The organism is Methanobacterium aggregans (genome assembly GCF_017874455.1).
Lineage (GTDB): Archaea > Methanobacteriota > Methanobacteria > Methanobacteriales > Methanobacteriaceae > Methanobacterium_C > Methanobacterium_C aggregans.
The window spans coordinates 115,344-219,515 of record NZ_JAGGLN010000005.1; the positions used below are offsets into that span (position 1 = coordinate 115,344).

98 protein-coding genes (1 of these 98 cut by a window edge) are annotated in these 104,172 nt (G+C 37.4%); 26 read left to right on the top strand and 72 right to left on the bottom strand.

Features of this window, described 5'->3' with window-relative positions:
* The 24 genes from spt4 to J2756_RS09035 form a co-directional block, all read right to left on the bottom strand.
* Positions 1-114, bottom strand: partial view of a transcription elongation factor subunit Spt4 gene (spt4, locus tag J2756_RS08920; protein ID WP_209584808.1) — the 5' portion only. Its footprint begins 69 nt before the window's first position; only the first 114 of its 183 coding nucleotides appear in the window; its start codon is at positions 112-114; its stop codon lies beyond the left edge, outside the window.
* Entirely contained in the window at positions 115-690 is a 576-nt protein-coding gene (locus J2756_RS08925; RefSeq protein WP_209585009.1) for a DNA-directed RNA polymerase, read from the bottom strand.
* Positions 691-890: 200 nt separating this feature from the next.
* Entirely contained in the window at positions 891-1,409 is a 519-nt protein-coding gene (locus J2756_RS08930; RefSeq protein WP_209584810.1) for an inorganic diphosphatase, read from the bottom strand.
* 110 nt (positions 1,410-1,519) lie between these two features.
* Positions 1,520-1,894 carry a type II toxin-antitoxin system VapC family toxin gene (locus tag J2756_RS08935; RefSeq protein WP_209584812.1) on the bottom strand — a complete coding sequence of 125 codons (375 nt, stop codon included), beginning with the start codon at positions 1,892-1,894 and terminating at the stop codon, positions 1,520-1,522.
* Between the two features lie 30 nt (positions 1,895-1,924).
* On the bottom strand, positions 1,925-3,151 hold the full coding sequence (locus tag J2756_RS08940; protein WP_209584814.1) for a translation initiation factor IF-2 subunit gamma: 1,227 nt from the start codon (positions 3,149-3,151) through the stop codon (positions 1,925-1,927).
* A 21-nt stretch (positions 3,152-3,172) separates the two neighbouring features.
* The gene (locus J2756_RS08945) at positions 3,173-3,562 is read right to left on the bottom strand and encodes a 30S ribosomal protein S6e (protein WP_209584816.1); all 390 of its coding nucleotides are present in this window, start codon (positions 3,560-3,562) and stop codon (positions 3,173-3,175) included.
* Positions 3,563-3,867: 305 nt separating this feature from the next.
* Entirely contained in the window at positions 3,868-5,655 is a 1,788-nt protein-coding gene (gene infB, locus J2756_RS08950) for a translation initiation factor IF-2 (RefSeq protein WP_209584819.1), read from the bottom strand.
* 181 nt (positions 5,656-5,836) lie between these two features.
* Positions 5,837-6,295 (bottom strand): nucleoside-diphosphate kinase, encoded by a 459-nt coding sequence (gene ndk / locus J2756_RS08955; RefSeq protein WP_209584821.1) that lies wholly within the window; start codon positions 6,293-6,295, stop codon positions 5,837-5,839.
* Positions 6,292-6,453, bottom strand: a complete 162-nt coding sequence (locus tag J2756_RS08960) for a 50S ribosomal protein L24e (RefSeq protein ID WP_071907256.1) — start codon at positions 6,451-6,453, stop codon at positions 6,292-6,294. Before J2756_RS08960 ends, ndk begins: the two co-directional genes overlap by 4 nt.
* A gap of 17 nt (positions 6,454-6,470) precedes the next feature.
* Positions 6,471-6,677 (bottom strand): 30S ribosomal protein S28e, encoded by a 207-nt coding sequence (locus tag J2756_RS08965; protein WP_071907255.1) that lies wholly within the window; start codon positions 6,675-6,677, stop codon positions 6,471-6,473.
* 82 nt (positions 6,678-6,759) lie between these two features.
* Positions 6,760-7,131, bottom strand: a complete 372-nt coding sequence (rpl7ae, locus tag J2756_RS08970; protein WP_071907254.1) for a 50S ribosomal protein L7Ae — start codon at positions 7,129-7,131, stop codon at positions 6,760-6,762.
* A gap of 685 nt (positions 7,132-7,816) precedes the next feature.
* Complete coding sequence (locus J2756_RS08975) at positions 7,817-8,416, bottom strand: TMEM175 family protein (protein WP_209584823.1); 600 nt, start codon at positions 8,414-8,416, stop codon at positions 7,817-7,819.
* A 379-nt stretch (positions 8,417-8,795) separates the two neighbouring features.
* Positions 8,796-8,999 carry a histone HmtB gene (gene hmtB, locus J2756_RS08980; protein ID WP_071907253.1) on the bottom strand — a complete coding sequence of 68 codons (204 nt, stop codon included), beginning with the start codon at positions 8,997-8,999 and terminating at the stop codon, positions 8,796-8,798.
* Positions 9,000-9,236: 237 nt separating this feature from the next.
* Positions 9,237-10,433: a threonine synthase gene (thrC, locus tag J2756_RS08985; protein ID WP_209584825.1), complete on the bottom strand. Its 1,197-nt coding sequence runs from the start codon at positions 10,431-10,433 to the stop codon at positions 9,237-9,239.
* Positions 10,434-10,850: 417 nt separating this feature from the next.
* The gene (locus J2756_RS08990) at positions 10,851-11,486 is read right to left on the bottom strand and encodes a stage II sporulation protein M (protein ID WP_209584827.1); all 636 of its coding nucleotides are present in this window, start codon (positions 11,484-11,486) and stop codon (positions 10,851-10,853) included.
* Positions 11,487-11,545: 59 nt separating this feature from the next.
* Positions 11,546-12,643, bottom strand: coding sequence for a tryptophan--tRNA ligase (locus J2756_RS08995; RefSeq protein ID WP_209584828.1), 1,098 nt, complete (start codon positions 12,641-12,643; stop codon positions 11,546-11,548).
* A gap of 206 nt (positions 12,644-12,849) precedes the next feature.
* Entirely contained in the window at positions 12,850-13,353 is a 504-nt protein-coding gene (gene endA / locus J2756_RS09000; protein WP_209584830.1) for a tRNA-intron lyase, read from the bottom strand.
* Between the two features lie 154 nt (positions 13,354-13,507).
* Complete coding sequence (gene hxlB / locus J2756_RS09005; RefSeq protein ID WP_209584831.1) at positions 13,508-14,092, bottom strand: 6-phospho-3-hexuloisomerase; 585 nt, start codon at positions 14,090-14,092, stop codon at positions 13,508-13,510.
* A 107-nt stretch (positions 14,093-14,199) separates the two neighbouring features.
* Positions 14,200-14,871, bottom strand: a complete 672-nt coding sequence (gene npdG / locus J2756_RS09010) for an NADPH-dependent F420 reductase (RefSeq protein WP_209584833.1) — start codon at positions 14,869-14,871, stop codon at positions 14,200-14,202.
* A 210-nt stretch (positions 14,872-15,081) separates the two neighbouring features.
* Positions 15,082-15,852: a sugar phosphate isomerase/epimerase family protein gene (locus J2756_RS09015; RefSeq protein WP_209584835.1), complete on the bottom strand. Its 771-nt coding sequence runs from the start codon at positions 15,850-15,852 to the stop codon at positions 15,082-15,084.
* 50 nt (positions 15,853-15,902) lie between these two features.
* On the bottom strand, positions 15,903-17,741 hold the full coding sequence (locus J2756_RS09020) for a PINc/VapC family ATPase (protein WP_209584837.1): 1,839 nt from the start codon (positions 17,739-17,741) through the stop codon (positions 15,903-15,905).
* Positions 17,742-18,167: a phosphoribosyl-AMP cyclohydrolase gene (gene hisI, locus J2756_RS09025; protein WP_245316011.1), complete on the bottom strand. Its 426-nt coding sequence runs from the start codon at positions 18,165-18,167 to the stop codon at positions 17,742-17,744.
* 115 nt (positions 18,168-18,282) lie between these two features.
* Positions 18,283-19,563: a histidine--tRNA ligase gene (gene hisS / locus J2756_RS09030; RefSeq protein ID WP_209584841.1), complete on the bottom strand. Its 1,281-nt coding sequence runs from the start codon at positions 19,561-19,563 to the stop codon at positions 18,283-18,285.
* 347 nt (positions 19,564-19,910) lie between these two features.
* Positions 19,911-20,573, bottom strand: a complete 663-nt coding sequence (locus J2756_RS09035; protein WP_209584843.1) for an RNA ligase partner protein — start codon at positions 20,571-20,573, stop codon at positions 19,911-19,913.
* A gap of 224 nt (positions 20,574-20,797) precedes the next feature.
* On the opposite strand from J2756_RS09035, the gene J2756_RS09040 reads away from it, so the two are divergent.
* Together J2756_RS09040 and J2756_RS09045 are read left to right on the top strand one after the other, a co-directional pair.
* Positions 20,798-21,658: a shikimate dehydrogenase gene (locus J2756_RS09040; RefSeq protein WP_209584845.1), complete on the top strand. Its 861-nt coding sequence runs from the start codon at positions 20,798-20,800 to the stop codon at positions 21,656-21,658.
* 139 nt (positions 21,659-21,797) lie between these two features.
* The gene (locus J2756_RS09045) at positions 21,798-22,673 is read left to right on the top strand and encodes a TatD family hydrolase (RefSeq protein ID WP_209584853.1); all 876 of its coding nucleotides are present in this window, start codon (positions 21,798-21,800) and stop codon (positions 22,671-22,673) included.
* A gap of 213 nt (positions 22,674-22,886) precedes the next feature.
* Here J2756_RS09045 and J2756_RS09050 read toward each other — a convergent pair whose 3' ends face one another.
* The 4 genes from J2756_RS09050 to J2756_RS09065 all read right to left on the bottom strand — a co-directional run bounded on the left by J2756_RS09050 (position 22,887) and on the right by J2756_RS09065 (position 26,922).
* Positions 22,887-23,465 carry a TIGR00267 family protein gene (locus tag J2756_RS09050; protein WP_209584856.1) on the bottom strand — a complete coding sequence of 193 codons (579 nt, stop codon included), beginning with the start codon at positions 23,463-23,465 and terminating at the stop codon, positions 22,887-22,889.
* A gap of 221 nt (positions 23,466-23,686) precedes the next feature.
* Positions 23,687-24,895: a hydroxymethylglutaryl-CoA reductase (NADPH) gene (gene hmgA, locus J2756_RS09055; RefSeq protein WP_209584857.1), complete on the bottom strand. Its 1,209-nt coding sequence runs from the start codon at positions 24,893-24,895 to the stop codon at positions 23,687-23,689.
* 274 nt (positions 24,896-25,169) lie between these two features.
* Positions 25,170-26,030 (bottom strand): succinate--CoA ligase subunit alpha, encoded by an 861-nt coding sequence (sucD, locus tag J2756_RS09060; protein ID WP_209584858.1) that lies wholly within the window; start codon positions 26,028-26,030, stop codon positions 25,170-25,172.
* Positions 26,031-26,196: 166 nt separating this feature from the next.
* Entirely contained in the window at positions 26,197-26,922 is a 726-nt protein-coding gene (locus J2756_RS09065; protein ID WP_209584860.1) for a hypothetical protein, read from the bottom strand.
* Positions 26,923-27,439: 517 nt separating this feature from the next.
* On the opposite strand from J2756_RS09065, the gene aroD reads away from it, so the two are divergent.
* The 3 genes from aroD (at position 27,440) to J2756_RS09080 (ending at position 29,214) form a co-directional block, all read left to right on the top strand.
* A complete protein-coding gene (aroD, locus tag J2756_RS09070; protein WP_245316012.1) occupies positions 27,440-28,111 on the top strand; it encodes a type I 3-dehydroquinate dehydratase in 672 nt (223 codons plus the stop codon).
* Positions 28,112-28,115: 4 nt separating this feature from the next.
* Positions 28,116-28,754, top strand: a complete 639-nt coding sequence (locus tag J2756_RS09075; RefSeq protein ID WP_245316013.1) for a S24/S26 family peptidase — start codon at positions 28,116-28,118, stop codon at positions 28,752-28,754.
* A 259-nt stretch (positions 28,755-29,013) separates the two neighbouring features.
* On the top strand, positions 29,014-29,214 hold the full coding sequence (locus tag J2756_RS09080) for a YwbE family protein (RefSeq protein WP_209584862.1): 201 nt from the start codon (positions 29,014-29,016) through the stop codon (positions 29,212-29,214).
* Positions 29,215-29,476: 262 nt separating this feature from the next.
* Here J2756_RS09080 and J2756_RS09085 read toward each other — a convergent pair whose 3' ends face one another.
* The 3 genes from J2756_RS09085 to J2756_RS09095 form a co-directional block, all read right to left on the bottom strand.
* A complete protein-coding gene (locus tag J2756_RS09085) occupies positions 29,477-30,439 on the bottom strand; it encodes a zinc metalloprotease HtpX (protein WP_209584864.1) in 963 nt (320 codons plus the stop codon).
* 399 nt (positions 30,440-30,838) lie between these two features.
* Positions 30,839-31,462 (bottom strand): DedA family protein, encoded by a 624-nt coding sequence (locus J2756_RS09090; RefSeq protein ID WP_209584866.1) that lies wholly within the window; start codon positions 31,460-31,462, stop codon positions 30,839-30,841.
* Between the two features lie 197 nt (positions 31,463-31,659).
* The gene (locus J2756_RS09095; RefSeq protein ID WP_209584868.1) at positions 31,660-32,589 is read right to left on the bottom strand and encodes a hypothetical protein; all 930 of its coding nucleotides are present in this window, start codon (positions 32,587-32,589) and stop codon (positions 31,660-31,662) included.
* Between the two features lie 260 nt (positions 32,590-32,849).
* Here J2756_RS09095 and J2756_RS09100 point away from each other — a divergent pair, with 260 nt between their 5' ends.
* Complete coding sequence (locus J2756_RS09100) at positions 32,850-33,227, top strand: PRC-barrel domain-containing protein (protein ID WP_209584871.1); 378 nt, start codon at positions 32,850-32,852, stop codon at positions 33,225-33,227.
* 64 nt (positions 33,228-33,291) lie between these two features.
* The gene (locus J2756_RS09105) at positions 33,292-34,041 is read left to right on the top strand and encodes an ATPase (protein ID WP_209584873.1); all 750 of its coding nucleotides are present in this window, start codon (positions 33,292-33,294) and stop codon (positions 34,039-34,041) included.
* A gap of 265 nt (positions 34,042-34,306) precedes the next feature.
* Here J2756_RS09105 and J2756_RS09110 read toward each other — a convergent pair whose 3' ends face one another.
* From J2756_RS09110 to rnz, 10 genes are all read right to left on the bottom strand, one after another.
* Positions 34,307-35,839: a replication factor C large subunit gene (locus tag J2756_RS09110; protein WP_209584875.1), complete on the bottom strand. Its 1,533-nt coding sequence runs from the start codon at positions 35,837-35,839 to the stop codon at positions 34,307-34,309.
* A gap of 13 nt (positions 35,840-35,852) precedes the next feature.
* Positions 35,853-36,806, bottom strand: a complete 954-nt coding sequence (locus J2756_RS09115) for a replication factor C small subunit (RefSeq protein WP_209584877.1) — start codon at positions 36,804-36,806, stop codon at positions 35,853-35,855.
* Between the two features lie 263 nt (positions 36,807-37,069).
* Positions 37,070-38,362 (bottom strand): roadblock/LC7 domain-containing protein, encoded by a 1,293-nt coding sequence (locus J2756_RS09120; protein WP_209584879.1) that lies wholly within the window; start codon positions 38,360-38,362, stop codon positions 37,070-37,072.
* A 385-nt stretch (positions 38,363-38,747) separates the two neighbouring features.
* A complete protein-coding gene (locus tag J2756_RS09125; protein WP_209584881.1) occupies positions 38,748-40,193 on the bottom strand; it encodes a Ni/Fe hydrogenase subunit alpha in 1,446 nt (481 codons plus the stop codon).
* Between the two features lie 22 nt (positions 40,194-40,215).
* Positions 40,216-41,127: an NADH-quinone oxidoreductase subunit B family protein gene (locus J2756_RS09130; RefSeq protein WP_209584883.1), complete on the bottom strand. Its 912-nt coding sequence runs from the start codon at positions 41,125-41,127 to the stop codon at positions 40,216-40,218.
* Positions 41,127-41,687, bottom strand: coding sequence for a hydrocarbon binding protein (contains V4R domain) (locus tag J2756_RS09135; protein WP_209584885.1), 561 nt, complete (start codon positions 41,685-41,687; stop codon positions 41,127-41,129). Before J2756_RS09135 ends, J2756_RS09130 begins: the two co-directional genes overlap by 1 nt.
* A gap of 10 nt (positions 41,688-41,697) precedes the next feature.
* Positions 41,698-41,946, bottom strand: a complete 249-nt coding sequence (locus J2756_RS09140) for a 4Fe-4S dicluster domain-containing protein (protein ID WP_209584887.1) — start codon at positions 41,944-41,946, stop codon at positions 41,698-41,700.
* A 505-nt stretch (positions 41,947-42,451) separates the two neighbouring features.
* Entirely contained in the window at positions 42,452-42,919 is a 468-nt protein-coding gene (locus J2756_RS09145; protein ID WP_245316014.1) for a class E sortase, read from the bottom strand.
* Between the two features lie 130 nt (positions 42,920-43,049).
* Positions 43,050-43,787, bottom strand: a complete 738-nt coding sequence (locus J2756_RS09150) for a mechanosensitive ion channel family protein (RefSeq protein ID WP_209584891.1) — start codon at positions 43,785-43,787, stop codon at positions 43,050-43,052.
* Positions 43,774-44,685 (bottom strand): ribonuclease Z, encoded by a 912-nt coding sequence (gene rnz, locus J2756_RS09155; protein ID WP_209584893.1) that lies wholly within the window; start codon positions 44,683-44,685, stop codon positions 43,774-43,776. Before rnz ends, J2756_RS09150 begins: the two co-directional genes overlap by 14 nt.
* Positions 44,686-45,006: 321 nt before the next feature.
* Between rnz and nadC the strand changes: the two genes are divergently transcribed.
* Together nadC and J2756_RS09165 are read left to right on the top strand one after the other, a co-directional pair.
* Positions 45,007-45,837, top strand: a complete 831-nt coding sequence (gene nadC / locus J2756_RS09160) for a carboxylating nicotinate-nucleotide diphosphorylase (RefSeq protein ID WP_209584895.1) — start codon at positions 45,007-45,009, stop codon at positions 45,835-45,837.
* Between the two features lie 312 nt (positions 45,838-46,149).
* Entirely contained in the window at positions 46,150-46,656 is a 507-nt protein-coding gene (locus J2756_RS09165; RefSeq protein WP_394357548.1) for a hypothetical protein, read from the top strand.
* Between the two features lie 411 nt (positions 46,657-47,067).
* On the opposite strand, the gene J2756_RS09170 is transcribed toward J2756_RS09165, so the two are convergent.
* The 3 genes from J2756_RS09170 to J2756_RS09180 all read right to left on the bottom strand — a co-directional run bounded on the left by J2756_RS09170 (position 47,068) and on the right by J2756_RS09180 (position 49,072).
* The gene (locus J2756_RS09170; RefSeq protein WP_342593130.1) at positions 47,068-47,622 is read right to left on the bottom strand and encodes a ZPR1 zinc finger domain-containing protein; all 555 of its coding nucleotides are present in this window, start codon (positions 47,620-47,622) and stop codon (positions 47,068-47,070) included.
* An 89-nt stretch (positions 47,623-47,711) separates the two neighbouring features.
* The gene (locus tag J2756_RS09175) at positions 47,712-48,683 is read right to left on the bottom strand and encodes a 3H domain-containing protein (protein WP_209584901.1); all 972 of its coding nucleotides are present in this window, start codon (positions 48,681-48,683) and stop codon (positions 47,712-47,714) included.
* A gap of 41 nt (positions 48,684-48,724) precedes the next feature.
* The gene (locus J2756_RS09180) at positions 48,725-49,072 is read right to left on the bottom strand and encodes a roadblock/LC7 domain-containing protein (protein WP_209585016.1); all 348 of its coding nucleotides are present in this window, start codon (positions 49,070-49,072) and stop codon (positions 48,725-48,727) included.
* A 142-nt stretch (positions 49,073-49,214) separates the two neighbouring features.
* Here J2756_RS09180 and J2756_RS09185 point away from each other — a divergent pair, with 142 nt between their 5' ends.
* The 6 genes from J2756_RS09185 (at position 49,215) to J2756_RS09210 (ending at position 54,904) form a co-directional block, all read left to right on the top strand.
* Positions 49,215-50,282 carry a DUF1611 domain-containing protein gene (locus J2756_RS09185; protein ID WP_209584903.1) on the top strand — a complete coding sequence of 356 codons (1,068 nt, stop codon included), beginning with the start codon at positions 49,215-49,217 and terminating at the stop codon, positions 50,280-50,282.
* Positions 50,279-50,629, top strand: coding sequence for a cell division protein SepF (locus J2756_RS09190; RefSeq protein ID WP_209584904.1), 351 nt, complete (start codon positions 50,279-50,281; stop codon positions 50,627-50,629). Before J2756_RS09185 ends, J2756_RS09190 begins: the two co-directional genes overlap by 4 nt.
* Positions 50,630-50,945: 316 nt before the next feature.
* The gene (locus J2756_RS09195) at positions 50,946-52,079 is read left to right on the top strand and encodes a DUF2226 domain-containing protein (protein ID WP_209584906.1); all 1,134 of its coding nucleotides are present in this window, start codon (positions 50,946-50,948) and stop codon (positions 52,077-52,079) included.
* 10 nt (positions 52,080-52,089) lie between these two features.
* The gene (gene minD, locus J2756_RS09200) at positions 52,090-52,869 is read left to right on the top strand and encodes a cell division ATPase MinD (RefSeq protein WP_209584908.1); all 780 of its coding nucleotides are present in this window, start codon (positions 52,090-52,092) and stop codon (positions 52,867-52,869) included.
* Positions 52,870-52,948: 79 nt separating this feature from the next.
* A complete protein-coding gene (gene minD / locus J2756_RS09205; RefSeq protein ID WP_209584910.1) occupies positions 52,949-53,728 on the top strand; it encodes a cell division ATPase MinD in 780 nt (259 codons plus the stop codon).
* A 324-nt stretch (positions 53,729-54,052) separates the two neighbouring features.
* Positions 54,053-54,904 (top strand): carbohydrate kinase family protein, encoded by an 852-nt coding sequence (locus J2756_RS09210; RefSeq protein ID WP_245316015.1) that lies wholly within the window; start codon positions 54,053-54,055, stop codon positions 54,902-54,904.
* Positions 54,905-54,933: 29 nt separating this feature from the next.
* On the opposite strand, the gene J2756_RS09215 is transcribed toward J2756_RS09210, so the two are convergent.
* Positions 54,934-55,689: a TatD family hydrolase gene (locus J2756_RS09215; RefSeq protein WP_209584912.1), complete on the bottom strand. Its 756-nt coding sequence runs from the start codon at positions 55,687-55,689 to the stop codon at positions 54,934-54,936.
* A gap of 358 nt (positions 55,690-56,047) precedes the next feature.
* Between J2756_RS09215 and J2756_RS09220 the strand changes: the two genes are divergently transcribed.
* Entirely contained in the window at positions 56,048-56,884 is an 837-nt protein-coding gene (locus J2756_RS09220; RefSeq protein WP_209584913.1) for a helix-turn-helix transcriptional regulator, read from the top strand.
* Between the two features lie 135 nt (positions 56,885-57,019).
* Positions 57,020-57,172 (top strand): hypothetical protein, encoded by a 153-nt coding sequence (locus tag J2756_RS09225; RefSeq protein WP_209584914.1) that lies wholly within the window; start codon positions 57,020-57,022, stop codon positions 57,170-57,172.
* A 151-nt stretch (positions 57,173-57,323) separates the two neighbouring features.
* On the opposite strand, the gene glyS is transcribed toward J2756_RS09225, so the two are convergent.
* The 6 genes from glyS to J2756_RS09255 all read right to left on the bottom strand — a co-directional run bounded on the left by glyS (position 57,324) and on the right by J2756_RS09255 (position 64,265).
* Entirely contained in the window at positions 57,324-59,045 is a 1,722-nt protein-coding gene (gene glyS / locus J2756_RS09230) for a glycine--tRNA ligase (protein WP_209584915.1), read from the bottom strand.
* Positions 59,046-59,196: 151 nt separating this feature from the next.
* Positions 59,197-59,796: a dCTP deaminase gene (gene dcd / locus J2756_RS09235; protein WP_209584916.1), complete on the bottom strand. Its 600-nt coding sequence runs from the start codon at positions 59,794-59,796 to the stop codon at positions 59,197-59,199.
* Between the two features lies 1 nt (position 59,797).
* Positions 59,798-60,943 carry a DUF1512 domain-containing protein gene (locus tag J2756_RS09240; RefSeq protein WP_209584917.1) on the bottom strand — a complete coding sequence of 382 codons (1,146 nt, stop codon included), beginning with the start codon at positions 60,941-60,943 and terminating at the stop codon, positions 59,798-59,800.
* A gap of 148 nt (positions 60,944-61,091) precedes the next feature.
* Positions 61,092-61,793, bottom strand: a complete 702-nt coding sequence (locus J2756_RS09245) for an RNA methyltransferase (RefSeq protein ID WP_209584918.1) — start codon at positions 61,791-61,793, stop codon at positions 61,092-61,094.
* Between the two features lie 69 nt (positions 61,794-61,862).
* A complete protein-coding gene (tfrB, locus tag J2756_RS09250) occupies positions 61,863-63,383 on the bottom strand; it encodes a fumarate reductase (CoM/CoB) subunit TfrB (RefSeq protein WP_209584919.1) in 1,521 nt (506 codons plus the stop codon).
* A gap of 297 nt (positions 63,384-63,680) precedes the next feature.
* Positions 63,681-64,265, bottom strand: a complete 585-nt coding sequence (locus J2756_RS09255) for a M48 family metallopeptidase (protein ID WP_209584920.1) — start codon at positions 64,263-64,265, stop codon at positions 63,681-63,683.
* Positions 64,266-64,455: 190 nt separating this feature from the next.
* Between J2756_RS09255 and iorA the strand changes: the two genes are divergently transcribed.
* Positions 64,456-66,312 carry an indolepyruvate ferredoxin oxidoreductase subunit alpha gene (iorA, locus tag J2756_RS09260; protein WP_209584922.1) on the top strand — a complete coding sequence of 619 codons (1,857 nt, stop codon included), beginning with the start codon at positions 64,456-64,458 and terminating at the stop codon, positions 66,310-66,312.
* A gap of 193 nt (positions 66,313-66,505) precedes the next feature.
* On the top strand, positions 66,506-67,099 hold the full coding sequence (locus J2756_RS09265) for an indolepyruvate oxidoreductase subunit beta (protein WP_209584924.1): 594 nt from the start codon (positions 66,506-66,508) through the stop codon (positions 67,097-67,099).
* 87 nt (positions 67,100-67,186) lie between these two features.
* Here J2756_RS09265 and J2756_RS09270 read toward each other — a convergent pair whose 3' ends face one another.
* Both J2756_RS09270 and J2756_RS09275 read right to left on the bottom strand, forming a co-directional pair.
* On the bottom strand, positions 67,187-67,618 hold the full coding sequence (locus J2756_RS09270) for an acetolactate synthase (RefSeq protein ID WP_209584925.1): 432 nt from the start codon (positions 67,616-67,618) through the stop codon (positions 67,187-67,189).
* Between the two features lie 106 nt (positions 67,619-67,724).
* On the bottom strand, positions 67,725-69,029 hold the full coding sequence (locus J2756_RS09275; RefSeq protein ID WP_209584927.1) for a phenylacetate--CoA ligase family protein: 1,305 nt from the start codon (positions 69,027-69,029) through the stop codon (positions 67,725-67,727).
* A 1,105-nt stretch (positions 69,030-70,134) separates the two neighbouring features.
* On the opposite strand from J2756_RS09275, the gene J2756_RS09280 reads away from it, so the two are divergent.
* Positions 70,135-71,727, top strand: a complete 1,593-nt coding sequence (locus J2756_RS09280; protein ID WP_209584929.1) for a sodium:solute symporter family protein — start codon at positions 70,135-70,137, stop codon at positions 71,725-71,727.
* A gap of 411 nt (positions 71,728-72,138) precedes the next feature.
* Positions 72,139-72,984 carry an MBL fold metallo-hydrolase gene (locus J2756_RS09285; RefSeq protein ID WP_209584932.1) on the top strand — a complete coding sequence of 282 codons (846 nt, stop codon included), beginning with the start codon at positions 72,139-72,141 and terminating at the stop codon, positions 72,982-72,984.
* 50 nt (positions 72,985-73,034) lie between these two features.
* Here J2756_RS09285 and J2756_RS09290 read toward each other — a convergent pair whose 3' ends face one another.
* A complete protein-coding gene (locus J2756_RS09290; RefSeq protein WP_209584934.1) occupies positions 73,035-73,415 on the bottom strand; it encodes a hypothetical protein in 381 nt (126 codons plus the stop codon).
* Between the two features lie 298 nt (positions 73,416-73,713).
* Between J2756_RS09290 and J2756_RS09295 the strand changes: the two genes are divergently transcribed.
* Positions 73,714-74,052 (top strand): ArsR/SmtB family transcription factor, encoded by a 339-nt coding sequence (locus J2756_RS09295; protein ID WP_209584936.1) that lies wholly within the window; start codon positions 73,714-73,716, stop codon positions 74,050-74,052.
* 78 nt (positions 74,053-74,130) lie between these two features.
* A complete protein-coding gene (gene lon, locus J2756_RS09300; protein ID WP_209584938.1) occupies positions 74,131-76,509 on the top strand; it encodes an endopeptidase La in 2,379 nt (792 codons plus the stop codon).
* 252 nt (positions 76,510-76,761) lie between these two features.
* Here the strand turns inward: lon and J2756_RS09305 are convergent, their stop codons facing one another.
* The 13 genes from J2756_RS09305 to J2756_RS09365 all read right to left on the bottom strand — a co-directional run bounded on the left by J2756_RS09305 (position 76,762) and on the right by J2756_RS09365 (position 96,978).
* On the bottom strand, positions 76,762-77,106 hold the full coding sequence (locus J2756_RS09305) for a hypothetical protein (RefSeq protein WP_342593131.1): 345 nt from the start codon (positions 77,104-77,106) through the stop codon (positions 76,762-76,764).
* A 151-nt stretch (positions 77,107-77,257) separates the two neighbouring features.
* A complete protein-coding gene (locus J2756_RS09310; RefSeq protein ID WP_209584950.1) occupies positions 77,258-78,655 on the bottom strand; it encodes an undecaprenyl-phosphate glucose phosphotransferase in 1,398 nt (465 codons plus the stop codon).
* Between the two features lie 34 nt (positions 78,656-78,689).
* Entirely contained in the window at positions 78,690-79,568 is an 879-nt protein-coding gene (locus J2756_RS09315; protein WP_209584953.1) for a glycosyltransferase family 2 protein, read from the bottom strand.
* Between the two features lie 214 nt (positions 79,569-79,782).
* A complete protein-coding gene (locus J2756_RS09320) occupies positions 79,783-80,724 on the bottom strand; it encodes a glycosyltransferase family 2 protein (RefSeq protein WP_209584955.1) in 942 nt (313 codons plus the stop codon).
* A gap of 14 nt (positions 80,725-80,738) precedes the next feature.
* Positions 80,739-81,488 carry an ABC transporter ATP-binding protein gene (locus J2756_RS09325; RefSeq protein WP_209584957.1) on the bottom strand — a complete coding sequence of 250 codons (750 nt, stop codon included), beginning with the start codon at positions 81,486-81,488 and terminating at the stop codon, positions 80,739-80,741.
* Positions 81,489-81,504: 16 nt separating this feature from the next.
* On the bottom strand, positions 81,505-82,299 hold the full coding sequence (locus J2756_RS09330) for an ABC transporter permease (protein WP_245316016.1): 795 nt from the start codon (positions 82,297-82,299) through the stop codon (positions 81,505-81,507).
* Between the two features lie 56 nt (positions 82,300-82,355).
* Positions 82,356-83,684: a UDP-glucose dehydrogenase family protein gene (locus J2756_RS09335; protein WP_209584959.1), complete on the bottom strand. Its 1,329-nt coding sequence runs from the start codon at positions 83,682-83,684 to the stop codon at positions 82,356-82,358.
* A gap of 514 nt (positions 83,685-84,198) precedes the next feature.
* A complete protein-coding gene (locus tag J2756_RS09340) occupies positions 84,199-86,592 on the bottom strand; it encodes a glycosyltransferase family protein (protein WP_209584961.1) in 2,394 nt (797 codons plus the stop codon).
* 105 nt (positions 86,593-86,697) lie between these two features.
* Positions 86,698-87,684, bottom strand: a complete 987-nt coding sequence (locus J2756_RS09345) for an NAD-dependent epimerase/dehydratase family protein (RefSeq protein WP_209584963.1) — start codon at positions 87,682-87,684, stop codon at positions 86,698-86,700.
* A complete protein-coding gene (locus J2756_RS09350) occupies positions 87,677-91,396 on the bottom strand; it encodes a glycosyltransferase (protein WP_209584965.1) in 3,720 nt (1,239 codons plus the stop codon). Before J2756_RS09350 ends, J2756_RS09345 begins: the two co-directional genes overlap by 8 nt.
* Before the next feature lie 33 nt (positions 91,397-91,429).
* Positions 91,430-92,821, bottom strand: coding sequence for a hypothetical protein (locus J2756_RS09355; RefSeq protein WP_209584967.1), 1,392 nt, complete (start codon positions 92,819-92,821; stop codon positions 91,430-91,432).
* A 27-nt stretch (positions 92,822-92,848) separates the two neighbouring features.
* Complete coding sequence (locus J2756_RS09360) at positions 92,849-95,764, bottom strand: glycosyltransferase family protein (protein ID WP_209584969.1); 2,916 nt, start codon at positions 95,762-95,764, stop codon at positions 92,849-92,851.
* An 80-nt stretch (positions 95,765-95,844) separates the two neighbouring features.
* Positions 95,845-96,978 carry a glycosyltransferase family 2 protein gene (locus tag J2756_RS09365; protein WP_209584970.1) on the bottom strand — a complete coding sequence of 378 codons (1,134 nt, stop codon included), beginning with the start codon at positions 96,976-96,978 and terminating at the stop codon, positions 95,845-95,847.
* 196 nt (positions 96,979-97,174) lie between these two features.
* Between J2756_RS09365 and J2756_RS09370 the strand changes: the two genes are divergently transcribed.
* From J2756_RS09370 to J2756_RS09380, 3 genes are all read left to right on the top strand, one after another.
* Entirely contained in the window at positions 97,175-97,924 is a 750-nt protein-coding gene (locus J2756_RS09370; RefSeq protein WP_209584972.1) for a class I SAM-dependent methyltransferase, read from the top strand.
* Positions 97,925-98,034: 110 nt separating this feature from the next.
* Positions 98,035-98,967 (top strand): UDP-glucuronic acid decarboxylase family protein, encoded by a 933-nt coding sequence (locus tag J2756_RS09375; RefSeq protein ID WP_209584974.1) that lies wholly within the window; start codon positions 98,035-98,037, stop codon positions 98,965-98,967.
* A gap of 70 nt (positions 98,968-99,037) precedes the next feature.
* Positions 99,038-100,252, top strand: a complete 1,215-nt coding sequence (locus tag J2756_RS09380; RefSeq protein ID WP_209584976.1) for a glycosyltransferase — start codon at positions 99,038-99,040, stop codon at positions 100,250-100,252.
* A 25-nt stretch (positions 100,253-100,277) separates the two neighbouring features.
* Here the strand turns inward: J2756_RS09380 and rfbC are convergent, their stop codons facing one another.
* The 5 genes from rfbC to J2756_RS09405 form a co-directional block, all read right to left on the bottom strand.
* Positions 100,278-100,835 (bottom strand): dTDP-4-dehydrorhamnose 3,5-epimerase, encoded by a 558-nt coding sequence (rfbC, locus tag J2756_RS09385; protein ID WP_209584978.1) that lies wholly within the window; start codon positions 100,833-100,835, stop codon positions 100,278-100,280.
* Between the two features lie 52 nt (positions 100,836-100,887).
* The gene (gene rfbA / locus J2756_RS09390) at positions 100,888-101,763 is read right to left on the bottom strand and encodes a glucose-1-phosphate thymidylyltransferase RfbA (RefSeq protein ID WP_209584980.1); all 876 of its coding nucleotides are present in this window, start codon (positions 101,761-101,763) and stop codon (positions 100,888-100,890) included.
* 378 nt (positions 101,764-102,141) lie between these two features.
* Positions 102,142-102,978, bottom strand: a complete 837-nt coding sequence (locus tag J2756_RS09395; protein ID WP_209584982.1) for a DUF4012 domain-containing protein — start codon at positions 102,976-102,978, stop codon at positions 102,142-102,144.
* A gap of 318 nt (positions 102,979-103,296) precedes the next feature.
* On the bottom strand, positions 103,297-103,614 hold the full coding sequence (locus J2756_RS09400; protein WP_209584983.1) for a hypothetical protein: 318 nt from the start codon (positions 103,612-103,614) through the stop codon (positions 103,297-103,299).
* Between the two features lie 206 nt (positions 103,615-103,820).
* A partial coding sequence (locus J2756_RS09405) for a DUF4012 domain-containing protein (protein WP_209584985.1) occupies positions 103,821-104,172 on the bottom strand: 352 nt, incomplete at its 5' end.

Sequence of the window (104,172 nt, forward strand, 5' to 3'; positions counted from 1 at the left end):
AGGATCCACAACTATCAGGAAGCCACTCCAGTTTTTTGAAGTTGGTATGTTACAAATTGCACATCTCTCTTCATCCATGATCCTGTGGCATTTGGTGCATGCTTTTGTAACCATTTAATCCTTCTCCTTTGCCTTTTTAGTCTTTTTATTCTGCTTGTCCTTCTCTTCCTGGATCCATTCAACTCTTCCAAGGCCCGGCTGCCTCATTGTGAGACCTATCTTGGTTTCTTTAGAGGATTTTCCCTTGATGCTCAGGGCAACTATTCTTGCACGAACCTTGTTACCCTCTTCAAGGCTTTTCTTGGATTCTTTACCTATGAGGGCTCCTCTTTTTCCATCGTAGTTTATGTAATCATCTGTAACCTGCGAAACGTGTACAAGTCCGTCCATTGGTCCGATGCGTATGAATGCTCCGAACTCCATTATTTCTATGACTTCTCCTTCCACAACTTCGTGTAATTCTGGTTTGAAGGACAGTGCTGTGAATACGACATCATAGTAAGCTGCACCATCGCCCATTATAACCCTTCCGATGCCTATTTCTTCAATTTCTTTGACTGTTACCATCAATCCCAGTTTTTTGTCTATATTTCCAACGTAGCTCTCATTTAAGATTTCTACTGCCACTTCTTCCACTGGTTCTTCAAACCGGTTTGGTGGGATTCTCACAGTGTCTTCTATTTTGGATATTAAATACAATCAAATCCCCCTAATTCCTGCTTTAATTATAAGCAAACATCCACTTACTTTTTAATGATCTAATGATCATTCAGTTTAATCTGTTCATTAGATTTAACTAAGGTTATTTAAATTTTTATTTGTTCATGTTGCACCATGGATCTAAATTCATGGCCATGAACCTAATTTTCTGAAGAATTCATTCATAGAAACTACATTTCATTGTAAAGTTCTTTTGAATGTTTAATGGCTTCAAATGCTTTCTCTGCGTTGTCCCATCCAAGAACTTCAGTTGTTTTTCCCTCGAGCTTCTTGTATTCTGTGAAGAAGTGTTCTACTTCATCAAGGAAATGTTTTGGGATGTCTGTTATGTCCTTAACATCGTTGTACCTTGGATCGTTTACTGGAACACCAAGAACCTTATCGTCACTTTCTCCACCATCCATCATTCTCATGATACCTATTGGTCGGGTTTCTATAACACAACCTGGGAATGTGGCCTGATCCATCATGACAAGTATGTCCATTGGGTCTCCATCGTCCCAGAGGGTTTGGGGTATTATACCGTACTCTGCAGGGTAGTGAAATGGAGAGTAAAGAACCCTGTCAAGTGCAAATGCTTCTTTATCTTTATCATATTCATATTTGTTCCTTGATCCTTTTGGAATTTCCACAACAGCGTATAAAACGTCTGCAGATGGTCCTGTTGGTATGTCTTTCCAGAGATTCATGTGATTCCTCCAAAAAACCTTGAGATAACCTTTAAAAAAAGGTTCATCAAAAGATAATCTTTACTCAATTATAATAATTTTCTAATAATTTTTAAAAATTTAATGTTAGTTCATATATTTAAATGTCCATCAACAGCAAGATACCTTCTTTGACGAAGATAAACAACAGTTATTCCTCTTTTTTTTGCCCTGTTTCTCAATTCACGGTCATTTGTACATAAAACATCCTTAGAATTGGATTTGAACATTTTAAGGAGTGCATTATCCACGTGTTCTCCCCTTTTGAGTTCAAGTTCCACAGTTTGCACTGGCTCAGAGCTTGCTATTTTAATAGCTACTCCTGCTGCAATTTTGTCTTTGCCTTTGGATCTCTTTTTTATGACTTCAAGTTCCCTTAGAACTGGTGATGGGACAACATAACTGTGAGATGGTAGGATGCGCTCAAGTTCACCTACAATATCAACGTGAAACTGAGCGGGTATCATAAAAAATTTGCATCAAGAACTGCAAAGGGTTTATTTGATGATACCATATCCTATTAACCTCCATCTTGCACCTACACGTCGGCTGAGTGCAACTCTCTGGCCTTCCTCAGCACATACAGGTAGTTTAAGTTTAACCTCAACTTCCTTTTTCCTGGCGCTGGTAACAACTCCAATGGTGGTTGTTGTTCCTATGTTTATCATAAGTGGTTCTGATGATTTGATAGGGTCAACATCACGTTCTTCCTTGGTACCAACCACCCTCTCAAGCAGGTGGGTTTTCATTGTGAACCCATGTATTATAGGGGGTAGTGTTCCAGGTTTTCCTGCAACTGATCCTGAGAGGGAATCAGCCTTTGTAAGTGCAGGGTCAAGTTTAGTACCAACTCCAATGAGTCCTCCAGGTCCAACTTCTTCAACAGCTTCATCAGCTGCAACAAGACCTGTGATTTCAGAGAATAAGCTTATCCATTCACTTTTACCCTTCTTCTTAATCTGAATTCCGGGTTTCACCTCGATCTCATCGCCGACTTTAAGTTTTCCCTGAACAAGGGATCCACCTATTACTCCACCCTGAATATTCTGGGGTTTGCAACCGGGTTTGTTAATATCGAAGGACCGTGCAACGTACATTCTTGCAGCTTTTCTCAGTGAACGCCTTGGAGTTCTCATTTTCTCCTGGATTGTTTCAATGAGAATGTCTATGTTCGCTCCCTGCTGGGCAGATACTGGTATTATGGGTGCATCTTCTGCACATGTACCCTTGACAAACTCTTTTATTTCTTTGTAGCTTTCTATTGCCCTTTCCTTTGAAACAATGTCTATCTTGTTCTGGACGACTATAACATCTGTGACTCCTATAACATCAAGGGCCATTAAATGTTCTTTTGTTTGAGGCTGTGGGCATGGTTCATTTGCAGCTATAACAAGAACTGCACCGTCCATTATTGCCGCACCTGAAAGCATGGTTGCCATGAGTGTTTCGTGTCCAGGTGAATCAACGAAGGATACTTTCCTGAGTAGTTGTGTTTCTTTTCCACAGTTCTCACATATCTCTGCTGTTGTGTAGCACTGTGGTTCAGGACACTCCATACACCTGCGGAAGGTTATGTCAGCATAACCCAACCTTATTGAGATACCTCTCTTAGTTTCTTCACTATGGGTATCTGTCCATATGCCCGATAGGGCCTTTGTCAAGGTTGTTTTACCATGATCAACGTGCCCTACAAGCCCAATGTTTATTTCGGACTGTATTTTCACAAGTTACACCTGTAAAAAATTCTAATCCTCACTCTGTTCTTCTTTGTTTAAAAGTTCAGCTATAGTTTTGCTGCCTTTCTCTGCAATGGTCGTGTTGATCTGTACTATGTCATCGGAGACTGTGTTGCCTCTGACGGTTTTCCTTCTTCTCTGACCGTCTCTTTTTGGTTTGAAACCTATACCACCGGATAGGAGACTTTTCATTCTCCTTGGGCCGTCAACATCTTTCTTCATTGGAAATCCGTTTTTATCGCTTCCACCGGTTAATTTAAGTTTATATCCTGTTAAACCAACTAGAGAGGCATCGAATTCATCACCGATTTTTAATCCTATGAGTTTCTTTGACTCTGCAGCTTCAACTTCAACTTGATGGCTGTTTTCGCCTTCTGAAATAACTAATTTAAATGCCAATCTATCTCCTCCATCTTATTCTTGGTTTTTTATAGTCTATATTATTTATCGTTTTCCATTGTAGAAACTTCAATGATCATAATACCATGGATATCCCAATATTAAGGATTTATAATTTTAATAAGGATCTTATCCATTAAATTTTAACTATTTTTTATAATTTAATTTATTTTAATTCCTTCAATTTAAAGTCAATTAAGGTTAATCAACATTGAATCCAATGGATTAAATTCAATCTTGTTCATCTTCTAAATTTATATGAATTGATTTAATAATTTATGATATTAATATTGTAGTTATCAGGTTTAATATTCAACCCTCAAACCCCATAATGAATCATCTTTTCTTTTTATCTCAACTATTTCATTGAGTATTTGAAGTTCATCTTCTGAGAGTTTGCCCTTGAGTTCTGCTTCAAGGATCTTAAAGTGGTTTTCAGGTATGTCCACGTATAAAACGTCTCCTTCTTCAAAATCTTTTTGGAAAACAGCATCCTTTATTGCCATGGCAACCTTCTGGCCCCTTGAGGTTGAAGGTTTGTTCTCTCCCTTATCCTGCATGCTCTCAACCTTCCCAACACGTTCACCACGCTCATTTATGAGGCCATAATCCTTTTTCATGGTGCCTCCAAGAACTTCTATACCTGCAATTGCAGGTTTGCTGTGTCTGAAAACGAGTTTAGGGATTATTCTGAGTTTTGCAGGTTTTATCACTGCATCCAACCATTCTTTTCGCTTTCGTTCCTCTGCAGCATCCGTCCATTCCTTATAATCCTCAGTAAGTTGGTAAATAACATTCGCAGAGAAAAGTTTCAGCTGGGAACTTTTTATTTCTTCCACTGCAGATGGGAGTACCTTGACATTGAATGCTATGATCACACCGTAGAGTGGGTTTTCCTTCTGGACTATGGCAGTATCAAAGACATCACGCCTTGAAACATCCCCTATATCTGCAACCCTTATGGGCACATCCATAGCTTTCAGCATATTAACAAGTGCTTCAAGGGATCCAAGGGTATCTGCCTTTACAGTTACGCCCATTTCATCAGTGTCTATTTTAATACTTTCAATTTCACTTAAAATCTCTTCTTTAACCTTATCAAAATCTTTACCTGCAACACGCAGTGGAGATCCTGACATAACGTCTTCAATGTTTGGAGCCACGATCTTTATACCTGCAGCTGCAACAACTTCATCAACCTTTTTGAAACGTTTCTTAGACTCCCTCATCTCTTCAAGGGGTCTTGGTTTTAGAAGGGATCTTATTTTGGTGGTTATAATTTCTTTATCAGTTGTAAGGGCTATTGTATCAGCTTTTTTAAGAATTCCATCGTATATAACTGCATCAACAGTTACTCCAAGCCCTGTTTCCTCTTTAACTTCAAGGATGGTTCCCTTTGCAGGGGAATTTGTCTCAATTTGGAGCTGTTCCTTGAGGTACTGCTGTGCAAGCCCCATCAACATGGTTAAAAGTTCAGCTATTCCTTCACCGCTTTTTGCGCTTATTGGAATGATACTTATCTGCCTTGCAAAATTCTGAACCCTGTCGAATCGTTCAGATTCAAATCCTTCATCATGCAGTATTCCAACAAGTTCGTAGATATTGTTGTCCAGTTTTTCCTGAACACTTCTGGCCTGTTTGTTGTAGGTTTGAATGAATGAAAGACCTTCATATGTTTCCCAGCCGTAGATCTTATCGATCTTGTTTGCTGCAACTACGAAGGGAGTTTTACACATCTTGAGTATGTTCAAGGCTTCATAGGTCTGAGGTTTGAAACCCTCATTTGAATCCACGATTAGAATTGCCAGATCCGCCAGTGCACCACCCCTCTTCCTGAGGGTTGTGAAGGCTTCGTGGCCTGGAGTGTCAATGAAAAATAGTCCTGGTAGTGTCTCTCTAATGTCCAGTTTCTTCAGAAGGTCGCCGCAGATGTTGTCTATAACTTCCATTGGAATTTCAGTCGCACCTATGTGCTGTGTTATTCCTCCAGCTTCCCTCTGGGCTATGGCACTGCCCCTTATAAAATCCAGGAGTGTTGTTTTACCATGGTCAACATGGCCCAGAACAGACACTATTGGTGATCTAATCTTCAATTTTATCCTCCAGATAACAATTAAAATGTTGTAAATATATTATGCTGTAAATATGTCCTAAATTATCTATTATTCTACTCATTTAGGATAAGATTTGTTTAAACTGAATCTTCCATTCATGAAACAGATGAAAATTTGAAAAAAAGAGCTTAAAAATTAAATGCTCTTCAATCAATTCTTTTTAAGGTTCTTCGTATATCAGTTCTTCATCAGGTAGAACGTACTCGCAGATTTCAGATTCATCGAAAAATAGTGATATTTCTCTTTTTGCAGAATCTGGTGCATCTGAAGCGTGTATTATGTTTCTACCTGTATCTATGGCATAGTCGCCCCTTATTGTACCCATCTCAGCTTCCTGAGGGTTGGTGGCTCCTACCATCTTCCTGATCATGCTTATACATTCTTCGCCTTCAATGACTGTTGCAAGCACTGGGCCGGAGGTTATATAGTCAACGAGGTCTTTGAAGAATGGTTTTTCAGCGTGTTCTCCGTAGTGTGTCTCTGCAAGTTCCTTGTTTATAACCATCATCTTTGCAGCCAGTATCTTGAGTCCGCGTTTTTCAAAACGGCCTATGACTTCTCCGGCAAGTCTCCTTTTAACTGCATCAGGTTTGAGCATTACGAAGCTTCTCTGTTTCATTGTTTAACCCACTTAACCTTTCTTGGAACTCTTCCGAGTTTTATCCTGTTTTTCTCACATTTACTGCTGCAGAAGAAATAGACTGTTCCGTCCTTTTTGACGTACATTTTTCCTGTACCTTCTTCAATTTCTTCTCCGCAGAATGAACATGTTCTCATATTAAACACCTGTCTGTCTATGGGGTACGGATTTCCTTAGCTTCCCGTATTGTGTCCAGCAACATTAAAACGTCGCCTTCTTTTATTGCTCCCATGACGTTTCTGGTTAATATTCTACCTTTATCTCTTCCATCGAGTATCCTACATTTTACCTGCATGACTTCTCCAGTCATTCCAGTTCTTTTGAGAACTTCAATCACTTCAGCAGGAGTTGCTTCTCCCATTACAATCACCTTCAATTAAAATGAGAAAGGTATTTGGTTATGACTCTTTTCGAGTCCCTAAACCTTTCTTGTAAAAATAGTTCTATTTTTTGAGTTCTTCGACTTTCTCAACGATGTCTTTGATTAAGTCTTCAGCTTCGCCTGCTTCTATTATACATGCAGATGCTGTACCAACGTTGAGACCTGCTGCTTCTCCTAATTCATCCTTAGTTGGGATGTAAACGTAAGGAATCTCTTTTTCTTCAGCGAGTACAGGTAAGTGTGCTGCTATTTCTGGTGGTTCAATGTCCTCAGCTATTAGAACAAGTACTGCGTTACCCCTTTCTATGGTTTTGGTAACCTCGTTTGTTCCTTTACCTACTTTACCTGTGTCTTTTGCTATTTCTAAAGCTTCATAAGCTTTGTCAGCTATTTCTTTTGGTACGTCGAATTTAACATACATTGCTTTTGCCATTTTTTTACCTCCTTTTTCATCTGGTTTTAACCATCCATCGGCAGATCTTACTTTTAATGTTCAACATATAAAAGTTCTTCCGATCAGGCAATGACTTAAATTTAATCATTTAAATCAATTGTTGTGTTTAAATTTTTGTTTAAACAACTACCTGGAATCCTTCCTTTATTAAATCTCTTTTTAGGGAATTATCCAAGGGTTAAATCCTATTTAAAACCTATTTAAACTTAAAAATACATGATTTTAGAAGTTCAAAATTAGTTTATTAGATGTTTCACCATCATAGTATATATACTTTCTTTCATGGCTTTTGATGTCAATTAAACATCTCTTTCACATGGCTTTTATTCTTTGTGGAGTTATGATCCCTGGTACATATTGAACCTTCATTTTTTTAGATTTTAGGTTTCAGTTCTCCTCAGAAATTCTCAACAGAACTGCATCCTAGAATTTAACATCATAACATCTGAAATCTTCCAACACCTTTTGGAAATGTTTCCCATTTCTTCCAGTTAATATGAACTTTCATTCACTTGATTTTTGATTCTGTTTTCATTAACTGTTGATTATATCTAGAACATTCTGTAATCAATGTTCCTCCAGATTTCATTTAAGCTAGGATAATATGGGACATGTAACAGGCTTTAAATACAGTTTATAGGGATTTTATCAGTTATATTTACTATCAAATGACTTTTTCTACCAGAAGAATTAAATAAACTATGCTACTGCCATTGGGTATTATAAATGATAATCCAGTAGCCACTGCTGATACTGCTATGAAAAGAAGGCAAGTTCTTCTCATACTATCCAACTTTTTTTTGTTTATCTTACTACTGACAAGTCCCTTTCTGGTTGCATAATACCAGCTTAAATATAGGAAAAAGGCAATTCCTAACAGATTTAAATTGAATATTAACTGGGATACTGTGTACCCTCCATAGGTTCCAGTTAAATCTGTTGTGAAGGGGACTATGACAATGAACAAAAGCCATATTATGTTTATCCATAGAAATGCATCGTCCACATGTTTCACGTAGTGTAACTGTCTGTGGTTGACCACCCAGAACATGGCAAGAAGAATGAAGCTCAAAACAAAACTGATAAATGGGGACACTATGGTGTAAAGTGATTCCTGGATGGCTGTATTGGATATTTGTCCAGATACGTGGGGCACTCCGATACTCAAAACTAAAAGTGTCATTGCTATTGCAAAAATACCATCTGTAAGGGCTAACATACGGTTGCTGGTCATAAAATTATCAGATTCTTCAAAATTACTCATGCAATTTCCTCTTCACTATTAAATTATAATGTGTTATTTTTCAGGCTTTATATGTTTTTTGCAGGACATTGCCCAATAAATCAAGGTTACTTCAATTTTTATATAAAAATAAAAGGCTATGGAGTGAATAGCTCCTTGATTAAATCAATCTTCTATTAAAAGGGTTTTATATTTGGATTTCAGGATCTTATCTAAGAGTTAAAATTTTAAAAATGAATAGGTATCAAGATTAAAAGATTTAAATTAGTAAAATCTAAAAATAAACTCAATAACAATAAGATTGGGGTTTAAATTAGTTTTTAATATTAAAATGAGTCCAAAAATCAGAATTTGTATAAAAATTTATTGCGATAACCAAAAGAAAGAAAGTTAAAAGGACTTAGCGTCCTTTAACTGCCATTTCTATGTCAGATGCTTTTATTGTTTTCCTTCCAGCGTGTTTTGCAAGTTTAACAGCCTGTGAAGCTATTTCTTCGCCTTTTTCTTCTAATACTTTTGCTAGAGCTTCCCTAGCATCGTCGCTGACCCTTTCTGCACCTGCATTTTTTATTATTCTTCCTATTGGAGCAATTGGTAATTCCATCTTTAATCACCTCATTTTTGTATATTAGTTATATTACTCTGTTGTCTTACTGCTATATATATTTATCGTTTTATTTGGTGATTTTTTGATGATCTGTGTGCTGATGGGTCATGTCATGGTCATCCATATGATCTTGGGACAGCCCATGACAAATCATGTTGTATTGGGACACTCATAAAAAATTAGAATATAGATAAGTTTCGATTTTCCCTAAAAAAAATTGTAAGGGGAAATCCATTATTTGCCAGTAATAATGCGTGAAAGAGTGTTAATATCTGCATCAACTTCAACAGGCTTTTCACACGCATTTATAGCAGTATTTGGATCCTTTAAGAGATGTCCAGTTACAATACAAACCACTTTCTCGCCCTTATCCACTTTACCGGTTTCAACTAACTTTTTAAGCCCAGCAATGGATGCTGCGGATGCCGGTTCAACACCAATTCCTTCGGTTCTTGCAAGTAATTTCTGGGCGCTCAGTATCTCATCATCGGTCACTGTTTCTGCAAGACCGTTGGAGTCATAGATTGCACGCAGAGCTTTTGCTGCACTTACAGGTGCCCCGATCCTTATGGCAGTTGCAATGGTTTCCGGGTTTTCAACAGGTACAATATCCTTTTTACCCTTTTGAACAGCGTTGTATATTGGTGCCGCACCTTCTGCCTGAATTCCAGTCATCATTGGCAGATCTTCAATAAATCCTGCGTTGTAAAACTCGTTTACTCCCTTCCATATTGCAGATATGTTTCCTGCATTTCCCACAGGTAATATTATCCTGTCTGGGGACTGCCATCCAAGATCATCCACTATCTCAAATCCAATAGATTTCTGACCTTCAAGTCTGAAGGGGTTCACTGAATTTAGAAGGTAAAGTTGACCCTGAAGTGCCAGGGCAGTTATTGCCTCAAGTGCTTCATCAAAGTTTCCTTTAATGGAGATTACATCAGCTCCATGGAACATTGCCTGAGCAAGTTTTCCAAGGGCAACCTTTCCAGATGGTAGAAGTACCACACATCTTTTACCAGCACGTGCTGCATAGGCTGCCAGTGACGCGGAAGTGTTTCCAGTTGATGCACATCCAACTGTGTCAACACCCAGCTCAACGGCCTTGGTGATTCCAACGCTCATTCCCCTGTCTTTAAAACTTCCAGTTGGGTTTGAACCCTCAACTTTAACGTATAAATCAACTCCAAGGTCTTCTCCAAGTTTCTGGCACTTGACAAAGGGTGTTCCTCCTTCCTCAAGGCTTACTATCTTTGACTCATCTACAGGCATGAACTCCTTGTACTTCCACATGGTTGATTTTCGACAACTAAAAACATCTTTTGAAACTTCAGGGCTGCATTCCACCTCTAATATTGAACCACATTTTTTGCAAGTGTAAATTATTTCATCAAGGCCGTACTCTGCACCGCAGGATATACATCTTATCATCATCTCACCTTTTTTAATTTAATTGATTTTTTTATTTTTATTAACATAATCAACTGCTTTTTAGTCTTTTAGGTTTATTTAAAATTTCACATCTCTAATCTAACCATAAAAACATTTACAAATTTAATTTTATTTGTAAAAAGATAATTACAAACATCTATGTTTATATCCAGTCTATTTTATTCATTTTCCTGTTTATTAAATATAAATTTTCCATGGTATAAAAATTGATTCACACATAAGAATCCATTAGAAAATTAGGTTGATTAAAAATTGATTAATGGATACATTGAATTTTGATTTGAAGGTAATTCAGTTGGAGATATCCATGTAAAAAAATTAGTGAGGTGGATAGTGAAGTGGGATGGAATTAAAAATAAGAAGGGAATTGAAAGGTGGGATGGGGATAAAAATGTTTTATAAAACACTTTGAATGTAGGTTCCCCATGCGATACTTAGATTAGCTTCTATAACTGCTGCAATAATGAGTAAAACAACAGCAATTGCAAAAAGCTTAAGAGATTCCCAGATTTCATCCATATGTGTTTCAAAAACGTATTTCATCTGTGTTACGGTGGATATGTCTGATCTTATATGTAACATGTCTTTCAACACATTTACAATCCAGCTTGTAAGTCTGAACCCTGCAGCTCCTGCTATGATGATTCCAATAACTTCAAAAACTCCGTGTGGTATGGTGAATATTATGAAGTTGCCCAGGGGGTACTGGGTGGCTGCGTATCCAAGGAAAAGCCCGTTAAAGGCTAAATAAACAAAGGTACCAATTCCGAAGATGAGTCCACCGAAGTATATTACCACTGCTACATAAAGGTTGTTTGTTAATATGGAAAGGGTTGTTAATTTAAGCTGTCCTTCAGTGAACCTCTTTTTAAAGTCAGACAACACAAGACTTAAAAAACTGTCAAGTGCACCTGAAAATGCGTAACCTACAAACATGGATACTAAAAATATGGTGGTTGAAATAACCAGAAAGGTTTCATTTCTCTTGTAAAGGCCACTGAAAAAGCCGTCGTATTTATCTTTTTTGAGCATGTATCGATCCCCTAGTTAGTAACTTCAGAATTACTTCATACTTTGTTTATTCCATATTACTAATCGTCCATTAAAACTTTTTCGGCCACATCCATTGCTTTTGCCCTGCTTTTTGATACCTCTTCAAAGAGGGTTCTAATCATACCTGCAGCCTTTGCTTTACATTCACCGCACATAACCGTACCATTTTTACAGTCATGATAAATCTCTTTAAGCTCTTCATCTGATTTTACAAGGTGATAAAGTAACATTTCATAGACGGAACAATCTTCAGGAGTTCCTCCCAGCTCTTGCTGCTCCTTGAGACTTTCTCTGCCACCGGTCTTTGCAGATTTAACCTTTTTCTCAGCAACTTCTGGGCTGTCACTCAGGAATATCGCTGTTTTTGGTTTGCTGCTTGACATCTTATCCCCTGTAAGTCCTGTTATGAACCTGTGGTACGTTGAAGATGGGGCTATGAAGTTGAATTTAGATTTGAAACGTTCTGCAATGTCCCTTGTTAACCTTATATGGGGGTCCTGATCTGGACCTACAGGTACAACTGTGGGTTTTGGGCCGCCGCATTCCTCAAGTTGGGGATGAATAATATCTGCAACCTGCATGAGGGGAACATACAAATGGGAAATGTTTGTGGAACCTCCAAAACCATATATTGCTTTCATTTCGTTCAGGTTCACCCTGCGCCCCAGTAGGTATGCAAGATCTCCAACGAGCTTGTTTTCAGACTGAAGATATGTGTGAACATTTTTTTTATTAAAATCAAGGCCCAGTGCTATGTAGTTGGTTATGTACTCTGAAACAGCGAGTTTTCTTGATTCTTCAAAGTCAACTTCCCTTGCAGAGTAGGATTCCATATCTGCTATGGGTATGTAGATATCTGCACCCTTTGCCTGGTACCATACAAGCTGGTCAACTATCATCTTGTGGCCAATGTGCATTTTACCACTGGGCATCATTCCACTTACAACTGCAAAGTCTGAGCCTTCTCGCATGGCCTTTACAATTCTTCCGTAGTCCCTCTGACCAAAGATTATGCCCCTCTTCATGAGTACGTGGGGATCCTCTATGTCACCAATCATATCTGAAAATGGTTTTATTCCAAACTGTTCTATGAGTTTTTCATAGTCTACGACGGCTGAACTCCATGGATCTATCACTGAATCACCTTAAATTCATTAATATTGAATATTCATTAAAATTTTATTGATTTTTATAATTTAATATTGATTCTAACAGTTTTAATAAGTGTAATGGTTGCAACAATCCTAATTTTATCAGATACTTATATCAGATACTTAAGTAATTAATCATGAATATCTGGAAAAAATGTGCTTAAAGGATTAAAACTTAATTTTCTACGTTTTCAAGGTCTTGTCCATTCCACGTTGTAGTAGGTTATATCGTTTTCATCATCAACAACTGCAAAGAGGAGTTTTTTATTAACTCCATGGGCAACCCTTACGTAACTTGAAAGGTCGAACATGGTGATGTTACAGTTTTCAGGGGCAACCTTTACAAGGTAATTTGAATGACCTTCACCAGGTGAAGTTCCTCGTTCGTAAAGTCTGAATTCAGAGCCGTATTTAAAACCTGTTTTAACGATGTAACCCCTGTTTCGGAGATCCCTGAATACTATGTATTTAGTGAAAAGATCTTTGCTACGTATTACATGGAACATGTCCTCAATGGAAAGCTGTTTTTCACCATCTGAAACTTCCAGTTTTTCCTTCTCCATTAAGAGAAGTGCTTCAACAAGGGAAAGCTGCAGTCCCTCCTCGGTAAGATTGCCGTAATGGCTCTTATCATAGAGTTTACCTCCGTTACTACCCCTGATTATTACTAAATCCTCTGATAACTCTGCATTCATATTCAAACTCGCCCCAATAGGTTAATAAATATTATAAATATTTCTCTCTACCAATGTCTTAAATAAATGTCACTCTAAAAATCTCACTTCAATATTACCATTCCATGGATTTATAAGGCTTACATAGATTGGGTGTGGGGATGTTTTATCCCTTTCACTCTATGGTTGCATGCCTTTTCTTCAGGTCAACTTCCTTTTTACCAAGACGTGCCATAAATTCAGCTATAAGACCATCAAGGAAGAGATGGGTGCTGTCTTCAAAAAGAGTTCCCATTGGGGTCATATCATCATACTGTCCCTTTAAAACATGGGATGTGTAATGTTTCCATGGCTCTTTTGTTTTACTTTCAATGTTAACAATGACATCTGCCTTTTTTCCCAGTGTTGAAGTTGTGTTGGCAGTTATTGCAACAACTTTGGCCCCGGTTTCTGAGGCAGTTTCTGCAGCCATTGTAACAGCTTTGGTTTCCCCAGAACCAGATATTGCAATTAAACAATCTGTATCCTTTATTGCAGGGGTTGTAACGTCCCCAACAACGTGCACGTTAAATCCCAGGTGCATTAACCTCATTGCAAAGGCCATACCCATAAGTTCGGACCTTCCACTGCCCACTATAAAGATAGATTCTGCATTTAAAATGGAATTTATCATCTTATCCACTTCTTCTTCATTTATCAGGTCTATAACCTGTAAAGCATGTTTGGTTATATTTTCTGCTGTTTTTTTTATGTACTCCATATTTTTGAACCTTGTATTGATTTTTTATTAAAATTCTAAAAAAATGATTAATTATGATTTATCCCCTAAGTTTGGATGTAAATTTAATTTAAGAGTTTAATTAATTTTTAGAGTCCGGTTATCCTTATACCTGCAAGTTTTACCTTGTTTCGGATGTTCAGGTTTATGAGCATGGCTGTTATCTTCTCAACGATCCTCGCATTTTCAAGGGCACCGCAATCTATAGATTTAACCCCAGGAATCTTCTCTGCAAGTTCCATAACTGCTTTTTTAGCTTCAGGGTCATCTCCGGATATGAGGCAGTCACACTGAACATCTTCTGGAATGTTTGTGAGGCTTGCAGCACTTATATTGTTGAAGGCAGATACAACCTTCACATTCTGGTCCTTCAGGAATTCTGCGGATCTTTCAACTGCAGAACCTTCCCAAAGATCCACGTACCTGGTTGGTTTGCCACCGAGGCAGGTTTCAAGGGGAACAGTTGCATCAACAAAGATCTTACCTTCAACTTCGTCCTTGATACTTTTGAGGGTGACCATCTGTGCCTGGAGAGGAACCGTTAAAACAACGATGTCCCCTACTGCAGCAGCATCCGGGTTGGTCATTGGGGTGAGGTTATCAATCTCCTCCTTTCCAAGCATGTTTTTTATAACATCAACAGCATTTTCTGCCTTTTTAATATCACGTGATCCTATTATAACGTCTTCTCCAGACATTGCAAATCTGAGTGCTAATCCAAGTCCCTGATCTCCAGTTCCACCAATTATTGATACTTTCATGAAATATGTCTCCTTAATTTTTCTAAGTTTTTTTAAACTAAAAATTATCTTTCAAAATTATTTTTCCTGAATAAATTTATTGAATAGAACCATTGCCACTACTTTTCATGGATTTAAATTTTCATGGATTTTAATTTCAATTTTTCCATTTCTTTTGAGTATCCAATTTTTTTATTCTTTAATTTTCAATTTTTTTGAATGTTGTTAAAGTTACTTCAGGCTTTTCATCTGCAGTTTCAGGTAATCAAGACTTTCATCAACATCCTGCAGATTTCGAACTTCAACAACAAGAATATCCCTGTAATTTGATTTAACAAGATTTTTAAGGAGATTTTCAAAGTCTATACCCTTCATACCTGAACTACCAATGGCATTGTGGCTGTCAAAGGATCCATCGTTGTCGCTTAGGTGGATGTGTTTTATGAGTTTTGATTCAAGCATTTCATCTGTAGAAAAACCCATATTGTGTGCATGACCAACATCCAGAGTCATGTATGTGTTTATTTCCTCAATGATACCTTCAAGTTCCTTTATGTCCTTACCGAGAAGTCCATGGATATCCGGCATGTTTTCAACACACATCACAACCCCACAGTCTTCAGCATACTCTGCACATTCTCTAAGGGATTCCAGATTGTATCTGTAGATTTTATCTGGAAATCTATCTCCAAGAATGGGCATGGTACCTGGATGAACAACAACGAGTCCAGGTTCCAGTTTTGATGCTTTATCAATTGAATTTTTCATCTGTTGAACTGATGAATTCCGCATTGTTCTGTTGTGGGATGCAATGTTGATGTCTGAGATTGGAGCGTGCACACTCACATTTATTTTATAGGAATCAACAAGTTCACTGTTTATCTCATGGTATGGATTCTCATTTATTACCTCACAGTAATCAACACCCCTTTCCTCAAGGTGGGATAAAACCTCTTCAAAGGGTGTTGGGTAAAGTGCAAGGGTTGATACGCTGATTTTCATTTAATTTACCTTTTATTCCTTTAAATTTATATCAATTAATTATTTTAAGATCACTCGTTTCTGATCCTTGCATTTATGGATAAGTCCCGTTTTAAGGCATCTATTATTATATTTGCAAGTTCTATGTCCTTTTTTATCTTGATAGTACCTTTTTTACCCACTGTGGCTGTGAAAAGATATTCATTAGCCACCATGATGTCGAATGGGGTTCCAACAGCATTTTTTTCGAAACTGAGCACAACGTAGTTTCCTGCAAGTTCAGCGTTTATTGGGAATTTATCTCCAGTTTCCTTGGGTTGGATCTCCTTGGACTGGAGAGGTTCAACACCTATACTTATGCCGATACGTTTTTCAACTTCATCTATTGTTTTACCTTTCTTACCAATGAGTTGTGGAATGTGCCTCTCTTCTAACCAGACTGTTGCACGTTTATCAGACTTCATATCCACTTCAATGGTTGCATCAGGAATTCTGCGTTTTATTTCCTTTACTATTTCACGTTCTGCAATCTTTTGGATGGGTGTTTTCTCGAACTGGACTTCACCCACTTCCATAACGATTGTTTGTTCCCCGTATGTGTATATCTCGTGTACAGGTGTTCCTGTTTCAAAGTCCTTGATCTCTATAACTGGCCTTGCAAGATCAGCTTCGATCATTCCTGTTGGGACTTTGACAGTTAATGCAATATCGTAGATTGCTGCAACCTTTCCTTCATTTATGAATATGGTTGTATCCACTATGGAAGGTATTATTCCAAGTTCTACCCGTCCAATAACTCTCTGAATAGCATCTATAGGTCTTGTTGAGTGTACAACACCTATCATACCAACACCTGCAAGTCTCATGTCTGCAAATATTTTGAAATCCTTTGTTTTACGTAGTTCATCATATATGGTGTAATCTGGACGTACAAGGAGCAGTATATCTGCTGTTTTAGCCATATCATCTTCAAGGGGTGCGTACTGTGTTATCTCATCACTGACCTGCAGATCCCTGGGTGATTCCATGGTTTTCACAATTGCACCAATATCCTTACTGTAGAAATCTGCTGCAGCCTGTGCAAATGTACTTTTACCAGCACCAGGAGGTCCTGAAATTAGTATTCCCTTAGCACTGTTTCTCAGTCTATCTATTAATTTCTCTGGAAGTTTGTAATCATCAAGTGAAACCTTTGCAACAGGTCTTACAACAGTTATTTCAATTCCATCAGAGAATGGAGGTCTTGCAATGGAGATACGGTACTCCCTGAACTGAACAACAGTTGCACCATCCATCTCTATTTCTATGAAACTTTTAAAATCACTTTTTGTCCTTTCAATGATTTCTCTGGCCATCCTCTCAATTTCAACACGTTTAAGAGGTTTTGGACTTATTTTTACCAGTTTTATATTTCCAGGTTTTCCCTTCTTGGCCATTGGCCTGACATTTTCCTTCAGGTGTATGGACATGGTGTTTTTGTCGAAGAACTTTCCAACTTCCAGGTCTTTGTAGGCAACCATTTCCTGTTTCAGATAGATTGCATTGAGTCCCTGGGCTTCTGCAACCTCCTTCTGGACTTTATCACTGGTTATGAGTGTTGCATCATTTGCACCGGCTGTGTCCCTTATCATGGCATCTATTTCCCCACCCTTTGCAAGGGATATCTCTTCAAGGGTTGGTCTCCTCCCAACGTATTTAAGGGATAATTTGCCCTCCTTACAAAGTTTTTGAAGTTCCTTTAATTCTTCCAAACCGTTAAAACCGGTTTCCCGTCCCTTATTTGCCTGGTTTTCCAGTTCAGATACAACTGCTTCTGGAATTATCACCTCACACCCCTTGTACTCATTATCCTGAACTATTCCTGTGATCCTGCCATCCACAATCACACTCGTATCTGGAACTATCCTCATTTACTTCTCCCCATAAATTTTTTCAGGTTCAAAAATCTTTTCCTTAACTATCCGAACTTCACATTTACCTGCATCCTGTCCCACAGAGTCCCCGGAACATATCTGTCTGAAGAAACATGAAAAATAACCTTCATGACATGCTCCACCATTCTGTTTAACCTTCAAAAGCACAGCATCTTCATCACAGTCTGTTAATATTTCATGGACCTCCTGAAAATGTCCTGAACTTTCACCCTTGAACCATAGTTTGCACCGGGACGTGCTCCAGTAATGGGCTTTACCAGTTTCAATGGTTCTCTCAAGTGCCTCTTTGTTCATGTAAGCTACCATGAGAACTTCAGAAGTTTTGTAGTCCTGTGCAATTGCTATAACCAGTTTTTCACCCTTCACTTCATGCCTGAAGTTTAGTTCTAAAGGTCCTTCCATTTTTTTAACCATCCACCTTTTTTTAAACACTCTTCAAATAATTTTTTTACCAAGATTTTAAAAGATGATCCATATTTGAGCCAATTTGATCTGGATATTATCTTGGATCTTATGATTAATTCTGAAAGTAATCTGCAATGCCTGAGGCATCAACGAGTTCCTGTTCACCAGATTCCATGTTTTTAACTGTTACCTTGCCCTCTTCAAGTTCCCTTGCACCCACAAGCACCACGTACTTGATACCTGCAGTGTTTGCATGGGAAAGTACCTTCTTGAGCTTCTTACCTGCAAGGTCAACATCAGTTGAAACTCCACTTTTACGCAGTTTCTGGGCTATTTCAAAGGCTTTTAACTTCACATCTTTATTTATTGGGGTAACGAAGACATCAACATGTCCTGTGACTGGAATTTCTGCTTTCTGCTTTCTGAGGGCTTCCATAACCCTGTCGAAGCCAAATGCGAATCCAGTGGATTCAACTTCTTCACCACCAAATATCTCTATTAAATTATAGGTTCCCCCACCACTTATCTGTTTTTGTGCACCGAGTCCATGTACGTAGATCTCAAAGACAGTTCCAGAGTAGTAATCCAGTCCCCGTGCAATACCAAGATTTACGATGTAATCATGGAAATCAAAGGCTTCAAGGGCTTTAAGAAGTTCCCGAACCTCAAAGAGTGCTTCAAGAGATTTTTCGTTGTAGTTTACTATTGCTTCAACATCATCCAGGATATCTCCATCACCCTTCATTCCTATCAACTTCAGAAGGGTTTTCTTTGATCTATCATCAACTTTGAGTTCATTGAGCAGGTCCTGGAGTGCCTCAACGTCCCCCTTATCTATGAGGCCCATTATCTGGTCGTGTTCTTCTCCAAAGATTCCTGCACCATTGATTATGTTTCTGAGTATTCCAAGGTTTCCTATGTGGATTTCGTAGCCTTCAAGTCCCAGTTCCTCGAGGCAGTGGCCTGACATTGCAATGATCTCAGCCTCAGAACCTGGAACCTTCCCACCTATAAGTTCACATCCAAACTGCCAGAACTGTCTGAACCTGCCTGCCTGAGGCCTTTCGTACCTGAAACAGCTCCCGAAGTAGTACATCTTAATGGGTTTGGGGTTTTTTTGAAGCTCATTTATGTAAAGCCTCGCAACTGGGGCTGTGAGTTCAGGTCTGAGGGCCAGATCTCTTCCTCCTTTATCCTGAAAGTGGTAGATCTGTTCCTTTATTCCTTCACCTGATTTTGTTGTGAAAAGAGATAGTTCCTCAAATATTGGGGTTTTTATCTCACTGTAACCGTAAGTCTCAAATATTCTTCTTAAAGTATTTTCAACATATTTACGTTCTTCCATTTCCTTAAAAAGGAAATCACGAGTTCCTCTAGGTTTTTTTATTTCCATTTAATTCTCCTGCCTTTAAAGAATATGATTAAAATATTCAATGATTAAATTCAATGATTTTTATTGAGTTTTTATGGATTTCATCACAATTATTTTTATTCTATCATGTAAAAACTATGTTATCTATAGGATTGGTTTTTAATTTTTTCATTATTTATTTTAATTGTTAATTTGGAATTATTTTGTAATGCAGTTATTTTATGGGGTTAAATTTGATCTAAAATCAGAATCTGGTTTAAATCTCCTACAAAATCTGAACTAAATTTAATTGAACTTAAATCAAATAAAAGAATCCCTTAAATCTTCTAAAAAAAGGAATTAATAACATGAGTAGGGTATGTTAAGGTTTATTCGTAGTACTTGAGGTATTCTCTGAGCATTTTAGGGAATGATTTTGCACTCAAAAATCTCAGACCCAGTCTTTCACCCCAGACTTTGATTCCCTCATCTGCAGCAACAACTCCTGCACTAAGCTCCTTTGCAAGGAGCAAAACATCAAGATCAGGGGCGCTGTCAAGGGTACCCTTCCTTAAAGCTGCTCTGTAACGTTTTCGGAAGTCTGTAATTGATTTACCAATGACCTCAACTTCAACGTCAGTTTTTTTCTCCCCTCTGGAGAGCATAACCATGGATTCAACTGCAGCCTCCCAGACTGCACTTTCAGATATTCTCATCCCCTTGTTCATACGTTCCCTCATATCCTGAACGTACTCGTAGAATATCTCCGACGGTATCTTGGTGTCGTAGCGGTTGGGAGTTTTCTTAACGATCCAGGTTTCAGCTTTGACCATTATTTCCTCAGGACATTCATAACGGGCCATGTAATCTGAAAACTCTTTGTAGGTGATTGGCGGCATATGACAGCTTATGTTAAGTTTTATTCGGGACCTTGCAATGAGGTCCAGCAACACGTCAACTGTTTTTATGAGCTCTCCATCTCCAAAGTCTTCCCGGAGCTGGTTATCTGTAAAAGCGGTTGTATCCAGAACAAATCTTTGTTTTGCAAGCACGTTACCACCAACCTTTTTTTAGAAACTCCCTTTATGAAAATCAGGGATAATCCCAATCATTAATTGTCCCTGAGATTTTTATCATGCATCTTTACTATATACTTTAATTTCTAAAGGGATTAATATAAAACATTCCATTAAATTAATATTGATTGTTCAGTTAGTTCTTTGCTGACAATTTTTTTACAATTTTTTAGTGTTAACCTAATGTAATGGTGGTAAAAATGATAACTGGAAAAACCAATGTTTTTGGTATAATGGGTGACCCTGTTGAGCACAGCCTTTCACCTCCAATGCACAATGCAGCATTTGAAAAACTCGGAATGGACAGTGTTTATGTTCCATTTCATGTTAAAAAAGGTGAAATTGGAGCTGCACTTGAAGGTGCCCGTGCAATGGGAATAAAAGGTTTGAACATTACAATTCCACATAAAACCAGCGTAATGGAACATCTTGATGAACTGGATCATGCTGCAGAACTCATCGGTGCCGTGAACACCGTGAAGTTCCAGAACGGATCCAAGGGATACAACACAGATGGTTTAGGTGCAGTGAGGGCCATTGAAGAAGTCACAACTGTGAAAAATAAGAAAGTGGTAATTTTAGGGGCCGGAGGTGCTGCAAGGGCAGTTTCATTCCAGATACTTCTTGAAGGTGCAGGAGAAGTTGTTATTGCAAACAGAACAGTTGAAAAGGCAAAAGCCCTCAGGGACGACCTAGTATCCAATCTTGACGCAAGTGTGAAATCTTCTGATCTGGATCTGGAGGTTATAGGGGAAATCCAGGATGCTGACATCCTCATAAACACAACCCCAATAGGCATGTATCCGAACGTTGACGATGAACCCCTTGTCAATGCTGATATGATGCATGAAAACCTGGTTGTCAACGACATAGTTTACAATCCCTTTGAAACAGGCCTGCTGAAGGAAGCAAAGAAGGCAGGTGCCAGGGCGGTTCCAGGAACCAAAATGCTGATCTACCAGGGAGTTGAAGCCTTTAAGATCTGGACGGGTGTTGAAGCCCCTGTGGATGTTTTTGAAAAGGCATTGATGAAGGAGTTGAACCTTGGAGGGGAACTTTGAGGGCATTAAAACTCTTCGCATTTGTTATAGAAGTATAAAAATAAATGTTAACCATATTTATCATGAAAGCTTGCATTTTAGAGAAATTTTAAGAATTTAATGGATTAATGGGTAATGGATTTAATGGGGATGAGAAGCTATGGAACAGATTCCAGTGACAGACAACCACATACACGTGGATCCTGTAAATGGTGAAGGACCAGTTGCAGTGGCAACCAAATTTAAAAGGGCAGGCGGAAGTGTTATGATCAGTCCAAACAAGCCCACTTGGACTGTTGGGGCATCATGCAGCTTCAGGGAGGCAATGGAACTTGGAATAAAGTACGTGGATACCATAAACACTGAGACAGATGTTAAGGCATTTGCAGTTGTTGGAGCACATCCAGCTGAACTCTCAAGACGTATCAAAGAAGGTTTGGCCCTTGAAAAGGGTGAAGAACTCCTGAGAGATGCCCTTAAAACAGCTCAGAAGCTGGTTCTTGAGGGTAAGGCCGTTGGCATAGGTGAGGTTGGAAGACCCCACTACGAGGTTTCTACAGAAGAACTCCAGGTTCACAACAGACTCATCCAGTATGCAATGGAACTTGCAAAGGATGCAGAATGCCCAGTCCAGCTCCACACAGAAACTTCCGGACCCGGAGAGTTCAAAGAATTTGCCCAAATGGCAGATAAAGCAGGGCTTGAAAGATCACAGGTAATAAAACATTTCTCAGGGCCAATGGTACTTGAAGAAGAAAACCACGGACTCACACCATCCCTCATTGCAACGAGGGATGTGGTAACCGAGGGAGTTGAGAAGCTTCATTCAGGACTTCATTCAAATGGAAAACTGAACTTCATCATGGAAACAGATTACATGGATGACCTTTCAAGACCTGGAGCAGTACTCGGCCCGAAAACTGTTCCAAGGCGTACAAGAGAACTTCTTGAGAAGGGTATCATCACAGAGGACGAAGCCTACACGATACATGTTGAGAACATTGAACGGATCTATCATGTTGATCTGGGATTTTAAACCTTTAAAAACAAACTTAATTTTTAAAATATTTTTAAAACAAATCTTTTAAAATAGACTTAAGCATTTTTGAAATAGATTTAAGCATTTTAAAATAGACTTAAACAAAAATTTAAATAAAAAAAATGATGATTCAAATATTTTTTTTAAAATAAAAATAATTTAAAATAAAATATAATGTTTGGGTATTTTAAACCCAGTAAACTTATTTTTCTAGTGGCTTCCCCCAATAAGGAAACTTACAACACTTATAACTACTCCTATGGCCATTATCTCCACGCTCGTCCTGAGAAGGCTGCCTCTGGATACCTTACCCAGGTAAACTCCCAGAAGTATCAGGGCTGCAAAGCACAGAACAACAGTGGTTACTATGGCTGTCATCCTGTCTGCTATAACCAGAAATGGCAGAACCGGCACGAAGGAGCCTATGAAGCTTGAGAATCCATGGGTGAACATGCTCATGTGAACCCTTTTTTTGGCTTGATTGTGAATAACTGTATCTTCCAGCTTTCCCTCATCGAGCATCATTTTATGTTCAAGTTCCCTCATTGTACGGGTTTCTTCAGCCCGTTCCCCTATGAAAGAACCGAATGCATTGGACATTGCAAGTGCTATTCCCCCACTGAGCCCTGTAAGGCCGATAGCATAATTGGGTGTTGTTCCCCCACCTGCACTTGCAATCCCTGCAGCTGCAATTGTTATTCCCATAACCGCAAGGATTCCGTCCAGTGTTCCAAGGGCAATGTAACGGCTCATATTGAAGTATTCATGAATGAATTCGCGTATGTTCATTTTCTAGTTTATCTCCTGATAGATCTTAATTTTTGATTAAGTGAATCTTAAAAATAGAGTTATTGAATCATCTAATATTTAATTCTTTTAATTCTTCCTTTCATTTATTTAAGTTTCTATAAATATTATTTTTGTCATGATTTCATATTGATCAATAAACATGATTTTGGATAAAGCTGAACAGAAATCTAAAAAAGAGGGTTTAGAAATGATTATCCTCTTTATCCCCTTCCAAGCTCTTTATGTGCCCGTGCAAGGTGTCCGGCTGCAAGTGCGCCCATGAGTGACAGCTCACCAGCCAGCACAGCTCCTGCAAGTATCTCTGAAAACTTACCAACCTTTCCACTGCCGTAGGCATCCATTATTTCAAGGCATTCTCTTGCAGTTTCAAGCCTTGTGCCCCCGCCGATGGTTGCAACTGGAACATCTGGAAGGGTGACTGAGAAGTACAGGTCACCATCAACTGCTTCAGCTGTGGTTATTCCAAGGCTTCCCTCAACGATGTGAGCTTCGTCCTGACCTGTTGCAAGGAAAACAGCCCCGATAATGTTGGCGTACTGAGCGTTAAATCCCATGCTTCCTGCAATAGCGGAACCTATCAGGTTCTTTGCAGTGTTAACCTCAACAACTGCTTCAGGTGTTGTTTTAAGTTTCTTCTCAACGATCTCCCTTGGAATCAAAACCTCTGCAACCAGAGTCTTCCCACGCCCCTCAATGAGGTTCAGTGCAGATGGTTTCTTGTCAACACAGAAGTTACCACTTAAAGCAATGATATGTGCACCAGTTTTATGGGTTAAAAGGTTTAAAGCAGCTTCAGTTGCAATTGTAACCATGTTCATCCCCATACTGTCGCCTGTTGTGAAAACAAAGCGGGGATAAACGTACTTACCAACCACAACCACAGGGTCTATTTTAACAAGTCTGCCATGTCTTGTTGTTACCTCTGCAGCTTTTTTAAGCTCTTTGAAGTTGGATTCTATCCATTTCTTCACTTCAACGGCCTGAGCAACGGATTCAGCTTTTATAACTGGTGCCCGAGTCATTTTGTCCCCAACGATCCTTACGGTTGTTCCACCTGATGCTTTTATAACGGAACAGCCCCTGTTGATGGATGCAACCAGTGCACCTTCAGATGTGGCCAGTGGCACGTAGAACTCTCCATCTGCATGTTCACCAAGGATTTTAAGAGGTCCTGCAAGACCTAATGGTATTTGAACAGTTCCTATTGGGTTTTCAATGTTCCGTTTCATGGCCTCTCCCATATCAAGTGAGTACCTTGAAACATGCTCCAGACTGGTGTTTGAGAGTTTTTCAGCAAATTCTCTCCTTATCTCAAGGGCATCCACAACATTTTCAGTGTATCTATCAATTTCATGGAGTTTCATATTGCCATCTAACAGTTTTTGAATAATTTCCTCTTTTCCTGCCATTTTTCTCACTTAAAATCCTTTTTTCAATTGAAATATTTTTTTATTAGATCCATCCACTTGAATGGGGTTCAAATCCCAAAATATTCTCTTTAAATTGAAAACTCTTTAAATTGAAAATATAATATCTTATTTGTTTCTTTATTATAAAAAAAGTTATAAAAAATAATGATTAAATGATAAAAGAGAATTTTAAATTACTTCATTTTTTTTAAAATATCTCGTTTCAATTCTTTAAAAAGAATATTTAAGAATATTCCTTTCAATTGATATGTCCTTAAATCATATCCTTGATAATTCCTGCAATCTCAGATGGGCGTCTTGCAACACGTACGCCTGCAGATTCAAGGGCTTTTATTTTACTTGCTGCTGTACCGCTTTCACCATCAATTATGGCTCCTGCATGTCCCATTCTCTTTCCAGGAGGTGCTGTTACTCCTGCAATGTACGCAATAACAGGTTTTTTTATGTTATCAGCTATAAATGCTGCTGCTTTCTCCTCTGCAGTGCCTCCAATTTCTCCGATCATCACCATAAAATCTGTGTTATCGTCATCTTCAAACCTTTGAAGGACACTTGAGAAGTTCATTCCAACGACAGGGTCTCCTCCAATACCGAGGCATGTGCTCTGACCCATTCCAGCATTTGTTATCTGGCTTGCAACTTCATAGGTAAGGGTTCCGCTTCTTGAAACTATTCCAATGTTTCCAGGGCTGAATATGTGTGTGGGCATTATTCCAAGTTTTCCAACACCAGGACTTATTACTCCAGGGGTGTTTGGTCCAATGAGTGTGGTATCATTTTTCTCTGCGTAGGCAACTATCTCCATGGCATCGTGGACTGGGATGTGTTCGGTGATTATAACTGCCAGATCCAGTTGTGATATGGCTTCAAAGGCAGCATCCTTTGCAAAGGGTGCAGGTACAAATATTATGGAAGCGTTGATGTCAACATCATCCTTTATTTCTGCTATGGAATTGTAAATTGGCACTCCACCAATTTCCTGTCCTCCTTTACCTGGACTGGTTCCTGCAATTATGTTCGTACCGTATTCAATCATCTGTTCAGTGTGAAAGGAACCTTGCTTCCCTGTAACTCCCTGAACAGCACATTTTGTATTTTTATCAAGAATTATCATTAATTTCACACCCTACTTCATAAATTTACTGAACAACCCTTTAATATTTTGAGTTAACTGTGATTTTTAGTATCATTATTATCCAAAGTCTTTTTAAAGCTATTCTTTTAAGTTATTTATTATCTCAACAGATTCAATCATCTCAATCCTTAAATCCCCTATAAATTTATCCTAAAATCCTCATTCGAGATGAAAGTGGCACTGCCAGGTCCATAACATTCCCGTTCATGTAGGCTGAAACAGATACTATAACACTTCCAGGAATAACGTAGGAAGGTGTACCTCTCGTGACCAAGTAAACATTTTTGTTTCCAAGTGCAGCTCCAACCATGGCACCTGCAACGACTCCAACACTTTCTATATCTTCTATAGTTGCAATCACAACAGGATCATCAGTTTCATCTGAAACGTATCCCACACCAGGTATTTTACGGATACCATCCATTCCACCGCCACCAACATCTGTAACATTTTCCATGCCCCTTGCAGCATCCATTGCTGATTTTGCAACCTTTTTAACGAAGGGTTCACCCCCGTAGGTGTCGAAGGCCATAATTATTCCATCAGGATATCTGTCCTGCCGTATTTTTGCTTCAGCATAGGAAATACCTTCCCCTGCTCCTTCAGGAGTTTCTGATATTCCATCCACATCTCCCATGCTTTCTGCATTGTTCCGGAGTATGTCAACGATCCCTGCATTGACTGACTGAAGATTTGCATCCTCTACAAAGGCACTTATAACAACATCATCTCCGGTGATGTTTGTAAGAGCCGCTTTTTTTGCACCTATATCAAGGAGAGAAGGAATATCCCTTTCAAGGTTTTTTACAAGTTTTTTACTACATGAGACATCGTTCCCTGATATATCTGCACCAATTGAAGTTAACTTCAAGTTATCACCCTTGTGAATTTAAAATCATGAACAAAAATCATGTTTGAATCATGATACACCCTTTTGAATGGTACCATGTTCATATATGATGTTCAATTTTTTTCATATGATAAAATTCAATGATCTTTTGGGTCTTTGAGTCCAAAATTCATACGTCAGCCTTATATTGGGCGAACTTATTTTTATATATTTTTATAAGACACATTAATGGTACAGTTAAATTGGCCCTAAAATTAACTCAAAAAAATCTTCCCATTTTTCATTCCTATTTTTTTGAAAATAACTTATCATTAAAAACTTTCATTAAAAACCTGGAACATAGGGGGGAATATTTATGGATCAATATTCATATCAAATCATCAATATTCATATCAAATCTTTATTGAGTTATCATAAAAATATAGATAAAGAATGCTAAAATTTAAAACCTTGCTTCAATAGGTTTAGAGTTTTCAGTAAGTTTATGGATAACCATACATGATCATAAAAACTTCAATTTATCAGGATGTGCTAAGAATTGACTCAAAAACCAATGGTATGTGTCCCAATATTTCAAAAAAATGAGAAATCAATATTCAAAGCAGTAGAAAATGCTGTAAATAGTGGGGCGGACGTACTTGAGCTTAGAATTGATGCAATGGAAGATCCCTTTTCTGTGGATGTTAAAGGAATTATCAAGGATATAAAACATCCTGTGATTGCAACCAATAGGATGAAGGCTGAAGGCGGATTTTTTAAAGGAACAGAAGAAGAAAGGGTCAAAATATTAGTTGAATGTGCAAAATATGCTGAATTTGTTGATATAGAGCTTCAGACGGCTGAAGAAGACTTATCAAAAATTATAAAAGCTTCAAAATCAACAATAATTTCATATCATGATTTTAAAAGAACCCCTTCTTGCAGCGAACTTTTAAAGGTTGTAAGAAGGGAACTTGAAATTGGAGACATTGCAAAGTTTGCTGTAATGCCCACGAGTATAAACGACACTCTGATCGTACTGGAAGTTCTTTCACAGGTCAAAAATACAATAGGAATTTCCATGGGTAATATTGGAAGATACACAAGGGTTGTTGCACCTCTTTTTGGTTCACCAATCACATTTGCATCTCTTGATAAGGAATCAGCACCAGGCCAACTGGATATCAAAAACACAAAAAACATTTTGAATGAAATAGGAGACTGGCGGTGATAATTTGAAATCAAATAAATGGTTGATCATAGGATTGATAGTACTGATTGCTGCGGCTGCTTCAGCCTTTTATGTGGTAGAAAACTTACATAGTGTTGGTATAACAGTTCATACCAATGGTACAAGTGTTAATGTCAAAGCATCCTCATTTTTACCAGTTCCAAGTGCAATGATAACTGAGATGAATGAAAAAGCCCTGGTGGATATTCAGGATGAAGACAGCACAGTTTCAAGTGTCAAGGCAGATATGCAGGCAATTGCAAAGGAATACAACTACAATGCAACTGTTAAGATACAGTCTCAGTTTGGAACGGACCAACTGCCAATGCCAGCAACAGTGAATGGAACCTCAATGGTCCCAACCTTACAGGATGGACAGAGCCTGATCCTTCTAAAAACAGATGATTTCAAGGTTGGAGATATTGTGGTTGCTAAACACCCCGATTATGGCTTAATAGTGAAGAGACTGGCTGCAATCAATGGAACCATGGTTTACCTCAAAAGTGACAACACCAAAACAGAAGTTGTTGGAACTCAAACCATCTACGAGGATGGGTACTACCAAGTTGTCACCATTGAAAAAACACCTTTAAACACATGGCTTCCACGAGAAAATGTTATAGGCGTTGTGAAGGGATATTAAACCCTTTATACGCCTCTCTTTTAACACACAACCTTTTTTTAAAATACACATTATTTTTTTAAATCTGGAAAAACAACATTACAACAACTTTTTTATAAATAATTTTTATAAAATAATATAAAAGAAAGACTTAAAGTTTTTTATAAGTTTTTATAAAATTCTTCAATATTATTAATAAGTCCTAATAAAGTTTTATTTTAGAAATTATATTACTGATGAACTTTAAATAGAAATTTAAATGATAATAAATGGTGATAATATGAACGGACAAAATAGAAAGGATATAAAAGCAGGGATTGAAGTTTACATAGTGCTGAAAAAGGACCAGCGCACTGGAAAAAGAACCAAAGGGATTGTTAAGAATATATTAACCAAATCTTCATTCCACCCTCATGGAATAAAGGTAAGACTTCAAGATGGACAAGTAGGACGTGTTCAAGAAATTATAAATGATAATTAACTTGTAAATTCACTTATTCATCTGGATTAACCAGGATAAAGTTTCAATAAGATTAACAGTTTCAATTAACACTTTTAATATTTCTTAAATCCTCCATAATTTAAAAAATTTTATAGAACTAAAACACTTTAAAAACTATTTAATAGAAAATAGGTAGGTACCAAAAAAAATAATATCAGTACTAAAAAAAGTTAATAAAAGAATTTAAAGCATGAAAACCTTTAAATTCAATTATCCCTCCTAATCATGTTATTTTTTTGAGTTAACTCAATTCTGCCAGTCTTTTAACCCTTTTAACCATGTTTGGATGGGTTGAAAGGATTTCCATTAATTTGTTGGCAGTACTTATTTTTGCAGGGGTGTACCTTAACTCAGAAAGTTCTGCTTCACTTATAATGCCGTCCATGTTAATATCCAGCTGCCTGAGGTCGTTTATTTCGTTTCGTGCATCAGATACATCGTTAACAAAGAATGCCTTCACACCCTCAACTTCCTTCAACTCATCTTTGTTGAATTTAGCAGATCCATAAACGAGTTTGTAAAGGGCACTTGCAAGTTTGTGGGGTTTGCATCCCAGCTCAACACTGCCCTGGTCTGCGTAGTATTCCCTTGCACGGGAAACAAATAGGACGAGAAGCTGTCCTAACAGGTAAGCACCGAGAGCTGCAATTCCAATGATTGCACTTCCATTATCCCTATCTCCCCCTGAGAACAGGGTGCTGAAGAATATGTAGTAACAGATAAGGGGTACAACGCTTATCATGGTCATCACAATCATATCGCTGTGTTTTATGTGGGACATTTCATGTCCAAGCACAGCTTCAAGCTCATCTTCATCAAGAAGATTCATTATTCCTCTTGTTACACAGATCCTTCCATCTCTCTTGGTTCTGCCGAATGCAAATGCGTTTGGAAGGTTCATTTCAGCAATTCCAACCTTTGGCTTGGGGATGTTTGCCTTAATTGCAAGATCCTCGATCATTGCATGTAAATGGGGAGCTTCAGCCTCAGATACGTAGTGGACATGCATGGTCATCTCAACCATCTTAGGACCGAGCATGTACTGGGCGAAGACTATAATTATCGCGAATAAAGCATATATTCCAGGCCCTCCAAATCCAAAGTAATAACTTATAAGCATTACAAGAACATAAAGAAGCCCAAATAGCAGCACACTAGCTGCCCAAAGTCTTAATTTTAACTTCCAGGTACTCATACCCTTCATTTCAATCTCCTCTTTTTTAGTTTCATTGATCCAATATCTGTGGGTAAACTCTATAAATAATGTTGTGATACAAAGATCTTTTTTTGAAAACATCACTGATCTTTTGAATAGCCCATTTTTCGATGAATTTTGATGTAAATCCTTGCCTAAAGACATCACTGATGTAACCATATCCCTGTAAAAACTTCAAATAGACGTTAAAACTAAAAATATGGGCTAGAATAAGAACAATTAAATAATAAACCCAAAATCAGTTTTAATTAAATAGTTAATTAAAATAGGATTTAATTGAACATTAACTAAAATAAATAGGATTTAATTCAGTATTAACTAAAATAAATAGAATTAATTGAGTAGAATCACTTGAGTAACTAAGAGTAACATGTTAAAGTTAACATGTTAATCTATATTTGTTGTGTTTTTGTAGTGGTAAACCAGGTATCCTAAGAATGCAATTATTCCAATTGCCACGATTATGTCTAGTATGTGGAAGTAGCCCTTTATAATCTCCCATCTTGGACCTAACTGAACTCCTATATAACCCAGAACAAAACACCATGGCAGTGAACCTAAAAAGGTGTAGATCACAAACTTCTTGAGGTCCATGTGTGCAATTCCTGCAGGAAGTGATATGAACGTTCTGATAATTGGAAGCACCCTGCTTATGAGCACAGCTTCGTATCCGTAGCGTTCGAACCACTGGTCTGCAAGTTCGAGTTTGCTGTGGCTTATAAGTACATACTTACCGTATTTTTCAAGAAAAGGTCTTCCCCCTTTTAAACCTACGAAGTAGGCTATGAGGGATCCGAAGAGGTTTCCCAGAGCACCGATGAGGGTTATGCCCCAGAGTGTCATGTTGGTGTTACCCTGCCATACAACGAATCCGCTGAATGGCATGATAATTTCGCTTGGAAGGGGTATACATGCGCTTTCAAGGGTCATTCCAATGAAAACTCCCCAGTAACCAAGACTACTTATAAGAGATATTGCGAAGTTGCTTACAAATTCTACTAGTCCTACCATGCTATTATCCTGCCATATACTACTTTAAATCAAATCTTTAAATCCAATTTTAACTTAAACATCAAAAAGACTTTTTCAATGTAAATTGTTTCTTTTCCATACAATATAAAAATGTGTAATTAGTTCCTAAGCTCATTGCACCCTATATAATTTGATAATATTCAGTTTATGTTTTAACAGCTATCTTCAGGTTAACCTCACTCAAACTTAATAAATTTTTCAGGATTGAAACCCTGCTCAAGCAGGATCATCCTATCAGATTTCTGCAATGGTTTTTGGGACACAGGAGGTATGGGAGTTCCCTTTTTGGCAAGTACAGTTCCACCCTTCTTATTTGCGGCTAAAAATTTCCCAGCATTTCCATTTATAATTATAATTCCACTTTTCATATCGATCGCTGTGAAATCATCAGCATCACCGTTTATAATGATGGTTCCACCGTTCAGGAGTGCTCCAGTATTTTTTCCTGCATTTCCATTGATCCGAACTCTGCCTTTCTTCATGAGTATTCCAGTGCTCAGGTCAACGTTGCCCCTCATGAAAACCTCTGCATCCACATCAAGCCTGGCTCCAACAGTGTCCTTAACAGTCCCATCATCAATTATCAATTTTTTACCTGTTAATTGACAACCAATGAGTTTGTCCTGTCCTGAACCATTTTTAAGGATGTCAGTGATGGATATGAATTTTTTGTAACCATTTTCATCTGATTTAACTTCAACCAGGTTACCTACAGGTTCTTTAACCTTTCCTTTAACGTAAATGGATCCCCCAACCATGCTTATACCCATTCTGGTATCAACGGACCCATCAACGTACACATCACCAACAGGAATGTTTTCACCAGTTCCACCAAAGTATTTGAGGTCAGCCCCCATACTTGAACAGAGCCTGTGACCCGCATCACCTTTAATATGCACATCCCCACCATTTTTCAGGTGTTCAACCAGATCACCAAATGTTTGGTTGTTATCAGGTATTTTCCAGCTTGGATCAAGTTTTTCTCCTTTATGCTGCCAGTGAAAGTTGTACGTGAAGTCGCAGAGACAGTCAACAGGTTTCTGGAGTTCTACCTCCAGCACATCTCTATCAGATTTTTCCTTGGATTTTCCAAATAGTTTGAACATTTGAAACCACCTTTGATGTGTTTTTATATCAGATGCATATGATTAATCTTTTCATTTAAAACTCCATTTGAACGTCTTTTCATTTAAATAAAAAAATATATCTTTAAAACTTTTTGAATGTTCCAAAGCATTTTGAAGGTTAAATTAACCATTTTGTCCTATTTAACGGTTTTTAGGTTTGATTAGCAAAGTATAAATAGTATCATCCAAAATAAGAATCTTGTTAATGTTAAAAAGTATTAAAAAATAGGGGTGTTTACGTGGAACTCAAAGCAAAGAAATTTTTAGGAAAAAAAGTCCTGGACAGCGACCTTTTTGAAGTTGGAGAAGTATCTGATTTTGAGTTTGATACAGAAACATGGCTCATCAAATCTTTAATGGTATCCACAGGTGTTATGGGCATTGAAGGTTCATTCAAGGTAACCTGTGAAGAGGTTGACAAAGTGGGAGACCAGATAATGCTCAAACTCAAAAAAGAGGAAATAGATGAAAGGGCAGAAAGACCACTCCAGAAAAGCACAGAAAGCGCTAAAAAAACACTTGAAAATGTTGGTAAATCCGTTACAAAAACCGGTGGGGACATTAAAAAGACAGTTACAAGTAAATCCCTGCGTAAAAAGGAAGAAGAAGAGGATTGAGTTAAAAAACTCCACTCTTTTTAATTGAATCATCAAAGCTATTTTTTAGGGTATTCGTGGTAATATGAGCATAGAAAAGGCCGAATTTTTACATAGAATTGGCGTGGACACAAGGTTCGTCAGCATAATGGATGGGCATGTTTTCATAAACAACCTGAAGTTCTCAAGATTTTCAAGAAGAAAGGAAGAACTTTTCCTGGGAAAATTCCCAGATGAACATGTTGTAAGGTCCAAAATATTCCAGAAAATATGTACAAGGGCTTCAAGAAACCTTAAAACATCCCTAAACCCCAATGATAAAATATTTATTCTTGATAATGAAGCTGAAAATGTTGTGGAAAAAAACTGTTTTAAATATGCTCTGCTCACAGTTTTAGAGCCTTACAAAAGAAAATACGGTATTGAATTCATATTCGGCAGCTCTTTAAAAGATTCCGAGGGTTCGGGTGCAGATTCAATTGCACTGCCTGTCACCCTGGATGCAGAATCAATTAAAATAGTTGATATTATCCTTATGGGTGGTAGAATATGTTCTCCAAGCTCCAAAGGAAGCTTCCAGAACATGAAACTGATTTATCCCCTTTTAAACGTTCCAGATTCATGGATAATTTCATGGCTTGAAAAACAGGACTTAAGTTGCAGATTCCAACATGAAACAACTGAATTTAACACAATGGAACATGGAACCAAAAATGAAAACATGGCTTCAAATGATTTTTCAAAAGATTTAATAGATTTTTTAGGGGATTTCATTCCAGATGTGCGGGAGAACATCCTCAAATCTGCAGAATTCATTCAAGAAAATCATATTTAATAGTTAATCATTCATGAAGTTTTTTTCAACGTCTTTTTTAGATTCCTTTTTGGTATTTTTTCTAAAATTTTTAATAAGTTAGGTTTAATTTTTACTTTTAAGCATTGTAAAATCAATACAACACTATTTATAAGCTTAATTATCCTTAATTAATTGTTTTCATCAAATTTCTAATAAGAAGTAGAACTAAGGAATAAAAAAGGTAGAAGGAGAACTAAGGAATAAAAAAGGTGGAAATAGGGTACATTAAGAATTGGGATCAGATCTAGAAACTGAAAAGAGAGGTTTGTTTATCTTTATTTCCCTTTTTATCCCTAGTTTCATCTGATTTTTTGGATTCATCATCTTTTTTAGGTTCAACTTTCTCTCTAGAATTTTTAGATACTGAAGTGGATCTTCGAGATTTTTTGTCTGATTTTTCTTCAGTTTTTTCCTCAGAGGGTGTGGATGATTTAGTTTTCCGGGTTTTAGCTGAACTTTTAAGATTTTCAGGTTTCAAATTGAAATTAAGAGACTCATCGATCCCATTTTTGGATTCCTTCTCAGCTTCTTTCTTAGCCTTTTCACGGGCTTTTTCTATCTTTTTAACGGGTATCTTCTTTGAACGGAAGAGTTTAACCTCATCATCTGCCAGTCCGAAGTAATCTGTCATTTCATAGGCCACTTCATCGTCCTGGAACATGATCTCGAAGTAGGGGAACTGTTCACGTGCAACCTTTTTAGAGGTGTGAAGCTTCTCTCCAATCTTAACTGCAGCCCTATCCCTCAGATCCCGTTTTGCACGACTTTTTGAAAGCATACTGTAAACTGATGAATTGGTGTAACGTGCAAACTTCTTGTAGGTTTCATCCTTTGAAACTGCAACTCCCAGACTCATCAAATCATATGCATACTTCCAGTAGGAGTAAACACGGGTGTTGAAAGCCCGACCAAGATATGTATCCGCAAGTGAAACCATTTCATATGCATCAATTATTTCATAGGCCTTTTCATATTCCCGGGGAATGTTTTCAGTCACAAGCTCAAGTATGAAATTAGGTTCAGCTTCTAACTTCATAGCATCCTTTATCCTGTGAATGTTTTTACTTTTAAGTACCACACGCACAGAATCGAATATGTTTGCAACATCATCCTTCTTTGAGAGAATATCAAGGTCTTCCGAGGTGACTTCAGATTTTCCACGGGCCATAACTTCCAGGTCGTTTATTGCAGATCGAAGGTCTCCATTTGAACGTTTTGCAAGGTTTCGAAGCACATGTTCCTCAAATTTAACTCCCTCCTTAACACATATCCTCTTCAAAAGAGCAACTATTGAGTTGGTATGAACCTTACGGAGATTTATAACGTTGCATTTGGTTTTAAGACTTTTGAGCCTTTTACTGTAGGGATCGTTTGCCATCATTATGAGGGGGTGACGTCCCTCCTTGATGATTTTACTTATTGCTCTGGTACCTCCACGATCCTCTGTTCCATGGATTCCATCCACCTCATCAAGTATTATGAGTTTTAAACCCTCACCAAAAAGTGATCTTGAAACTGAAGCCTCACCAACGGTGTTAACGATTATGTCGTAGGATCTCTTGTCACTGGCGTTGAGTTCTATGTGTTCTGAAAATTCCCTTGCAGCCAGATGGGCCATTGTGGTTTTACCGGTACCTGGCGGACCCACAATTAGCAGACATTTTTGTGGATTGCCCTTCAACCACTCCTCAGCCCATTCGAGTATTTCCTTTTTAACCTTGACGTTCCCCAGAACTTCATCAAAGTTCTTTGGACTGTATTTTTCTGTCCACAACATTTTCTTCTGCCCTTTATTTTAATAAAAATTTGGTTAAGAGAGCTTCAAGCTGAATCCTTGGATTTGATCCTTCCCTTATCCTGTAATCGTACTCTCCAATACTTTCTATCAATCGTATATATTTATCTCCAGGTATCAGGTCATCCATGGCCATCCTTGAAACTTCCTGGTAGATCTGGGTTACCATATCCTCTCCACTTGTACCTTGAACAACCATAACCTCACGTAGAAGGTCCCTTGCACCCATAAAGTCACCGTCAAGGGCTTTGTTCACGATCTTTCGAACATCCTTTGGTTTGGCCTTTGATACAACTTCATGAACGCTCTCCTCAGTGAGTTCCTCATCTCTGGATGAAGATGCCTGGAGTATGTTCACAGCACGCCTCATATCTCCCTCTGAGAAGTAAACAATACTTTCAATAGCTCCGGGGCTGGTCTTCAAGTTCTCTGCTTCAGCTATTTTTTGAAGTCTTTTGATGATCTGGTTGCCCTTAACCGGTGCAAACCTGAAGATAGCACATCGGGATTGTATAGGATCTATTATCTTTGAGGAGTAATTACATGAGAGTATAAATGAAGAAGTCTTTGTGTACATCTCCATTTCCCTTCTCAGGGCATGCTGTGCATCCTTGGTCATGTTGTCAACTTCGTCCAGGAATATGATCCTGAAGGGGGCTCCAACAGCCTTGAGTCTGCAGAAGTTTTTGATGTTATTCCTCACAGTGTCTATTCCCCTGGCATCTGAAGCGTTCAGCTCAAGGAAGTTCTGCTTCCAGTACTCACCGAGCACGGCCTTTGCAAGTGCAATTGCAGTGGTTGTTTTTCCAACACCTGCAGGGCCTGTGAACATCAAGTTGGGCATACTGCCTTCATCTATGTACCTTTTAAGTCTGTGAATTATATGATCCTGACCCACAACCTCATCGAGGTTTTGTGGTCTGTACTTTTCAACCCATGGTCCATTCATTTCATCACCATTTTCTCTACATTTTATTTTTATCTACAAATGATATTTGTAAAATCTGCGTATATTATTTTGTGCAGACATTTTTTTTTAGATAATTCATTTGAATCATTTAATACAAATTTTTTTTATAAAATTTATAAAAAAGGATTTAAATGCTTTTTAAGTTTTGATTTTAATTTTATTAATTAAAAAGTGAATTTTATGGATAATATGATCTTATCCTTCTATTATCAAAGAATTAAATGGATAAGATTTATTTAACTTCATTCAAGGAGACTGCTGAGTTCAGGGTGGATATTCTCTGTTATGCCCAGCTCTTTCATTGCACCACCATAGGATGTGGTTATTACCTGAAACTCCCGTCTTACCATTCCTCTGAAGGCACCATAACCCATTACTTTACCATAATTTTCAGTTATAACTGTAATTATTCCTGTGAAATCATTTATAAATGTTTCTTGACGTTCATTTATGGGTATCTTCTCGGCATTTTCTTTGATCTTATCAAAATCAATTGTGGAATTGTTTTTAACTTCAACACCTTCAAGAAGCTTAGGATACTCTTCAACCGGAAGAAATTTCTTTGTAAGTCCCTTTGCAGGTGCCAGCCCCATGATCTTACCCGCACCTATTGCCATGGCCAGGAATATGGATCTGTATATATCCATGATGAGATCTGCCCTTTCTTGGGGATCTTCAGGTACATTCACATTATCTGGAAGTTTTGGGAATGTTATTGGAGGTTTTATAATTGGAATTGATGATTTTACCTCAACAATTTCCTCTGAATTTTCCCTGGTATCTACATCAAGATCTTGCTCTGAATCCCCACCATCTACAACTTCTTTTAAACTTTCTACAAACTCTTCAGGAACTTCAACCTTTTCTTCAAGTTTTAACAGTTCTTTTGAAGTTAAATCTTCTTTTAAATCTTCTTCTAAATCCTTTTCTAGACTTTTTCCCAGACTTAAATCTTCCATATGGATTTCTTCAGTTTTTTCAGAAACAACTGCCCCTAAAACCTCTTCTTGTTTTGAAGCTTCTGCAACTAATGTTTCAGAACCGATTTCTGGTTTAACATCAATTCCTTCCATTGCAGGGGTATCAGGTTGTGAAGTTTCAACCCTTTCTTCCATTAATTTTTCAGGGGTTTCCACAGGAATTTCAGATTCGGAGGTTTCAAAGTCCTTTAAAATTTCATTCAGGCCTTTTACAGCTCTTTTAGCAGATACCATCACCATTCCAATATTTGCAGATATCTTCATCAGAACTATTAAATTGACCTTTTCAAGGTGGAAAAAAAGGGCTTTACCATTTTTAGATTCCACAAGAACTCTTTCAATTTCCCCCTGGTCTGCAGAATTTAAAAGCCTCCTGGATGAACTTGTGATCACACTTGCCATTGAACCGAAGAGGGAAATATCAGAACTACTGAAAAGCTTATGATATAAAATCACACCGTTACTATCAATTATTAGACTGCCATCAACACCTTCCACCTTGTTCAGGTTATTAACACTTCTTTCAAGCTGATTTTGCATTTCAGGGTCTTTCATAGGATCACTTCGCAGTTAAAGAGTTAAATTATTTGTTACTAATTTTTTTGATTAATTTCTGGTTTAATGATGTGTGAACAAGATCAAAGTCTAGAAATTCTATTCTAAAACTAGATTGAACATCGGGTTTTATAATTTTTTGCAAATATCCAAGTTTTATGAAAAATCTTTAGACTCATCCTAAACTTTTTAATAGATTTAAAAAATTTTTAATAAAATTCAGATGATTATACCAATATCTTTATCATAGAACTATTACTCACAATAGAAATACTATTATTCCTCATGATTGGGGTGTAACTAAATTAAAAACAATTTTTAAAAAATAATTAAAAGAATGTAAACCCTAGAAAAATTAAAAAAATAGGGTTTAAGGTGCAAAAAATTAGATCACGTGTCTTTTAACGAGAATTCCATCGGCATCGTGTATGTCCACGAGTAGAGGTGATTCTCCATTTATCATGTGGGTTGCACAGGAGAGACATGGATCGTAAGCCCTTATTATCATTTCAAGCCTGTTTTTAAGACCTTCAGATACTTCTTCACCATGTATCAATGCTTTGGCGGTTTCTCTTACTCCTATATCCATTGAAAGGTTGTTCTGACCTGTTGCAACTATTAAATTGGCTCTCTGAATTATTCCTGCACCATCAGTTTCGTAGTCATGTATCAGGGAACCCCTTGGAGCTTCGATTATACCAACACCCCTTAGAGTTTCATTTGATTCTTTGGCCTCTGCACGTGTCATTAAACTGTCCACTCCCTGTCTGATGTCCTCTCCAACAATTGCATCATCTTCAAGTAACTCAACTGCACGTTCTGCAGAGTACATAAGTTCTATTAAACGTGCATAATGGTAGAGAAGAGGGTTCTGTGCCATTCCAAACTTGTCCTTGTACTCACCGTAGAGAGCTCCTGCCTTTTCTGTTGGTACCTCATCAACGATGTTAAGCCTTGCAAGGGGTCCAACCCTGTAACTGCCGTCTGGGAAACCAACCTGTTTGAGGAATGGGAACTTCATGTAGGACCACGGCTGAACCTTTTCTTCTATGTAATCGAGGTAATCATTGGATTCGAACTCATGAACCATACTGCCTTCCTTATCAATGACCTTCATTTGACCGTCGTAGAATCCAAGCTTACCACCAGAGGTTAATCCTCCGAAGTAGGTTTCAACAGGACCTAACGTTTCAATTGCATCAGCATACTCTTCAAACAATGGTTTTGCAACTTCAACACCAGCTTCAACCAGTCCAACGCATTCTTTTGCGTCGTTAAGTAATTTATCCCTTCCTTCAGCATCCAATCCCTTTGACTGACCTCCAGGTACAGCTGTAACTGGATGCACTGGTTTACCTCCGATGATGCTGGTTATATGCTGACCAACTGCCCTGGTCTTGATTGCCATCTTTGCAAGGTCAGGGTTGTTTTTTATAATTCCAAGAACGTTCCTTTCAGCTGGGTCTGAATCCGGACCCATTACAAGGTCTGGTGCTCCCAAAAAGTAGAAGTGAAGTGAGTGGGAGTGAACGTACTGACCCAGAAGCATTAATTCTCTCAATTTCTCTGCTGTTTCTGGTGGTTTAAGTCCGAAAACTGCATCTGTTGCTTTTGCTGATGCTATGTGATGGGCTGTCTGGCAGACACCACATATCCTTGGGGTTATACGTGGTGCTTCTTCCACTGCAGCACCTTCAAGGAACTTTTCAAATCCCCTTATCTCCATAACATGGAAGTGAGCATCTGAAACATTTCCACTGTCGTCCAGTTGAACGGTGATTTTTGCATGTCCCTCAATCCTTGTTACCGGGCTTATTTCTATCTGTTTCATCTTATATCACCTTATTAATAGTTTATTTCTTGATCAGCTGAGGGATCAATGAAACTTTCTTATTCTCCATTATGGTACTTCCAATAACGAATCCGTAGACTAAATGACCCTTATCGTAGATCTGCTTTTCCACATCTTTGTGTGGCATCTTTGAAAGGTGAGCTATCCTGTTTACAAGACAGTTGTAAACATCGTGGTTCGGCTCCCTCAGCACATCCAGGGATGGACCTCCGCATCCATGACATGGAATTCCTGCAGCAGAACACATTGCACCACATCTTCCAAGGGTTACAGATCCAAGACAGATGTATCCCTGACTCAGGAAACACTTCTCAGGATCCATGTCTCCAACAACCCTTCTTTTGAGTTTGTCAAATTCAACATGATCCATCTGCCTGTGACAGTCTGCACAAACAGATTTTTTAGGAATTTCTGGAACTTTTCCATCTATAAGAGGTATTAAAACGTCCTTTATGAGACCCTCTTTTGGAGGACATCCTGGAAGGAAATAATCTATATCTGCAAGGTCCCCTGCAGGATGCACTATTGGTAAGAGTTCAGGAACAACTTCAGATGGCTGTTCTGCAGGTTCTGTACTTTTATTATCTGAGAAACTTCTGGCTGAAAGATCCTCTGGACTGTAAAGGTCAGCCATACATGTAATTCCACCGTAACAGGCACAGGTTCCATATGCTATGAGTGTTTTTGATTTTTCACGGAGTTCCTGAAGTCTTTCCTTGTTGTCCTCATTTCTAACGGATCCAGAAACTATTGCAATATCAATATCATCTGGTATCTCCTTCACATCCATGAGTATTGGTGCGTAAACTATTTCTGCATGTTCCAGGAGGTCCAAAAGTTCTTCATGAAGATCTAAAATTGATAATTCACAGCCTGCACAGCTTGCAAGCCATTCAAGGGCGATTTTCACCATTATTTACCACCCCATTTTATTGTTAATGTTTTAAGACAGGCATTTGGTCCTACATGGTCTATATCCAGTTTTCCACGAATTCCCATAACCTCTTCAACTGCACCTACTGTGTAACCGTAGAGCAGGTAGCATAGGGGTCCTTTCTGTTGTAATCCGGTTCTTCTAAGTGTTTGCCTTACAACGCAGTCTCTGAATATTAGTTTAACAACTGTTTCATCCCCTTTTTCTATGGTGTACTCTGTCTGGTCTGCAGGTTTCCACATATCGAAGTAAAATTCTATACCTAAAATTTCGCTTAATTCCTGCATGGCCTTTTCAAGGTTGTCTGTTTTTTCAACGAGCTTGCCTGCTTCGTGTCCCATTCGTTTACCTGCCTGGTAAACAATGGCGTTTGCACCTCTACCTGAAACCTGCTCAAGTGCGCTGGACATTGAGCCCATAAACTTCATGAGAACGTGAAGAGCTTCTTCATAGTCGTTTATATCGCCACCGCATTCCGCAGGGATGAGTTCAGGTTTAAAACTTCCTAATACTTCTTTTTCTTCCCTCGTTATTTCCATGGAAATCTCCTCACACTATTTTTTTAATCACTTCATTCACGTCTCTGTCTATGTAAAGCCTTTTAGCAACATGTATGTCCTTATGTTCCATTGCTTGAGCTGGACAAATTTCATGGCAGGATAAACAGGCCATACAATCTTCTTCTTTAACGACCTTGGTTTTCCAGTCATCATCCATTTCATAGACATCGTTTGGACAATCTTCAACACAGGATGCACATCCAACACATGCTTCTTTGTCTATTTCGATTTTTACCATTTGTACTCCTCTGATTTACTTTTAAATCATAGAAATTTTTTTTTAGTTTCTTTTTTTACTTGTGGAAAGGTTTAAAAATTAACAATTCAATCCATTCCCTAGTTCAATCCTTATTTTTATAATACTTATTCACTGTTCTCTTAAATACTTATTAATATGGAAGTTTCATTGTTAATAAAAATTTTATTGTTAATAAACTCTTAATATTTCACCTTTCCAAGTTTCCAGTCATAAATTGTATAAATATGAATTTAAAGTAAGGTCACCATTATTTATATTTTGTGGACTGAAGCAGTGAAATAACTGAACCAAAATTGGTTATTTACCTTAAATAAAATATTAACAGAATTAAAACCTTAAATAAAATATTAACAGAATTAAAATTGATATTAAATGGCCATGGCAATTAAGTTCATTAAAAAAAATTCATTAAAAAAAAATTCAGATACCCCTAAAAATTGTAAAAAATGATCAATAAAAAAAATGAACACAGTCCATGGGGGGTCTAAATATCAGACGTGGACTGTAACTTGCAGTGTGTGACCCATGCTGCTTTTTTATGTCCTGGAGGATGACAGCTTACAAGTAAAAGACGCGCCTCTCCCTTTTGGGCAAATTTTATGGGATGTTCCTTGTAATCCCATCTTACATCATCTCCATTGGATGTTACAATGTAAGTGTACTTCTTCTTAGCGTAACTGTCCTTTATTATAACTTTATCTCCAACCTTGAGGGTATTTATGTAACGGAATAGGGCAGAATATGTTGTTCTGTGACTTAAAAGTCCACATTCCCCTTGCATACCTGGATCAACACTTTCAGGGTAATGGTAAGCAGTGTTGTATGCGTTTACAGTAACTGAACTTATTGTACAATCAACTCCAAGTTTTGGGATTATGAGCTCATCATTGAGAATTGATGAGGAACCAGCACTTGCAGAGGATGGATCAAGTGGATCAACTGGAGAACTCATACTTTCCTGATACTTTTTCAAATTAGTTTGGGCCTGTGCCACTTCCTGTGACTGTTCATAACTTACCCAGAGAACGCTAAAACAAATTAAAGCACAGAAAGAAATTATTAGCACGGAATATAATCTGTATTTACGCATTTTTATCAACCAACAGTTTTTTTACTTCCATTGAAATGGATGATCTGTACTCCGCCACCTTCCAGGGGTCATCGATCCAGACATTCAATGTGGCTTTTACTCCTTCTTCTGAAAGCTCTTTTATGAGTACGTTGGGGTTGGGTTCTTTTGAGACACCCTCAACCTTTGAGGAGATATCCTTGAGTGCTTTCAGTGTATCTTCAAGTTCCAACTTGTAGGGTATGGTTATGTCCAGGCCAACCCTTCTCATATCAAGTGCTGTGCGGTTTATGTAAATTCCATTTGAAAAGAGAGAGTTTGGGATGGTTATAACGTTGTTGTCTGCAGTTATAAGGGTGGTTATTCTGAAACCCATCTTCGTGACTCTTCCCTGCTTTCCTGATATCTCTATTTCATCCCCCACCTTGAAACCCTTGTCTGCAAGTATGAAAAGTCCTGCAATAAAATTTGAAAGTGTGTCCCTTGCTGCAAAACCCACAGCAATACCAACAACACCTAAACTTAAAATTATGGCCGTGATATCGATACCAATTTCATGCAGCATCATGCTGGCTGCCACAGCAATTATAGAATACTTTATTATTTCATTTAAAACCTGGATGAAGGTTAACTCCACTCCCCACTTTTTTCCAGTTCTTCGGGTAAGGTAGGTTAGTCCTTTAAAGATCAGAAATGCACTTGCAGCTGTAATCCCAATTATGAGGAGATCTATTAAGCTAATTCCTGCCATCTCTCTTCACCTCAAAACTCATGAAATCATCTGCAAGTACTGAATTTTTGAACACAGAGACAGCTTCACTTTCAAGTGTGCTTGCGTCCTTGTATCTGGTGCTTATATGAGTTAATATCAATTTCTGGACTCCGGATCTCCTGGCGATTTCTGCGGCTTCTGCAGCTGTTGAATGTCCTGTTTCATTGGCTTTCATTTCATTTTTGCTGTCAAAGGTTGATTCATGTATGAGAAGATTTGCATCCTTTGCAAATTCAACCATCTGGTCACAGGGTCTTGTGTCTCCGGAATAAACGATTTTAATCCCTTTCCTCTCTTTTCCAAGTACCTGATCTGGATTTACAGTTACATCTCCAACCTTGACTGATATTCCCCTTTGGAGTTTCCCAAAATCAGGGCCGGGTTTAACCCCACAAGCTACTGCTTTTTCCCTGAGGAATTTTGGGGCTCTTTTCTCAGTTATACAGTAAGATACATTGGGAACTGAGTGTTCAGTGTTGCAGCAAGTTACAATGTAATCTTCTTCTTCAAGAGCAACTCCATTTTTTAATTCGTGGGCATGTATTTCAAAGGATAGTGCGAAGTATCCCATGTTTTTAATATTTTCAATGAGTTTTGAAAGTCCCTCCGGTCCAAATATATGGAGAGGTTTTTTTCTACCACGAAATGCCATTGATTGAATTATTCCTGGAAGACCTAGGAAATGATCTCCGTGAAAATGTGTTAAAAATATTTTATCAACTTTCATAGGGCTTAACTTGGCCCTTGACATCTGTCTTTGAGTTCCTTCACCACAATCAAATAACATGATCTCTCCAAAGGCTTTTAAAGCTATTGCGGAGTGATTTCTGTAATTTGAGGGCATTGCAGATGATGTTCCAAGAAATATGAGTTCCATTATGTGTCACCGTGATATGGGATTGTACTTAGATTAATTTCATAAGGTTTGGATTAAGATATTTGGATCAATCTTAATTATCCGATGTGAATACAATTTTTAATTAACCATCATTTAGTTCATATTGTGATCTTAACACAAACCATAAATGGCCTTTGCTTTTATATTAACATTTATATTCTTATTTTATATAATTCTATATAGATGTTCATTAAAATTTAATTGTAAAACACAGCAGTTCAAGATCACAGGCTCCTGAATTCAGAGCCTAATTCATCCAACTGCCTGATTGAACAGGAATATTTCATTAAAAGTGAGACTATGAATCAAGATATAGCTAAAATTCTTTATGATGATGTTGGGTTTGAAGATATAACAACCAAAGCATTGATACCTCCGGGTCTCGAAATTGAAGCTGAGATAATATGCAAAGAAGACGGTGTCATTGCAGGTGTTGAACTTGCAGACACTATATTCAAGGAATTTTCAATAAAAACCTCCATTAAAAGGTACGATGGTGATCTGGTTGCTGCAGGAGATGTTGTAATGGAGCTTCAGGGTGATGCAAGATCCATTATCACAGTTGAAAGAACAGCTTTGAACCTGCTCATGAGGATGAGTGGCATAGCATCACTGACTTCGAAGATGCTTGCTGATGTTAAACAGGTTAACAAAAACATTATCCTGGCAGGAACACGTAAAACCACTCCCGGCCTTCAATTCTTTGAAAAAGATGCTGTAAGGGCTGGTGGGGGTGACACTCACAGGTACAGGCTTGACGATGCTGTTCTGATTAAAGACAACCATATTGCAGTTGTGGGTAATGTTAAAAAGGCTGTGGAAAAGGCCAAGGATTATGCAAGCTTCACCAAGAAGATAGAAATTGAAGTTGAAAACAGTCACGATGCACTGGAAGCTGCAGCTACCGGTGCAGATATTGTGATGTTGGATAATATGAGCCCTGAAGAGGTTCAAAACGTACTTGAAGACCTTGAAAATGAAGGTTTAAGGGATAAAGTTCTGATTGAAGTTTCAGGTGGGATAAATCCGGATAATATTATGGAATATGTAAAGAAGGGTGTTGATGTAATATCTACGGGTTATATAACCCACTCTGCACGGGCCTTGGACATGAGTCTTGAGGTTCTGTGATCTGCATTCAACTATATGGAACTTAGGTAGTATCTGCACAAAAGCTGAAGTTTCCCAGAAACATTCCCTTTATACTCTTTTTATATTTTTACTTTGAGCATTAATAATTTCGATGAGTTTGGATGAACTTATAGAAATTAGCATAGTCACTTTTAATTTAATACAATAAATTTATATAGGTCCCACCATAGATAAAAATAAGTGAGATAAAAATAGAAATAAATCTTATTATGGAGGGATTTAATGATTGAAGAATTTAACGAAGAAGAAAAATTTAATGAAGATATTGAAGAAGATTTAAATGAAGAAGAAGTGAAAAATTCCGGAGAATCAGAAGAATCCCAAGAATCATCTATAAAAGGAGAACCAGCTGAAGAAGAAACTTCTGAAGGAGAACCAGCTGAAGGAGATGAAGGAGAACCAGCTGAAGGGGAGGAAGAAGAAGCTTCTGAAGAAGATGAAGATTCTGAAGGCCTTCCATTTGCAAAGGCAGAAGTTGTCAGGTTGATGAAGCAGAACCTAGACAGCGATAAAATGATACGGGAACGAGTTAAAGTTGAGATGAACAGGTTCCTTGGAGATGTCCTTGAAAATGTGTGCGAACAGCTCAACGAGTACCCATACACAACCATAGAGTATGAAATGCTTAAAGAATCCATATATCCCTACAAGAACATAAAAAGGATAAACGAAGAGAAATTAAGGTTACTCAAACATATGGATGCAATAAAAGCAGATTGTGATGCTTTAAGCATGGATATTCAAAGGACACTTAAATTAAAAGATGTTGATGAAGATAAAGATGAATTTTTCCAGTAAGTCTTTAAACATGATTGCTAAATGAAAGTTCATTAAACAATCCCTTTACATATTTTTTAGATTTTGCTAACCTTTTCAATGAATTATTTTTAATTTTTTATATACTAATTTTTTCAGTACAGTTTTAACAAGTACAGTTTTAACAGATTTCTTTCAAGCTGAAATAACCTTAAAATAGAACTCACTTAAAATAAATTTAAAATTGATATCTTAAATTGATATCAATGAATCAATCGTTGGAATAAAATTTTAAGAAAAATATAAGACCCTAAAAATTTTATTAATTGTATCAGGATGACTAAGCCTTAAAAAATTTTCAACCAGAAAACAATGATTATGAAGTTAACAGAATTAAAATTATAGAATTAAAAATAATTAATAGAATTAAAATGGGTTAACTTATGCACAGGATCATTTCTCAATGGTTGCAAATCCAGTCCTAAGATTCTTTATTTCATTTTCACTTAGTTTCCTGTGCTCAGCTTCTTTATGGTCTATCATGCTGTGGCCAAATGGGTCTTCAAGGATAATTGTGGCTGATTTTTCACCAGATTTAACCTTCACAATATCTTCAAGTATCCTCAGAGCATTTTCCCTGATTGTTTCTTCTTCACTCATTTTTAATGCCCTTACAACAGCTTCTTCAAATCTGTTAAGCACTCCTTCAACATTTGAAACATAACCTTGGGATTTAGGGCCTGGCTCAACTTTAAGCCCAAGTTCTGGAATGGTCACAGTTGCAGAGGGTGATTTAACGATCCTTGCATTCATCATCTCTTTATGAACCTTTAGAGTGTATCTTACAGGTTCCTTCTGGTCCAGACAAATGGTGTCAGAGTGTTTATATCCACACTGGCTGCACTGAACTGTTGATTCCAGTATCTCTCCAAAATAGGGTATTTCTTCAGTTTTACTTGTGACTTTAAGGGTTCCTTTGGATCTACAAACTGGGCAGTCTGCCATCATATTGCTCAAATTTAATTCTCTCCTGAATAATTTACTAAAATAACTCACTAAAAGTTTAGATAAAAATAATGTTTGTTATTAGCGACTGGTTAACCTGCCTGATTTTTTTCATCTTTTTGGAAAATGAATCCAACTGCTTCCAGTTCTTTTATCATCTTTTTGAGGCTATCCTCGTTTGGTGCACAGATCTTATGGCTGTGAACATTGTCTGAAAGGTTGTAAAGACCCTCTAAATCCTTTTTTCGTTTTGGATTTTGTTTCAGGAGGGTAATGAAACGTTTAGCTTCCACGGGATCGTAAACGTTAACCTTTCGAGTTAGGGGTTCTCCAAATCCTGGTAAGAAGTAGGATACATCAACTATCCTACCGCCGTATTTTTCCAGTATAATATCAGTTTCCTCTTCAAGCTGGTCAACTGAGTGTTTAAAGAGCATGATCTTACATATCTCCCTTATCAGGGTCAGCATCCTTTTAAGTGTACTATCAATTTTTTCATTGTTTATAACAGGTATTCCATTATCAAGAGCTCTTTCAACAAGATAATCATTTATCACGCGATTTTCTTTGAAGTATTCGAGGTGTTTACCGCCACGCTTTATTTTCATGGCCCTTTTAACGAATCGTTCCTTGTGGATCTCTTCGTTAGCAGTCAACACAAAAAAATGAATGGATGCATCCTCTTTGAATTTATCAATATCAATGAGGCCTGGAACAAGGTGCACTCCCTCAATAACAATGTCATCATAATCGTCCACAGCTCTTTTGATGACCTTCTCAATTGCAGGTATAACGAATGAAGCATGTTCTTCAAAACCTGCCCCTATCAAACCATCGGTATTTCCATCGTACCTTTTCCTATCTTTTAAAGTTACATATGCATCGAAGGAGGATTTATGGAGTGCAGGCGCATATTCAGGGCCGATTACTCCCCTTACTATCTCCCTTATGAAGTCAGTTTCAATCAGATGTTTTATGCCTAACTCTTTGGCTAATTCTGATGCTATGGTTGATTTTCCAATTCCTGAAGCACTTCCTATAAGAATAACGTAAGGTTTTCTCAATTTTATCCTCCCCATTGTTAAAGATGGGAAATGTCCTCAACTTATGTTAAAAATTCAATGACACGTTCAGCACTTCTTCTCATCTCAATCCTGATGAGACCTAAATTGATATCTACGTCGGTTATCACAACTAAGATCCCTTCACCTGCGTCGATCATCAAGGTTTTACCCTTTTCACCTTCAATCATAACTTGTTGCAGAGGATCATGCTTCATTTCTTCAGCAGACCTTTCAGCTGTACCAAAAACTGCTGAAGCCATTGCTGCTACAAGTTCGGAGTCTATATCTGATGCTACTTCGCTTTCTATAATTAATCCATCTTTTCCAACGACTAAAGATCCATTTACCCCGTTTATTCGGCCTAGATCCTTAAGTATTCTCTCTATCATACTATGCCTCCACAATAGAATTTAGTATGCTACCCAAAGTATATATCTTGGTTTAACATTTATTAGATAAATAGGTAATGTTAAAATTTCACCTAATTCACCAAAATAAATAGGATATAATGTATAATAAGGAGTGATTTTTTTGTATTTTATAACTTCGGTAGAGGAACTACAGGAACTCAACCCATTCATAATAATAGGCTGTGGGGGTGGAGGAGAAAAATTTTCTAATTTTGAAGGTGTAAAAGCCGTGGGTTTTATTGATGACGACACCAGAAAACAGGGCAAAGAATTCTGCAATCTCACTGTATCAGGAAATCTCAGTGAAGTCATCCAGAAAACCGATGCTAAAAGTGTTGCAATAATGCTCCCAATTGGTGCTGAGGGAACAGCACTCAAATACGCAGTTGAAGCCATTGACAACGGTAAAAACGTTGTTGCATCCTTCAGATCACTACCGATTTCACAGAACGAGTCCCTCATAAAATTTGCAGAATCAAAGGGAGTGGCTCTCAAGGAAATAAGTCCTCGTTTGGATGTTATAAAGAAAATATTTGGTGTTGCACCTCCAAAATGTACAGAAACCCTTCCTAAAATAACCTACAAACACAAGGCACCTGTTGTTTTTGTTGGTGGAACTTCACAGGAATGTGGTAAAAGAACCACCACACGTATGCTGGGTAAAGCAGCTGAAGAAATGGGTTTGAATGCTGTGGTAATTTCAACTGATGAAATGGGTCTTGAAAAACCTGCAGATGTGAACTTCCGTGCAGGAAGCCTTTCAGTGATGGACGTTGCATCAGCTGTTATGGGAACCATAAAGTACATGGAAGAAAATAAAGATCCAGATATAATATTTGTTGAAGGTCAGTCAAGTTTAACAGAAAGGGGAAACCCTCATCCAAAGGGTCTTTCAGCTGCAATACTCTTTGGAGCAATGCCCGATGCAACAATTGTCTGTCACAGGCCAAACCATCCCTACAGGGAACCAACTGGAATAGAGTATGAAGTAAAGGCAATAGAAGCTGTTGAACCAACAAAGGTTGTTGGAATCTCATTGAACCTGAGAAACGTGGAAGAACCATGTGATCTGTCTGAATATGAGAAGGAATACGGACTGCCTGCTGTTGATATAGCCAATGGACTCAATGGCGGCGCATCAAGATTACTGAAAGTAATTATTGATCATATAGGGGAATTTAAGAAATGAAGGACATGCTGGATATTATAAAGAAAAATATTGGTTTAGAAGAAGACGAAGAAAGGGAAGAACAGGAAACCATAATAGTTCCAGAACATTCGTTCTATGAAATAATTCTTATGAAGGCCAAAAACCTTGATGAGTTTGACTTCGCCCTCAATCAGATTGTAGAAGAGAAAAATCCAATAATCATGGACATGAGTCTCCTTGAAAGGGAAAGTCTTGAAGATTTCAAAATTGCAGGGGAAAAACTAAAGGCATTTCGTATTAACACCGGTGGGGAAGCCATATTACTGAGTAAAAATGGTAATATAATAATAATCACTCCTCCTGAGATCAAATTAATAAGGAAATGATCAGGGTAGGTTAATGGTTCTAGAAAGTCTCATTAACCTAATACTGTGACTATGTTAATCACTGTAACCACAAATCAACAGAAACAAGATTAATATGTCATAGATCTTGTCACAACGGAACAGTCAATTAAAAATTTAGGAACATCAAAACCCAGAATTCCTATCAATTTTTTTGTAAATGCCATAACTTTTTATACATGTTTTATAGGATTAATTTAATAGGGTTCAAATATATGCTAAAAGATAGAAATTAAATTCAATATTTTTATAATTAACATGTTTTTAAATGGGTTACATTTATATAGAGGGATGAAAAATGGAGCTGCCAATAACTAAACCTTCCAGGGTCTCTTATGCAGATCAAATTGATTTTAACCAACTCGTTGGAGAATTATCTAAAAACAAGCACAATGGATTTATAAGGGTGACTTCCGGTTCTGAAGATGGTTACCTGCTTTTTAAGGAAGGAGAACAAATTGCAGCATCGTATGATACATATTCAAAGTTAGATGCCCTTGAAAGAATAAAAAGTGTAACTGAAAATGATAAAACCTTGGTAGAAGTTTTTGATATTAAAAGATCCCAGATAGATTTTCTTCTGGACTTGAACAAACATTATATAATCAATTTAAAATCTGAAACAGATAATCTTCTCTCTGAACTCAAAAATTCCAGGGCTTATGAAGAACCTGAAGAAGTGAAAGAGGTTCATGAAGTAGAAAGATCTGAATCAAATGAAACCAAAACAGAACCTGTTAAAATGATTGAAGAACCTGAAATTGAGGTTTCAAATAAAGTTGAATCAAATTTAAAAGAGGAATCTGTGACGAAAACAGAGTTAAATGAATTTAATGTTCCAGAGGAGGCTTCAAATCCATCAGTTGCTACTGGAGAACCAGAACCATCAAATCCCGTAAATATTTCGAAGGATGATCTGGTTGACATGAAAACAACAGAAGAGGGAATTGAGGAGTTAGAAACTGCAACTGAGATATCAAAAACTACCCCCCAAACTGAAGAAATGCCTGAACCCGAAGTTCCCCTTGACAGATCGGATCTTCTTAAGAAGTACGGTATCAGAGACGTCAATGAAGAAGACGTTGAAAATCTTTTAGATACCTATAAGGGAGGTTCTGTGGATGAGAGGGATGTTGAAAAGATAGAACTGACCCTTATGAATAAGATTAAAAAATCAGTACTGGGATTACCTAAAATAAGAGGTGCAGAGGTAATGGTGTTTTTGGACAACACCAATGGACTCTCTGGACATGTTAATGTGCTTATTGAATCAGAATCTCAGGGATTTTTCTCAAGGATACGGGGAGAATCTAAAGATGCCGATAACTTAAAAAGGCAAATAATCAATATATCCCAAATACAGATAAGAAAAAGCTTTAGAAAATACCCTGAAATTGTAGATGAATTTGATATAAATGTAGAGATGAATTAGGAGGTATCAGATGACACGAGTTATAACGGTTGCTTCTGGAAAGGGTGGTGTTGGAAAAACAACCATAACAGGTAATTTAGGGGTTGCACTGTCTACCTATGGTGAAGAAACTGTAGTTCTGGATGCGGATGTTGCAATGGCAAACCTTGAACTTATCCTTGGAATGGAGGGTAAATCTGTAACCCTGCATGATGTGCTTTCTGGAGATGCAGATATAGAAGATGCTATATATGAGGGTCCTGGAGGAGTGAAAGTTGTTCCTGCAGGAATATCCCTTGAGGGATTACGAAAAATTAAATTGGACAGGCTGGAGAATGCTCTGGAGACACTTGTGGAAAGTTCAGACATTCTACTTATAGATGCGCCTGCAGGACTTGAGAAGGATGCCCTTGCAGCCATAGCAGCTGCCCAGGAAATGATACTTGTCACAACACCAGAGGTTCCATCCATAAGTGATGCATTGAAAACTAAGATAATTGCAAACAAACTTGGCGTTGAAATTATAGGGGTTGTTATAAACAGGGAACAGCACGATAAAACATTCCTTACAATGGATGAAATTGAAACCATACTGGAAGTACCAGTAATTGCTGTAATACCCGATGATCCAGAGGTTAGTAGAGCAGCAGCATTTGGTGAACCAATTATTGTGAAAAACCCTAAATCACCTACGAGTAATGCCATCATGCAGCTGGGTGCAGATCTTATTGGCGAAGATTATCAGCCAATTGAGCCAGATAAAAAAGGTGTTATATCCAAACTTGTTGAAGGCCTTTTAGGCAGAAGATAATGTTAAGCAAGGATAGATTTGGTGGATATTCATTAACTGGAAAACTGATTTACAGTATCATTTGGAAAACTGGTAGAACATGTCAAGATTTATAGCATTTGCTTCAGGTAAGGGTGGTGTTGGAAGAACCGCCCTAACATTTAATCTGGGCGTTTCAATGTCCCTTTTTGGAGAAGAAGTGGTTATGCTTGACACGGATCTTGTAATGGCAAACATGGATGTTATAACAGGGCTCTTAAACCCTGAAGTCACATTACATGACGTTTTAATCCGTGAAAAATCCATACAGGACTGTGTTTATGAGATTAACCAGGGAGTTCGTGTAGTTCCAACAGGAATACATTTTGAAACCCTTAAACATATAAACCCTAATTATATCTCCTGGAACAAAATAATGAATGAGGTATCGGATTATGGTGACTTTTTCCTGATGGATTTGCCTGCTGGAATCAATTCAAACATTTTTGATGGTCTTCCAGAAGAAACAGAAGTTATACTGGTTACAAATTCAACAATGGCCTCTGTTGCAGATGCTCTTAAAATAAGAATTCTCTTCAACGAACTCAACATCGAGATAGTTGGATTCGTACTGAACATGTGGTACGATGACAAATTCCTTCTATCACCAACTGAGATAGAATCCATACTGGAGGTTCCAATGATTGGACTTGTACCCTACGACCGGGAAATGGAGAGGGCAATGGCAATGGGAAGGTCAATTGTGGAATTAAACCCATCATCACCAACAAGCAATGCAGTGATGCAGCTTGCAGCAGATATGCTGGGAAAACCTTACAAGCCCATAGAACCTGATAAAGATGGTATTCTAAGAAAGCTGAAGAAGTTCGTTGGAATTTGAACTTTTTACAACTACATCCCTATTTTTTTATTCCAATTTAAGGATCCATCCTTTAACAATATTCATCTTAATGTTAGTTTTAACAGATCTCAGTTTTGCACTGTTTTATTAACTAAGAAATCTAAGCCTTCTATTTTACCCAAACATAATAAACCCATTACCCTAAGATTTGCTTGTTGTTTTTTTAGATTTAACTCATTTAAAGTAGGTTTTTTTTAATTGTTTTAAGGTTTTTAAGCTTTTCAATGTTTTTTTAAAAAAAATTTTACTTTAGAAGGTTCATATAAAATATATAATGATAAAAGGAGTTGGGAGTGGAAGTTCTTGAATGATTTTAAAAGGGACGTTGCTGCACTTGGAACATGCAACATGGATTTCATAATGAAGGTTTCACGGTTCATTGGGGCTGAGGATGAAGCAGATATTCAATTACTCTTACAGTTGCCTGGAGGTTCAGCAGCCAACTTCGCACTTGGAACGTCTAGAATGGGCTTAAAAACAGGGATCATGGCCAGGGTTGGTAACGACCACTTTGGCAGTTTAATAACGGATAATTTCCAGAAAGAAGGCGTGGATATAGATAGGCTCTTATCACTGGATGAAAAGACAGGAATGGGATTTATAGCAGTTGATCCGAATGGGGAAAGATCAATCTACACATTTATGGGTGCAAATGCACAGTTCACCCTACTTCAAGATGATGTAGATTACATAAGATCCTCAAGAATCCTTCATATTACAGGAATCTACCTTGAAGTGTTAGATGAAGCATCCAAACATGCAAATACTCTTTCATTAAACCCTGGAACATTACTTTCCCACTATGGTTGGAATGCCCTGAAAAAAGTTATAAAAAAATCAGATGTACTTTTTTTAAATAAGAAAGAGGTTGAACTGTTAACTGGAATGCATGAATCTGAAGGTGCACAATTTTTAATTGATGAAGGAGTGCCCCTGGTTGTTTTAACACGTGGAAAGGATGGTGCAGTTGCTTACACAGATGAAGGTTCCATAAAAGTTTCTACCAATGAAGTTGAATCTATTGATACAACCGGGGCTGGAGATGCCTTTGCTGCAGGTTTCATCTCTTCTTTGATTAAAAAACAGGACATTGAAGAATGCCTGAAAAAGGGTAACAACGTGGCATCACAGTGTATCCAAAGACTTGGGGGTTGATTCCATTGTTCAATTCATCAAATCTTTTTTTAGATTCCATAGAACTCTGCTGCATTTGAATGGGAAACCTTTTTAATTTCTGAATCCTCAAAACCTGCAAGTTTCATTTTGTGAACAGTTTTGGGAACGGATAGAGGATCAGATGGGGATGAGCTCATGTCGCTGTCGAGTACAAACCTGTCAACTCCGTACTCCTTGAGCATGGAAACAGCTTCATCAGGAGTGACCTTCAAAGGTTGAACAGTGAGTCCAAGGTTCCAATCATGTTCCACAGCCATATCCACTATGGAATTGTCTACATGGTCCAGCTGTACAAGGGAGGGGTTTATCATCTCTTCCAGTATTGATGATGTAACCCTTGCAACTTCGTACTTGTTTTGTCGGGGTGTGTGGACAACGACCTTCATGTTCATGTTATCAGCAAGTTGTAACTGTTTTTTAAAAACTTCTTTTTCAATATTTGATGTGGTTTCAAGGCCTATCTCTCCAACTGCCACAACATTTTCTTTTTCAAGAAAATAGGGGAGTTCATTGAGTACTGTTTCCCAATCCTTTGAAATGCTTCTTGGATGTATTCCAACTGCAGCGTACAGTTTCAAACCATTTTCAGCGGCTCTTTTAGTATCATTTTTGAGTATGCGGTTTATATGGTCCAGCACAACGTCTGAAGTGCTCATTCTGAGGGGGTCATGGGCGCAGCTCACTGCTTTTTCAACGCCTGCCACTGCCATTTTTTCAAAATCTTCGTAGGGCCTTGTATCGGCATGTACATGTGCATCTATCATAAGATCACCCTTAAAAATGAAATTAGATGTTTAATTTTTGGATATACCTCTTCTGTATCTGAACCTAAGTTTGGCCTTGAATATAAATCATGGGGTTCAAACATCCAAACCTGCGGTCATCATGGATATGTGCATTGATGTTTTTAAATCAAGACATAGATTCAGTTAAAACTTGCACATGTGCATTACACAAAAGTTTTTTTATAAAGACCTCAAAATATCTATATAAAATAGATCATGTGAAGGTATTAATTTCAATGATTTAGGATGAAATTGAAAATTATGATTTTATAACAGTGATCATATTAAATAGTTTTCACAGTATTTTATGAATCAATAGAATAAAGAAGGTTTAATTATGACTTTAAACAATGTTTTGGATATTTATGATGATGTAAAAGATGATCTAAAGTTTTTATCGATGTCAGTTGTTCGTACAAAGATCATGATGTGTTTGAATGAAGGGCCTTGTAAATTAAAGGATTTAAAGGAAGAACTTGAGTTAGATTCATCTGCAATTAAACACGTTCTAAACGATCTTGAAGATCAGAACTTTGCGTTCAAAAATGGTGATGCTTATTCCCTCTCAGAAAAGGGGATCATCATATGCACCAAGCTAGCTGAACTCATAAAAACTCTTTCTGTTGTAAAAAAAAATGAGAAATTTTGGCTCAAACATGATATAACTTCTATCCCTCATGAGTTTGTATTAAGGTTGGGGGATCTTGAGAGATCATGTCTCGTGGAATCTGAACTCACAGACATACTAAAAACCTTTGAAAATTTTAAACAGTTATTACACAAATCAAAAGTAATAAAAGGAGTATCACCCATTTTCAAACCAGAATTTATAGAAGAATTTAAAACCATCATTGAAAATGATGTCTATGTGGAACTGATACTCACAAATAAAATAATGAACAAAACAATGAGAAGTATGGATCCCGGAACCCTTATAAAGCTTGGAAAACTCTTTTTGCAGAATAAGCTTAAAATATGGAAGATAAAAGAGGAAGAAGTTAATGTTGCGTTTACAGTAACTGATACAGCATTGTCTTTAGGTCTTTTTTCTACCAATGGAGAATATGATCTATCAAGGGACCTTGTAAGTGATGATCCAGAAGCTGTTAAATGGGGAAATGATCTCTTTGAGTATTACAAGGGAAAGGCCGAACTTTTCAAGATTGGATTTTAATGTAACCCCCAAATTTTTTTTGGGTTCCTGATCATTCCAATTTATGTAGCACAATGAATCACTCAAATTAAAATTAGTTGAAGTGGGTTTGGATAAAAAGTAATAATTGAATTCGTATGTTGTGGAGGTTTCAATATGGATGTGGAAGAAATGGCTAAAAAAGCAACCATGAAGGATCTTAAGGAAATTGCCAAAAAACATGACATAAAACTTGGAAGATGCCCAACAAAACTTAAAGTCGCAAAATTAATTCCAAAGGAAGAGTTAGAAGATTTAGTAAATAAATAAATTATTTTTTTTGGGCTTAAAATTTTTTAAACACCTTTTTTTAAACACCTTTTTGTACAAAATTTTTCATTTAATAATGCACTGCTAAAACTTTTTAAGAAAAAGTGATGGGTTTTAAGTCCATCAAAACTTAATTAAATGATTAAAAAGTTTAAATATCCTTAAAACTGGTTTTTCCACTTAAAAGATCGCTTAAAATGGTGTAAACATTTTTAAGGGGTACTCTAACCTGTTCAAGGCTGTCCCTATTTCTTATGGTTACCCTCTTGTCTTCAAGGGTTTCATGGTCCACTGTAACTGCAAATGGAACACCAATCTCATCTGATCTTGCATACCTCCTTCCAATGGTACCGGAAGCATCGTACTCTGATATTATGCCCTTCACACGTAGATCATCGCTAATTTTATATGCAATTTCAAGGAGTTCATCCTTGTTCACGAGGGGGAAGACACTGACACTTACAGGTGCAACATCCTCTGGAAGCTTCAGATAAGTTCTTTCTTCATCCTCTGTGAATGAGTGCAGAAGTACTGAGTAAAGTATCCTGTCTATACCGAATGATGGTTCAATAACGTGTGGAAATATCTTTTCACCCCTTATGGTTTCATCCTTCTCCTCAAAACTCACAAGATCCGCGGGTAGATCATATTCCTTACCCTCAACCTCCACCTTGAAAACTCCCTCAGCTTCAAAGGCCTCTTTGATAATGGATGCATCAGTTTCGTCCAGAACTGCCTTGATCTTGGGGGAATCGCCCTTGAAGAGTGGTCCGAACTTTTTCATATCAGGTTTTGCAACAACCTTCTTCATGGTTTTAGGTTCGTCATATTCAATAAAAACTCTCATATCCTCGTTACTGTACTTGCTGTGGGATCTAAGGTCAAAATCGGTTCTGTCAGCTATTCCTATTATTTCAACCCAGCCGAAGCGGTCTGTTTGAATCTCAACATCCCAGCAGTCAATTGCGTAGTGGGCCATCTCAGTTGGAAGGTGCTGCCTGAACCGCATAACCTCATCTGGAATTCCAAGTTCAGACAGGAACCTTTCAGCAAGACATAACTGGTAGGCATGCATCTGGCTGGACACAAGACCAGTTTCAACAGCGTCACCTGCAGTTACCTTAACAGGGTCTTCTCCTGCCATCTGATTCTCTGCGGAGTAGAGTGTGAGTTCCTGGTCTGCAACTTCACTGAATCTGGGGTGACCTTTGTTGGAGGGATCAACGAATATTTCCGCTTCTGCCTGTGTGAACTCTCTGAGCCTTATAACTCCTTGACGTGGTGATATTTCGTTCCTGTAGGCTTTACCCACCTGAACAACGCCGAAGGGTAGTTTTCCCCTGAAAAAGCGTAGAAGTCTTTTGAAGGGTATGAATATTCCCTGCGCAGTTTCAGGTCTCATGTAGCCTGTTTTTTTACCCTTAGCCCCGATAAGGGTCTGGAACATGAGGTTGTAACTCCAAACATGGCTCAGGTGGCCTCCACATTTTGGGCATGGAATTTTGTTTTCTGAGATTATTTCAGTGAGCTTCTGGTTTTCAAGGCCCTCAACATCCCTTTCTATTGCATCTTCTATGACGTGATCTGCCCGGTAAACCTCCATACAATCCTTACACTCAGTCATGGGGTCTGTGAAGTGGTCCACGTGTCCTGATGCTTTTAGTGCTTCTTCTGGCATTATGGTTGGGGATTCTATTTCATAAAATCCTTCTCTCACCACGTAGTAGCTTCTCCATTTGTTTATGATGTTGTTTTTAAGTATGGCGCCCAGTGGGCCGTAATCAAAGAAACCTGCAACTCCTGAGTATATTTCAAATGAGGACCATATAAATCCCCTTTTCTTGGCGATATTCATAACATCGTTATCAGTCATATCAAATCCTCTCAAATCTCATTTAATTATGTTTGATTTTTAAAATTTTATTTTAAATTAGAATATTTTGAAATTTAATTCATAAGAATTGTTAATTTTAATATTTTAAATAATTAAAAATTTTTTAAACTTTAAACACTGAAATAATCCTTTAAAACTTGGATCCATTTACGATCTCGTAGTCGTGTTTGATCTTACTTGTTTCTGGACGTTTTTGACCCATGTACTTGCTGTCACGGTCCGGATGTCCGTATGGTTTCTCTGAAGGTGATGTCATTGTTTCAAACACTATCTGACAAACCCTCTGACCTGTGTAAAGGGCAACTGGCATTTTGCCTATGTTGGATATTTCAAGGGTTATTCTCCCGTGAAAACCTGGATCTATGTATCCTGCTGTAACATGCATGGTTATACCCAGTCTTCCCATTGACGAACGTCCCTCAACCCTTGCAACAAGGTTATCTGGAAGTTTAACAGTTTCATAGGTTGTTGCAAGTGCAAATTCTCCAGGGTGGATTATGAAAGGCTCACCATCATCTATGTAAAATGATTCCATGTATGAATCAATGTCTGTTTTGTCCATTGGGTCTATACATGGTTTCCTTATTATTCTAAACCCTTTAAACTCATTTCCAATCCTTAAATCAACTGATGATGGTTGTATCTGCCTTTCTGGATTTTCTAAGGGTTCTATAAGTATTTTGCCTGTTTCCAGGCACTTTTTTATGTCTCTGTCACTTAAAATGGCCATTTCATGTCCTCTTTTTTATTGTTTTTTTATCTTCTTTGATGTTTATCTGTGATAGTTCTTCAACCTTAACTGGTATTCCGCAGCTGTTACCAACACCCACAACCAGCACTTTGGAACCTTCAGAAGATTGTAAAATTGCATTTTCAACCACTGAAACAGCTTTTTGGGATGATTCAAAAATTTCATTGGTCATTTGGGATATTGCCTCTTCAGGACTCATCTTAACGATAACAGCATCAACATGAAGGTCCGATTTAACAAGCTCTTCCTCGATGAGCCATTTATCAACACCAGGGCCACCGATAACAACACCTATGCCCTCTGCAACTGTCCCTGTTTTTTCTCCTTCAAGTTTGACTGCAGCATCAACCGTTATAATGCGTTTAATATTTTTTTCATTGATAATTGAGGTTACAACTTTCCCAACTTTCCCCACCCTCGCACCTGGACCTTGTGCACGTGCTATGATGAGTTCACGTCCCTTGAAGTCCTTCTCTGCAACCACCATTTCCCCTATTTCATGAATATCCTCATCTTCAACATCTTCCAGGAGTTTACCTGCAACAAGGGGTCCAATCCCATCTCCAACGGGTTTGCCCTCAGAAAATGCATGCATTCCATCGAACTGAGCTTTGACAGTTCTCATTATCATTGGAAGGCTCATCTGGAGCATCAAAAGTATCTGGATGTTTCCAGTTTTCTTTGCAAGTTCCAGGTTATGGCGGACCATTTTTGCAACTCCATTTATACCAAGGGTTGCCTTAATTGTCATTATTATGTTTGAACTCCACTCTTCATCGGCTTCCGGTGCTAGGGTACTGGACATATGTTTGAACCTGTCCTCACTGAGATCGAGTATCTTTTCGAACTTTCGAACAATTCCGTTTGGGTCAAGCTCCACAGGTGTGATAACAAAGAACTCAAGAAAATTATCCAGAGCTGCCTCTGGATCTTCTTCTGGATTTCCCTTTTCATTGCAGAGCTTGATGAGAACTTTTTTTGATTCTTCAACCATTCCCTCAACTTCCACTGTGAAGTTGGAGATCTTGGACATTGCACGCATCCTCAAAAATGAGGGCAGCATGAGTATCAGGAGGAGGAAGACTATAAATCCAATGATGTATATGGGATTGATACCGAAGAACATTCTCAGGCCACCTTAACGTGTTTAATCATTAACCTATCTTTTTTATCAGTAACTCAATCGAATATTTTTTAAAAACTATTTTGCTTAAATTAAGTTATCTTACTCCTTTTAAATTTAAGTTATCTTAATCCTTTTAAATAGATTCAGTTTATTTCTCTACCAATCTTCCATTTATTCTTCGAAGAGTACCTTTCAATGTATGTGCTTCCCTTCCAGATATAAAAGCTCTGCCAATAATTCTGCGAAACACAAGGGATGCATTTTTACATTTGTGTTCTGGATATCCCAGTTTTTTAACGATCTCATCCATGGATTGTATGAGTCCTTCCTTCTCATCTTTAGATGCTTCTTCAAGTTCTTCAACAGGGTAACTTTTCTTCTTTTTGAATATCTCGTAGAACACGATTGCAGCGGCATGGGTTATGTTCATTATTGGATAGTTCTCATGGGTTGGAATTGTAACAACAACATCGCAGAGTTCTATCTCATCATTTGAAAGCCCGTTACCTTCCCTTCCAAAGAGCAGGGCCATTTTACCAGTAACGTTGAGATTTTCTGCAAATTTGTCAGGAGTTACAGCTATCCTCTGAATGTTGTAGCTCCCCCCGGCTTCCCCAGTTGTTCCCACTGTAAAATCTATTCCCTCACTTTCAAGGAATTCTGGGAGTGAATCGTAGACCCTGGCGTTTCTCACAACTTCCCTTGCATGCATGGCCTGGTAGTAGGATTCATTTTCCAGCTGGCATGGATTTATCAGTACCAGATCTGAAAGTCCGAAGTTCTTCATGGTTCGTGCAAGAAAACCTATGTTTCCTGGAGATTCAGGCTCCACAAAAACTACGTATATCATTTTGTTTATCAGCTCTTGTTATAACTGTCTTTTTTTGTTAATGATTTATTTGTGTTAATTTTCAATTTATTATAATTTGTAAGCTCTCTCTAAAAGTTTTAACAGATTTAAAACCTCTATACTTCCAAGACCCTCTGCTTCAAGCGAATCCCGTATGTTGTACTCACAGAAGGGACATATTGTAACAACTGCATCCACATCAAGGTCTTCAACCATATGGGCCTTCTTCTTACCCAGTCCCGCTGCTATTTCAGGTTTTCCAGAGCGCACTCCACCACCTGCACCGCAGCACTGGTTTGGACTTTCCATCTCCACAAATTCAACACCTTTGATTCTACTGAGTATTGATCTGGGTTCTTCACGTATACCCTGACCCCTTGCAAGGTGGCATGGGTCATGGTAGGTAACCTTCATGTCAAGGGGTTTCATATCCTCTGTGTTGAGATTATCCACCAGAACCTCGCTTATGTCCTTAACGTTGAGATTGGCACCGTAACGGGGGTAATCATTTTTAAGGGTGGAACCACAGCCTGCACAAACAGTTATGATGGTGTCGTAATCTTTAAGAGCCTCGTAGTTTTGCTTTACAGCATCCTCTATGATATCTGTCTGCCCGGTTCTTATAAGGGGTGAACCACAGCATATCTGATTTGCTGGAACTTCTGCATCAATTCCATGCTTTTTAAGGACATTGAGAAGTGCCACTCCAATTTCAGGCAGCTTGTAATCAACCATGCACCCTGTGAAAACAGCTACTCTGGGCTTTTCAGGAGATTTATCTGCACTTTTTAATACTTTTTTAGTTGAAGCAGCTTTTATGAATCCTTCAGCAAATTTTCCCTCACCTGAGGGTTCAACTGATCTTCCAGTCCTTTTTATTGACTTCCAGATTTCCCTGTGGGCTGGAAGTGGACCTATGTCCTCATTGTAGGCTATTTCCCTTAATTTTTCAATGGCCCCTCCAAAGGTGTTTATCTCCTTTGGACAAACCTCAACGCATTTAGAACAGGAGGTGCAGCAGTAGAGACCATCCTTAATTCCTTCACCTGCACGTTCACCGCAGTCACGAGGGTCCAGGGCAAATTTTGATAGGTAACGCATGAAGTAGGGTCCTGCAAACTCTTTGGTTTCCTTAACAACTGGGCATGCTGAAATACAGGAGTAACATTCGATGCAGCTTCTGATCTTCTTCGTATCTGCATATTCACCGGGATCCATGACTGCAGGACATTCCCCAATTTCACATCCACTTTCAAGGAAGAGTCCCATCTTTGCTGTTTTCTCATCGAGAGCTGTTCTGTCAACAACAAGATCCTTCAGGACTGGAAAATCCAGGGGCTCCAGTACGTCTCCATCTTCTATTTCAGATTTACATGCAAGTGCAACTTCTCCGTTTACCTTAATTGCACATGAACCACACTGCCCTGCACGACAGGAATATCTGTAGGCAAGATCTGCATTGTGCTCATCATTTATATAATTCAGAGCATCTAAAACCTTCATTTTATCCTTTTTAGGGACATCGTAGGTTTCAAAATGTGCTTTGCTGTCTTTTTCAGGATCATATCTTAGAACTTTAATTTTTATCATTTCTATCTCCGAGTTACATTTAAAAAAGATTTATGATAAGGATTCACAAATTTTTTTTGTGCTTTTCCTTGATTATATCTATTTGCATCAATCCATAACCATTACATTCTTCAATGGATTCAGGAAAATTATCTTTCATGCTAGATTAACATGTGACAGTAAATTATTGGTGTTATATATTATATAAAATTTTTAAAAAGAACCCTTAAAACTGGGCTAAAAAAACTAATTGAAGTGACCCCTTGAAATTGATTCAGAAAAATTAAGACAGAAATTGGAAGCAAAATATTAGGGTATCTAATTTTTGGCAACGTCTATGAATCTTTCACGTATCAATATCCAGTATATGGAAAGTTCATCCTCAAACTCCCTGTAATCTCCAAATTTCTGGGATACAAGGTTCCAAAATCTTTTGTTATGCCCCATTTCAACGAGATGTGCTACTTCATGAAAAACAACGTATTCTATGAGTTCATATGGAAGGTGGATCATGTAACGGTTTATGTTAATGTTTCCTGTGGAACTGCAGCTACCCCAGCGCGATTTCATCTTCCTGAAACGTACAACCTCAAAATCAACCTTCAAGTAATTTGCAAATTCATGAACCAGATCATTGACAAGGTGTCTAAACTCTTCATCAGTTCTTTCAAGGTTTAAGCTGCGATTCCTGGCTTTCTGCCTGGAACTTTCAAGCCTGCACAAACGGTCATAGATCCATTTTTTATGCTTCTCAACAAGCCTGTCTGCTCCATCATAACCCTCTGGAACTATTACCTTCAAAAAACCTGTTTTAATTTCCAAACGTGGGTACTTAACCTTCCGTGGGATTACCTCATACTCAACATCCAGATCATTTATCCGGGTTTTTTTCATTCTCTCCATGCTTCATCCTTTATACTTCATTATTTTCTTCTTCATTATGAAATAGGGGGAGTAACTATAAAAAATTTTAATTGTAGATAGGTACAATCTAATAGAAATAGGACATTAAATACCATCTAATAAAAATATTAAACCATTCAATGATTTACATACATTTTAATAATTGTTCAATAAGTCAAAGGAGATTCTTATGAAGATAAAAGAAGTTTTAACCGGAGAAGAGAACGATAAACTGTTTCTCCTTGGAAACGATGCTGCCGTTCGAGGAGCATTAGAGGCAGGCGTTGCAGTTGCATCCACATACCCTGGAACACCTTCATCAGAGATAGGTGACGTGCTTTCCAAGATAGCAGATGAAGCAGGATTGTACTTTGAATTCTCAACCAACGAAAAAGTGGCACTTGAAGTTTCTGCAGCTGCTGCAGCTTCTGGATTAAGATCATTCACCTTCATGAAACACGTGGGGGTTAACGTTGCAGCAGATTCCCTTATGAGTGCAGTTTACACAGGTGTTAACGGGGGTATGGTGATACTATCTGCAGATGATCCTTCCATGTTCTCATCCCAGAACGAACAGGACAACAGACACTACTCACACCTTGCAAACATGCCCATGATGGAACCATCCAGTCCCCAGGAACTCAAAGACCTCATGAAAGATGCATATGAACTATCAGAGGAATTTCAAATACCTGTGCTCATGCGCACCACAACCAGAATATCCCACATGAGGGGGGTTGTGGAACTCGGACCAAAAACTGAATCACCAAAGAAGGGCTTCTTTAAACGTGACCCCCAACGTTTCGTACCAGTTCCAGTAACTGCAAGGGAGATGCATAGGGAGCTCGTTGAAAAAATGGAAAAAATAGGTGAACTTAGCAACAGATCACCATTGAACAGGATATTCGACAACAATGGGAAGATAGGTGTCGTAACAAGTGGAAGTGCCTTCAACTACGTCATGGATGTTGTAACTGAGGGAAAACTGCCAGTGAACGTTCTGAAAATAACCCTTTCTAATCCATTCCCTGAAAAACTGCTCTTAGAATTCATGGAAGGTCTTGAAAGTGTGCTGGTGGTTGAAGAGGTTGACCCCATTATGGAGAAAGAAGTACTTGCAGCAGTGGGAAAACATGGCCTGAAACTTCAGGTTCATGGGAAACTCGATGCCACACTCCCTATGATCTACGAGTACAGTCCAGATATAGTGTTTGAAGGATTGGGAAAGGTCACAGGCACTCTACTGACCAAAAAAATTGTGGAATCAAGGGATTTGCCCCTTCCAACCCGCCCACCAACACTCTGCCCTGGCTGTCCACACCGTGCTGCATACCATTCAGTCCGAAGAGCAGCTAAAAACCTTGAAATCGAAAACATCATCCACCCCAGTGATATTGGTTGCTACACACTGGGAATAGACTCCCCCTATGATGCAGCAGACTACCTCCTGTCAATGGGTTCCAGCATAGGAACAAGCTGTGGATTCTCAAAGGCAACAAGTCAGAGTATAGTGAGCTTCATAGGAGATTCAACATTTTTCCATGCAGGAATACCAGCCCTCATAAATGCAGTTCACAATAAAAACAGATTCGTACTGGTTATACTTGACAACAGAACTACAGCAATGACTGGAGGTCAGCCCAACCCTGGACTGCCTGTTGATGGAATGGGATACAAGGCACCTGAAGTTTCAATTGAGAACCTAGTCCAGGCAGCTGGTGTTAAATTTTTAGAAACAATAAACCCCCTGAACGTGAAAAAATCCCAGGAAACATTTGAAAAAGCACTGGAATACGATGGGGTGGCAGTTGTTGTATCAAGGTACCCCTGCATGCTCATCAAAGACAGGAAAAGACCTAAAAGCGATGCTGTGATTGATGTCAAGCAGGATAAATGTGACAAATGCTTAGTTTGCCTTGAAGAACTAGCATGCCCTGCAATTTACGCGAAAAAGGATGAATCTATTCACATAGACCCAATGCTCTGCAGAAAATGTAATGTATGTGTGCAGATATGTCCTGAAAGGGCCATAGGTGTTAAGAAGTAAATTTCAATGAACTGAACATTTTTTTAGGAAAACTCACTTTTGGAACACTAAAAATTTCCTTAAATTTTTCCTAAAATTTTCCCAATCAAATCAAGCTCAACAAAAATTAGCTTAAATAATAATAATCAATGAAAATTTTACAGTAATTGAACTTATACTAAATGATTTAAAGATTTAATAGAGGAGATCAAGGATGAAACCCTATAATATTTATATTTCAGGTGTAGGTGGTCAGGGAATAATTAAAACCTCCACTGTTATTGGAGAAGCAGCAATGAAAAGCAACATAAATGTTGTAATGAGCGAAATACACGGCATGGCTCAGAGGGGAGGGGTGGTGTCCACGGAACTGAAAATCGGTGATGCCTACAGCCCAATAATCAATGAGGGCACAGCAAATCTTTTACTGGCATTTGAGCCCCTTGAAGCATTAAGGGCCCTTCCAAAACTCAACAAAAAAACCATTGTAGTTGTTAACACATCCCCAATTTATCCGTCCAACCTAAGGCAGAGCCAGGTACCCTACCCCGATGTTGATGTCATCATGGACGAACTGAAATCCAAAACAGGAGAAGTATTTGCAATGGATGCTGAAACTATTGCAAAAAACGCAGGACACATACTATCCCTTAACATGGTCATGCTGGGAGGTGCAGCAGCAGTTGAAGGATTCCCATTAAATAAAGAGTTGATACTTGACTCAATGCGGTCTAACCTGCCTGAAAAGAGTATACCCATCAACATGAAAGCCTTTGAGGAAGGGTTTAGGATTTGTTCGGCTAAGTAAGATGTCCTCTTTCCATATCATGAATATGAATTTGATTGGCAGAGGATTGAATATTAAAAACAGCAAGGTACAATAAAATAAATAAAATCAGAGGCTGTAAACCTCTTCAGCTGTCAGAACATCTGCACCACCAGCTTTCAACACCTCAATTCCAGCGTCGATATCTTCAGGGTGCAGGATAACTATTGCCCTGTTTTTATTCTGCTCAACGAAGGCGTAGAGGTAGTCCAGGTTTATGCTGGACTTGTCCAGTATTCCAAGGATCTTGTTGAGGCCTCCAGGCTGGTCAGGTATTCCCACAGCTATCACTTCACCTATCTTTATAAGAAAACCCTTCTCTTCAAGGACTTCACGCGCCCTATCAGGTTCAGGTACTATCAACCTTAAAATTCCGAATTCTGATGTGTCTGCAATTGAAAGTGCCCTTAAATTGACCCCTGCTTTTTCAAGCACATCCAGTGCATTCCACATTCTACCCTTTCTGTTCTCAAGAAATATGGACAACTGTTTTAACTTCATTTTATCACCATCTAATGATTATTTACAGTTAATTTTTTTTTTGCTTAACGTAAATTAACGTGAATGCAATTTACAGTACATTTTGTTACAAAATATTGATATGCTATTAAATACCAACGTCTCGTTTATCAATAACCCTTACAGCTTTTCCCAGACTTCTGGGAAGGGTTCTAGGTTCCACAAGAGTTACATTAACCCTGAGGCCTATTTCACTGTGAACCAGTTCTTCGATCTTCTTCTTGATCCCAACGAGTTCCTTGACTTCATCTGAAAAGAGTTCTGGTGATGCTTCAACCTGTATCTCCAATTCATCCAGGTGTCCTGGACGTGTAACAATGATCTGGTAGTGGGGTTCCAGGCCATCGATCTTCAGGAGAGCCTTCTCTATCTGGGATGGGAATATTGAAACACCCCTTATCTTCATCATATCATCCGAACGCCCCGTGATCCTCTCAATCCTTACAAGGGTTCTTCCACACTCACATTTGCCCCTTTTAAGTCGTGTTATGTCCTTTGTACGGAAGCGCAGAAGTGGCATTCCCTCACGGGTTAAGGTTGTCAGTACCAGTTCCCCCTTCTCACCATCTGGCAAGTTTTCGTGGGTTTTGGGATCTATGATCTCGGGGTAGAAATGATCCTCAAATATGTGCAGACCATCCTTAACATGACACTCAAGGCCAATACCAGGACCCATTATCTCTGTAAGGCCGTAGATATTGTATGCGGGTACATGAAACTTTGATTCTAACTTTTCACGCATCTCCTGAGTCCATCCTTCAGCCCCAAATCCAACAACCTTAAGATCAAGGTCTTCCATGTCTATGTCTTCATCTGCAAATTCTTCTGCAAGGTACAACCCATAGGAAGGTGTTACTATGAGGACTGTTGTTCCGAAGTCCTGCATTATCTCCATCTGCCTCTTGGTCTGACCTGTTGATATGGGTATTACAGTTGCCCCGATCTTCTGTGCACCGTAGTGAACACCGAAACCTCCGGTGAAAAGACCGTAACCATGAGTGTTCTGGATAACATCATCCTCTGTAACCCCAACCATGGTCAAACCCCTTGCCATACATTCACTCCATATTTCAAGGTCTCCCTTTGTGTAACCTGACACTGTGGGTTTTCCTGTTGTTCCAGAGGATGTGTGGAGTTCCACTATTTCCCTGCGCGGAACTGCAAACATTCCAAAGGGATAAGCTTCCCTCAGATCTGTTTTAGTGGTGAATGGGATCTTTTCTATGTCCTTCAGGCTTTGGATGTCCTCTGGTTTAACTCCTGCATCATTGAACAGTTTTTTGTAGTAGGGCACATTTTCATAGGCCACTTTAACGATACTCTGTAATCTTTCAAGCTGTAGTTTTTCCCTGTCCTCCTGGGACATACATTCTTTTTCTTCGTTCCAGATCATTTTATCCCCTGAACATGCTTCCTGTAGTGAGAGCCATCATTAAATCCTTTAAAATCTTTTAAATATGCTCTTCACGATGTGAATTTTTTTTTATGAACTTCAATTCAATGCACTTAATAATTGAAGTTTAAAGAACTATCTTTTTTTTTAAATCTGATTTATAGGTTTTATATGTTTCTTTTATAGAAACATTTTGAATAAAAAAGGGTATGGAAATGAAGGTATATTTGCCTTGTGGTTTATGTGGGGAACATGCCCTTGAAAGAACTTGATTCACACCTAAAATAAATTTTATGAACTTATTTTGTGGGGATGTAAAAAATTTTTTTACAATTAAAAAAAATCAAGAACAACAATTAAACTGGGGAGTTTTGCAATGATCTTAACAGGATGATGGAAGAACAAGGAACTTAAATCCCCTAAAAATGATATTGAATTGTAGAGTATAAAATGAATAGAATTAAAACCCATAATTTCAGCTTAAATCCTTAATAAGTCACTTAAATCCTTAATAAGTCACTTAAATCCTTAATAAGTCATTTTAAGGGTATTTGTAAATGTTAAAGATAGGTGTTTGAGGGGGGATTGAGGTTAGGGACTACAATATTGGGAAGATTGGGGCTTTCCCGGTAATGTTAATTTGGTTATCCCCCTCACAAACGTTTCTTTTTATGATAAAGGAGATATAAAAGCGTTTACCAGAATCACACCCAAATCTATACCAACTCTTCCATAATTTCCACCTTTTTTTTTAAAATGAGCCATTTTTTATACAACTCACTTTTTCATGGTTTCATATGGGCTTCCAGTTCCTTGAAGTTCTCATTTAGGATCAACATAAAAAAAGACTGTACAAAAATTAATTAAAAGAGTTTTTATATGGAGATCAACATTAATAAGGATTAAACATTATAGATTTGTAGAATTTCAGTGAATCGATCCATCCTACAATAAAAACTTGGAAGTCTAAAAACTTGAATAAACATCTAATTTCTGCAAGTTTTTGACGTAAAATTATAATATTTAGATTATAACAGGTTATCAATTTGATCAAGTCTTTTTGATGGATTTACCTAAAAATAAAAAAAGATGATGAGGTTAAACTATGGACATATTGATATTTAGTGTTGTTGTTTTGATATACCTCCTCATGGTGGGATACGTTGGATACGTAGCCTGGAAACGAACCAACAGTTCTGAGGACTACATGGTTGCAGGTAGAGACACCCACCCCTACATCATGGCTTTAAGCTACGGTGCCACTTTCATAAGTACAGCGGCAATTGTAGGTTTTGGAGGTGTTGCAGGCCAGTTTGGAATGGGAATTCTGTGGCTTGTATTCTTGAACATTTTAGTAGGTATATTTATAGCATTCGTATTGTTTGGAAAACGTACAAGAAAGATGGGACAAAAAATGGGTGCATTGACGTTCCCAGAATTTTTAGCCCGAAGATTTGACAGTAAATTCATCCAGTACTTCAGCGGACTTATTATATTCGGTGCAATGCCACTCTATGCATCGGTAGTTCTCATAGGGGCCGCAAGGTTTATGCAGACAACCCTGTCAATGAACTTCAACATTGCACTCATTATACTGGCATCCATCATTGCAATTTACGTTATCTTAGGTGGTATAAAGGGTGTTATGTACACAGATGCTCTCCAGGGAACCATAATGTTCGTTGGAATGCTTATCTTACTGGGATTTATTTACTGGACCCTGGGAGGGGTTACAGCAGCCCACCAGGCTCTTACCAACATGGCTTATCTCATGCCCCAGGAGATGGTGGCAATGGGAGCAACAGGGTGGACTTCATCCCCAGTACTTGGAAGCGCCTGGTGGTGGACCCTTGTATCCAGTATAATACTAGGTGTGGGAATAGGTGCCCTTGCCCAACCCCAGCTTGCAGTGAGGTTCATGACAGTTAAGTCCAGTAAGGAGCTCAACAGGGCAGTGCTTATGGGGGGGCTTTTCATATTCGTTATGACATTCACAGCATATGTTGTAGGTTCACTTTCCAATGTTTACTTCTTCCAGCACCTTGGAAAGATTGCAGTTGATGTTGCAGGGGGAAACGTGGACTCCATAATACCCATATTCATAAAAATGGCAATGCCTGAATGGTTCGCATACCTGTTCATGCTCACACTCCTTGCAGCAGCCATGTCCACAATAAGTGCCCAGTTCCATGTTCAGGGAACAGCAATAGGTAGGGATGTTTACGAAACCCTGAAGGGTAACAAAGGCCAGAGATCTGTTCTCATAACCCGTATGGGAATTCTGGTTGCTGTTGTCATTGCAGTGATCGTGGCCTACCTCCTCCCAGGAAGTGTGGTTGCCCAGGGAACATCCATATTCTTTGGACTCTGTGCATCAGCTTTCCTGCCAATGTTCGTATGCGCACTCTTCTGGAAACGTGCAACCAAACCCGGAGCAATAGCAGGACTTCTAACAGGAACATTCATGAGCCTGTTCTGGCTGGTTTTCATGCACAAGAAGGAAGCTGCAGGTCTTGGAATATGTAAATGGCTCACAGGAAGCAGTGTACTTGTAACAACCATGCCATGGCCGGTTGTAGACCCCCTAGTTGTTGCCCTGCCACTGGCATTTATCGTGACAATCGCTGTGAGCTTACTGACCAAACCTCCTGAAAAAGAGGTTCTTGAAAGTTGTTTTGGGGAAACGAGTTCAAAATAGGATTTAAAATGGCTTTTATTTCCCTAAAACCTTTTCATATTTTTTTTTATATAGTCCCCTATTTTTTTTAGTTTATTTTACTGATGCTGACATTTCAGTTCAACGAAAATAATCATTTAATAGTTTTATTTTAAATTTTAAATAAAAGTAATTAAATTAGGCTATTACTAAAATCCACTTTATATTCTCTTTTAAATCCTTTTTAGGGCAGGTTATTGGGAATTAAATCCTTTTAAAATCATTTTTTTCAATATTTTATTGATATGATGTAGAAAATCATATAGAATAGTTTAAGCTGTGTGAAGTAGATAACATTGGAAATAAAGTTCTCGTTATTAAAGATAGTTATTAAAGATAATTTCTCGTTATTAAAGATATTTTATGGTTAAACCAGATTAAGGGATGTAAAATATGAAAATAGTACCATTTCCATTAAAAAAAAGTTCAAACAAAGGATGGAAGGATGTTTTCAGCAATCCAAGACCAGTTACAGTGGAAAGTTTTAAAACAGGAACTGTAACTCTGAATATGAGGGGAACACTGAATCCTAAACATCTCAATGCAGGTCATATTGAGGATGAAGACCTGGAAGTCCCGATAATGGCCCATCTTGTGCACCATGATGATTTTGGAGATTATCTCCTTGATACTGGGCTTGATGCGTCTTACTGTAACGATCCAAGGGGTAATGTTAGGGGAATTTTTTCATGGATCTTCACAGACGAGTTCCAACAGGAAAAAGATGAAAACATAGCTTATCATCTGAATAAAAGGGGAATAAAACTTGAAGGAGTATTTTTAAGCCATTTGCACTCGGACCACATGGCCGGGATAAGGGAGTTACCCCATGATATTCAGTACGTGATTGGTAAGGGTGAAAAATGCCTGGAATCCAAGCCATTTCACTACGGAGGTTACTTCAAGGGCCTTGAAGCTATCCATGAAATAGATTTTTCTACTGTAGAAACCATGCCTCCACTGGGGCCATCTGCTGATTTACTGGGCGACGGATCCCTCTGGGCCATCCACACACCTGGCCACACAAAGGGGCACATGTCATTTCTGGTTAACGGCTTAGGAGGACCTTTACTTCTAACCATTGATGCCTGCTTCATCAGGGAAAACCTGGAACGCAGTGTTGCACCCTCAAGTTACACCTGGAACGTTGAGAGGGCCCAGAAGAGTCTGGATAATATTCTGGAGTTTTTGAGGGAGTACCCTCAGGTCAGGGTTATTTGTGGGCATGAAAAACCATAAATCTATATATAAAATGAGTGTTCTATAAAAATGGCAAGTGTATGGAAATTTTATGGAGGGTAGTATCCATCATTTTCCTTTTTATACCTGAGCCATGCATACAACATATGGTCATCAATTGTGTACTTCTTATTAGAATGTGAGAGTATCCCCTTATTTTTAAGTACATTCACATATTTTGCAAGTGTCCTATTGGAAAATTCTACTTCACTCAGCAACTCACTCCAAGTTGAAGGTCCCTTTTCAATGATGGTTGTGATAATGTCCTTTTCCTTTTCTGAAAGTGTGGCCCATATGGATGTCCACATAATGGCGATCTGCTCAATTTTTTCATAGAATGTCTGAATAATCATATCTTCATCGTACTTCACACTTCCAGACATGGTATTACAGAAGCTGTTTATGTAGGCAGGATATCCTCTGTAGTTCACACAACTTTTATAGTTTACTTAATTTCACTAATGTACTTAGGTTAATCATTATTTTTGTTATACTTAATCTCACTACTATACTAAAATACACTAAAATTTTAAGTTTATTTGATTACACTTGTGTTATTGAATACACTGATTGGAACTTAACTGGATTGCATTTGTAATTTTCATTTTATTTGATATAACAACCTAATTTTGCTTTTTATTTGAATCAAAGCAACCATTCAACTCTTTTGAATCTCCTTGATCCCACAAGAGAAAAGTATATAAGCATATACTTATATACTTATGTTCCATGCTGGAGATAGATCATGGTCACGACCCTGAGGTACAGGAAGAACTGGAAGAGCTCTTCAAGGCACTTGCCAATGGTAACAGGCTCATACTGATTCGTTGGCTTGCTTCAGGTGAAATAGAAAGGATCAGTGTAACTGAGATGGCAAATATAATGGGCCTGACACAGCCTGCAGCCTCACAGCACCTTAAAGTACTCAAAACAGTTAAGATCCTCCATGCAGAAAAGGAAGGTAACTACATTTACTACACATTCAATAAACGTGCCCTGTTAAAGCACAAAAAAAATATCGATTTTTTATTCAGTTGTGCCTTAGCAAAGTGCGATCAATTCAAATAAAATTATGAACAGGGATAAACCCAAAACGGAACTTAAAAACCAGGCTAAAATGCCGCATATGTGCCCTTGGGTGATAATATGAAAGAAACGAATTTCAATGAAGAATTAGCTGTAGTGGTCATACCAGATGTTCCACTACTACCTGAAACCAATATCAACCTCAAAGTTGGTAAAGAAGCTGGAAGCGAAATCTACACCCGTGTTAAAGACGATGATTTCCACGGTATAGCTTTAGCTCTTAAACAAATGAATCCTGAAGGATTCCCTGAAGAATCTGATTTCTACAGGATAGGAACCATCATCCACATCCAAAACGTCAAGGAAATGAAGGACTTCTACCAGATCAAAGCCGAGATCAAGGAAAGGGTGGAAGTGGAAGATTTCATTGCTGACGGTGATAATTACAGGGCAAACTACAGCTTCTTGCCCGACATCATAGATCTGGAGCCTTTTGACCAGGAAGAAATGCTCATGAACATCCAGAACCTGGTAGAAGAGATAAGTGAGAACTTCAAGGGATCAGAAGCTTACCTCAAACAGGTCCATGAATTAAATGATTTAACGAAGGTCATGGCCTACGTGTTCCCATACATGAGGCTTTCAATTGCGGAAAAACAGGAATTACTTGAAATGCGCTCCCTCAGAGAGAGGAGTTTGAAGTTCCTTGAGTTACTCGTTGACCAGAAGGAATCCATCAAGTTCCACATGGAAATGGGAGCCAGACTCAACGAGGAGATGAACAAAAAACACAGGGAAACAATGCTCAAAGAGCAGCTAAAAGCCATACAAGATGAGCTGAGTGATTCTGAAGGACACTACGGCAACAAGGATTACAGAACGCTCATAGAAGAATCCCAGATGCCAGATGAGGTAAGGGAGGTTGCACTTGATGAGGTTAACAAACTCGAGAGAGGGGGTTCCAACAACTCTGAGGAAAACGTTATCAGAAACTACCTGGATCTTTTGACCAGCCTACCATGGGGACCAAGTGAAACCAGGGATATAGATATTGAAGCTGCAAGGAAGTTACTTGATGAACAGCACTACGGCCTTGACAAAGTCAAAGACCGCATAATTCAGCACCTCACAGTCATGAAATTGAAACAGAACAAACAGGGTTCAATACTCCTGCTTGTGGGTCCACCTGGAACAGGTAAAACAAGTCTTGGAAAAAGTATAGCAGAAGCCCTGGGCCGTGAATACGTCAGGATAAGCCTGGGAGGTGTCAGGGATGAATCAGAGATCAGGGGTCACAGAAGAACCTACCTTGGAGCATTACCAGGTAGGATCATCAATGGAATGAAACGTGCAGGAACCAGAAACCCTGTGTTCATCCTTGATGAGGTGGATAAACTCATGGCATCTGTAAACGGCGACCCAGAAAGTGCCCTCCTCGAGGTGCTTGACCCAGAGCAGAACGACACCTTCTCAGACCACTACCTTGACGTGCCCTACGATCTTTCAGATGTGTTCTTCATAGCCACCGCAAATTCACTCAGGGACATTTCAGGACCCCTACGTGACCGTATGGAGATCATCCAGATAGGCAGCTACACCAGTCATGAAAAGTTCAGAATAGGAAAGGACCACCTCATAGCAGATGTGCTTGAAGACAACGGCCTGGATGAAACCAAACTCCAGATCCAAGACGAAGCCCTGAAAACCCTCATAGAAAACTACACAAGAGAAGCAGGTGTCAGGGGACTTAAACGTCAGCTTGCAACAGTTGCCAGGGTTGCATCAGAAAAAATCGTCCTCGGAAAGGTTGAATTACCCTACGTGGTCAGGGAGGACATGCTCTACGACATGCTGGGCCATGAACTCATCCAGATAAACAGGGTTGGTGAAAACAACCTTCCAGGAGTTGTAACTGGACTGGCATGGACACCTGTGGGTGGGGACATACTCTTCATTGAAGGAGCTTTCATGCCAGGAACAGGTAAATTAACCCTTACAGGTCAACTTGGTGATGTTATGAAGGAATCTGCAAAGATATCCCAGAGCCTCATCCGTTCAAGAATGGCTTTCAGCCTCAAGAACATGGAGTTCGATAAGAAGGACCTGCACATACACGTTCCTTCAGGTGCAATTCCAAAGGATGGACCATCTGCAGGAGTGGGACTTCTAACCACAATAGCATCCCTTGTAACAGGTCAGGCAGTTGACTCTGAACTGGCAATGACAGGTGAAATATCCCTCAGAGGTGCAGTGCTGCCTGTTGGAGGTATCAAGGAGAAGGTTCTTGCAGCACACCGTGCAGGAATCAAAAGGGTTATACTGCCAAAGGAAAATGCAAAGGACCTTGATGATGTTCCAGATGATGTTAAAGCAGAACTGGAGTTCATAACAGTGGAAACAGTTGAGGATGTTATAAAGGAAACCATTGGTATAGAACTCCCAAAACCAGTGCTAATGGATATTAATACAGATTCACTGGCTGGTGGGGCAGGGGCTTAATCCCAGAACATAAATGAGAAATTCATTCAATTTAAACTTCCTTTTGGATTGGAAGATTTCTCAATTTTTTCTTTATTTTTAAGATTTATTTTTGAAAAATAAGATTATTTAATTCTTCAATATCTATTTAAACCTTAAAATTCTTTTATTTAACTAAAAATTTACATTTATTATTTAAAAAAAATTTTTATATTTATCAGATTTTTATATTTATCAGCATGCCTTTAAAAATAAAGTTTTTAATGGAATTAATCAACTAACCCTCTTGAAGTCAAGGATCACCCTTACCATAGCGGGTTCAGTGTCAATATCCACGGTTATTGCAGGTCCTTCGTCCATGTACATGGAAACTAAAAGAAACTCATCTGATACTTTTTCCCCATCACCTGCAGTTGTGTTTATGATGAAGAGTTCCTCTTCGCTACTTTCAAAGAAATCCACAACCTTGGATGTGTCCGGCCCAACAACCCTGAGCATGATCATGAGGTGTTCCTCTGTAGAGAAATGGAAATCCTTAACGAACTCGCGAGGAATTATTAAATCTGTTTTAATACCGTCAGTCTCTTTAATGAATGTTACAGCTTCAGATACTCCCACCAAGATAATCACCCTCTTCAGTTTTTTTTTATTCATGAAATTGAATCATTTAATAATTATTTGATTCTTTAGATTAATAAATATGAAAATTGGATGATGTCAATGCCAACCCTTTGACTCAATCATCTAAAAAAAAGGGGGTTAAACCAGATCAGTAGGCATTATCAAACCAGTTTAGAAATGTCATGAAGAATATTTTCACATCTAAGAGGAAGCTCCAGTTCTCAACGTAGTAAATATCATGTTTTATCCTTTCTGCAATGGATGTATCTCCTCTCCAACCATTAACCTGAGCCCAGCCTGTCATTCCAGGTCTTACGTAGTGTTTGATCATGTACTTGGGAATTTCATCCCTGAACTTCTCTACGAAGTACGGACGTTCTGGTCTGGGACCTATTAAACTCATATCTCCCTTTAATATGTTGAAAAATTGGGGTAGTTCATCGATGTTGGTTTTTCTGATGAAGGAACCGATCCTTGTCTTACGGGGATCTTTATCTGTGCTCCACTGATACTTTTCATCTTTTTCATCCTGAACCTTCATACTCCTGAACTTGTACATGGCAAATAACTTCTTATTATGGCCAACTCTTTCTTGTTTATAAATCACAGGTCCTGAAGAGCTTATTTTTATTAAAATAGCTGTTATGATCAGTATTGGTGATGTTACAATGATCCCTGAAATTGCAACGAAGATATCGAATATCCTCTTGACTGTCTTGTTGGAATATTTCTCAAGGGGCACGTATCTTATGTTTATAACAGGAATATCATCTATCATGTCAAAGTAAGGCTTTGCAGGGCAGTAAATGAAATAATCGGGAATTATCTCAGCTTTCACACCACACCTCTCAAGTGTGTCCACGATACTTTCTATGATCTTATGATGCCTTGCAGATAATGTTATTATAACCCTGTCAATTTCATTGTTTTTAACTATCTTTTCAACATCGTTTATATTCCCTATAACAGTTGAATCCTGAACTTTATGTCCTTTTTCAAATTTATCATCCAGAAATCCAATTATTTCATACCCTATGTATTTACTTTCCTTAATTTTAACTGCAAATTTCTCGCCAAGTTCTCCTGCCCCTACAACCAGAATATATTTGATGTTGAATCCTTTACATCGGATATACCTTAAGAAAGATCTGAGAACATATCTTTCCCCAATGCAAAATCCACAGCTTAAAATAGCGAAGATGATGAGGAGGTACCTTGAATAATTGATGATGTTAATTAGGTAAAGGGATGTAAGGATAACCAGAAATCCGAGAACATTTCCCTTGATGATCTGTAACGCTTCAGAATCAAAGTTTTTAGTTCTTTGGGGATCGTACAAACCAAATGAATAATAAAGGAAAATGTAGAGTGGTAATATAAGCAAAAGTGAGATCATGTACTGTTTGAAGGACCATATGCCATATCCAGCACCTAGAATATCTGTTTCAAAACGCAGATACCATGCTAAAATTAATGAAAACCCTATCACAGCCATATCTACAATAATTAGTATGGCGTTGAAAAATCTTTGATTTTCTCTGATCATTTAAAATCACTGTTTTTTTGAGTTTTTCAAGTAATTACTTGAAGAAATTTATGAACCTCTTCAAACAGTACATGCCCCATATTCCAAGATAAGTAATAAATGTTACTGTTTTTGGATAGTTGTTCTTATAATGTTTGTTGTAGAATAGGTGCATTGCCCTATAGAACTCATATATCATCTTTGGTTTTTCTTTTTTGTTGAGGCTCCCACCTTTGTAATGGATTATCTGAGCATCACTGTAATAGATTATCTTCCAGTTTCCTGCCCTTATACGGTAGCACCAGTCTATGTCCTCCCCGTACATGAAGAAGGTTTCATCCAGAAGACCCACATCCTCTATCGTGTTGGATCTGACCATCATGAAAGCCCCCATGATACAGTCAACCTCGTAGGTCTCATTTTCATCCAGGTAGGTGAGGTTGTAACGTCCGAAACGTTTGCTCTTTGGGAAAAGCTTTGAAAGACCTGTCATCCTGTAGAATGAGACACAGACCGTTGGAAAACTTCTCCTGCAGGCTTTGTCCAATTTTCCATCTGGAAGAAGAACCTTACAGCCCAGTGCACCTATTCTTTCATCTTTTTCCATGTATTCAATGCATCGCTCCAGGCAGTCATCCACAACCACGGTGTCGGAGTTGAGAAGTAGAACGTATTTTGAATCAGTTTCTTTCAGTGCCTGGTTATTTGCATGGGCAAAACCCCTGTTTTCCTTGCTTGAAATGAACCTGATCAATCCCTGTTCTGTTTCCTTTGAAAAGTACTCCTCTAACCTTTCAAGACTGCCGTCACCGGATGCACTGTCCACCAGAAATATCTCATAGCTGAAGGGGTGATCTCTTTTTAAAACGGATTCTATGGTTTGTTTGGTTAAATTGTAAGTTCTGTAGTTTACCACTATGATGGACAGATCCATTTTAACGCTCCTTTTGGTGGGTATGTCTTTATTGGAAAATCATTAATTAATTGATCCCTATGTTTTTTAATAAGTTTTCCCTGTTATTTTTGATAGTTCCTCTTATTTTTTTAGTTTTAATGAAGGCTTCTTTGAAGAATATTAATGGCTTTGAATATTCTAGAAATCAAAAGGATGGAAAGATTCTTCAATTTTTTTATCAAAAAAACTGCGTTCATAAAAACACGAATTTCACAGTATTTTTAATGAGAAGCCATTCAACTTTCACGTAGTTAATCAGGTTATTATTATATTTTATTTTTTCTACGTCATGACGGGAGTTAAACCCTTCCTTCAGCCCATCCAGGTAATCCCTTCCATATCCCTTCCTGAGGAAGAACAGATACTTTATGAAATATCCTAAAAGCAAGAATATGAGGTTTAAAGCTAACTGGGGCCAGGGCATGTTCTTGTAGGGAAGGTAAACGTTGTTCCTTGCAGATATTTTTACCTTGAATGCGTTGTGTTTACTCCCGCTGGTTCCACTGCCGTGATGGTAAACAACAGCTTCAGGACAGTAAATTGATTTGTAACCGTGGATACTGGCTCTGTAGCTTATATCAACATCCTCGAGGTAGGCGAAGAAGTTCTCATCGAAATATCCAATTTCCTTTAAGATACTTCTCCTGTAGAGGGCTGCCCCTGCACAGGCACTGAAAACCTCCTTTTTTTCATTGTAGTTATTAGCTGATCTTCCGTTACCCACCTTTTTTGTCCAGCCCAGAATGGTGTATGCATCACCTGCATCATCCATCAAATCCCTGTTTTCAAACTGGATCATCTTCGAGGAAACTGCGAAGATGTTTTCATCACTTTCAATGCACTTTACAAGTTTGGAGATGCAGTTTTTCTCAAGTTCAGTGTCGTTGTTTAAGAGGAACACGTAATCAGTTTTTGAAGCCTGGATTCCCTGGTTGACTGCAACTGCAAATCCCAGATTTTCCTGGTTTTTGATTAGGGTAAAATCTGGATGATGTTCTGTTATGTATTCAACACTACCATCAGAAGAACTGTTATCAACTATGATAACTTCAGCTAGTTCCTTTTCAATGGATTCTAAACATTTTTCAAGGAAGTGCCTGCCGTTGTAGTTTGGGATAATCACAGTTAATTGCATTGATTCCACCAGGTTCATGATTTATCTGAATGAACCCATTTATCGTAAAGCTCACAAACCTCATCAACAGGGCCCTTAGCCATCAACTTGCCATGTTGAAGCCATATTGCCTTGTTGCAAAAGCTTTTCACCATATCCACTGAGTGTGATACAAATAGAAGCGTTACTTCACTATCCATCAGTGATTCCATTTTTTCACGGCTTTTTTCCTGGAATTTTACATCCCCCACAGACAGAACTTCATCCAAAATTAAGATCTCCGGCTTTACACTGGTTGCTATGGAAAAACCAAGTCTTGCTCTCATACCTGAAGAATAGTTTTTCAGGGGAACATCCAGGAACTCCTCTAATTCTGAAAACTCCACGATTTCATCAAATTTACTTTCTATAAACTCTTTGCTGTAACCAAGTAACGCTCCATTGAGAAATATGTTTTCTCTGCCAGTATAATCCGGGTCAAAACCAGCACCTAACTCCAGCAAAGGGGATATACGTCCCTTCACTTCTATGCTGCCTTCTGTGGGTTTCATGACTCCTGAGATCAGTTTGAGCAGTGTACTTTTCCCTGCGCCGTTCATTCCAACCAGACCTAATCTGTCTCCCTTTTCAACTTCGAATGAAACGTCTTTAAGGGCCCAGAAAGGCTGAAACATGAGTTCCCTTTTAAGAAATTTAATAACGTACTCTTTGAGGTTGTCAACCTTTTCCTGGCTTAAATTGAATTCCATTCCAACGTTTTCAACCTTGATAATAGTTTCTCCCAAATTCCATCACCTTCAATTAAATGTAAAGTATAAATCTGTCTTGGTACTTGTAGAACAATGCAATTCCTAGCAGGAGGGCAACAACACCAGATACCATGGCGAATAATAAAGTCATTGGATCGTAAGGTGTTCCATATAAAAATACGCTTCTACAGCAGCTTATAACTGCATAAACTGGGTTGTAATACTGTATGAACCTGAAACTTTCAGGAACAATTTCTGCAGGGTAAAATATGGGCATGGCCCACATTAACATCATGAGTAAAACTCCGTAGAGATGTTCCATATCTCTGAAGAACACATTTACAGTTGCCAGAATAAGTCCCATTCCTATGGTTAAAAGTAGTAATGCTACAAATGGTAGGGCTGCAAGAAGTATGTAAATAGTGAATGGTGCATTGGTGGCTAACATTACGATAAAAAGAACCACAAGGGACAGCAGAAACGTTACGAAGTTGGATAAAATGGTGGACAGCGAGTACATATACTTTGGTACGTAAATCGTTTTAATTATAGCTGAACTACTTTTAATGGAACGCATGGCTCCGTTGGTTCCTCCTGCAAAGAACTGATACACTAAAATCCCGGTCAGGTAGTACACCGGAAAGTTAGGTATGGCACGTTTAAAAAACGTTGAAAATATTATGGTCAGCACGACCATACTCAAAAGGGGCTCTAAAAAGCTCCAGAATATTCCTAACACGGATCTTCTGTACTTAATTTTAATGTCTCTTGATACAAGTTCCCTGAGTAAGAAATTGTACTTTTTGAAGTTGGCAAAAAATCTATGGTTAAATATTTCAATGTTCATTTGATCACTGTGAAATTCTTTTTTTATATCTTGTTCCATTAAAAATAGGAAATCTACTATTTTCCATTGCCTATCTGGTGATACTCAAAGCCAATGTCTTTCATTATCTCTTTGTTGTACTGATTCCTGCCGTCGAAGATAATCTGATTTTTCATTCTTCCAGATATCTCATCAAAGTCTGGACTTCTGAATTCCTTCCATTCAGTTACAAGGAGCAGTGCATCTGCCTCGTCAACTGCTTCGTACTTGTTCTCTGAAAATTCTATGTTCTCGTTGCCTTTGAAGTAATATTCTCTGGCAGCATCCATAGCCTTTGGATCGTAGGCTTTAATTTTAGCGCCCCTTTCTGTTAATTCATTAACGATGACAAGTGATGTTGCTTCTCTCATATCATCGGTTTCTGGTTTGAATGAAAGACCCCAAAGTGCAAATATATGTCCTGAAAGATTTTCACCAAACCTTTTTATTACTTTGTTTACAAGGGAAAGTTTCTGTTTATTGTTAACGGATTCAACTTCTCTCAGTATACGCGCTTCGTAACCTGTATCTGCAGCTGTTTTAATGAGAGCCTGAACATCCTTTGGGAAACAGCTTCCACCGTAACCGCAACCAGCATATAAGAAACTGTAACCTATTCTATTGTCACTACCTATTCCGAATCTGATGTTGTTGATATCGGCACCAACCCTTTCACAGATGTTGGCTATTTCATTCATGAAGGAGATGCGTGTTGCAAGCATGGCGTTGGCAGCGTACTTGGTCATCTCAGCACTCTTGATGTCCATAGTCACGAATCTTTCATGGTTTCTGATGAATGGAGCGTAAAGTTCCTTCATGGTTTCAATCACAGTTTCATCATTGGAACCTATGACCACCCTATCAGGCCTCATGAAGTTTTCAACTGCGGCTCCTTCCTTCAAAAATTCAGGATTGGAAACCACATGAACCTTGTAGTTTACTCCCCTTTTGTTCAACTCTTCATTTATAGTAGCTTTTACTTTATCTGCTGTACCTACGGGTACTGTGGATTTGTTCACCACTATCATGTCGTGGGAAATGAGTTCTCCTATTTCCTGAGCAGCTGAAAGAACATGCTGCAAGTCTGCACTTCCATCTTCATCCATTGGAGTCCCAACAGCTATGAAACAGATATTTGAGTTGTCAAGACCGTCCTTCAGATACTTTGTGAAGTGGAGATCTCCGTTTTTATGGTTGTTCACCACTAAATACTCCAGACCTGGTTCGTATATGGGTATGATACCCCTTTTCAATTTTTCAACCTTTCCATCATCAATATCAACACAGTAAACTGTGTTTCCCATTTCTGAAAAACAGGCACCTGTGACAAGACCAACGTAACCTGTTCCTATTATTGTGAGTTTCATCTATATTTACCTTCAAATTTAATATATTATGGATTTTATCTAAATGTTCATAAAAAAGGTTTATACTACTTTTTTTACATATTCATATGTTGGACGTATTAATCTGTTGAACCGTAATCCGTTAAGGATTCTCTGTTTAAATTAGTTATAATTTTAGTAAATATAATATCTGTTCCCCCTTTTAAAGCTATTTTATTTTAAGTTTTATGAGGGGGATTGAGGTTAGGGACTACAATATTGGGAAGATTGGGCCTTTCATTGTAATTAATTTGGTTATCCTCCTCACAAACGTTTCTTTTTATGATAAAAAAGATATAAAAGCGTTTACCAGAATCCCACCCAAATCTATACCAACTCTTCTACTTATTTAATTAGCACCTGTTAGACAAGTTAATTATATAACTTATTTTAGACTTTTGTGTATATGTTTTTAAAATCTGAAAACAGAAAAACAGAAATCTATGAAAAGACCAATGTACCTGTTTCTAGTAGTTATTTTTCATGTAACCTACATTTATTCTGAATTACCATTTTTAATATTAATATATTCTTCCAGAGCTTTTTTTAAGGTTTGGGCACGGTGATTATATGTATGATCTTCTAAGATCATTTGCTGTAATTCTTTGATTTTAGTCAATCTAACTTCATCATTGCTTAAATAGTATTCAATTAAATTATGTAATTCTTTTTTTGAATGATATGATGGCAGTAATCCTCCAAATGTTTCTTGTGCTCCAATTTCGCCATTAGTTATTACTAAAGCTCCACTTGCTAATGCATCAAAAACTCTACTGTTAACAGACCCATAATTTTTGGTTGCTATGTTGGCATCATCAATAACGAGTTTTGTAGAGGCGTATAGTTCAGGTAATTGGAAGTACTCAATAAACCCTTGGTAATACTCTTGTAATTTTTCAACTTTTTCCCAGTTTTTACCATATAATCTAAAAGTGTAATCTATACTCTTAGGGTTTAACATTTTAATGACATCTCGAGGGTAATACCAGTAACTACCTGTAAAACAATAATCGGAGTAGTATTCTTCCATTGGTTGAACATTATTATTAAATCTAGAAGCATTCGTAGCAATAGGTAATAAAATTGCATCCCGGTCAGTTTTTTCTTTAATATAATTGCAGGCTATTTGGCTAGATGCAAAAATTATGTCATATTCATACAAACCAGAGTGTTCAGCCCAACGGTCAAACCAATTGCGGGGCCAAGCAATCTTTATCAAAGATAAATTAGAACAAATGATCTTCCGGGGATCATAGGCGTCTAATAAAGATATTAAAACATCCACATCATTGGGAACTTCGTACCAGTTTCCAGGTCCATTGCGTGATAAAAACATCACATCCCACTTTAAATCTTTTAATGCTTCTGAGAATTCTAAAGCGGTGAAATAATCCCCTGCAGATGCATTTTCACCGCATTCTGTCACAGCAAAGGCAACTTTAAATGGCTTTTCAGAGAAAATACATTCACTATTTAACTTATCTAAGAAAAACTTATTTGATAACCAATCAAACCATTTACTCATAAGTAATTTTTTGTTATTTTGGAATTTAATATCCCTATAATTAGATATACTAATTTTTTCGTCTGAACCATATTCATAATGAAATAAAAGTGCTTTTGGACAGTAAATATTTTTATATCCTCTTTTTAATAGTTTTAAACAGAAATCAACATCCTCATAACCATAATAATATCTTTCGTCTAATCCTCCCACTTTTAGATACAAATCCTTTTTCACAAGTAAAGTTGCAGCAGTATTTCCCGCGACACATTTTTCAGATTTAAAAGTGGAATTAAATACTTCATAACCTTTTCCTCGATTTATAGGCCTAAAAAATGTATTTAAATTTTGGAATACTATGCCAGTGTGCTGAATTTTGAATGAATTATTTTTATTGAAGATAGATTCGGAACAGTTAGGATAAACCAGTTTGGCACCTACAGTACCTACTTTATCATGATTTAGTGCGGTTTGCATCATCTGGTTGAGCCAGCCATAAGTAGGTTCAATGTCATTGTTAAGAAGCAGGATATATTCACCTTTTGCAACTTGAACGGCTTCATTATTAGCTCTAGAAAATGATTTATTTTCACTATTTTTAATAATTGTCAGTGGCAGAGAATTTTTAAGTTCTTCTAGAAAAGATAGTGATTTATCACTGGACAAATTATCCACTACAATTATTTCATAGTTAGGGTACTGGATATCCTCTTTAAAATACTTGAACAACCGTTTCAAATGATTTAATCCGTTTCTATTTAATATGATAATTGAAACCAATGGTGCATTCTCATCAAAATGGTGAAGATCAAGAAGTGAAATATTTTCCTTTAATATTTCTTCATATTTTGCATTTGCTTCACTCTCACTTATCATAATTAATGGTTCAATAGACGTGTCCATGATGTTTCTTTGTCTTCCTTCTTTTTTTCCGTATAGGCTGTAGTGTATGAGTGGGTTTAGTTTTGATTTTTTTACGTCGGAGTATTTTTCGGTGTAGTATTTGCTATTGAATTGGGGGTTGGGGTTTCGCCCTTCTTGATATCCGTGGTATATGTAGTGGAGAATGGGGTCTACTCCAGAAACTCTAATGTCTTTGTTGTTTTTTAAGTAGTAACCTATATCTATCAAATGGTTATTTTTAATGGCATTAAAACCTTTGAGGTTTATGTAAGTATTTTTTAGGCCGTTGTTTTTACGGTTAAATAGAATGTACAATTGTGGAAACTTTGAAATCAGTTTTTGGGTGAATGGCCGATTTTTATTACTTAAATACTCTAACTCATAAAAACGAGCAGTAAGATCCTCAACCTGGCCATTCAAAAATTTCAAAGCCATTTCTTCTTTTTTAATGGATTCAACCTTAGTTTTAGTATCAATCAACATTTTTTACACTTTTAACTATGATTTTAAAATTTTGGTAGGTATATAAAGAAAGGTAATTCAAAAAGGAGCATTATATCTCAAGGTTATTCTTCAAAATTTAAAAGCTTAATCTATTTTTTGTTTAAAATAATTCCCTACCTTGGGGGAGGCCATATTATTTTCTTCAACATTTAAATAAAACTTAATCCATTCGTTATTTAGAATGATTCCATCTCTTAAGCTTATTTTGGGAGACCATTCCACTTTTTTATTAATTTTTGAGATATCTAACACAATTTTGGAGACATTTTCCATTCCAAAGTCTCCTTTTTTAATTCTCAGTGTATCATCTAAAACTGATTCTATTTCATTGAGAATATGGGTTAAAGAATATCCAACTCCACTTCCGATGTTAAAGACATTGTTGTCTGCAAACTTGCTTTCTGAAACTTTTATAGTGGCATCCACTAAGTCAGAGATATAAATGTAATCTCTAACGGAACCATCGGGGGTTCCTATAATTTTGGTTTCATTACCCGTATGGTAATTGTATAAAAGTTTATTTATAACACCGACACCGCTAAATGGATTTTGGTATTGTCCATAAGGGTTAGAATATCTACATATAACATAGTTAATCCCATACTTTAAGCTATAATATCTTAAAAAATTTTCCATAGATAACTTTCCGATACCATAAGGTGAAATGGGCATTAAGGTGTGATTTTCATTAACAGGATCTTTTGTCTCACCATATATAGCACCCCCAGAGGATGCTAAAACTACTTTTTTATTTTTATATTCCTTAACAATCTCTAGAAAGTTTATGAAGTTTTCAATATTTCCTAATTCGATCAGACTATCATTTGATGAATTTCTCACGTTGGAAACAGAGGCTAAGTATATAATTATATCTGATGCATCAACTAACTCTTTCACTAATTCTGTGTTGCTTAAATCATTTATAAAACTATTAAAATGTTTATTACTAATTTTTTTAGTATTTGAATCGTAGAGATCAATACAAAAAATATCTCTTTTTTTTTCAAGGAGTTTGTAAATGATATTTGTGCCAATAAAACCATTACCTCCTATTAATAGATATTTATACATGAGAATTACACTCCACCACTAAGAATTTTTTATTTATTAATTTTTCAGACATAAACTCAACAATTTCAATAGAAAAATTTTTGTTAGTTAAAAATTTTTTTATTTTTTTATTTAATAACTCATTATTGGAAAGTTGAATGATTAGTAATTTTGCTTTTAATGTTGTAATAATTCTATTAAGTAACTCCACATTTAAATCCATATTGGTAATTATTATATCACTTTGTTCTTTTAGATTCTCAATTAAATCTTCCAAAGATTCATTTATATCCCTTGTGGAATATTGTTGGTTTACTAACTCGAAAAATGGTTCTTGAACTGATTTGTAAATACTGTTATGGTTTAGTAATAAAGTACATTTGAGAGAACGATGTGTCCAATCTGTATTTCCGATTATTCGGTATATAGCTCTCTCAGAACTGTCAGAATCACATGAACTACATATTCTACCATTTAATTCTCCATTGCAAATATTACAATTTTTTAAGGCCACATGTTCAATTTGTTTGTTTTCTTCTAATTTTAATGGATGAACAAATGTTGTATTTTCATCCAAGTAAGTGAAGATTCCTGGTCGGGTTTTTTTGCTTAAAGATACCCATTCAGAAATCTCACCTAACTCCCATCCTTGACTTTCTAAGTAATAACTGTATTCCACGTCCATATGGTCTTGAGGAAGTAGTGGGTTAAATCCTCCACAATCTTCATAGGCTCCTCGACGTAAAATATAAATTCCTCCTTGTATATGTTTAAATTTAACATTATCTTTATTTAGGATATAATCTTTATTTCTAAACTTCTTAAACCATTTTTGCCCTTTATAAGTCCTTCCATTATAAAAACTTGGCGAATGAATTAAATTACCTGCAATCCCTACATTTGGATGCTTTTTCATGTAATTTATAGCTTCACGTTCCCATCCATGTTTTATAATAAATCCTTCATTGCTGCAAATATAAATAGCAAATTCATTTTTCATTTTTTCTAAAGCAATATTAGATGCAGGGCCACATTGCAAATTGTCTTTGAGGAAGATCAAGGATATGTTGGTGTATAATCTTGAATAGTTTACAAGAAAATTTTTAAAATCTTCATCACTATTATTGTCAATTATGGTTAAATTAAATTCCAGTGTGGTATGTTTAAATATCTGATCTAATATCTCTTTCATTGTCTTTAAATCTTTGTAATGTCCCGTTTGATATGTTACCATGAATATATCAATTTTATTATTGCTCCAAATATTTACCATAGTTTCAATTGTTTCTTCTACATTAGAAATTCTTTGAACTTCTTGTTGAGCGCGTTTTAACATGACTGTTAGATCGTTTTTATCCATATCCCTAACATACACTATTTTATCAGCTAGATCTGATGGTTCGTCAGGATTAATGACAAATCCGGAATAACCATTTAAAACAAATTCTGGAATGGAAGAAACATTAGTGGTTATCACTGGAATTCCATAAGCCATGGCTTCAAAAATAACTGTGGGCATTCCATCCATGTCACCATTAGATGCTCTTCTAGAAGGCAATACAAACAAATCACCCTCTTGATAAACTTCTTTTAAAGCTATATCCCCTTTAATAGGACCTTCAAAAATTACATTTTTTAAATCTAACTCTTTGACTTTACTTTTTAAGTTTTCTTCCAGAGGACCATAACCATAAATTTTAAAGGTCATTTCTTCATTTTCCAAAATTTTAGCTGCTTCAATAAAAGTATCGATTCCTTTCTTTTCTATGAAACGAGCAACGGTTATAACATTTTTAATATCTCTTTTAACTCGAGGGGTATTAAAGTCAACTTCTTCTATTTTATACCTAGTTGCTTGGCGTAAAAACATAATTTTATGTTGAGGAACTCCCCTTTCAGAAAGATATTCAAAATGAAACTTTCCAGGTACAAAAATCCTCAAACACAAACTACTTTGGCCTATTTCACCAATCTTATTTCTTTCATCATTTAGATGATGAAATATATCTATAGCATGTGCAGAAACTGTGAACGGAATTCCTGTTGCTTCTGCTGCAGGGTAAGTTAGAAGCGTACAAGCTGGATAAACAAAATGTGTGTGCATTAAATTGATATCAAATTCATTAATTTTTTGAATCAGATCGGATGCATCTTCAATTGGAATGGCCTCAATGTTAAAATTTACTTTAGCTTCTTTATCCGGTTTAACCTTATAAAAAACTCTGACATTGTAATTATTTTCTACCAACCAGCGCAACTCATTCATTACAAAAGTCTGTGATAATGCAGGAAAATCCCACAACACATAGGCTATATTCAATTTTTCAGGGGTTTCTCTAACTTGACGCTTGATTTTTTGTACTTCATCTATGTTTTTAACAACTTCGTTTTTCGAAATTGAAACTTGTGATAAACTCTTTTTTTGTCTGCCTTCTTTTTTTCCGTATAGGCTGTAGTGTATGAGTGGGTTTAGTTTTGATTTTTTTACGTCGGAGTATTTTTCGGTGTAGTATTTGCTATTGAATTGGGGGTTGGGGTTTCGCCCTTCTTGATATCCGTGGTATATGTAGTGGAGAATGGGGTCTACTCCAGAAACTCTAATGTCTTTGTTGTTTTTTAAGTAGTAACCTATATCTATCAAATGGTTATTTTTAATGGCATTAAAACCTTTGAGGTTTATGTAAGTATTTTTTAGGCCGTTGTTTTTACGGTTAAATAGAATGTACAATTGTGGAAACTTTGAAATCAGTTTTTGGGTGAATGGCCGATTTTTATTACTTAAATACTCTAACTCATAAAAACGAGCAGTAAGATCCTCAACCTGGCCATTCAAATAATCAAAACTTTTTTCTTTTTTCTTCAGAGCCCTTATTAAAAAATCTTTTTTCTTTAATTCTTCTTCTTTTTGATGTAGTTGGTTTTGGGTTTCCCCTAAGTTAATATTAGTTTCATTTAATGTATTATTAAGTTTATTTTTAAGGCTTCTTGTTTCACTGTTGGCAATTGTAACTTTCACCATTTCTTTTTCAAGAATATGTAAAAGATTAGCACTGTTGAGAAGGTTTTTAATTGTAGTTACTAATTCGGGAGTCTTAGGGGCTAAAATTCCAAGTCCAAAGAAGGCATCAACATACTCGAAAATAAAATCCTTGTGAGACTCTCTCAAGAAATCTTCAACCGCAGTTAAAACGCCATTCTGAGGAGTATTTTCATAAATAGAATTGTATAGTCCAGCGTTCAATCCGCCCTCTTTTTTTAAATCAGTTTGTCCGGGATACATCCCTAATCTTTCATAGGGTTGTCTGTATTTTTCAGGTATATTTTTAGGGTTGTAATAAAGATCTCTTCGACCATAGGGCCATCCAACATCATGTAGAAAGATAATGGGGAATTTTTTGTCTTTGAAATTTTTTTCAATTATCTTCAGTTCGTTGTAAACTGTGTACCAGTTGTGATCACCATCTATTAAAATCACATCATAATCCTCAAGGAGTGGTAGTCTATTGAGGCTCAGTTCTTTGTAGATCTCAAACCTATCTCCATATTCAGCTTTAAATTCATTAATATCAAATTTTGGAACTGGATCTATAGCAGTCATATGTGCATCATGTTCCACACAGTAATCTAAAATATTACGGGTGTTTATACCCGTGTCTGACCCAATTTCAACGATGTAATTAGCATTAACTTTCTCTATGATCGGTTGCATTAAAATGTTCCAAAATCTGTTCATCTACAATTCTCCTAGTTCATATTAATATGATAATTATTCCACAAATTCATACTTCATATTCTCTAAAAATCTTTCTGTTCTTATTTCCAGAATAATATCTGGTTTATACCACTCAATAAGTTCCTTATTAAAAAACCAGTGATCCCAATATAACAACACTTCCTTGGAATAAATTGACAAAACATCTTTTAAAAAATCCAAGGAGGAATCTCTAAATATTAAAATTCTTAGATCTGATAAACCTTGAGGATTTTCATAATATTCAGTTTTTCTTATACCAACGGTTTTAAACTTTTTAGGAATGTTATCTCCTAAATCTGTAAGAAACTTATTTTTAAAAGTTTTTACCTTTTCATTGAGGTAAATTTCCTTTTCTTCCTCTGAATAAGACCAATTTTTAGGCCAAGTTAAATCGCCATTGTGTAAACACTCTTTAATGGATATTTGTTCATTTATGATTTTGTCAAATTTTTCTTTTTCCAAATCATCTATGTAATTTAAGTAACAATAAGCTAACTCCTTTCCACCTAAATAATTGATATGAGAATTATTATTGAAATAACAACTTTTATCTAACTTTTTTATAAAATCTGGCACTAAACTTTTTATTGAATCGCAATTACGTTTAATTAATTTAATTTCAAATGGTAAGAACTCCTTACAGACCACACTTTTATCAGGTATAATAAAAAAATGATATTTAATATTGTTTTTTTTACAGAATTCTTTTTTGCTATTTAAACTTTTTTTGAAAAGATATGGATTAAAATTGTTGTTGTAAGAGTAATCAAAGTGTTGTCTAATCTCCTGGTTGGAATCATTGACTAAAAATAAATAACCTCCTTCTCCTTTTAGTGCAATTTTTTCAATATTGCTGTAATTGGGTACTGTAGCAAGTTTATTTTTTTCATTTTCTAATTGTTTTACTTTGCTTTGTAGTAACTTATTTTGGCCCAATAATTCCATGTACATTTGAATAAATTCTTCAGAGGGGGTTTCTTTGTTTGGAATTAAATTATTTAATAAACCCCCTATTTTTTTACCTTTTTTCAAAGTGGGAATATAAAATATTTTAATTTCTTCTATTTCAACAGTTCCTTGAGCATTGGTTGGATCTAACCTGAGCTTATTGATTTTTTCTTCAGAATGTATTAAAAAATGGTAAGTCTTTTTAATGCCTGGTTTTAACGCTTGGAGAGAACGTAAAGATGGTGTGAAGGTTTCGTCTTCTTGATAAGTCCAATAAAATTCAATGATTTCACCATGTTCTACATTAATTGTGACGGAGATCTTTTGAATTAAACCCTTCGGCAAATTTTTTATTTCAAGGATAGGATCGTTACCTGTTGCATTATATTTCCAAGAACCTATTTCCTTTAAATCGTTAAGTATTCTCACATCTTTTTGTTTTACATTGATAATCATGAAAGTCCTCTTTTGATATTCCGCAGTTTAAAGTTTTAAATTTTTATTTAAAACTTCTAAAATGTATTCTACCTTTTTTTGAAATGTGTAATTATTCATTACTTTATTTTTACCTTCTTTAACCTTCTCAGATCGTTCATGCTCATTATTTAAATAATAATTTATCAACTTATTGAGTTCTTCTGGAGTTTTGTAGATTACCAATGCATCTCCAAATACCTCTTCATACCCCTCAATTTTGTCGGATATTATGAATGCTCCTGCTGCAAATCCATCAAACAATCTGTTTGAAATGAATCCTTTCTCCCTCATATCATCCCAGTGATCATTCAACAGTATCTTGCATGACGAATAGGCTTTCCTTAATTCGCTGTTTGGAATGTGTTCACCTTTGATGTATTTTTTAGGTATTAATCTCTTCCAGTTGGTTCCGTAGACTGCAAGGTCGTAATCAGTGGGCAGCAAGTCTTTGATTACTTTTCGGTAAACTTTCCGCGAGTTTCCAACGAAGAGTAAATCATGTTTGTAGTTCTCATCAGGATCTGGATAGAACAGCTCCGGATCTGTGCACTGTAGCAATGGCTCCACAGGAACCTCAACATTTTTGGCTACTTTTTGGGCCCAACTCTCTGATGCTATGAAAACATGGTCATATTGGTTGTACTCTTCAACACTAACATCATCAGGATGGGATATGTTCCACATGATGTTGAAGTGTTGTTTTTTAGGTTTGTAACGGTTTAAACCCCTTAAGACTATGATAGTATCGCAGCGAGCATCCCTGTTACCATCCCATTCTGGCAGGACTTGTAGAACAATATTACATCCTTTCCTTTCCAGTTCCTTCTTTAGACCAAGAGCCATGTGGTAATCTCCCCATTCCTGAACCTTCTCCCAGTCAGGTGCAGGTATCTTAATGGCGATCTTGGTTTCAAGGAGGTATTTCTCAAGAACATCCCTTATGGTTTGGGCCCTGTGGTCGTAGGTGTGATGTGAGAGTACGAATTCTTGTAGTTCCTTGATCTTATCATTCCTAGCATCTTCATTGGACAAGTAGTGTTCTAGAAGGTTGTTCAGTTCTTCCTTGGACCTGTAAACAGGTAAATTACCATGGAATGTCTCCTTTGCACCGAGTTCTCCGTTGGTCATTACAAGAACTCCGCTTGCAAGGGCATCGTAAACCCTGCTGTTTACTGATCCGTACTCTTTGGTCACCCTGTTGGCATCGTCAACAACGATCTTCGTGGAACTGTAGATCTCAGGCATCTTCTTATAGTTGACAAATCCCTGATGGTAACCCTTGAACTTCTCGAAGTTCTCCCAGTTTTTACCGTACAAATTGAACTTGTAGGGAAGGCTTTCAGGGTCTAACATATCAATTATTTCACGTTGATCATCCCAGTAACTGCCTGTGAAACAGTAATCACATTTCAAAGTTTCGTTTGCAGGTACGGAACTGTTGAACATATTCGGATCGGTTGCTAATGGCAGTAAAAAAACATTTTTCCCGGTTCTTTCTTGTATATAATTGCAACCAATTTCACTTGGTGCCATCACGATATCGTAGTCCACAAAGTCAGGGTTGGATATCCACCGGCTCAACCAGTTGCGAGGCCAAGCGACCTTGATCAACAAATTGTTATTTGACTGAATTTTACGGATATCATATGCATCTAAAAGGGAAATTACAACATCAACATCATCATCAACATCATACCAATCCTCAGACCCCCTCCTGGATAAGAAGCTTATTTTCCAGCCGAATTTTTTCAAACTATCTCCCAAGGATAGGGCTGTGAAGTAGTCACCTGCAGAGCTGTTCTCACCAGTTTCTGTAACTGCAAAGGCAACTTTCAGAGGGGTTTCAGAAAATAACCTGTTGCAGTTCAACTTGTCCATCAAAAGCTCCCTACGCAGCCATTTATTCCACTTTTCCATGAACAACCCTTTGTTCTTCAAACGCCTTTCTTTAACTTCTTTATTTTTACTTTTTTCTTGGGTTCCAAATTCGTAGTGGAATAAAAGCGTTTTTGGAGAGTAAATGTTTTTGTAACCTTTTTTAAGGAGCTTTAGGCAGAGGTCAACGTCTTCGTAGCCGTAGACGTACCCTTCATCCAGACCTCCAACCTCAAAGTATTTCGTTTTCTCAGTGAGTAATGCTGCTGCAGTTACTGCAGCACGTGCCTCCTCCCCATCTTCGGCTTCAAAGGTTGTTCCATTGCCCATATTGTATGGTTTGATGAAACCATCTTCCTCCCTAAAGGCTATCCCTCTGTGCTGAACTTTGAATGAACTGTTTTTATTGTGACGGGATTTGGAACAATCAGGATAGACCAGTTTTGCCCCCACAGCACCAATATCCCTGGATTTAAGTGCTGTTTGCATCATCTGGTTGAGCCAGCCATAGGTAGGTTCAACGTCGTTGTTTAAAAGGAGTAGATATTCACCTTCTGCAGTTTCTGCAGCTTTGTTGTTTGCACGTGAAAATGATTCATTTTCCCGGTTCTCAATGATCCTTAGGGGTAGATCATCTGAAAGTTCTTTTAATAACTCTATAGATTTATCAGTAGATGCATTGTCAACCATTAAAATCTCGTAGTTGGGGTACTGAACATTTTTCATGAAGTCACAGAATAACCTCTGTAAATGTTTCATACCGTTTCTGTTGATAATTATAATTGAAACTAGTGGTGCATCCTTACCAAAATCATGTAAGTCAATATTTGAAGTGTTTCTATTTATTATTGACTCGTAAAGTTCCTCTTTCTGACTTTCTGTAAGTCTTTCCCTTTCAATGAATTCCTTGATCTTGGATGCACCTACCTTAACCTTGGAACCGGTTTTACATTTCAGTGTTTTACAGTCATCTCTTAAATGATTTCTAAGTTTTCTTAGTTCATCGTAACCTTTTAATTCTTTTACTTTGGGTGGAACTTTTACCATTTCTATTCTCCAGTGAATAAACTTGAATCTTCAGACTCAAACTTTTTGAATTGAAAATAAAGTTATAATTGAATAAGGGATTAATTAAATAATTTTCGTATTGAAGACGTAATTTTACGAAGGGGTGATGTGATCTTCCAAGATGTGCTATTTTCATACTCTTCAATTTTATTCTGTAAATACTTTTTTTCTAAAATTTTTGATTCATACAGTTCATCCATCTTCCTTGAAAGATCAGTAATTTCACTTTTTAATCTTTCTTCTTCCTTTAAGGAATCTTTATTGTAATTTAAGTACGAAGAAGCAAGCCATTCACATCCTTCTAAAATGTTTGAGATATACTCAACTTTTTGGGGAGTGTATTTTATTTCTATATTCTGACAGAAACTCAAGTCCATTGGGGTTTCTTTAAGGTTAACCTCCTTTAAATCATCTTGTAAGGCATAACTTTTGGCAAACTCTGTGATATCCTCATTAAGAATTTCTTTATTTTCCTTTAATTTATTAAAAATCGTTTGCCAGTGAAAACTTTGGCCTTCGGGTCTGTTCAATTTGGATAAGTTGTAAATCCAACCAACCGTTATCTTGGATATTATTTGCTCCTTAGATCTTATGGGAAAATGGGCTATCCTCAAATTTTCATTAAAAGCAGATTTTATAACTTCATCATATCTTGAATCGAATGTTAAGTCATGGTTACCGAATGTTAATTTCACATCATACTTTTTAACAAGATCCTTTGGAATTATAACTTTGTAAAAATTTTCTAAATTATCTTTCCTTGCAGAGGTTATTCTTGCAGGTACAAAATCATCACTTCTTTTAAAATCTGGAACAAATGTTCTCCATTGCACATGATAATATGTGTTGGCTTCGATTTTTTCCAGTATGTTCCGGGGGGTTCCCTGGTCGGATGAAATAATAAATTCATCTGCATCTAAGGGGACGACAATGTCTGCATGAAATTCATCAACAGCTTTTATCAGCAGTTTACTCATTTTGGTATCTTGTTCATGTTCCCTGTCTGTATCTTCAAAAATTATTAAGGCTAAACCCTCTTCTTTAAGTTGTTTTAAGATTTTAAGGGTGTCGTCGGTACTGCCGTTATCTAATATAATCATTCCATCCATTACGTTGCTGTTGTAACGGACAAAGGACTCTATTACATCAGATTCGTTTTTCACCATGCTGATGGAGAAAATTTTTTTATCCATATTCTTTTGTAATATGGCTCATTTATTTAAAATTTTTCTTTTTCAATGCATTTTTAAGTTATATTTTAGTTTGAATGCTTTAATAAGGATAAAAAGAACTTTTACCATTTAAAATGACTTAAAAATAAGAAAGTTGGGCAAATTCATATAATCTCAATTAGAAAAATATTATCATACCTAAGCAAAATGGATATCAATGATTAAAAGAATGATTAAGGATCAAATAAGAAAAACGGGTATGGTAAGAGAGTTGGAAATAAAAAATGAGGCTTTGAAAAATCAATTAATTCTCAGTGAAAAAGAAAAGGCTGCTCTAAAACATCAATTATCCAACCTAAAAATAGAAAATAGAAGGTTATCCTCTCAAAAGTCAGAACTTGTTGGTTACAGCTTAAAAACCAATCTGCGAGGACTCAGTCCTGATGAGGGTAAACCAACTATAATGAAATATATTTTAGAGAACATAAAAAAGGATGCAAAGATTTTAGACGTGGGATTTGGTTCAGGGGTGTATGGTAAATTACTGAGGGCTTTTTATTATCAAAATATTGATGGTATTGATGTATATGATAAAAATATCCATGAAATGGGTCTGGATAAGATCTACAACAACATATTTATAGAAAACATTATGGATTTTGATTTTGAGCACTACGATCTAATAATAATGGGAGATGTACTTGAACATATTGAGTTAGAATCAGCTAAGGAATTGTTATTAAGATTCATAGATAATAATAAATGCAGTACATTAATAGTCTCAATCCCCTATGAGTATGAACAGGGTGAACTGTACGGTAACTCCCATGAAAGGCATTTACAAGACAAAGTCACAGGGAAATACATGAAAAGGCACTATCCGTACCTTAAATTAATAGATTCTTCCGTAATGGTTCATTCTGGAAGTACGGTGGCAGTGTATGTTTGGAATGATTCTGAAGATTAAATATAACAATGTGATAAACTATTTTAATGGGATTTAATCATGCTATATTAAATCATTTAAAAGCGTAGCTTATGTTACTAAAAAAATGGGAATGAAAAAGGGGCGATTTTATGGATAAAGTTCTTGTTACAGGGGCAGCTGGGTTCATTGGTAGTCATTTGTGTGAAAGATTTGATGCGGAAGGATTTGAGGTGTATGGAATGGACAACCTTATAACAGGATCCCCTGAAAATCTCAAAAATCTTAATTCTCCTTTTTTCCATTTTATAAACCACGATGTGACAGAAAATTGGGATACAGAAACAGATTTTGACTTAATACTGCATTTCGCATGTCCAGCAAGTCCAAAGGATTACCTGAAGTATCCTGTAGAAACCTTGAAGGCAAACTCTGTGGGAACCTTAAAAACCCTGGAATTAGCAGAGAAATGTGGTGCAAGGTACATCTTTGCCTCCACATCTGAAGTTTATGGAGATGCACTGGTTCACCCCCAAAGAGAAGGTTACTGGGGAAATGTTAATCCAGTTGGGCCTCGTTCAGTTTACGATGAAGCAAAAAGATTTTCTGAAGCTCTTTCAATGGCCTATTTCCGGAAGGGGTTGGATGTTAGGATATTAAGGATATTTAACACATACGGCCCGAGAATGAAAGCAAATGACGGTAGGGTAATTCCTAACTTCATTTCTCAAGCTTTAAACTCGGAATCTTTAACCATCTACGGGGATGGTCATCAAACCAGAAGCTTCTGTTACATGGATGATCTTGTAGAGGGTATCATGAGGGTATCAATAATTGAAGGTTTAAACGGGGAGGTCATTAACCTTGGAAATCCTGAGGAGTATAACATGTTACATATTGCAGAGATCATCCTTGAAAAAATAAAATCTCAATCAAAAGTGGTTTTCAAACCATTACCTGAAGATGATCCTCGCAGAAGGCGTCCTGATATCAGTAAAGCTAAAGATCTTCTAGGATGGCAGCCTGAAACTGTATTGAGCTCTGGTTTAGATGCAACTATTGATTTCTTCAAGTCCAAGATTTGAGTTAAAGACAGGAATAGGATATTCCTGTGATATTTTATAAAAATTTGATTTTAGAGTATGGAGAATTTCAATGAATGAAATAAAAGTATCTGTGGTAATCCCAGTTTATAATGTTGAAAAATATCTTAAACAATGTTTAGAAAGCCTTATTAATCAAACGTTAAGTGAAATCGAAATTATATGTGTAAACGATGGTTCAACAGATGGTTCACTGGAAATTTTAGAGGAATATACAGAAAAGGATGATAGAGTTAGGGTAATCAATAAAAAGAACGGCGGAATTGCATCTGCTAGAAATAGGGGTATGGAATTTGCAACTGGAGATTATATGGGATTTGTGGATTCTGATGATTGGATAAAATTGAATATGTACGAAAAGTTGTATGAAAATGCCCAGCTTTACGGCAGTGATATTGTGATGTGCTCAGCACACCGATTTGATGATATAACTCATGAAACATGTGATCTGCCCTATTTCACTTTAGAAAGATTTGATGAAACTTTTGACAACTCCATATTCACTCCGGATAAAACTAAAGACTTTTTCTTTGATATATGCGTTACTCCTTGGAACAAACTGTATAAATCAAAATTTTTAGAAGAAACAGGTGTAATATTTCATGAAGGACTAGATTTTGAAGACCCTCTCTTTTTTTATGAAACTTATCTAAAAGCTAGTAAATTATCTTTAGTTCGGGATTTTTTATATTTTTACAGGGTTAATAGGTCAGGTTCATTTATAACTTCAGCTAATGAACGTTTTTTTGATATTGTTGAAATGTTTGATTTGACTGAGGATGTTCTCTTTAAAACGGGTAATCATAATACATATCTGGTTGCTTTCTCTAATCTTAGGATTTCAAATACATTGTGGCGTTATGATCAAGTTGCTGAAAAATATAAGGCAAAATTTTTTGATATTATCAAAGAAAACTTCAAAAAAATGAATCCATTATGTATCGATAGTTTAGATACGTGGAACACGAAGAGATATCAGAACATCTTAAACTCCAATAATTACAGGGAATATGAATTATTGAAAAAAATTGATCATTTGATGGAAGTTCAGGAAGAAAAAGAAAAGCAGTGGCATGAAGAATTGAATAATCAAAAACAAAAATTTGTAAATGAGATCCAAACCCAGAAACAGGCCTATGAACTAGATATTAATGCTAAAAATCAGTTAATTCAAGAAATTACTTCTTCTAATAGCTGGAAACTCACAAAACCTCTTAGAGCTATCCGTAAAATATTAAAAAATGAACATGATCGTAGTTCCAATTAAAGGGACTATAATCCTATTCTTTGAATCAAAACTCAACAACAGTCTCCGCCAATGTTTTCCACTTCTCATCCTTCTCAGACAGAATAAGCTCATCCACACCCTCAAGGGGCCACTCAACACCTATCTCAGGATCGTTCCAGAGGATTCCAGCTTCATCATCAGCATCGTAAAAATCTGTGCATTTGTAGGTGAATTCTGCTTCATCTGAAAGTACTAGAAAGCCATGGGCAAAGCCTTCAGGTATGTAGAACTGTTTCTTGTTGTCTTCAGAGAGCACAACCCCTTCCCATTTGCCGTAGGTTGGTGAATCCCTCCTCAGATCAACTGCAGCATCGAAGACCTCTCCCCTGATAACCCTGACGAGTTTTCCCTGGGGTTTGGTGCGTTGGAAGTGAAGTCCCCTTAAAACTCCCCTTTTAGATTTGGACTGGTTGTCCTGAAGGAATGCAGCATCAATTCCAGCCTCTTTAAACTCCATTTCATGGTAGGTTTCCATGAAGTAGCCGCGTTCATCTCCAAATACTGTGGGTTCCACTATGTAAACGCCTTCAATGGATGTTTCCATAAATTTAAACTTACCCATTAATGATTCTCCTATTTGAAATTAAACTCCTAACTTGAAATTAAATTTAGAACTATAACTGTGCACCGTTGATAAGTTCAACCAAGTACTGCCCGTACTCAGTTTTCTTGAGGGGTTCAGCCAGCTCAAGTACCTTATCTGCAGTTATCCAGCCGTTGTTGTAGGCAATTTCTTCCAGACAGGCCACGAAGAATCCCTGTCTTTTCTGTATGGCTTCCACGAAGTTAGCAGCTTCCAGGAGGCCGTTGTGTGTTCCTGTGTCCAGCCATGCCATTCCCCTTCCCATGGTTTCAACCTTCAACTTTTGAGCTTTAAGGTAAGCCTCATTCACAGAGGTTATCTCCAGTTCACCACGATCAGAGGGCTTAACATTCTTGGCTATTTCAACCACGTTGTTGTCGTAGAAGTAAAGTCCAGGAACAACGTATTTTGATTTAGGAACTTCTGGTTTTTCTTCTATAGAAATCACATTGCCAGATTCATCGAATTCAACCACACCAAAGGGTCTTGGATCCTTAACGTAGTAACCGAAGATAACAGCACCTTCCTCCACTTCCCTGGCCTTCTTCAGGATCTCACTGAACCTGTGACCATGGAATATGTTATCACCAAGTACCAGGGCAACGCTTTCATCACCTATGAACTCCTCACCCAGAATAAAGGCCTCTGCAAGTCCCTTTGGTTCTTCCTGAATCTTGTAGGAGAATGACACTCCCAGATCACTGCCATCACCAAGAAGGTCCCTGTAGAGAGGTAAATCCCTTGGGGTTGAGATGATCAGTATTTCCCTTATACCCGCAAGCATGAGAACGGACAATGGATAGTACACCATTGGTTTATCGTAAATAGGCAGTAACTGTTTTGAAACCGCCTTTGTAATTGGATACAGGCGGGTGCCTGATCCACCTGCAAGAACTATTCCCTTCATGTTTCATCTCCTTTGTAACTTTTTCATGGTTAACTTAAAAATTTATGATGATTTCAATATTTCTTATAGATCTCAAATTTATCATTTGGTTGTTGTTCTAGATATTTCTTATCTCATATTAGGAGTTCAATGATCTTGGAGCAATATGATAATGGAACAACCAAAACCTATTTGGGACTTTGAATACCCTTTTTATTAGATGTTTGAGCTTTGAATACCTCTTTATTAGATTTTTGGACTTTTAATACCCTTTATTAGTAGTTATTCTGTTAAAAGCAATCAACAAACGTGTGATAAACTGAATCAATAAATAATGTACCTTCCAAGTTATGAAATTTTTACTATTTACTAAAAAAAGTAAAAATTGAAATGGATTCATCAGATTATTGAGTGCACACTTTTGGAAACTGCAAACTGTGCAACGAGATCGCCTGGAACAACCCTTATGTTTCCTTTGTTGTACTGATCCAGGGCAACGTTCGCCAGATTGATGTATATGCTCGGATTATCTTCAGCAGCGTGGATTATAGGATCCATGAGACTGTGCACAGCATCACCCCTTTTTTCTGTACTGTTTTTTTCCTCAGTCATGTTCCTTATGAAGCCAATAGAGTCTGTAATTGTCTGATTCTGACCATTCACTTCGACAGGACCAACTGCAGTTAAAAGGGCATCAATTGCATCGGGTGTTACCATAACAACTGCATCTGTTTTTATTCCTTTGTTGTACTCAACTATTTCCTGTGCCTGTTGGGCACCTTCCTCGGTGCTCACACCGTACAATGAGTCGTGAAGCAGCATGTTACCTGTACCCAGTTCTGGTGGTTCTGTTAGGTTAGAGCTTCTCATTCCTCCAGGATAGATGGATGTTACATTCTTTACATTTCCATCCACAACGTAAACTGCAAAGGCCATATCAACAGATCCCATGCCCTCGGTTCCATTGTCCTCTGTTGGATCAACACACAAGAGCAGGATGTTATGTTCACCTTTCATAGTGTTTGCTGATGATGGCTGTTCATATTCATAAATAACAAAGGCTGCTGCTCCAACCAAAAATATTAGAATCGCAGCTAAAATTACTTTTAAACCTTTTCCCAGACGATACTTCTTTCTGCGCCCTCTTTTGAATTCAATTCTTTTTTTAGGTTCTTCAAAAGTTCTTTTTTCTAATCTTCTTTTTTTTGGTTTTGGCGGTTTTTTTTTAAAAATCATAAAAGATCCTCAAGAATTATACTCAATGAGTTTTTTAAAATCCTGAAAAATCCTCAAGATGTATACTAAAGTAAAATTAATGACATCCAAGTATATAAATCATACTAATGCAATGTTTTGGGGGTACGATCCACAAGTTTTTGAAGCTATTACAACTAAATTTTGTCTTTAATATTATCAGTAACCTCTCAATGAGTGTATTTATCAAAGAAAAAAGGGAAAATATGGTCTACACTGGTTTTATCCTTTAAAAAAATCCTATTAAAAATAGGATAGAAATTATTAATGTATGATCAACTGGTTGACATATACCTAATTTTACTGCTCAAGGGTACTATTGCTGTCGCCAGTACCATCGCTACTGCTATCGCTGCTACTGCTTGAATTGTGCCGGTTCTTGTAAGTCCTGTTTGAGCTACTTGAACTTGAGGAACTGCTATCTGATCTGTAATCAGTATCGCTGGTATCTGTACTGCTTTGAGATAAATCCGTTGTGTTGAGGGTGGTGTTGTTTGCAGTGATATTGGATGAGTTGTTATCCGCGGCCACTGTGAGTCCTGGCATTGCATACAAAGCCCCGCATAAAATCAATATTACTGGTATCAATCCTGCCATTAATTTATGATCCTTGTCCATAATTCACACCTTACTAAGTTCTTACTTCAATGGTATAATAAATTGTTGCATAAAAAATTCATATTCAACCTGTTTGCTCTGCATGTATAAGTTTAATTCTTAAGATCCATCATATCACTCTTTTAAGATACGATTCAAGATATTACCGTGATGGCATACAAAAAAAGTTAAAAAAGGGAAGATAGTTTACCTTCTAATTTAAGAAACTAAATCTTCAGACTTTTGGTAATTGCAAACTGTGCAACGAAATCTTTTGGGACAACCCGAATATATCCTTTGTTGTACTGATCAAGAGCCACGTTCGCCAGCTTAAGGAATGTAACAGGATTGCTTTCAGCAGAGTCTATTATAGGCTTCATAACAGATTCCACAGCAACACCCCTGGTCATACCCCCGCCGCTCTGTTCGCCCCTGATGAAGTTAATGGAGTCGTTGGTCACGTAACCGTAACCATCCACGTAGATTGGACCTGCAGCACTTACAAGTGCGTTAACTGCATCAGGTGTTATCATCACAACTGCATCTGTTTTTATTCCCTTGTTGTACTCAACTATTTCC

Excerpts from the sequence above, each read along its gene's own strand:
- J2756_RS09225 (WP_209584914.1), top strand. The coding sequence starts at position 57,020 with ATGGATGTGGAAGAAATGGCTAAAAAAGCAACCATGAAGGATCTTAAG.
- J2756_RS09130 (WP_209584883.1), bottom strand. The coding sequence starts at position 41,127 with ATGGTGAAAATCGCCCTTGAATGGCTTGCAAGCTGTGCAGGCTGTGAA.
- J2756_RS09360 (WP_209584969.1), bottom strand. The coding sequence starts at position 95,764 with ATGGTAAAAGTTCCACCCAAAGTAAAAGAATTAAAAGGTTACGATGAA.
- ndk (WP_209584821.1), bottom strand. The coding sequence starts at position 6,295 with ATGAAACAGAGAAGCTTCGTAATGCTCAAACCTGATGCAGTTAAAAGG.
- rpl7ae (WP_071907254.1), bottom strand. The coding sequence starts at position 7,131 with ATGGCAAAAGCAATGTATGTTAAATTCGACGTACCAAAAGAAATAGCT.
- rnz (WP_209584893.1), bottom strand. The coding sequence starts at position 44,685 with ATGGAACTCATATTTCTTGGAACATCATCTGCAATGCCCTCAAATTAC.
- J2756_RS09170 (WP_342593130.1), bottom strand. The coding sequence starts at position 47,622 with ATGATGGCAGACTGCCCAGTTTGTAGATCCAAAGGAACCCTTAAAGTC.
- lon (WP_209584938.1), top strand. The coding sequence starts at position 74,131 with ATGAAAGAAACGAATTTCAATGAAGAATTAGCTGTAGTGGTCATACCA.
- minD (WP_209584910.1), top strand. The coding sequence starts at position 52,949 with ATGTCAAGATTTATAGCATTTGCTTCAGGTAAGGGTGGTGTTGGAAGA.
- J2756_RS09215 (WP_209584912.1), bottom strand. The coding sequence starts at position 55,689 with ATGATAGATGCACATGTACATGCCGATACAAGGCCCTACGAAGATTTT.
- J2756_RS09355 (WP_209584967.1), bottom strand. The coding sequence starts at position 92,821 with ATGATTATCAATGTAAAACAAAAAGATGTGAGAATACTTAACGATTTA.
- J2756_RS09195 (WP_209584906.1), top strand. The coding sequence starts at position 50,946 with ATGGAGCTGCCAATAACTAAACCTTCCAGGGTCTCTTATGCAGATCAA.
- J2756_RS09015 (WP_209584835.1), bottom strand. The coding sequence starts at position 15,852 with ATGAAAATCAGCGTATCAACCCTTGCACTTTACCCAACACCCTTTGAA.
- J2756_RS09120 (WP_209584879.1), bottom strand. The coding sequence starts at position 38,362 with ATGAAAGACCCTGAAATGCAAAATCAGCTTGAAAGAAGTGTTAATAAC.
- J2756_RS08975 (WP_209584823.1), bottom strand. The coding sequence starts at position 8,416 with ATGAGTAATTTTGAAGAATCTGATAATTTTATGACCAGCAACCGTATG.
- J2756_RS09105 (WP_209584873.1), top strand. The coding sequence starts at position 33,292 with ATGAGCATAGAAAAGGCCGAATTTTTACATAGAATTGGCGTGGACACA.
- J2756_RS09350 (WP_209584965.1), bottom strand. The coding sequence starts at position 91,396 with ATGAACAGATTTTGGAACATTTTAATGCAACCGATCATAGAGAAAGTT.
- J2756_RS09020 (WP_209584837.1), bottom strand. The coding sequence starts at position 17,741 with ATGAGGATAGTTCCAGATACGAGTGTGATTGTGGATGGCAGGATCACA.
- hmtB (WP_071907253.1), bottom strand. The coding sequence starts at position 8,999 with ATGGAATTACCAATTGCTCCAATAGGAAGAATAATAAAAAATGCAGGT.
- J2756_RS09110 (WP_209584875.1), bottom strand. The coding sequence starts at position 35,839 with ATGTTGTGGACAGAAAAATACAGTCCAAAGAACTTTGATGAAGTTCTG.
- sucD (WP_209584858.1), bottom strand. The coding sequence starts at position 26,030 with ATGATAATTCTTGATAAAAATACAAAATGTGCTGTTCAGGGAGTTACA.
- tfrB (WP_209584919.1), bottom strand. The coding sequence starts at position 63,383 with ATGATAAAAATTAAAGTTCTAAGATATGATCCTGAAAAAGACAGCAAA.
- J2756_RS09275 (WP_209584927.1), bottom strand. The coding sequence starts at position 69,029 with ATGATCTGGAACGAAGAAAAAGAATGTATGTCCCAGGAGGACAGGGAA.
- thrC (WP_209584825.1), bottom strand. The coding sequence starts at position 10,433 with ATGATAAGATGTATATCCTGCGGTGCAGAGTACGGCCTTGATGAAATA.
- rfbA (WP_209584980.1), bottom strand. The coding sequence starts at position 101,763 with ATGAAGGGAATAGTTCTTGCAGGTGGATCAGGCACCCGCCTGTATCCA.
- rfbC (WP_209584978.1), bottom strand. The coding sequence starts at position 100,835 with ATGGGTAAGTTTAAATTTATGGAAACATCCATTGAAGGCGTTTACATA.
- J2756_RS09190 (WP_209584904.1), top strand. The coding sequence starts at position 50,279 with ATGAAGGACATGCTGGATATTATAAAGAAAAATATTGGTTTAGAAGAA.
- endA (WP_209584830.1), bottom strand. The coding sequence starts at position 13,353 with ATGAATGCAGAGTTATCAGAGGATTTAGTAATAATCAGGGGTAGTAAC.
- J2756_RS08965 (WP_071907255.1), bottom strand. The coding sequence starts at position 6,677 with ATGGGAGAAGCAACTCCTGCTGAAGTGATTGAAGTTCTCAAAAGAACT.
- J2756_RS09240 (WP_209584917.1), bottom strand. The coding sequence starts at position 60,943 with ATGTTCTTCGGTATCAATCCCATATACATCATTGGATTTATAGTCTTC.
- J2756_RS09095 (WP_209584868.1), bottom strand. The coding sequence starts at position 32,589 with ATGTTCAAACTATTTGGAAAATCCAAGGAAAAATCTGATAGAGATGTG.
- J2756_RS09335 (WP_209584959.1), bottom strand. The coding sequence starts at position 83,684 with ATGAAACTCACAATAATAGGAACAGGTTACGTTGGTCTTGTCACAGGT.
- J2756_RS09295 (WP_209584936.1), top strand. The coding sequence starts at position 73,714 with ATGCTGGAGATAGATCATGGTCACGACCCTGAGGTACAGGAAGAACTG.
- J2756_RS09320 (WP_209584955.1), bottom strand. The coding sequence starts at position 80,724 with ATGCAATTAACTGTGATTATCCCAAACTACAACGGCAGGCACTTCCTT.
- J2756_RS09340 (WP_209584961.1), bottom strand. The coding sequence starts at position 86,592 with ATGTTGATTGATACTAAAACTAAGGTTGAATCCATTAAAAAAGAAGAA.
- J2756_RS09150 (WP_209584891.1), bottom strand. The coding sequence starts at position 43,787 with ATGGCAGGAATTAGCTTAATAGATCTCCTCATAATTGGGATTACAGCT.
- J2756_RS09085 (WP_209584864.1), bottom strand. The coding sequence starts at position 30,439 with ATGAAGGGTATGAGTACCTGGAAGTTAAAATTAAGACTTTGGGCAGCT.
- J2756_RS09315 (WP_209584953.1), bottom strand. The coding sequence starts at position 79,568 with ATGGATCTGTCCATCATAGTGGTAAACTACAGAACTTACAATTTAACC.
- J2756_RS09220 (WP_209584913.1), top strand. The coding sequence starts at position 56,048 with ATGACTTTAAACAATGTTTTGGATATTTATGATGATGTAAAAGATGAT.
- J2756_RS09115 (WP_209584877.1), bottom strand. The coding sequence starts at position 36,806 with ATGAATGGACCATGGGTTGAAAAGTACAGACCACAAAACCTCGATGAG.
- hisI (WP_245316011.1), bottom strand. The coding sequence starts at position 18,167 with ATGGAAGGACCTTTAGAACTAAACTTCAGGCATGAAGTGAAGGGTGAA.
- J2756_RS09395 (WP_209584982.1), bottom strand. The coding sequence starts at position 102,978 with ATGATTTTTAAAAAAAAACCGCCAAAACCAAAAAAAAGAAGATTAGAA.
- J2756_RS09280 (WP_209584929.1), top strand. The coding sequence starts at position 70,135 with ATGGACATATTGATATTTAGTGTTGTTGTTTTGATATACCTCCTCATG.
- J2756_RS08960 (WP_071907256.1), bottom strand. The coding sequence starts at position 6,453 with ATGAGAACATGTTCATTCTGCGGAGAAGAAATTGAAGAAGGTACAGGA.
- J2756_RS09375 (WP_209584974.1), top strand. The coding sequence starts at position 98,035 with ATGGATAAAGTTCTTGTTACAGGGGCAGCTGGGTTCATTGGTAGTCAT.
- J2756_RS09330 (WP_245316016.1), bottom strand. The coding sequence starts at position 82,299 with ATGAACATTGAAATATTTAACCATAGATTTTTTGCCAACTTCAAAAAG.
- J2756_RS09045 (WP_209584853.1), top strand. The coding sequence starts at position 21,798 with ATGGAACAGATTCCAGTGACAGACAACCACATACACGTGGATCCTGTA.
- J2756_RS09255 (WP_209584920.1), bottom strand. The coding sequence starts at position 64,265 with ATGGAGAGAATGAAAAAAACCCGGATAAATGATCTGGATGTTGAGTAT.
- hxlB (WP_209584831.1), bottom strand. The coding sequence starts at position 14,092 with ATGGAGTACATAAAAAAAACAGCAGAAAATATAACCAAACATGCTTTA.
- J2756_RS09180 (WP_209585016.1), bottom strand. The coding sequence starts at position 49,072 with ATGATAGAGAGAATACTTAAGGATCTAGGCCGAATAAACGGGGTAAAT.
- J2756_RS09265 (WP_209584924.1), top strand. The coding sequence starts at position 66,506 with ATGAAACCCTATAATATTTATATTTCAGGTGTAGGTGGTCAGGGAATA.
- hmgA (WP_209584857.1), bottom strand. The coding sequence starts at position 24,895 with ATGGCAGGAAAAGAGGAAATTATTCAAAAACTGTTAGATGGCAATATG.
- J2756_RS09125 (WP_209584881.1), bottom strand. The coding sequence starts at position 40,193 with ATGAAACAGATAGAAATAAGCCCGGTAACAAGGATTGAGGGACATGCA.
- J2756_RS09050 (WP_209584856.1), bottom strand. The coding sequence starts at position 23,465 with ATGAACATACGCGAATTCATTCATGAATACTTCAATATGAGCCGTTAC.
- J2756_RS09345 (WP_209584963.1), bottom strand. The coding sequence starts at position 87,684 with ATGTATAAATATCTATTAATAGGAGGTAATGGTTTTATTGGCACAAAT.
- J2756_RS09245 (WP_209584918.1), bottom strand. The coding sequence starts at position 61,793 with ATGATATACGTAGTTTTTGTGGAGCCTGAATCTCCAGGAAACATAGGT.
- J2756_RS09270 (WP_209584925.1), bottom strand. The coding sequence starts at position 67,618 with ATGAAGTTAAAACAGTTGTCCATATTTCTTGAGAACAGAAAGGGTAGA.
- J2756_RS09370 (WP_209584972.1), top strand. The coding sequence starts at position 97,175 with ATGATTAAAAGAATGATTAAGGATCAAATAAGAAAAACGGGTATGGTA.
- J2756_RS08930 (WP_209584810.1), bottom strand. The coding sequence starts at position 1,409 with ATGAATCTCTGGAAAGACATACCAACAGGACCATCTGCAGACGTTTTA.
- nadC (WP_209584895.1), top strand. The coding sequence starts at position 45,007 with ATGAATCAAGATATAGCTAAAATTCTTTATGATGATGTTGGGTTTGAA.
- minD (WP_209584908.1), top strand. The coding sequence starts at position 52,090 with ATGACACGAGTTATAACGGTTGCTTCTGGAAAGGGTGGTGTTGGAAAA.
- glyS (WP_209584915.1), bottom strand. The coding sequence starts at position 59,045 with ATGACTGATAACGATGTTATGAATATCGCCAAGAAAAGGGGATTTATA.
- J2756_RS08935 (WP_209584812.1), bottom strand. The coding sequence starts at position 1,894 with ATGATACCCGCTCAGTTTCACGTTGATATTGTAGGTGAACTTGAGCGC.
- J2756_RS08990 (WP_209584827.1), bottom strand. The coding sequence starts at position 11,486 with ATGCTCAAAAAAGATAAATACGACGGCTTTTTCAGTGGCCTTTACAAG.
- J2756_RS09400 (WP_209584983.1), bottom strand. The coding sequence starts at position 103,614 with ATGGACAAGGATCATAAATTAATGGCAGGATTGATACCAGTAATATTG.
- dcd (WP_209584916.1), bottom strand. The coding sequence starts at position 59,796 with ATGGCCATTTTAAGTGACAGAGACATAAAAAAGTGCCTGGAAACAGGC.
- J2756_RS09135 (WP_209584885.1), bottom strand. The coding sequence starts at position 41,687 with ATGGAAATAACGAGGGAAGAAAAAGAAGTATTAGGAAGTTTTAAACCT.
- J2756_RS09080 (WP_209584862.1), top strand. The coding sequence starts at position 29,014 with ATGAACGGACAAAATAGAAAGGATATAAAAGCAGGGATTGAAGTTTAC.
- iorA (WP_209584922.1), top strand. The coding sequence starts at position 64,456 with ATGAAGATAAAAGAAGTTTTAACCGGAGAAGAGAACGATAAACTGTTT.
- J2756_RS09040 (WP_209584845.1), top strand. The coding sequence starts at position 20,798 with ATGATAACTGGAAAAACCAATGTTTTTGGTATAATGGGTGACCCTGTT.
- J2756_RS09145 (WP_245316014.1), bottom strand. The coding sequence starts at position 42,919 with ATGAGTTCTCCAGTTGATCCACTTGATCCATCCTCTGCAAGTGCTGGT.
- J2756_RS09090 (WP_209584866.1), bottom strand. The coding sequence starts at position 31,462 with ATGGTAGGACTAGTAGAATTTGTAAGCAACTTCGCAATATCTCTTATA.
- J2756_RS09140 (WP_209584887.1), bottom strand. The coding sequence starts at position 41,946 with ATGGTAAAAATCGAAATAGACAAAGAAGCATGTGTTGGATGTGCATCC.
- npdG (WP_209584833.1), bottom strand. The coding sequence starts at position 14,871 with ATGAAAGTATCAATAATTGGTGGAACTGGAGATCAGGGACTTGGATTA.
- J2756_RS09285 (WP_209584932.1), top strand. The coding sequence starts at position 72,139 with ATGAAAATAGTACCATTTCCATTAAAAAAAAGTTCAAACAAAGGATGG.
- J2756_RS09380 (WP_209584976.1), top strand. The coding sequence starts at position 99,038 with ATGAATGAAATAAAAGTATCTGTGGTAATCCCAGTTTATAATGTTGAA.
- hisS (WP_209584841.1), bottom strand. The coding sequence starts at position 19,563 with ATGGAAATAAAAAAACCTAGAGGAACTCGTGATTTCCTTTTTAAGGAA.
- J2756_RS09310 (WP_209584950.1), bottom strand. The coding sequence starts at position 78,655 with ATGATCAGAGAAAATCAAAGATTTTTCAACGCCATACTAATTATTGTA.
- J2756_RS09365 (WP_209584970.1), bottom strand. The coding sequence starts at position 96,978 with ATGGATAAAAAAATTTTCTCCATCAGCATGGTGAAAAACGAATCTGAT.